This window comes from Aeromonas sp. FDAARGOS 1411 (assembly GCF_019047125.1).
Lineage (GTDB): Bacteria > Pseudomonadota > Gammaproteobacteria > Enterobacterales > Aeromonadaceae > Aeromonas > Aeromonas veronii.
Window position 1 is genome coordinate 518481 of sequence record NZ_CP077214.1, and the last position, 114865, is coordinate 633345.

Sequence of the window (114865 nt, forward strand, 5' to 3'; positions counted from 1 at the left end):
GATGAGGCGGTGGCTCAGGATGGCATCGGTCTGGCGGTGCTCTATCCCGATTGCCAGCTGGCTTTTCAGTTTCACTCGGGCTATGTGCCTGCCGAATTCAGCGGCGAGATCACCGCCTGCAACGGGCGGGAGGTACTCACTATCGATCACCAACCTGCCGCCGAGGTCTATGCCCGCTGGTGCGGGCGCGAGCAGCCCTGGCCGGTGGGGGCGATTTTGCGGGAGACCACGCTCACCCCGTTGGCTCGTCAGGTGGGAGCGCTGGATGGCATTCCTTACTACAAACTCTCCCATCCCGAAGCTGTGACCGAACAGGGCGGGCTGCGGCTCTTTACCGATGTGGTGCAAGGGGAGCGTCTGCTGTTGATGTACAGCAGTCAGGAAGGGTTGTTGCAGCGCAGCCTCAATGCCATGCGCGTCGAGCCAGGGTATGGGGTCGATGTGGAATTGCAGCCTATCGGCGCGCTCATCATCTTTTGTGCTGGTTGCCGTTTGGCGCTAGGTGATATGTTGTGCCAATTTGTCGAGCAGAGCCAGGCTCGCCTCGGCAAGATCCCTTTTATCACCCCCTTTACCTTCGGCGAGCAGGGGCGGCTGCCCAATGGCGAGCTGGCCCACGGCAACCTGATGGTATCGAGCGTGATTTTCCTGACCCGTTGAGTCGGCAGAACATAACAGAGCAGGCAACAAGATGATTGGCAACAGTGAACTGGAAGCCCTCGGCGACAAATTGCAGACCACACTGGTCGATCTTATACGTTGCCGCGAGCGCGAGGCCAAGTATCGTCACGAGTCCCAGACCCTGCTGGGCGGGGTTGCCACCCTCGCTGATGCCAAGACGTTGGAGCAGGTGCTGGAGAGCCTTATCCAGGTGCTCAAACCCTTTATCGGCTTTGAGCATGCGGATGTGGTGGCCTGGGAAGGGGAGCAGGGGAGTACCCACCTCAGTACCGAGCCGATGCTCGCTGCCCGCAGCTGGCGCATGACCCCGGCATTTGCCCGCGCCATCTCGGGTGAAACCCTGGTGATTTACGATCCCGCCCAGCTGCCCGAGCTGGCGCCGCTGGCGAGCGAGCCGGGCTGGGCCAGCGTGATGCTGACCGGGCTGCAGGCCCCCGGTTTTACCGCCACCCTCATCTGCCGCCACGCTCGGGCGGGCACCTTCGATCTCACCAGCAAGGCTGCCATGGAGCGTTGCCGTCCGCTTATCGCCCAGGCGCTGGTCAACATCACCTATCGGGCCCGCTTGCAGGAGCAGGTCGCGGTAAAAACCGAGGCGCTGCAGGCCAGCGAACGCCGTTTTCGCAGCTTCGCCGCCATGGCTTCGGACTGGTTCTGGGAGACAGATGCCGAGCATCGCCTTAGTTACGCCTCTGAGCCGGGTTATCTGGATGAGATGACCCCGCAAGCGACCCGGCCGACCCTCTATGACTACGTCTGCAACAAGCAGAGCTGCGATGCCCAGAAATACCTGCAGCTTTTGGAGCTGCGCCAGCCGGTGCGAGGGGTGCGGATGCAGGTTGCGCTGCAACACGGCCCCTGCTGGATGGAGGTGAGTGCCGAGCCCTGCTTTGACCATGATGGCCAGTTTATCGGTTATCGTGGCACTGCCCGGGATATCAGCAACCAGATCCGCCGGGAAGAGGAGCTGGCGCGGGCACGGGATGAGGCCGAAGCGGCCAACCGTGCCAAGTCCCAGTTTCTGGCCATGATGACCCACGAGATCCGTTCGCCCATGAATGCGGTGTTGGGGATGCTCGATCTGGTGCAGCATGCCGAGCTGGCGCCGGAGCAGCAGAGCCTGCTGCGCCATGCCACCCACTCGGCCAGATTGCTGCAAACCATCATCGACGACGTGCTCGATTTTTCGAAAATCGAGTCGCAAACCTTGGTGTTTCACTGCGAGACCCTGCAACCCGTCCAGCTTTGCCAATCTCTGGTCGAGCCGCTGCAAGCTCGCGCGACCGCCAAGGGGATCGCGCTGGTTTATCGGGTCGATGAGTCAGTCCCCCGGGAGTTGCAGGGGGATCCGATGCGTTTGTCACAGGTGATGGGCAATCTGCTGGACAACGCCCTCAAATTTACCGAGCAGGGGCAGGTAACACTGCACCTGGGTTGGCAGGATGAGAAGCTGCTGATCTCGGTCTCCGACACCGGGATCGGTATCGCTGATGCGGATCAGGCGCTGCTGTTTGAACCCTTCTCCCAGGTCGACAACTCGGCCACCCGGCGTTTTTCCGGTACCGGCCTCGGTCTTGCCATCAGCAAGCGTCTGGTGACGCTTATGGGGGGAGAGATCCGCCTGAAGAGCGAGCCGGGCAAGGGAAGTTGTTTCTGGTTCGAACTGCCTGGCATGGCGTTGCCTTGCCATAGCCAGCCGCAGCGGGAGGAGGGGACTTCGGCACTACTGCCACTGGATGTGCTGGTGGTGGAGGACAGCCCGGTGAACCAGTTGGTGGTGTCGCTGATGCTGCAAAAACTGGTGGGCAAGGTACGGCTGGCAGCCAATGGTCTGGAGGCGCTGGCGCAGGTGGATGAGCAGCTCCCGGATCTGATCCTGATGGATATGCGGATGCCCCTGATGGACGGACTGGAAGCCACCCGGCGCTTGCGTGAGTTGGGATGCACCATGCCTATCGTTGCCCTGACGGCCAATGCGATGGCGGAGGACAAGGCGTGCTGTCTCGCGCAGGGGATGGATGATTTTCTCGCCAAGCCCATCACCTTGTCACGGCTGAGAGAGTGTTTGCAGCGTCACTTTGGTCAGCGGTTGCCGACGCGCGGATAAAAAAAATGGTCAACTTTGTGGGTTGACCAGTTCTTCAGCAAATACTGAAGAGAGCACGGGATAAATCGGGTTGTATCAATCTATATGAAAAATCTGTGCCAACTTTTTTTAGACTCTTTTGTGTTCAATTTTGGCCGTTTAGCGCAGCGGCTCTCTCTTGTTATGGCGTTCTGCGTTCCTACTCATTCGCAAAATGCGAATTTCACATTTTCATTGTTGGAATAATTGCATTTTGCAACGCTGTTTTTGTCATTGTGAAATCAGGCGATGCAGAAATTTACGGGCCGCTTCGCTGTTTTGTTTGGCAATCAGCATCTGCTTTTCATAAATCGGCATCGGCAATATCTCGAGCCAGCGTTGGCAGAGCCAGGCGGCATCTTCAAAGCGCTTGTCCGGATAGAGCTCATCAAGCTCCGGATACTGCTCGAACACTTCCCGCAGGCGATTGACCAGCAGCTTGTCGTTGAAATCGGAGTGGGTGCTCGGCCAGTTGGGCAGCATCTCCACCTTGGCCCGGCGCAGGCCCATCTCGTCTGTTTCCATCTCGTGGATACAGAAGCGCTCCAGTCCCAGCACCGTCACCCCCAGCAGGCCATCATTAAGGGTGTAGAAGTCAGTCACCTTGACCCGGGTGCCCACTGGCAGAATGCGGCCGGATTGTCCCGAGGTGGTCGACTCTTCCATCACGATGCCAAAGCCCTGATCGTTGATGAATGACTCCTTGAGCATCTGCAGGTGGCGTGGCTCGAACAGACGCAGAGGAAGCTTGCCGCCCGGCAGTATGTGGGAAGGCAAGGGGAACAGTGCCAAAGGTTGTAGTTTCATGTTCCATCCTCCATTGAGTAGTTGCTGAATATGACAATGCAGCGACTGTGCCAGAGAATGAAAAAAGCCACCGGAGGGTGGCTTTTCGGGCGGTTGAGGGCGCTTAGTTGCGCTGCTCCAGATACATGACAGCCGCTTCCACGCGGCTTTGCGCCTCGAGTTTCTTCAGCAGGCTCTTCACGTGAACCTTGACCGTTCCCTCGGAGATATGGAGTACCGAGGCGACCTGTTTGTTGGAGAGGCCTTTTGCAATTTCGCGCAGGATTTGCATTTCGCGACGCGTTAAGCTTTCCAGCTTCTGCTGCAGGTGATCCAGCTCGTAGATGTTTTCGAGATAGGGGCGCAGCGGTTCGCTCAGGATCTGCTTGCCGGTCATCACGTCGGCCAGCTGGGCCAGCAGCAGATCAGGCTCGGTATCCTTGAGCAGGTAGCCGTCGGCACCCGCCTTGAGCAAAGCAACCACATCCTGACGGGCATCGGAGACGGTGAGGATCACCACCCGGGAGGTGATCTCTTCGGCCCGCAGCGCCTTGAGGGTATCGAGGCCGGAGAGCCCCTTCATATTGAGGTCGAGCAGGATCAGGTCCGGCTCTGATTCTTTGGCCAGCGCCACGGCATCTGTGCCGTTGGAGGCTTCACCGGTCACCTCCATGTTCTCTTCCAGAGCCAGCAACTGCACAATCCCTTTGCGCATGAGGGGATGGTCATCTACGACCAGAACTGTGTATTTCATCTCGTCCATCAGGCGTCTCTCGCTAGACTGGTGGGAAAGGTCAGATGCACGCAGGTGCCTTGTGGTTGCTGCTCGTTGATGGTCAGCAGACCGTGCAGTTTGCTGGCGCGCTCGTTCATGATGCTCAAACCGTAATGGTTGATCGCCGAGCTGGCGAGTCCGATCCCGACACCGTCATCTGAAATCTGAACCTCAATGTTACCACTGGCGAGGGTCTCACAGCTAACATCAATCACTTGCGCGTTTGCATGTTTGATGGCATTGAGCACTGCCTCACGGATCAGCTGCAAAATGTGGATATGCTGGCCCGCCTCCAGGTCGTTGTCGGCCAGTCCGTAATGGAACCGGATTTCGGCCTGGGTCTGAGGTTGCAGCTGATCGAGCATCACCCGGATTGCTTCCCCAAGATTGGCATCACCAATGGTGAGACGGAAGGTACCGAGCAGTTCGCGCAACTGGGTATAGGCATTGCTAAGCCCCTCGTCGATCTGCTGCATCGCCTCCTGCGCCTTGTCATGCTGCCCCTTGGCGTAAGAGCGCTTGAGCAGGGTGGACTGGATCTTGAGATAAGAGAGGGCCTGCGCCAGCGAGTCGTGCAGCTCGCGGGCGATCACCGCCCGCTCCTCCATCAACAGCAGTCGCTGCTGTTGCAGCAGGGTCTGGTCTTTGTGCAGCACCTGAGCCAGCAGCATGGTGAAGTTTTTAATCAACCGCTCATCGATGGGGTGTTGGCTGATGATGTCGAGGCGGCCGAACTCCTGCTCATCCATCTGCAGATAAAAGCTGGCGACCGCATCGAGATCGCCGGGCCAGCCGGTGCGCCCCGAGATGTAGACCGGCATGGCGTTGTGTTCGAAGCGGGTCAGCCGGATATGGTCGATATGCTGGTGGGCGGCGGCGCGGTCCAGCAGTTTGATGAGGGTACGGGTACTGAGCGGGGCGGCGTGCAGCTTCTGGGCGGTCGAGTAGAGAAACGAGAGGGTGTCGTTGGCCTGTTGCAGCTTGGCGGTTTTCTCTTCCACCTTGTTTTCCAGCTCCCGATAGAGCTTGCCCAGCTCGTCGGCCATGGTGACGAAGGCGCGTGACAGTTCCCCCAGCTCGTTTTCGCCGTGGGCGGGCAGCTTAAGATCGAAATCCTGCCGCTGGATCTGGCGGGCACAGTAGACCAGCTGGTTGAGGGGGGCGACCACCTGCTGGCGGGTGAAGCGCACCGTGAACCAGGCGATGGTGATGATGGCCAGCAGGCCGAGCCCCTCTGCCAGTGCCAGCATCCGCACCTTGAATTCCACATGGTACTGCATCTGATTGACGAAATTGTCGATGGCCGCCACAAACTGCTCGGTGTTATCGGTGTACCGTCTGGGGGTGCGATCCTCGATGTGCTGGCGCATCACCTGCCACTGGCCGAGCACCTCGCCATAGGTGCGACGCAGGGAGGCAGGAGTGATCCAGCGCTGGGTCTCCTGCAGCTCTTCGGCATGCAGGGTCTCTTCAAACTGGGAGAGGCGCCCCAGCACGCTGTCGCCCCGCTCGATTTCGTAGGCCATCCGGTAGGCTTGCATCCGCAGCGAACCGGAGAGGTTGATCGCCTTGGCATCGGGTACCGAGTAGAAGAGGGTGACCATGGCGACCAGCGCGATCAGGCTGGCCATGAAGAGGATCAACACCATGGCGCGGCCAATGGCACTGCTGACCGAATGGACCCTGAACCGTTTTCCCATACTGATGCGCACCTCTGAATAGTGATAAGGACCCCGCAAGATGCGTGGGAGTGTACTCCAACTTGTGTTAGCATCGAAAAACTAGATGAACTCCGAGCGGTTTTGCCTAAGTCCTAGCGATAGGGGGAAACCAGCCGTCAGCCGACGTTCGAGCTGTAAGGGTCAGGAAAGAAATGCCCTGGCCTCCCGTATTTGGAAAGGTGTTTATGTTGCCACTTGAAGATGGTTTTTCCCGTCGTTTTTACTATTTGCGTCTGTCGGTGACCGATGTGTGCAATTTCCGTTGCACCTATTGCCTGCCTGACGGTTATCGTCCCCCCGAAGGTCACAAAGCGGGGCGTCAACCCTTTCTCTCGATTGACGAGATCCGCCGCGTGGTCAGCGGTTTTGCCGCCATGGGCACCCGCAAGGTGCGCATCACGGGGGGCGAGCCCTCCCTGCGCCGCGATTTCACCGAGATCGTCAAGGTGATTGCCACCACCCCGGGCATCGAGAAGGTCGCCATGACCACCAACGGCTATCGCCTCAAGGAGCGGGCCCAGGAGTGGTTTGATGCCGGACTCAACGCGCTGAATGTCAGTGTCGACAGTCTCGACCCGCGCCAGTTTCACCAGATCACCGGTGAGAACAAGCTGGCCGAGGTGATGGAGGGGATCGAAGCAGCACTGGCCGCCGGTTTCAAATCGGTGAAGATCAATGCGGTGCTGCTCAAGGGGCTCAACGACTACCAGCTTGATGCCTTTCTGGGCTGGATCAGGTACAAGCCCATCGAGCTGCGCTTTATCGAGCTGATGCAGACCGGCGAGATGGATACCCTGTTTCGTGACCACCATGTCAGCGGTGAACAGATCAAACAGCGCTTGCTGGAGAGCGGCTGGGTGCAGCAGTTGCGGGGCACGGATGACGGTCCGGCGCAGGTCTTTATGCACCCCGATTCGCAAGGTGGGGTGGGGCTCATCATGCCCTACAGCAAGGATTTCTGTGCCGGTTGCAACCGGCTGCGGGTCTCCTCGCTGGGGAAGCTGCATCTGTGCCTGTTTGGCGACAACGGTATCGACCTGCGGGATCTGCTCGGCGCAGATGCACAATCTGATGAGCTGCAACAGCGCATTCGCGCGGCACTGGCGGGCAAGAGTGCCACCCATCGTCTTCATGAGGGCAATGCCGGCATCACCCCTCATCTCGCCTCGATCGGCGGATAACCGCAAAAAATCGCCAACGATTAAATAGCAATCCTCACATGGAGGTATTTTAACCGATACCTCCTTTTTTATTGCGCTGCAAGGCTTTGATCTGGCGCAAGAATCCCCCCTGTTTATCTCCCTGGTGGTATATCCCTTACCTTGTCAGGGCCGCAATATACACCCACTCTTATAATTGGTATCAAGAATGCCAATCATGGACTCGCACTGTCCCCTTTTTCACCAGAACAGGAGTCAAGATGCCGGATGAGATCGATCTTGCCCGCCGCGGCCTGTTCCGGGGGCGGCTGAGAACTGCCGAACCGCCGGTGCAGTTGCCCTGGTCAGTCAACTGGTCGGCATTTGTCGCCGACTGCACCCGCTGCGGGGACTGTCTGGCGGCCTGTCCGGAGCAGATCCTGGTGAATGGCGAGGGCGGTTTTCCGGTGGTCGATTTCCAGCGTGGCGAATGCACCTTCTGCACCGAGTGCGTCACGGTCTGCAGGGCGCCGGTGTTTCGCCCGACCAGCGAGTCCCCCTGGCACTATAAGGCCCATATCGAGGCCAACTGTCTGGCCAATGGTCAGGTGTTCTGCCAGCGCTGTCAGGACAGCTGCGAGCCCAATGCCATTCGTTTTATTCCGGTGCTGGGGCGTGTGCCCACCCCGACGGTCGAGCCGGATCGCTGTAATGGCTGCGGCGCCTGTGTGCAGGATTGTCCGGTTGGCAGCATCAAGGTCGACGGGCGAGCCGCCTTATCCGGTGGTGCGAGCCAGCCCACCCTCAAGCAGGAGTCAGAATGAGTCAGAAGCCGTGTGATACAGAAGCCACAATGGATCAGGAGTTCCATGTATCGAGTCTGGTGGTGCTGACCCAGCCCCCCTTGCGCCATCAGCTCGCCGAGCAGATTGGCGCCCTTGAAGGGGCCGAGATCCACGCCGTCAGTGACGAGGGCAAACTGGTCGTGACCCTGGAAGGTCCGAGCCAGCGGCCGATCATGGCGGCCATTGATGCGATACAGGCGATGCCGGGCGTGCTCTCAGCCGCCCTGATTTACCACCAGTTCGATGAACTGGGCGGTCACTGAAAAGAGTGATGGGATGCCGGGCGTGCCCTCTGCCGCTGATGGCTGGCTCCCGTTCGACAGATTCGACAACTATTACGCGATAAGCAATGTGAGGATATGCCATGAAGCTGAGTCGACGCGACTTTATGAAGGCCAATGCGGTGGCAGCTGCCGCTGCCGTGGCCGGTGTCAGTGCCCCCACGCTGGCAGCCAATCTCATCACCAGTACCGACAAGACTGCCATCCATTGGGATAAGGCTCCCTGCCGCTTCTGCGGTACCGGCTGCTCCGTGCTGGTGGGCTCTCAGGATGGTCGGGTCGTGGCGACTCAGGGCGACCCCGATGCGCCGGTCAACCGTGGCCTCAACTGCATCAAGGGTTACTTCCTCTCCAAAATCATGTATGGCCAGGATCGCCTGACCCAGCCGATGCTGCGGATGAAGAACGGCCAGTTCGACAAGGATGGCGACTTCGCCCCCATCAGCTGGGATCAGGCGTTCGACATCATGGCCGAGAAGTTCAAGGCGACCCTGAAAGAGAAGGGGCCGACCGCCGTTGGCATGTTCGGCTCCGGCCAGTGGACCGTCTGGGAAGGCTACGCTGCCGCCAAGCTGATGAAGGCCGGTTTCCGCTCCAACAACATTGACCCCAATGCCCGTCACTGCATGGCCTCTGCGGTCGTCGGCTTCATGCGTACCTTCGGCATGGACGAACCGATGGGCTGCTACGACGATATCGAGCAGGCCGATGCGTTCGTGCTGTGGGGCTCCAACATGGCCGAGATGCACCCCATCCTCTGGTCGCGGATGTCCGATCGCCGTCTCTCCAACCCGGATGTGCAGGTGCACGTGCTCTCTACCTTCGAGCACCGCAGCTTCGAGCTGGCGGACAACGGCATGGTGTTCACCCCGCAGACCGATCTGGCGATCCTCAACTATGTCGCCAACTACATCATCCAGAATGACAAGGTGAACTGGGACTTCGTCAACAAGCACACAGTGTTCAAGAAGGGGGTCACCGACATCGGTTACGGCCTGCGCCCGACCGATCCGCTGCAGCAGAAAGCAAAGAACCCGGACAGCGGCGATGCCACTCCGATGACCTTCGAGGAGTTTGCCAAGTTCGTGGCGGATTACGATGTGGAGTCGGTCTCCAAGCTCTCCGGCGTCTCAAAAGAGAAGCTGGAAAAGCTGGCCAAGCTCTATGCCGACCCGGGCAAGAAGGTGGTCTCTTACTGGACCATGGGCTTCAACCAGCATACCCGTGGCGTCTGGGCCAACAACCTCTGCTACAACATCCACCTGCTGACCGGCAAGATCTCCGAGCCGGGTAATGGTCCTTTCTCACTGACCGGCCAGCCCTCTGCCTGTGGCACCGCGCGTGAAGTGGGTACCTTTGCCCACCGTCTGCCTGCCGACATGGTGGTGACCGAGCCCAAGCACCGCGCCATTGCCGAGCAGATCTGGAAACTGCCGGAGGGGACCATTCCCGACAAGGTGGGTTTCCACGCCGTGCTGCAAGACCGCATGCTCAAAGATGGCAAGCTCAACGCTTACTGGGTGATGTGCAACAACAACATGCAGGCCGGCCCCAATATGAATACCGATCGCCTGCCTGGCTATCGCGATCCGCGCAACTTCATCGTGGTCTCAGATCCGTACCCGACAGTCACTGCCCAGGCCGCTGACCTCATCCTCCCCACCGCCATGTGGGTGGAGAAAGAGGGGGCCTACGGCAACGCCGAGCGCCGCACCCAGTTCTGGCACCAGCAGGTGAAAGCGCCGGAAGGGGCCAAGTCCGACTTGTGGCAGCTGATGGAGTTCTCCAAGCGCTTCAAGGTGGAAGAGGTGTGGCCGGCAGAACTCATCGCCAAGATGCCGGAAGTGAAGGGCAAGACCCTGTTCGACGTGCTCTATGCCAACGGTCAGGTCAACCAGTTCCCGAAAGAGCAGAGCAAAGGGCTGCTGAACGACGAGGCCGAGCACTTCGGTTTTTACGTCCAGAAGGGTCTGTTCGAAGAGTACGCCACCTTCGGTCGTGGCCATGGCCACGATCTGGCGCCGTTCGATCAGTACCACGAAGCGCGCGGTCTGCGCTGGCCGGTGGTGGATGGCAAAGAGACCCTGTGGCGCTATCGCGAAGGGTTTGACCCGTACGTGAAAGCGGGCGAGGGGGTGCGCTTCTATGGCAAACCCGATGGCAAGGCGGTCATCTTCGCCCTGCCGTTCGAGCCCGCCGCCGAGTCGCCGGATAAAGAGTACGACCTGTGGCTCTCCACTGGTCGCGTGCTGGAGCACTGGCACACCGGCACCATGACCCGTCGGGTGCCCGAGCTCTATCGCGCCTTCCCGGATGCAGTGCTCTTCATGCACCCGGACGATGCCAAAGCCCGTGGCGTGCGCCGTGGTGAAGAGGTGATTGTCTCCTCCCGCCGTGGCGAGGTGAAGACCCGGGTCGAGACCCGCGGTCGTAACCGTCCGCCCAAGGGACTGGTCTTCATGCCCTTCTTTGATGCGAGCCAGCTGGTCAACAAGCTGACCCTAGACGCCACCGATCCGCTCTCCAAAGAGACGGATTACAAGAAGTGCGCCGTCAAGGTGATGAAGGCCTGAGGCGGGGAGTCTAGATGAGTCGTAGTCGTCGCCAGTTTCTGGCCGACATGGCCTCTCTGGCAAAAGGGGCCTGCGGTGTGGGCCTGCTTGGCGTGGGGCTCGGCGGCATGGCACGCCAGCAGGTGCATGCAGTGCCGGCTCAGGCGCTGCGTCCCCCTGCTGCCCTCGAGGAAGCTGAGTTCCTCGGCGCCTGCGTGCGCTGCGGACTCTGCGTCGAGGCGTGCCCCTACGACACGCTCAAGTTGGCCCGGCTTTTTGAGCCGGTGACCACGGGGACTCCCTACTTCAAGGCGCGCGCCGTGCCCTGCGAGATGTGTGATGACATCCCTTGCGTGGTGGCCTGCCCGAGCGGGGCGCTGGATCAGCAGATGACCGACATCGATCAGGCCCGGATGGGGGTAGCAGTGCTCATCGATCACGAGACCTGTCTCAACTATCTGGGGCTGCGCTGCGATGTCTGTTATCGGGTCTGCCCGCTGATTGACAAGGCGATCACTCTTGAGCTGCAGCATAACCAGCGTACCGGCAAACACGCCATGTTCCTGCCCACGGTGCACAGCGATATTTGTACCGGCTGTGGCAAGTGCGAGCACGCCTGCGTGCTGGAGGAGGCGGCCATCAAGGTGGTGCCACGCCAGCTCGCCAAGGGGGAGCTGGGTCATCACTACCGGCTCGGCTGGGAAGAGAAGGCCAAGGCGGGGAACAAGTCGCTCATCGGCGACAGACTCACCCTGCCCACCCGCAAACCGGAGGGGTTATGAGTCGTTATCCGGGGGAAGAGGCTCGCATCAAGCTGGGGTGGTGGCGCGCCCACCGCTTCCTGCTGTTGCGTCGGCTGAGTCAGTTCAGTGTGCTCGGGCTGTTTTTGCTGGGGCCGCTGGCGGGCATCTGGATCCTCAAGGGCAACCTCTCCAGCTCGCTGTTGCTGGAGACGGTGCCGCTGACCGATCCCCTCACGCTGTTGCAGTCGCTGGCGGCGGGTCACTGGCCCATCACCACTCTCTGGCTGGGGGCTGCCATTGTGCTGGCCGGTTACTGGCTGGTTGGGGGGCGAGTGTTCTGCTCCTGGGTCTGTCCGGTCAACCTCATCACGGATGCGGCGGCCTGGCTCAGGGGGCGACTTGGTCTCAAGGGCAATGGTCAGTTCAGCCGTGCGACCCGCTACTGGCTGCTGGCCATGGTGCTGGTGGTGCCAGCGGTGGTCGGCGTGATGGCGTGGGAGCTGGTCAATCCGGTGTCGCTCGCCATGCGCGGTCTGCTGTTTGGCATGGGGGCGGGCTGGGCTCTGCTGGCGGCGCTATTCCTGTTCGATCTCTTCGTGGTTGAGCGGGGCTGGTGCGGTCATCTCTGTCCGGTGGGGGCCTTCTATGCCTTGGTCAACCGGGTCGGATTTATCAAGATTTCTGCCAAGGGGCGCGAGCGGTGCAACAACTGCATGGATTGTTATGCGGTCTGCCCGGAGCGTCCCATCCTGCGCGGGCCTGTTCACGGTGCCAAGCGCGGTCACGGGCCCTTGATTGCGGCTCAGGAGTGTACCAACTGTGGCCGCTGCATCGATGTCTGCGCGGAACAAGTTTTTGAAATCACTGTAGGTTTTGCCGTCAAGGCAGAAAAAACGTCGGAGAACAAATAATGAAAAAGCTGATTGGAGCAATGCTGGCCTGCCTGATGGCGGGATCCTTGATGGCAGCGGCACCCGAGATCACCAACAGTACCGGTGGCCTCAAGTCCGAGCGTGGCGCCACCGATCTGGTGACCGATGCCACCGCCGCGCCCCTGAAAAACTTCCGCAAGGATGGCGCGCCCTACGATCGCCAGTACATGCATCAGCCGCCGCTGATCCCCCACGACATTCGCAACTATGAGGTGGACACCAAGGTCAACAAGTGCCTGGCTTGCCACAGCTTCAAGAATGCCAGCGCCATGAAGGCCCCCAAGATCAGTCCGACTCACTTCGAGACCCGCGACGGCCTGACCCTGGGTGAAGTGTCGCCGCGTCGCTACTTCTGCCTGCAGTGCCATGTACCGCAAGCGGATGCCAAGCCGCTGGTGGAAAATACCTTTAAACCGGTTGAAGCGCTGAACTGAGGAATCCATAGATGAAATTACCCGGCTTTATCCAGCGTCTGTGGACCACCTTCAAGTCACCATCGAAGGCGGCTCTCTGGGTCATCCTGCTGATGGGCTTCTTCGGTGGCGTGATTTTCTGGGGTGGCTTCAACACCGCCATGGAAGCATCCAACACCGAGGCCTTCTGCACCAGCTGTCACGAGATGAAGGACAACGTGTTCGAGGAGTATCGCGATACCATCCACTACGCCAACCGCTCCGGTGTGCGGGCCAGCTGCCCGGATTGTCACGTACCCCATGAGTGGACCTACAAGATCATCCGCAAGGTGCAGGCTTCCAAGGAGCTGTGGGGCATGATCACCGGCAAGGTGGATACCCGCGAGAAGTTCGAGTCGCACCGGCGCGAGATGGCGGAGCGGGAGTGGCAACGAATGAAAGAGACCGATTCGCGCGAGTGCCGCAACTGCCACAACTTCGAGTATATGGACTTCTCCCTGCAGGGGCAGCGTGCCGCCAAGATGCACTCTACCAATCTGGCCAGTGGTGAAAGTACCTGCATCGACTGTCACAAGGGGATCGCTCATCAGCTGCCCGACATGACCGGGGTGAAAGGGTTCTGATCCTGCGACGACAGGCCGGGTTTACCCGGCCTGCGTTTTGTTCATATATGGGACAAGCATCAGATTTGTGTGTCTTTTAAATCCCATATCTCGTGAAACCTTTGATAGAATCAGCCCGCCGTCACACGCTTGAGCAAGTTGGTCACCCCTGTCTGCGTCCGTTTTTGCGCCCTGACAGCTGGCCTCTCATACCCCTTCTCTTCCTGCCTCGTTGACGGCCCATAGCCACAAGGAGCTGCCCGATGGGACAGAAACACAACGCATTTATTCCCCTCAAGATCGCCGTGCTGACGGTTTCCGACAGCCGCACCGCCGCCGATGACAGCTCGGGCGACTATCTGGTCTCGGCCCTTACTGACGCGGGCCATCAGTTGGCCGATCGGGCGCTCTGCCCAGACAACCTGTTTCGCATCCGCGCGCGGGTGAGCGAGTGGATCGCCGATGAGGGGGTGCAGGTGGTACTGATTAACGGCGGTACCGGCTTCAACGAACAGAACCGGGTACCGGAAGCGGTCGGTGTGCTGTTCGAGCGCACCGTACAGGGTTTTGGCGAGATGTTCCGTCAACTCTCTTTTGCCGAGATTAAAGGCTCCGCCATGCAGAGCCGTGCGCTGGCGGGACTCGCCAATCGCACCCTGATCTGCTGTCTGCCGGGCTCCACCGGCGCCTGCCAGCTGGGTTGGGAGCAACTGATCCGCGATCAGCTCGATGCCCGCACCAAGCCGTGCAACTTTGTCTCCCACCTCTGAGAGCAAACGATGAACCAGACCGATCCCAAGCAGACCCAGCCCAACCTGACGCATCTGAACCAGAGCGGTGAAGCCCATATGGTGGATGTAACCGACAAGCAGGTGACCGAGCGCGAAGCCCGTGCCGAAGCGTTTGTTGCCATGGCCCCCGAGACCCTGGCGCTGATCCTGAGCGGCCAGCACCACAAGGGTGACGTGTTCGCCACCGCCCGCATCGCCGGCATCATGGCCGCCAAGAAGACCGCCGATCTCATCCCCCTCTGCCATCCGCTGGCCTTGACCAAAGTCGAGGTGGAGATAGTGCCGCTGGCCGAGCAGAATCGTGTGCATATTCGCACCCTCTGCAAGCTCTCCGGCAAGACCGGGGTAGAGATGGAGGCGCTGACGGCGGCATCGGTGGCGGCGCTGACCATCTATGACATGTGCAAGGCGGTACAAAAGGACATGGTGATCGAACAGGTGCGGCTGGTAGAGAAAAAGGGCGGCAAGTCCGGCCATTTTCAGCTGGGGTCAAATAGCGGGGGGCAAGCATGATCAAGGTACTGTTTTTTGCGCAAGTAAGAGAGCTGGTGGCCTGCGATGAGCTGAGCCTGCCGTGCGACTACGCCACCGCCGAACAACTGCGCGCGGCGCTCTGTGAGCGTGGCGACAAGTGGGCGCTGGCGCTGGAAGCAGGCAAGCTCTTGGTCGCGGTCAATCAGACCTTGTTGCCCCTCGATACCCCCATCAATGATGGCGATGAGGTGGCCTTCTTCCCGCCGGTGACCGGAGGTTAAGGATGAGCGAGGCAACCATGACCGATCGCATTATGGTCCAGCGGGAGGATTTCTCGCTGGCGGACGAATATGCCCGTCTCGCCACCCGCCCCGACAGTGGCGCCATCGTCACCTTCGTTGGCAAGGTGCGCGACTTCAATCAGGGGGAGGAGGTGAAGGGGTTGGCCCTCGAGCACTACCCCGGCATGACCGAGAAGGCGCTGGCCGATATTGTGCAGGAGGCCCGCCGCCGCTGGCCGCTGCAGGAGTGTACCCTCATTCATCGTATCGGCGAGCTGTGGCTTGGCGATCAGATTGTGCTGGTGGCGGTGAGCAGTGCCCACCGCGACGCCGCCTTTGATGCCTGTCACTTCATCATGGATTTCTTGAAAACCCGGGCGCCGTTCTGGAAAAAAGAGCTGACCGCCGAGGGTGTGCAACGCTGGGTCGAGGCCAAGGAGAGCGACAACGCCGCCGCTGCCCGCTGGCAAGCCTGACCTGTTCATCACGAGGGGCGCAGGTTCAACGGGAACCACGGCCCCGCCAAGGGGCGCGGATGTGCGGGCCCCATCAGGAGAAAGGGAATGAAACCGCTGTTATCTGTTGTCATCGCAGGCGTCTGCGCCGCCACCTTGCATACCGGTGCCGTGCAGGCCGATGAAGTGAAAGTGGCTGTGGCTGCCAACTTCAAGGGAACCATAGATCGTATTGGCAAGGAGTTTACCGCCAAGACCGGCCACACCCTGGCCATCTCGTCTGCCGCCACCGGAGTGCTCTACACCCAGATCAGTCACGGCGCACCGTTCGATCTCTTCCTCTCCGCCGATGCGGCGACCCCCGAGAAGCTGGAAAAAGAGGGCAAGGGGAGCGATCGCTTCACCTACGCCATCGGCCAGCTGGGGCTGTGGAAGAAGGGGGGGCCGGCCCCTGACGAGGCGACCCTGCGTAGCTGGAAAGGCAACCTCGCCATCGCCAATGCCCGCACAGCTCCCTATGGTGCAGCCGCCATGGCGACCCTCACCCATCTCAAGATCGATACCAAGCAGTACCGGTTGCTGACCGGCGCCAACATCGGCCAGACCTGGCAATTTGTCGACACTGGCAATGCCGAGCTGGGCTTTGTCGCCTGGGCCAATCTGGTTGAGGCGGGCAAGACTGGTGAAGCCTGGGCAGTGCCTGCGAGCTTCTATCCCCCCATCGAGCAGCAGGGGCTGGTATTGAAGAAAGGTGCCGCGGTCGAGGCGCTGGTGGCCTGGCTCAAGGGGCCGGGTCAGGCGCAGATCAAGGCAGCTGGTTATGCCTTGCCCCAATAAGGGGATGGGCCTGATGCGATACCCTGAGTGGTCGGCCTTCGGGTCGGCCACTCTTTGCAATAAGGAGCGATACCATGCCGTTGGGGGCATTTATCAACCGGGAGGTCGGCAATGAGTGAAGGGGATCTGCTGGCGGTCTGGCTCACCCTGAAGCTTGCGGCCTGCACCACAGCGATTTTGCTGTTGCTGGCACCGCCGCTGGCCTGGTGGCTGTCGCGCAGTCAGAACCGGCTGCGACCGCTGGTTGAGGCCTTGGTGGCACTGCCGTTGGTGCTGCCTCCCACGGTACTGGGTTTTTATCTGCTGCTCGCCTTCTCCCCCGAATATGGTTTCGGCGCCTGGTGGCGCGACACCTTTGGCGCCCCGCTCGCCTTCAGCTTTCTCGGCCTGCTGTTTGCCTCCATCCTCTATTCGCTGCCGTTTGTGGTGCAGCCGCTCACCTCCGCCTTCGTCAACATGGGCAACAAGGAGCTGGAAGCTGCTGCGACTCTGGGGCTCGGCCCGCTGGAGCGCTTCTTCCACATTATCTTGCCGATGACTCTGCCCAGCTTCGTAATGGCGGCAGCCCTCGGCTTTGCCCATACATTGGGGGAGTTTGGCGTGGTGCTGATGATTGGCGGCAATATCCCCGGCGAGACCCAGGTGCTCTCCATCGCCCTGTTTGATCATGTGGAGGCGATGGACTATCAGAACGCCCATATTCTGGCGGGCGGCCTGATGGCCTTCTCGCTGGTGATGCTGGTGCTGGTCTACGGGGTGCTGCAGCGCCGACAGCGGAGAGTGTTCGGATGAACCTACCCGCTACTATGCCGCCTGTGAACGTGCCGCACCGCCATGCCCTGAGCCTCAATGCTCGGCGCGAGTTTGGCCCCTTTACCCTCGATTGCGCACTGACCCTCGAACTGGGGGGGATCCTCGGCCTGTTCGGCCCCTCCGGCTGCGGCAAGAGCACCCTGCTGCGCATCATCGCCGGGCTCGATCGCCAAAACGGGGATCGCTTATGGTGGCGCGAGCGGGAGTGCGCAGCTCTGCTGCCCGAAGCGCGCCGGTTCGGGCTGGTGTTTCAGGACTCGCGCCTCTTCCCCCATCTGACGGTGCTCGGCAATCTGCAACTGGCGGCCCGCAAGGGGCGAGGGCGCTGGCAGCCCGAGGCGCTGGCGGCGCGACTGGGTTTTGCCGATCTGCTGGGGCAGCCTGCCCATGCCCTCTCTGGCGGTCAACGCCAGCGGGTAGCGCTGGGGCGGGCGCTGCTGGCCGAGCCTGATCTGCTGCTGCTCGATGAACCTTTCTCGGCGCTCGATCGGCGCAGCCGCATCCATCAGGCCCACGTGCTCAAGAGGTTGCAGCAGGAGAGCGGCATCCCGATGATCTTCGTCAGTCACGCCATGGAGGAGGTGAGTTTGCTCTGCGATCAGCTGGTGCTGCTGGAAGGTGGCAGGGTAGAGGCGCAAGGCAGGCCGAGCGAGATTTTCGCCCGCACTGATCTCTCGCTCGCCAGCCGTGACGATGCCGGGGTGATGCTGGATGCGACCTTGGCCCACTACGATGACGACGAGCAGATGGCGACCCTGCAACTCGGCGAGCAGCAGCTGCGGGTCACCATGACCCATGTGCCGGACGAGAGTGGCCCCTTGCAGATCAAGGTGGCGGGGCGCGATGTGGTGATCGCCACCGCCCCCATCGAGCACTCCAGCCTTTCCAACTGTCTCGTCACCCGTCTGCTGGCGGTGCGCGAGGTGCGCCCCGGCCAGACCCTGTTGCAGCTGGCGCTGGGTGAGCAGATACTGCTGGCCCGGATCACCAGCCGCTCCGCCAGGCGGCTGGTGCTGGCGCCGGAGCAGCAGATCTACGCTTATATCAAGGCGGTGAGTCTGGTCAGCGAAGGCTGATTGGGCGCCGTGCTGATAACGTGGCAGGATGGCCACAGGCAACATAACAACAAGAGATGGTTCAGGTGATGAGTCGAGAGGCAATACACTGATGCGCCGCAATCAGGTGATGAAATTCAACGGCCTTGCCCTGCGCAGTGCGGGGGAGGGCCCCTTGCTGTTGCTGCTGCACGGGCTGGGCTCCTCCAGCCTCGACTGGCAGGCGCAGATCGAACGGTTTTCCGAACACTACCGGGTGGTAGCGCTGGACTTGCGCGGCCACGGCCAGAGCATGCAGGAGGGGCCGTTCGATGTGGCGACCCTGGCAGCCGATGTGGTGAACTGGCTCGATGCACAGCCAGAACCCGCCTGGGTCGTGGGATTGTCGCTGGGGGCCATGGTCGCGCTGGAGCTGGCGCTGCAACTGCCCCACAAGGTGCAGGGACTGGTGCTGGTCAACGGTTTTAGCGAGTTTCTGCTGGAGACCCCCAAAGAGCAGGAGCGTTACGCCCAGCGCCTCAAGTGGCTGCGCTGGTTTGGCATGCGCCCGCTCGCCTGGTGGCTGGGACGCGAGCTCTTCCCGGGCCCGGATCTGGCGCAGGTGCGCCATACCTTCCGGCTGCGTTTCGTGCGCAATAAAAAGAAAACCTACAAGGCGCTGCTGGAGGCGCTACCGGGCTGGTCGGTACGTGCCCGGCTCGGCGCCATCTGGCAGCCGGTGGCCATCATCTCCACCAGTCACGACTACCTGCCGCTGGCCAAACGGGTAGAGCAGTTTGCCGCCCTGCCCAACGCCACCATCCACACCCCCAACGGTCACCACGCCTGGCCCGCGGAAGATCCCTCGGGCTTTAATCACCTGTTGCAACGGATCCTCACGACCCATTGAGGAAGGGGTTGTTAGGTGCAGGTACCAAAAAGCCGAACCACAGGGTTCGGCTTTTTTGATCCCGTTTGCGTCAAGGATGGGAGCAGACGGGGCAGTCGGGGCGCTTGGGCAGCTTCATCTCGCGGAAAGTGCCGCTTAGGCTGTCGATCATCAGCAGACGGCCGCTGTAGCTTTTGCCCATGCCTGCCAAGAGTTTGATAGCTTCCAGTGCTTGCAGGCTGCCCACCAGCCCCACCACGGGAGCGAGCACTCCCGCCTCGACACAGGTGAGGGCCTGCTCGCCAAACAGGGCGCTGAGGCAGGCGTAGCAGGGCTCATCTTCCTGCCAGGTGAAGCTGCACAGCTGTCCCTCCAGCCGGATGGCGGCGCCGCTGACCAGTGGCACGCCATGCTGGCGTGCCTTTTGGTTGAGCAGGTTGCGAATGGCCAGGTTGTCAGTGCAATCCAATACCAGCTGGTGTTGGGGCAACAGGGTATCGAGCAGCGCCTCATCGGCCACGGCAGCGTGGGTCTCGACGTTGAGCCAGGGATTGAGGGCTCGCAGCGACTGGGCGGCAGAGTCCACCTTGTAGTGGCCAATGCGCTCATCGTTGTGCAACACCTGACGCTGCAGATTGGATAGCTCCACCTTGTCGAAATCGACCAGGGTGAGCTGGCCAACTCCGGCTACCGCCAGATACTGGCTGGCGGCGCAACCAAGGCCACCGGCACCGATCACCAGCACACGGGCCTGTTTGAGCGCCTCCTGCCCCTCGAAGTCGAAGGATTTGAGGATGATCTGGCGGTTGTAACGCAGCAGTTCGGCGTCGCTCAGGATCTCGCTCACAGCAGCAATCCCCCGAAGGGTTCGACGGTGACCGTCTCGCCCGCGGCGACGCGGCCCCGTTCCCGTTCAAGAACGATGTAGCAGTTGGCTCGCGACAGGGAGCTGAACACGGCGGAGTCCTGCGAGCCAGTGCTGCGCACCTCGAGGCCGTTTGGCCCTTGGCTCATGATGCCGCGCTGGAAGTCGAGTCGGCCCGGGCTCTTTTTGAGTGGCTCGGCCGCAATGGCTTGCAGCTGGAGCGGGCGCTCGAAGTGCTGGCCCGCCAGCTTGGCCAGCGCCGGTTGCACCAGCTGATCGAAGGTGACCATGGCGGAGACGGGGTTGCCCGGCAGGCCGAAGAACCAGGCGTGGGGCAGGCGGCCGAAGGCAAATGGCTTGCCCGGCTTGATGGCCAGCTTCCAGAAGCCAATCTCGCCGAGCTCGTCCAGCAGTTGTTTGGTGAAATCCGCTTCCCCTACCGAGACACCGCCGGTGGTGATGAGTACATCGGCCTCTTCATCGGCGCGGATAAAGGCGGCGCGCAGCTGGGCCGGATCGTCGGGGATGATGCCAAGGTCGAGGCAGTCGCAGCCCATGCGCGCCAGCATGGCCCGCACGCCATAGCGGTTGGAGTCATAGATATCGCCGTGGGCGAGCGGGGTACCGACCGGTTTGAGCTCATCGCCGGTGCTGAAGATGGCCACTTTCAGCGGTCGGCGTACCGGCACGGTCGCGATGCCGAGGGAGGCCAGCAGTGGCATTTCGCGCGGGGTGAGGCGAGTACCGGCTGGCAGCACGCAGGCGCCCTTGCCGATATCGCTGCCGGCGCGGCGGATATTCTGGCCCGGTTCGGGTTGTGCCAGAAAAGTGATCCGATCGCCGTCGGCCTGCGTTTCTTCCTGCATCACCACCGCATCTGTGCCTGCGGGAACCGGGGCGCCGGTCATGATCCGCACGCAGTGGCCGGCGGGCCACTCGCCCTGATAGGGCTGACCGGCAAACGCCTTGCCCGCCATGATGAGCGGGGTGCCGCTGGCGAGATCCGAAAGGCGCACGGCGTAACCGTCCATAGCGGAGTTGTCGAAGGGGGGCACGGCGAGGGGAGAGGCGATGTCGCTGGCAAGAACCCGGCCAAGGGCCTCTGGCAGGGGCAGTTGCTCGCTGTCGCAGCAGCAGGCGAGTTGTTCCAGCATCCCTTGCAGGGCATCGCTTAAGGGGAGTAGTCCGCTGGTATCAAATCCCATCGTCATGACCTCTTTCTATGATTGAAGGCGGGATTATCACAAAAATCCCCGGGGATGGGCAGGTTATCTCAAGGATTCTCGGGGTAATCGGCGCTGAAACGGGGTGAGATGGCCATAAAGTATGAGGTGACGCACAAGTTGACTTGAATCTTGGCGGCAATGGCCGTTTACTATGCCGCCATAACAGATGGCCGTCACATCCCGAGTGGGGGCCATTACAGCGATACCGTCGGCCCTGTACGCCGCCACAACATAAGGGGTTGCTTGATGAGCTGCCCTCACAGTCCCTGAGCGTGGGAGAGAAGATAATGACAACCTTAAGTCCGGAAGCCTTGCTGGTCAGGGCTGCCCTCGAAGCCCAGGGACTGGAAACCCCCCTGGTCACCAACGAGCTGAACAGCCAGCAGAAGCGGGAGAAGATCGAAGGCCATATGCGCTCCATCATGGAGACGCTGGGGCTGGATCTGGCCGATGACAGTCTGGCCGAGACACCGCACCGCATCGCCAAGATGTACGTCAACGAGATCTTCTCAGGCCTCGATTATTCCACCTTCCCCAAGGTGACGGTGATCGAGAACAAGATGCAGGTGGACGAAATGATCATGGTGCGGGACATCAGCCTCACCAGCACCTGCGAACACCACTTCGTCACCATCGACGGCATGGCCCATGTGGCCTATATCCCTCGCGGCAAGGTGATTGGCCTGTCGAAGATCAACCGTATCGTGCAGTTCTTCGCCCGTCGTCCCCAGGTGCAGGAGAGACTGACCCAGCAGATCCTGCTGGCGCTGCAGACCCTGCTCGGTACCAAGGACGTGGCCATCAGCATCCGGGCGACCCACTACTGCGTCAAGGCGCGCGGGGTGATGGATTCGACTTCCTATACCACCACCACCTCCCTCGGCGGGGTGTTCAAGACCCAGCCCGATACCCGGGCCGAATTTCTGGGCGGCCTGCGTGGATAAGATGGCGGTTGTTTTGTAACCGCCACGCTGAATAAACGAGACGCCAGCAGCCATTGCTGGCGTTTTTCATTGGTTCCGGATCAGAGTGGTGGCCTGCAACGGCTTGGCCCGTGCGGCTTGCCTTATGCAAACGTTATGTATTTTTTCGATTTATTCATCTGAGCAGTATATTTAATCGAGCACGATAAATCCCTCGTTTTCACCTTACAAAAAGTAACCGGACAGACTCTTTCCGAACCATCACAATCCGGTTACTCTAGCGCCCCCTCACGGCTCTCGCTGCCGCTCATGGAATTCAGAGATATTCATCAAGGTTGGATGGTGCGCCACTGAACAGGTGGCCAGATAGTTCATGCCAGGAGGACGTGAACCGGACGAGTGCTACGAATTTAACGACCACCAGGATATCCCATGAATACCAGTACCATGACCATAGGTAAAAAACTCACCGCCGGCTTTGCCGTGCTCGGTTTGATGGTCGCCTTTATCGGCGGTTTTGCCCTTGTCCAGTTTGGCAACATGAATGATGTTGCCATCCGGTTTACCGACAGCATCTTGCCAGCGGTCAATCGCACCAGCGCGATCGGGGATTCTCTCGGTGAGCTGCGTCGTTATGAGCTGGGTTATTTCGTGGTGGCCGCCGAGCCGCTGAAAAGGGCTGAATATCGGAATATTGCCAGTCAACAGCTTAACTCGATCGCGCAGCAGCTGATTGCCCATGACAAGACGATCTGGCCTGAGGATGTGGCGGAGCGCCGTACCTTCGATACGGTGAAATCTGACTGGGATCGTTACGTCGCCCTGCACCAGCGAGTCAAACAACTGCAAGACAGCGATCAGCTTGCCGAAGCCCAACGCATCTTCCTTGAGGAGGGGGTTCCCCTTTATACCGCGCTGAGCAAGTCAGTGGCCTCCCTGATCCAGATTAACCATGGTTATGCGTCTGAATCCCGCAGTGACATTGTCGCCTCTTACCAATCCGCCAACCTGAGCGTCACCATCGCACTGGTGCTCGGTCTGATCCTTGTGGTGGTGCTCTCCGTGGTACTGACCCGCCAAATTCGCGACCCGCTGATCATGCTGGCCCGTCAGGCCCAGCGCATTGCCAATGGCGATCTGGGGCAGGGCGAACTGCAGCAGTGGATCCGTGACAGCCGCTTCAACCGCGACGAACTGGGTCAGCTGGGCTCCGCCATCAACCGGATGCAGGGTTCCCTCTCCGATCTAGTGAGCGAGATCGCCGGCTCCGTGAGCCAACTCAGCAGCGCAGTGGAGGAGGTGAGCGCCATCTCCAGCCAGTCTGCCAGCGGCATGGCCATCCAGCAGAACGAAGTCTCCCAGGTGGCGACCGCCATGAACGAGATGCAGTCCACCGTCAACGAAGTGGCCCGCAACACCACGGATGCCATGAGCGCCGCCAAGGATGCCTCGCGCACCTCTGCTGCTGGCAGCGAAGTGGTACGCAGCTCCATTGCCAGCATCGAAGAGGTGTCGGTCAAGATTGAACAGGCGGGCACAGTGGTGCAGCAGCTGGAGGCCGATAGCGCCAATATCAGCGTGGTGCTGGATGTGATCCGCGATATCGCCGGTCAGACCAACCTGCTGGCCCTTAACGCTGCCATCGAAGCGGCCCGTGCCGGTGAGCAGGGCCGTGGTTTTGCGGTCGTTGCGGATGAAGTGCGTTCATTGGCCCAGCGTACCCAGGACTCCACCGCCGAGATCAGCAAGATGATCGAGCTGCTGCAGAGCCGCGCCGCCGAGGCGGGCAACGCCATGCAGCTGAGCCGTCACCAGATGCAGGAGAGTGTCGGTCTGGCACGGGATGCCGGTACCAGTATCGAGACCATCAACGGTGCCGTGGTGCGCATCACCGACATGAACACTTTGATCGCCACCGCCACCGAAGAGCAGAACGCGGTGACCGAAGAGCTCAACCGCAGCATCGTCAACATTCACAATGCCGCTGACGAGAATGCCCAGGGCGCTCATCAGATCGCCCAGGCTTGCGTCGAGCTGAGCAAGCTGGCCAACACCCTGCACCATATGACCCAGCGCTTCACCCTCTAAGGGTTGATGCATGGATAACAGAAGGCCCCGCAATTGGCGGGGCCTTGTTGTTTCTGGCGTTGTGGAAGGGCTCAGCTCAGGCCGACTATCTCGCCGTTCTCATCGATATCGATATGGCGATAGGCCGGCAGGCTGCCAAGGCCCGGCATGGTCATGATGGGGCCCGCCAGTGCATAGACGAAGCCGGCACCGGCGCAGAGCTTCACCTCGTCGATGGGCACCTCGAAATCGGTCGGCACCCCTTTGAGGGCGGGGTCATGGCTGATGGAGAGCGGCGTCTTGGCCACGCAGATGGGCAAGTGATCCCATCCTTCGGCGGAGAGCTGTGCCAGCTGCTGGCGCGCTCTGTCGGAGAGCTGCACTCCGCGGCCGCCGTAGCCGCACTCCACCAGGGTCGTCAGTTTGGCGTCGAGGCTCGCCTCGTCGGGGTAGAGCAGTTTCACCTTGCCGGGTTGCTCGCAGGCGGCCACCACGGCGCGGGCCAGCTCGCTGGCACCGGCACCACCCTGAGTGAAGGAGTTGGATATGGCCGCGCCACAGGCACCGGCTTGCTGCGCTTCATGGGCCAGCAGCGCCAGTTCGGCCTCGCTGTCGGTGGGGAAGCGGTTGATGGCGACCACCACCGGCACCCCGTAGCGGCGGGCGTTCCGGATATGCCAAGCGAGGTTGGCGCAGCCCTGCTTGAGGGTCGGCAGATCTTCCCCTTGCAGGCTGGCTGGCAGCGGCTGGCCCGGGCGGATATCGAGCAGGCCGCTGTTGGCCTTGAGGCCGCGCACCGTTGCCACCAGCACCACGCAGGCGGGGGTAATACCGGATTGGCGGCTCTTGATGTTGAAGAACTTCTCCAGCCCCATGTCGGAGCCAAAACCCGCCTCGGTCACCACATAGTCGGTCAGGCCAAGGGCGATGCGATCGGCGATCACCGAGGAGTTGCCGTGGGCGATATTGGCAAAGGGGCCAGCGTGCACCAGCACCGGCGTCTGCTCGGTGGTTTGCATCAGGGTCGGCTGCAGCGCGTCTTTCAGCAGCACCGTCATGGCGCCCGCCACTTCCAGCTGTTCGGCGGTAATGGGCTTGCCGTGGATATCGCGGGCCAGCTGGATGCGGCCGATGCGCTGGCGCAGGTCTTTCAGATCGCTTGCCAGCGCCAGAATGGCCATCAGCTCGGAGGCGGCGGTGATGACGAAGCGATCGCCGCGTTCCACCCCATCGGCTGCCCCACCCTGACCGATGGTGAGGTGGCGCAAGGCGCGATCATTCATGTCGAGGGTGCGCGGCCAGAGGATGTTATCGGCATCGATATCGAGCCGCGGCAGGCCGGTTTTGGCGGTGAACTGGTCGCCGAGTTTACGCTCATGGAACAGGCGGGCATCGAGGGCTGCAGCCGCCAGATTGTGAGCCGCCGTCAGAGCGTGAAAATCGCCGGTAAGGTGGAGGTTCATCTCCTCCATCGGCACCACCTGGGCGTGGCCGCCACCGGCAGCGCCCCCCTTGACCCCGAATACCGGGCCGAGGCTCGGCTGGCGGATGGTTGCGATGCTGTGCTGGCCGATATGGTTGAGCCCCATGGAGAGGCCAAGGGTGGTCACCGTTTTCCCTTCACCGAGCGGGGTAGGGGTGATGGCGCTCACCAGTACCAGCTTGCCGCGCTGTTTGGGCTGAGACGTGAGCAGGTCGAGGCTGAGCTTGCCTTTGTAGTGACCATGGGGGCTGAGCAGGTGCTGGGGGATGGCGAGGCGTTCTGCCAGCGCGTGGATTGAGAGACGGGGGGACTGGCGGGAGATCTCGATATCGCTTAGCATCAGCACCTCGTTGGCATATCGGGGTAAAATATGCGGCGCAGTCTAGTGGAATATAACGGGTAATCCAATGACGAAAACGATTTTATTTGGTGGGGGTGAGGTTCGTCAGAATCCTGTTCGGCTGGATCTCAACGCACTCTATCATCCCCCCAAGCAGCCGATGACGGCGCTGGGGATTGTCAGCGCGCTGGTGCCGTTGTTCGGTTTCGGCTGGCAGGCGATGACCCAGGACCCCGAAACCCAGCTGCGCCACGAGATCCGTAAACGGGTTAACAAGCACAAGACCGACGAGGCAAACCTCATTTTGATCCTGCAGCTGGCCGCCATGTTTGACTGCCCCGAGATTGAAGTGGCGCTCCCCTATGCCCTCAGTGAGCAGCAGTTGTCCGTTGTCCGCACCCGACTGCCACGCTGGCAGTTAAGCCTCGAGCAGGAGCGTCTGCTGGCGAAGCTGGTACCTGCCGCGGCCCCTGGCCAGCGCTAGGTTTCAAGCCGGGTCAGCAGGCCGGACAGTCAGGCCGTACCCTCTGCTCTGGCAATCATGCCGGTTTATCCCACTGCTGCGGGGCGAGATAGCGCTCCTGCACGAACTCGATAAAGCAGCGCACCTTGGCCGAGACGAAGCGGCGGTGCGGATAGACCGCATAAAGTCCCACCTCTCCCTTGTCCCACTCTGGCAGCAGGCTGACCAGCTGTCCTGACCGCAGCGCCTCCCCCACGATAAAGGTGGGCTGCAATATGATGCCCTGGTCATCACAAGCGGCGCGGGTCAGCGCCACCCCGTTGTTGGCCCGCAGCGGCCCCTGTGGCCGGATGCTCTGCTGCTCGCTTCCCCGTTTGAAGTGCCACTCCGGCTGGGTCAGGGTGTAGATCAGACAGTCGTGCTGCTTGAGATCCTCGGGCTTTTCCGGTCTGCCCTTGCGTGCCAGATAGGCGGGGCTGGCGCAAAGCTCGACCCGAATGGTGGCAAGCTGGCGCGCCACCAGCGAGGAGTCGCTGAGGTGGCCGATGCGCAGCGCCAGATCGAACCCCTCTTCCACCAGTGCGACCCGCCGGTCGCTGTACTCGATATCGAGCTTGAGATCGGGAAAGCGCTGGCGAAACAGCGGCAGGGCGGGGGAGAGGTGCAGATAGCCAAAATCCATCGGCACCGAGAGCTTGAGGGTGCCGTTCGGCTGCTGGTTGTGGTGGGTCAGCTGGCTGTGGGTCTCTTCCAGCTCCGCCAGCAGGGCGAGGGATCGCTGGTAGTAGAACTGGCCCGCTTCGGTGGGATTGACCTGACGGGTGGTGCGCGACAGCAGCCGGGTGGCGAGGGACTCCTCCAGCTGCTGCATTAGCTTGGAGGCCATGGCGACCGAGATGCCGAGCTGGTTGGCGGCCTTGGTAAAGCTCTGGCACTCCACCACCTTGATAAAGGTGCGCATGGCGGCGATCTGGTCCATTTTCCATCCTCAGTAAATAATGAATTTAATAAATCACTGATTATTCATCTTCAGAACGAGGTTAGCATTTTAACCACTGATGTGAACCCCAAGATGAAGGAACGAACGGATGAAAATGACCAAGGCTCTGCTGGCCTCCTGCCTGTTTATGGCTACCCCTCTGATGGCGGCGGATTACGACGTGGATGCGGCGCACACCACGGTGCAGTTCAAGGTGGGTCACCTGGGCTTCTCCGAGCTGGTAGGTCGCTTCAACACCTTCAGTGGCACCTTCAGCATGGATGACGCCAACCCGGCGGCCGCCAAGGCGAGCTTTGAAGTGGATGCCGCCAGCGTCGACTCCAATCACGAGGCCCGCGACAAGCACCTGCGCAGCCCGGACTTCCTCGACGTGAAACAATATCCCAAGATGACCTTCGTCAGCTCCGCTTACGAGGGCACCAAGGATAAAGGCGTGCTGAAAGGGACCCTGACCCTGCACGGCGTCTCCAAGGAAGTGGCCTTCGATCTGGTCAAGATCGGTGAGGGCAAGGATCCCTGGGGCGGCTACCGCAGCGGCTTCAACGCCTCCACCACCATCAAGCGCAGTGACTTTGGCGTGAGCTACATGCTGCCCGGCATTCCGGACGAGATGAACATCAACCTGTTTGTCGAAGGCGTGCGCAAGTAATGGGCGCGGAACTTCTGCTGCAAACCCTGGCGGCTCCTCTGGGAGCCGCTTTGCTATCGTGGCGCTGGCCACGACTGGGGTATCTGTGGGGCGCGCTGGCGCTCTGGCTGGTGGGATCCTGGCTTGGCGGTCTCTATGGCATGCCGGAAAAGGCGTGGCAGTGGCTGCCGCTGATCCTGCTGGTCCCCGCCATCGCGGCTCAGGTGAGCGATCTGCGCGGTTCGCTGCTGCTTTTTGCCGTGTTCAGTGCGCTGGTGTGGTGGCAGGGATTGGCCTCGGTACTGGTAAGCGAACCCGGGATCTGGCTGGCGCTACTGCCCGCCATCCTCTGGTTTGGCTGGAACACCTTGCGCTGTGATAGCCGCGAGGGGCTCGGGTTTGCTCTCGGCTTTATCTGGCTGGCGCTGGTGATCGGTATCGATGGCAGCCTGCTGATTGCCCAGCTGGCCGGTGCTCTGGCCGCTTTCGCCGGTTTTCGCGCCCTGCTTGCCACCTTTGTTGACATCAAGGTAGCACCCGCCGGTCTGGCGCTGGCCCTCGCCTTCGTCCAGATGCTGGCCTGGCAATATGTGGAGGTGCCGCTGGTGGTGTTGCTGCCGGTCTGGTTGCTGCCGCTGCTGGAGTGGGCGTTACGTGACACACCCTGGCCAGTGCGTTGGGGTGGGCTGATCCTGCTCGCTGCCGCGGGAACTGGGCTCAGCCTGTGGTGGGTGTGGCCTGCTGCTTCTTTGTACTGATTTTTGCATGAAAAACAGGCAATTACAGTCATTTTTGCATACTCGCTCATACTCTTGGCAGATAATGATTGAGCCCCCTATGTGTTTCAGATAAAAAGGATTTTCATTTTATTTGGACACACACAGAACCCGGCCGCGCCGGGTTCTGTTTGCCTGCTTTGCGGCACATAAGGAGGCCACAGTTGCGCAGTCAAGGATCTGAGCATCTGTTTTTTCGCCATTTCACCGGACAGGGACGTATCGACGGTCTCTGCATTTTGCTGGTCACTCACCTGCTTCCCGATCGCCCGCGTTTTATCGACGCTCTCGGTCAGATTGGACGGATTGGTGCCATTTTGCCCAAACCGAAATCGGTACACGGTCCGACCCTGGAGTGGGTATCACAACACTATCCGGTGCTGCCCCTCAACCGACGCTGGACCAATGAACCCGACAGCATCATCCAGCAGATTGCGCCGCTGGTGGCCCCTCACGAGCGGTTGCTGATCCTCGATATTGGCGGTTACTTTGCCAAAACCCAGGTGATCTTGAGTGAATATTTCGGCCCCCGTTTCCTCGGGGTGGTGGAGATGACCGAGAACGGCCATCAACGCTATGAGCACGAGGTGCTGGCGACTCCGGTGGTGTCGGTGGCACGCAGTCCCCTCAAGCAGGCCGAGGATATCCAGATTGGTTTGAGCGTGGTCTACTCCGCGGAGTCGCTGGCCCGCAACCTCAACCGTACTTTCAACGTCTGCGAGGCGGCGCTGTTTGGCTATGGCAAGGTGGGGCGCAGCATCGCCCGCGACCTGCGCTGTCGCAACCTCCATCTCGGGCTGGTGGAGACCGATGTGCTGCGACAGGTCGAAGCGCTCTCTCACGGTTTTCGTCTGATCACCAAGGCCGAGGCGTTGAGCCGCGCCGAGCTGGTGATCTGCTCTACCGGCAACGGCTCGCTGGATTTGGCGGATCTACAGGCGCTGCGCCCCGGCACCATGGTGGCCTCGGTCACCTCGGCCGACGACGAGTTTGCCTTCTCGCTGGCCCAGTTGCCGTGGCCGAGCGAAGAGGTGTGCCCCCATGTGCTGGCCCTCAACCGGCCGGATGGCACCCAGATCTACCTGCTCAACCGGGGTGAGGCGGTCAACTTCGTCCATGGCGCCGTGATTGGCGAATATGTCTATCTGGTGCTGGCGGAGATCATGGAAGGGATCCGGATGCTGGCGGCAGGCCCTCTTGCTCCCGGCCTGTTCGAGCTGCCAGAATCGGCGATGCGTACCATTGCCCGCCATTGGCTGGCCGATTTTCATGGGGTTGATCAGCACTGATTTGACCAAACCGGGATCGGCCATTGAGCGGCGGTACGCCACTTCCCGCCATTGGGCGCTTTTTTATGGAGTCACTCATGACCGAGTCTGAAACCCTGATCAGCAAACCCCGCATCGAAATCCGCTACTGCACCCTCTGTCGCTGGATGCTGCGCGCCGCCTGGCTGGCGCAGGAGCTGCTCTCCACCTTTGACAGCGATCTGGGGGAGGTGGCGCTGGTGCCGGCCAGCAAGGGGGAGTTCCGCATTCTGGTGAACGGGGTGCAGGTGTGGGATCGGGTGGTCGATGACGGCTTCCCCGAGGCCAAGGAGATCAAGCAGCGGGTGCGCGATGTTATCGCCCCTGATCGGGATCTCGGCCACTCGGATCGCAAGGCGGCCGAGTAACGCCAGATGGGCCGAGCGCCTCGAAAAGGTGCTGAGCATGAGAGCGAAAGGAGAGGGAGGCGATGGCCTCTCTCTCCTTTTTTGCCTTTGGCTGTTTGCCTGCCGCCTGCAGGGCTATGAGCGCGGCTCGGCCAGATGACTGCCGATATAGCGGGCCCGCTTGTGGGGCTTGATGCGGCTCACATCCACCCACACCAGCCCGTCGATGCAGTGGTTGAAGTCGGGGTCGATGCCAAAGTCCATAAACTGCACTCCGCCCGGTTCGCACAGCTCGGAATACTGCTTGTAGAGGGTGGGGATGGCGCAGCCCAGATTGTCGAGGCGGGCCTTGAGTGCTTTGAGGTCGGCGCCGTAATCCACCCCCTCGAACAGAGGTTGCGTCTCGGGGTAGGGACGGCGGGAGGGGGCCAGCGCCAGCTCGGGGGCAAAGTGCTGGCGGTAGAAGCTCACCAGCAGATCCTTGGCCGCCGGCGGCAGGCTGCCGGAGAGCGACACCGGGCCAAACAGGTAGCGGTAGCGGGGATAGCGGGCCAGATAGGCACCGATGCCGAACCAGAGATAATCGAGCCCCCGCTTGCCCCAGTAGGCGGGCTGGATAAAGCTGCGGCCAAGCTCGATGGCCTGCTCCAGCCGGGGCAGCAACTTATCCTCGAAGCCGAACAGGGTGTGGCTGTAGAGGCCATCCTTCCCCTTGCTGGCCAGCAGCTCCGCCACAGGGGCGAACCGGTAGGCACCGATAATATCGAGCCGGGCTGGATCCCAGAGGATCAGGTGGTGATAGTCGTTGTCAAAGCCATCGAGATCCCGCCGCTTGCCGGATCCTTCCCCCACAGCGCGAAAGGCGATCTCCCGCAGTCGCCCCAGCTCGCGCAGGATCACCGAGTGACTCAGTTCATGGCGGCGGTAGAGGTAGATCCCCTGACCATCCGGGGTGGTGCCGAGCTGTTCGCAGCTTTCGATGGCCTGTTTGAGCTGGCGGCGATCCTCCGGCAGGGCGATGGGGGCCTCGGTCTGCAGGCGCCCCGCCTTGCCACGGCCAATCCGGTAGAGGTGGTTGCGCACCAGCCGCGCCGCCGTCTTGGCGGGCAGCTCCTGAAAACTGCCGAGTGGAATGCGTGCCCCTATGGTCACCGGCAGGGTCTGCCCCTGCTGGCGAAACAGCTGGCGTACCAGCAACAGAGCGGAGGCGGGCTTGTTGAGCCAGGAGGCGAGATAGAACCAGAGGCTGTTGCGCCCCCCCAGATGGATGGGCACCAGCGGGGTGCGGGTGCGCTGGGCCAGTTTGATAAAGCCTGCCTGCCAGGGGCCATCTTTCACCCCCTTGAGGCCAAGCCGCGAGACTTCGCCTGCGGGGAAGATCACCAGTGCCCCTTCATGGGCGAGGTGTTCATTCATAGCGAGGATGGCCTGTCGATCGGTCTTGCCCTCCATATTGTCTACCGGCAATAGCAGAGGGCGCAGCGGCGCGAGCTGGGCCAGCAGCTGGTTGGCGACGATCTTCACATCGGGGCGGATGCGGCCGAGCAGTTGCAGCAGCGCCAGTCCATCCAGCGAGCCGATGGGATGGTTGGCAACAAGAATGACCCGGCCACTGGCGGGAATATGCTCCAGTTGCGCCTCGCTGACCCGATAGTCGAAATCGAGCTGGGTCAGCGCCTGCTCGACAAAGTCGAGGCCGCGCAGGTGCGGGTAGCGGGTGGCAAAGTCGGCAAAGGCACGTTCGTTGAGCAGCCAGCCCAACAGCCGCTTTAACAGCGGGGTGAGCAGGGGGTAGCCAAGCAGGCGGGGGAAGTGCTGGGTCAGCAGGGTATCGATAGTGAACATCTGGAGGGCTCCGGCGATCCGTTGCTCCCAGCATGATCTGGCACTGTTCCCGCGACATGTCAGCGGGATGACAGTTTGATGGCAGCGGCAGCCAGTAGCTCCTGAGCGACCCTCCCCCGGTTTCCCTTTCCTGATGGGGGGATGGCCAGATAGCAAGGGAGGAGCCGGTTAACCGGCTCCCCCCTTGGTTGTCATGGTAATCGATTAACCGCGCCAGGCTGCGGTGAGGCGCACCAGCTCCACCAGGGTGGCGACCGATTTCTCCATGGATTGCAGCGGGATGAACTCGTGCTTGCCGTGGAAGTTGTGACCACCGGTAAAGATGTTGGGGCAGGGCAGGCCCATAAAGGAGAGGCGGGCGCCATCGGTACCGCCGCGAATGGGCTTGATTTTCGGCACCACGTCGGCGGCCTCCATGGCGGCCTTGGCCAGCTCGACGATATGCATGTGCGGCTCGATCTGGCTGCGCATGTTGCGATAGCTGTCGGTCAGGGTCAGCTCGATGCGGGCCTTGGGATATTCGGCCTGCAGGGCGGCCACCCGGCTCTGCATCTCGGCCTTGCGTGCGGCGAAATGTTCGTCGTCGAAGTCACGGATGATGTAGTGCAGGGTGCTCTCCTCCACGGTGCCGCTCATCTGGGCCAGATGGAAGAAGCCCTCATACCCGTCGGTACACTCCGGGGTCTCTTCGGCCGGCATGGCAGCGTGGAAGCGGGCGGCCAGGGTTTGGCTGTTGATCATGCTCCCCTTGGCGGTGCCGGGGTGGACGTTATTGCCGATAAAACGCACCGTGGCGCTGGCGGCGTTGAAGTTTTCATACTCCAGCTCGCCCAGTTCGCCGCCATCCACGGTATAGGCCCACTTGGCCGGGAATCTCTCCAGCGGGAACAGGTTGGCGCCGCGGCCGATCTCCTCATCCGGAGTAAAGCCGACCCAGATATCGCCACGTGGGATCTCGGGGTGGGCCTGCAGGTGGTCGATGGTGGTGAGGATCTCGGCGATACCCGCCTTGTCATCGGCGCCAAGCAGGGTGGTGCCGTCGGTGGTGATGAGATCCTGACCCAGGTAGTTTTTCAGGAAGCGGTAGTCACGGATGGCGAGCACCTCGTCACCCTTGCCAAGGCAGATGTCGCCGCCCTGATAGTTCTCGATGATTTGCGGTACTACGTGCTCTGCCTCGTAGTCGGCGGTGTCCATGTGGGCAATCAGGCCGATGGCGGGGGCGTCCGGCTGGTTGCCCGGCAGGCAGCCGGTGAGGTAGCCGTGCTCATCCAGAGTGACCCGGGTTAGCCCCAGCGCCTTCATCTCTTCTTGCAGGGCGCGGGCAAAGATCAGTTGTCCCTCGCTGCTGGGGCAGGCTGGATTGGTCTCATCGGAGCGGGTATGAAAAGTTACGTAACGCAGAAAACGCTCAAGCAGGGTATCCATTAGTCAGCCTCTAACCGATTGTGAGCGGTCATTGTGGCCAATCCGTGCGGGGCACTCATTGCGTCAGCGCAGGTTTTTCCCATTTTTTGACGCAAGGGAAGAGCGGCGAATGTGCGGCGCGCGGGGCAACTTCGGCGAGGGGATGCGCATAAATGTGGCATTTATTGCAATATTTAGGCGCTGGCGGTGGTGGCCAAATTCCCCTCAGCGACCGCACAGCAAGGCGTCAGCCCAATCATGGCGTTTTCACACACTTTTCAAGGGGAAACCGGGCTGTCGCATAACCTGCGCCATCCCAGAGCCCGCCTGCCCGCCAGCAAGATTTGATCGACTTATTAAAAGGGGATTTTGAACACTATTTTTTATTGTCACTGCCCGCGGTAAGTGTGTACACTCCGCGCCGATCCAAGGGTAACCCTGAAGCAGGCAGAGCCGCCAGAAACCCGACCGATCATACGCCTATAGGGCGAGGCACGCAGAAACGACAGACACTGCTGGGGAATGGTTTCTTTAATACCGGTTAGGCTCCGGTATCAGGGAGAACAACAGACTCTCATCCTTCATTTGACCGAGTGGGCCACCGGCTCATCATCTTCCCTTGTCATGGGCGGTCACTGACGGTGAGGTGGGCTGTGGTTGTTGTCGTCTATCAACACGCATGCGTGCTGGCGCCTTCGCTTCTCTTCCTTGGAACCCTCTCCTTCTGTCGGGATCGCTGCCGAATGATGAACTGACGGCGTGGCTGATGTCGTCTGTCATCAAAGTACCGCGGCGCTACGGCATAGTGGCACCGCATACCGTTGAGCTTGATGTAAAGCCACCAGCCCCACATCAAGACTCGTTACTTCCCCAAGATCCACCAGGCAGCCTCTGGCTTGCCGCGATGTGCAAAGCATTGGTTTGGGTGGCTGCGTCTCGTGATGGCAGCGCTCGCCGTACTCTGCACTAGATGGTCTGGATGTGATTGAGGGTAACGAAGGCGACTTTGGGTCGCTCATTTGCGAGGCATAGCCCATGACTAACTGGTCCAGCAAGGACTCCTTGAAGGTCTACAACGTTCCCTACTGGGGTGCGGGTTTTTTCAATATCAATGACGCCGGTCATGTGACCGTCGCCCCCGACAAATCACGCCCTGACGCGCATATCGTGCTCTCTGACGCCATCGAACAGTTGCGTCAGTCCGGGCTGACCACCCCCGTGTTGCTGCGCTTCCCCGACATTCTCAAGAGTCGGGTCGATGCGCTGTTCAACGCCTTTGGTCAGGCCATCGAGAAGTCAGGTTATGAAGGGGACTACCTCTGCGTTTATCCGATCAAGGTAAACCAGCAGCGTCGTGTCATCGAGACCATCAGCCAGTCCTACAGCGACAAGCCCCGGCTTGGCCTGGAAGCTGGTTCCAAACCGGAACTGCTGGCCGTGCTGTCCCATCACCATGAGCAAGGCTCGGTGATCGTCTGCAACGGTTACAAAGACCGCGAATATATCCGCCACGCCCTCTTGGGCAACCTGATGGGCCACAAGGTCTACATCGTGGTGGAGAAGCCCTCCGAACTGGAAATGGTGCTGGACGAGTCAGCTCGTCTCAACATCAAGCCCAACATCGGGGTGCGTGCCAAGCTCGCTTCCACCGGCTCCGGCATGTGGGAATCGAGTGGCGGCTCCATGTCCAAATTTGGTCTCTCCGCCTCCCAGATCCTGGCGCTGATCGAACGTCTGCGCGGGCTGGGCAAGCTGGATTGCCTGCAGTTGCTGCACTTCCATCTGGGCTCCCAGATCGCCAATATCCGCGACATTCAGGGCGGCATCCGCGAGTGCGGCCGTTTCTACGCTGAACTGCGTCGCCTCGGTGCCAACATCGAAGTCGTGGACGTCGGTGGTGGCCTGGGCGTGGACTACGAGGGAACCCGTTCCCAGAGCCACTGCTCCGCCAACTACAGCCTCTCCGAGTACGCCAATAACGTGGTATGGGGCATCGGTGATGTCTGCCGCGAGTTCGATCTGCCGCACCCGACCATCATCAGCGAGTCTGGCCGTGCCCTGACCGCCCACCACGCCGTGCTGGTCACCAATATCATTGGTGCCGAAGGGGTGGAGATGAACGACATCAGCGCGCCGGACGAAGATGCACCGACCATTCTGCAGAACATGTGGAAAGGCTGGCTGGATCTGCGCAGCGAAGATCCCTCCCTGCTGGAGATCTTCCATGACTCGGTGGCAGATCTGGGTGACGTGAATACCCAGTACACCATGGGCCTCTTGAACCTTGAACAGCGAGCCTGGGCCGAGATGCTGCACCAGAACACCTGTCTGGCGCTCAAAGAGATGCTCAACCCGGTCAATCGCAACCACCGTGCGCTGGCTGACGAACTGAGTGAAAAGCTGGCGGACAAGTGCTTTGCCAACTTCTCCCTGTTCCAGTCCCTGCCGGATGCCTGGGGTATCGGTCAGGTATTCCCGGTGATGCCGCTGGCTGGTCTCGATCGTCCGCTTAGCCGTCGCGGTATCCTGATGGATATCACCTGTGACTCCGACGGTCAGGTCGAGCACTATGTCGACGGTCTGGGGGTCGAGAGCACCCTGCCAATGCCGGTCTACGGCGAGAACGAAGAGTGCCACGTCGGCTTCTTCTTGGTCGGTGCCTATCAGGAGATCCTGGGGGATCTGCACAACCTGTTTGGTGACACCCACTGCGCGGAAGTGTGGCTGGACGAAGAGGGCAAGATGGACATTCGCAACGTGGTGCGTGGCGACACCGTCGACCAGCTGCTGCGTTACGTCAACATCGACCCGTCCGTGATCCGCGAGAACTACCAGCGGATCGCCGCTCACCCGGCGCTGGACGATGCCACTCGCAAAGCCCTGCTCGACGAGCTGGAGCTGGGCCTGCAAGGCTACGCCTATCTGGAAGACGAATAAGCCTTCTGTTTGCCCCTCGCTTTTGAGGGAAAATCAAAAACGGCGCCTGCGGGCGCCGTTTTTGTTACCGGGGGCCATCTGGCGATATGACGGTGCACTCGGTCCATGTTCATTTGGATAACCTATGATGGCTCGGGGCATCCGCAAGCCACAGATCTGGCTGATATCTGTCCCTTTCAGCCGCTTCCCTTGATCTACATCAAGCGTGAACCACGGTGGTTATTTTACGGTCAGAAGTGATGTTGATGGGATGTAACAAAAGGATGTGCATATGGAACTGAAAAGGGACCCGAGATGCTATACCGACGTCTGTATCGACGGTAAGTGGTATCACTACGACCACTGCAGCACCAACGTCTACATGCTGATGGGGGGCGCTGCGCCGAGCCTTCAGCTGGCCTATGAGCCGAGCAGCGAAGAGGAGCTGATCGAGATGCTCCAGCAGCTGGGACGCTTCTAAATCACCGAATTGATGTCTTGCCATATGGCCATCGGGCGCGTTGCCACGATGGCCACCACTCTTCACCGCTGTACCTTATCTCAGCGGTTTTTATTGCCCAATAACCCCTTGCCAATTTCCAGCATGGCGACGGCCGCGGCGTAGCTGCTATCGGACTTGCCTATCTCATCCGCTATATAGAGAAAATTGGATTGGTACTTCTCGACGGCCTCCCGTGGGCTGGTCGCGTCAATAAAGTCCTCCTCCACCTCGAATCCTTGGGTCAGCAGTGCCGCCTTTTCACTCAGAAAAGTCGGAGATGCCATGTCGATAAAAGTGTATTGCTGCCGATTGGACGCCGGAATGGTAAAAAACTGGTATCTGGCCATGGGTAAATCCTCGCTTGACGCGGGTGATAGATGACGTGACGCTGGGTTTAATCTGTGGCTCGCAGGCGGCTTCGTTTCCCTCGACGTCGCAGGCAGTGCGTGTCGGGAATGCCGCATTTTGTTTTCGTTCGAGACTACTTTGTTGGCATCTGCCCGGCAAGTGGGTCGCAGAGATTTTCTGGATTATCCGAGCAACCGAGATGTTGTTGGCAGGGGCGAGACCGGGATAATGCCGGGCTCACGTTGAGCCCGGCTTGTCAGCGCTCTGTTACAGCACGAAGCTCTGTACCATGGCGCGCAGCTGTTCGGTGAGCTGGTGGATCTGGCGGGCGGCATCGCGGGCGGCGTTGGCCACTTGCAGCGCCTCGTCGCTGCCATCCGAGATGCGCACCACGTTGCGTTCGATCTCGTTGACCACGGCGCCCTGTTGCTCGATGGCGCTGGCGATGATGGCGTTGGTATCGACCATCCGATCCACCTTCTCGGTGATGGTGCCGAAAGCGTGCTGAGCCTCCTGGGCCAGACCGACCCCCTCCTGCGCTTCGCGGCTGGCAGCCGACATGGCATTGACCGAGGCGCGGGCGCCGGATTGCAGCTGTTCAATCATCTGCTGGATCTCGACAGTGGCCCCCTGGGTGCGACTGGCCAGCGAGCGCACTTCATCGGCCACCACGGCGAAGCCGCGCCCCTGTTCACCCGCCCGGGCGGCCTCGATGGCGGCGTTGAGTGCCAGCAGGTTGGTCTGCTCGGCGATACCGCGTATCACGCTGATGACGCCGCCAATCTGGCTGCACTGCTGCTCCAGTTGACCAATGCTCTCGGCGGTGCGCAGTACTTCGCGGTTGATATGGTCGATCGCCTTGATGGTGCGATCGACCACGGCCTCGCCCTGACCCACCACCTGCTGGGCTTCCTGAGTCATGCGGGCAGCCTGCAGGGCGTTGCCTGCCATGTCTTGTGAAGTCGCAGCCAGCTCCTTGATGGCGGTGGCTACCTGATGGGTCTCCCCTTGCTGGGCGGCGATCACCTCCTGGGAGCGGCAGGTGCGATCCTCGATCTCGGTGGCGCTCTCCACCACGGTGACGCCGTTTTCCCGTACCCGCCGCATCAGGGTGCGCAGGGTCTCCAGGGTGACGTTGTAATCCCGGCTGATGGCGGCCAGCTCATCCTGACCGATGATCTCGATGTGCTGGCTGAGATCCTGGGCGTTGACCCGGGCGGCTATCTCCCGTACCCGGCCAACGGTGTCGCGCAGGGAGAGATAGGCGCCGATCATCAGGTAGATATAGAGCAACAGGATGGCGGTCAGTGGCGCCGTGACCCACCAGAAGTGGCGCTGGTTGGCTGCCATGCGTTGATGCAGGTCGGCTTCCAGCCGCTGGCGCACCTGGCCTGCCAGCTTGGTGATGGTGTTGTCGAGCCCATCTCCCAGCGCCAGCACCTCCTTCGTTGAGAGCTGCACCAGCTGATCCTTCATCATCTTGTTTTCCATGGTATCGACCCCCTGACGCACCTGTTGCAGCAGGGTATCGGTCTGCTGACCCAGCTCGGCGCGATAGGCGGGTTCAATCTGGTAGAGCAGTGTCAGATCGGCTTCCAGCTCCTGCAGGGTGGCGTTGATGAGGTCGAGGCGAAAGCGAAGGCCGCTGTACCCTTCCGCCTGAAACAGGCCGAAGTCGGCAATAGTGGCGGCGCGATCCCGCACCTGAGCCAGCAGGTCGCGCAGTTGCGGCAGCCGTTCGCTGGTGAGGATCACCATGTAATAGGTGCCGAGCGCCGGATCCTGGATCAGGCTGCTGGCGGCGGTGATGTTCTTGTAGAGGTGGCGCACTTCGGTCAGTAGCTTGTCGTGGCGCAGATTGCTTTGATCAACCTCCAGCTTGCTCCCTTCGCTCTGCAGGGTAGCCCACCCCTGTTTGAGGGCGTCGAAAGCGGGATTATCCTGACGGGTATCGGCAAAGGCACGCAGGCTATCGTCCACGGCTTGGGCGGCGGCTTTAACCTTATCCTCTCCCACCGGGTTCTGTTCGTAGGCGTGCTGGGTGACCAGATTGCGGTGGGTCAGCAGCGCCTGCTCGATGGCGGGCACGGGGGCCAGATTGATGACACCGGCCAGCTCTTTGCGTGCCTGTTCGTTGTCATCCTGCAGCCGTCCCAGCAGGTTGGCCATGCTGTAGGCAAGCGGCAGCAGCATCAGACAGGACCAGAGCAGAAATTTGTATTTGAAAGAGAGCTGGTTGCCCAGCCTGATAGCGGGGTTGAAAATCCATTTCATATGAGGCCTCGATACCCGAAAAGACGGGTGCATGCGGTTATGGCTGAATATTACTCCTCGCCGCAGTACTTCGGTCAGGGAGAGGGGGAAGTTGTGATCCCCTTGGCTTTTTGTTCTGTTGCCAGCGCAATACCAATGAAAACGGGCCACCCGAAGGTGACCCGTCTGTTGGCTGTCTGGTTATCTGGTTAATCAGTTGAACGCCAGGAAGGGCGAGACACAGAGCAGCAGGCCGGTGACGATGATGATGTAGAGGGAAGTGCCCTTGTACTTGTGCAGCGCCGGCACCTGATAGACCAGATAGGCCGGGATGAGGCAACCCACCATACCGAAGATGGGGCTGCAGATGGAGGTGAAGCTCAGCACCGGGGCGTTGAGCACGATGGCACCCCAGGAGAGCATGACGGTGAACACCATGATCCCTTTGCCCACCAATCCTTTGTTGATGCGGTTTTCCGGCAGCACCCGGCGCAGCAGGTTCATCGCCAGCCCCTGACAGGCTTCACGAAAGCCCAGATAGACGCCGAAGTAGGCGGTCATTACCGCAAAGATGTTGAGGGTCAGGCTCAGGAGCTTGAGGGTCTGGCCGGGCATCCCCTGCGCCACCATGGCCAGTGCAGAGATGTTCTCCTCGGAGGCTTTGACCGCCTGATCGTGGCCCATAGCCAGAGTGAAGGAGACCGCGTAGAAGAACACCACCACAAACAGGATGCCGAAGGCGATATTCATGGCGCGCATCGCCTTGAAGCGGGCCACCTCCAGCGATTTCTCCCGCGAGCGGTAGGAGATCACCATGGGGCTCAGGCTTTGGATAAAGAGGATGGAGGTGAGGGTGAAGGGCAGCATGATGATGGCATCCTTCATCCAGTCACCGGCGGCGGGCATGGCGGTGATGTTGGCCGCATCCCATTTGTCCACCATCATCAGGCCGAGCACGGCCACCACGCTGATCTTGGTCAGCACCATAAAGGTGGAGATCTTGAACAGCAGGTTTTCGCCGCGCGAGGCCAGCGCCACCAGACCGCAAATCAGCACCAGACCGTAGAGGGGATTTTCCGAGAGCAGGCCGTCGGTGACGCCGAAGCTCTGCAGGAAGGAGGCGCTGTCGTTGGTGATGGCGGTGGAGTAGACAAAGACCCAGATCACCAGCATCACGAAGTAGAGGGCGCCGAGCAGCACACCCCAGTTCTTGCCAAGGTAGCCGGTGATGACGCTGGGGTAATCCTTGCATTCGGGTGAGGTGGCCAGGGTATTGATAAAGAGGCGCTGGAACATATACATGGCCGGATAGCCTATTACTGCCGAGAGCAGAAAGACCCACAAGCCCATCAGCCCCACCTGCACCGGCAGGAAGACGATCCCCGCGCCGATGGCCATGCCGATGCTCATGATGATCCAGCCCCAGTCGGTGCTGTCGAAGCGAACCGCCTCTTTCCATTCCAGGGTGCCCATCATGGGGCCGTTGAGTGTGGTGCTATGCGCGTCCATTAGAACCTTCTTGTCGTTGTAAGGGTAAGAGCGGGCGCAAATATAGTTGAATAAATGCGTTGCAAACAATGCGTCCGCGCTCTCTTTTATTCAAATCAGGAGGGTGATCACGGTTTACTATGAGACCTAAAGATGCCTTTTTACGCCATTTTTCTATCTTTTTGTTGAATGGATAAACTAAAAAGCAAATAATGTTGAGCGAAAGCAGAGCTATAAATGCAAAAATAATTGCAATTACGGAGTGGGTAATATGAAAAAAATCATCACTGCGGCCTCGGCTCCCGACGCCATCGGACCTTACAGCCATGGCACTGCCTATGGCGACCTCATCTTTACCTCCGGCCAGCTGCCGGTGTGCAAACAGCAGGGCGGCGTGGTTGCCGGCGGTATTGAGGCACAGAGTCGTCAGGCACTTGAAAACCTGAAAGCGGTGCTGGAGGCGGGCGGCGGCTCGCTGGCGACAGTCCTCAAGACTACCTGCTATCTCGCCGAGATCAGCGATTTTGCCGCGTTTAACGAGGTTTACAAAGCCTATTTCCAGAAAGATTGTCCGGCGCGCAGCTGCTTCGCGGTGAAGGATCTGCCGATGGGCGTCAAGGTTGAAGTGGAAGCGATCGCCCATATCGCTCGGTAACGGATAGAGAAAGGTTCAATCAATGAAACAAGCGTGGCAGCAGTATCTGCAGATTATTCAACAGGTTGTCAAACCGGCGCTGGGCTGTACCGAGCCTATCGCCGCCGCTTATGCCGCCGCAGTTGCCGCCCGGCAACTGGGTTGCGCACCGCGTCGTATCGAGGTGGCGGTGTCGGATAATCTCTACAAGAACTCGATGGGTGTCTATGTGCCGGGTACCGGCAAGATTGGTCTGGCGATCGCCGCCGCCGCCGGCGCCCTCGGTGGCAATGCCGATGGCGGACTGGAGGTGCTGGCCGCCATCACCGCAGATCAGGTGGCCCGTGCCCAGGCCCTGATCGATGCCGGTGGCGTGCTGGTCAGCCGCACCGCGGCCCCCGAGTTTATCTTCTGCCGCGTGACTGTTTATGGCTCTGATGAAAACGGTGAAGAGCACAGCGCCGAAGTGACCCTGTGCGGTGGCCATACCCGTATCGTCGAGCAGCGTCGCGATGGCGAGGTGACCTTCACCGCCGATCAGAGCCAGGGCGGCGCCACCGGTTCCATCTGCGATGGCGTCGATATCAGCATCGCCGCCATCTACGAGTTCGCCACCCAGGTGGAGTTCGAGCAGATCCGGTTCATCCTCAAGGCCTCCGAGCTCAACGGCAAGCTCTCCGCCGAAGGGATGAACAACCCCTATGGTCTCGAGATCGGTCGTACCATGCAGCAGAACATCGATGCCGGCCTCATCGGCGAGGATGTGATGAACCGCATCGTGATGATGACGGCGGCTGCCTCCGATGCCCGCATGGGGGGAGCCACTCTGCCGGCGATGAGCAACTTTGGCAGCGGCAACCAGGGCATCGCGGCCACCATTCCGGTGATGGTGATTGCCGAGCGCTATGGCGCCAGTGAAGAACAGCTGGCTCGCGCTCTCATCATGAGCCATCTGGGCGCCATCTATATCAAGTCCCACTATCCGCCGCTGTCGGCCTTCTGCGGCAATACCGTGACCAGCGCGGCAGCCGCCATGGCCATGGTCTATCTCGCTGGCGGCAGCTTCGAGCAATCCTGCTTCGCCATCCAGAATGTGCTGAGCGACAGTGCCGGCATGGTGTGCGACGGGGCGAAGGCCTCCTGCGCCATGAAGGTGAGCACCTCCTCCGGCGCGGCGGTACGTGGCTTCCTGATGGCGCTCAACAGCCACTCGGTGTCGGGGCAGGGGATCGTTTCCGACAACGTGGATCAGACCATTCGCAACGTGGGTCAGATGGTGAAGGACGGCATGTCTGCCACAGACAGCACCATTATTGATATCATGTCCGCCTGAGTGTCCCTGTCGGCTGCTGCCCGGCGTCCATCGCCCGGCAGCAGCCCTTGCAAGAAGGTCCGAATGTGAAGCTGCAAGAGTTGAGTCAGAACGATTTCCAGATCCTCAAATCGATGGAGATCATCGTGGATGGTATCGCCGCCATGTATGGTCAGCACACCGAGGTGCTGCTCCACAGTCTGGATGTGCGCAACCCCTCGATCATCAAGATTGCCAACGGTCATATCACCGGCCGCAGCGTCGGCGCCCCCATCACCAACCTGGCGATGATCAAGCTCAAGAGCGGGCAGGATATCTCCAACCCCTACATGACCAAGTGTGCGACCGGCAAGACCCTGCGTTCGCTCACCACCGTCATTCGCAACGGGGAGCACAAGGCAATCGGACTGCTCTGCATCAACACCGACATGGATGCCCCGCTGCAATCCGTGTTGCGCGCCATGATGCCCGAGTGCATGCATGCCAGCGAGAACCACGCTACCCCCGAGGTGTTTGCCCGCAACATCGACGAAGCGCTCAACAGCACCATAGATACGGTCAGTGCCGAGGTGCGCGGTAATGAGGCTGTGCCGCCCTCCCAGAAGACCCGGGTTATCGTCAATCAGCTGCACGACATGGGGATCTTCGAGCTTAAAGACAGTGCCCAGATCGCCGCGCGCCAGCTCGGCATCTCGGTCCACTCCATCTACCGCTATCTGCGGGAGATCAAGAAGGGCTGAGCCGATACACTCTGGCCAAATTGGCAGCAAACGGGTCAGCCTTGACCCGTTTTTTACGCCCGCTTTAGCCTCTCTGTTTGGGCCATCCTTCGGGCTCATCTGCTATCATCGTCCCCTTTATTTTTCTATCTCTCTGAACGTGCTGGAGAAATCATGTCTCGACTCATCTATCTGCTGCGCCATGGCCAGACCCTTTTCAATGCCGAACAGCGTCTGCAGGGTCGCTGCAACTCCGATCTGACCGAGAAGGGGGAAGCGCAAGCTATTGCCATGGGATTGCGGCTACGAGACGAGCTGGCCGATCCGGCACGCTGGACCGTCTACGCCAGCCCGCTCGGGCGCGCCCGTCAGACCGCCCTGCTGGTGTGCGAGCAGTTGGGACTGACGGCAGATCGCATCGTCTGGGACGATCGCTTGATGGAGCTGGGGATGGGGGAGTGGGAGAGTTGCCAGATCCCGGCGCTGCGTCTTGCCCACCCCGAGCTCGATACCGGCAAAGGGGACTGGTATCTGCAGGCACCGGGGGCCGAGAGCTTCGAGAACATTCAGCGCCGGGCACACCAGTGGTTGCATGATCCCGCCATCGCCGAGCGGGCCATCGTTATCTCCCACGGTCTGCTCGGAGCCATGTTGCGTGGCGTCTATGCCGATCTCGACTATGAGGCGATCTGGTCACAGGAGTTGCCCCAAGATGCCTTCTATAAGCTGCAGGATGGCCACATCACCCGCATTGCCTGCTAGTTGCCGTGAGGTGGCACCATGGCATGGACCATGATGGCCACCTTCGGATGCCCATTTTTGCCGCAGTTCAACACATCAGAGCACCTTATCGCGGCAAGATGAGGTATCTTATGCCCCGATTTCATCCATTAAACGGATCCGAGACCCCATATGATCATCAAACCAAAGGTTCGCGGCTTTATCTGCACCACCACTCATCCGGTCGGTTGTGAAGCCAATGTTCGTCGCCAGATCGCTTATACCAAGGCCAAGGGCACCATCGAGAATGGTCCCAAGAAGGTGCTGGTGATCGGCGCTTCCACCGGTTATGGCCTGGCCTCCCGGATTGCGGCTGCCTTCGGTAGCGGCGCCGCCACCCTCGGCGTCTTCTTTGAAAAAGCGGGCACCGAGTCCAAGACCGGTACCGCTGGCTGGTACAACTCTGCCGCCTTCGACAAGGCAGCCAAAGAGGCGGGCCTCTACGCCAAGAGCGTCAACGGCGATGCCTTCTCCAACGAGTGCCGCGCCAAGGTGATTGAGCTTATCAAGCAGGATCTGGGTCAAATCGATCTGGTTGTCTACTCCCTGGCCTCTCCGGTGCGCAAGATGCCGGAAACCGGCGAAGTGGTGCGCTCTGCCCTCAAACCGATCGGTGAGGTCTACACCACCACCGCCATCGATACCAACAAGGATCAGATCATCACCGCCACCGTCGAGCCGGCGAACGAGGAAGAGATCCAGAACACCATCACCGTCATGGGCGGTCAGGATTGGGAGCTGTGGATGGCTGCCCTGCGTGATGCCGGCGTGCTGGCTGACGGCGCCAAGTCCGTGGCCTACTCCTACATCGGTACCGATCTGACCTGGCCAATCTACTGGCATGGCACTCTGGGCCGCGCCAAGGAAGATCTGGACCGCGCCGCCGCCGCCATCCGTGGCGATCTGGCAGCCAAGGGCGGCACCGCTCACGTGGCCGTGCTCAAATCCGTGGTGACCCAGGCTTCTTCCGCCATTCCGGTGATGCCGCTCTATATCTCCATGGCCTTCAAGATCATGAAGGAGAAGGGCATTCACGAGGGTTGCATGGAGCAGGTAGATCGCATGATGCGCACCCGTCTCTACGCGTCCGACATGGCTCTGGACGAGCAGGCTCGCATCCGCATGGATGACTGGGAACTGCGTGAAGATGTGCAGCAGACCTGCCGCGACCTGTGGCCATCCATCACCAGCGAAAACCTCTCCGAATTGACCGATTACACCGGCTACAAGCAGGAGTTCCTGCGCCTGTTCGGTTTCGGTCTGGATGAGGTCGATTACGATGCGGATGTAAATCCGGACGTGAAATTCGACGTGGTCGAGCTCTGAGTCTGACTCAAGTGAAAACGGGGCCCCGCGGGGCCCTGTTTTTTTGGCAAAAATTCCGCTAGTTTGCGGAATTTTATTATCAGCGATCACCTTTTTCCCATATCAAACCCGCTAGTCTTGCGCTGATCGGATCACAGACGGCATTGCCGAGGTACGGAAGCTATGACCACTCCAAACGAGGCGCCCAAGAAGCGCCAACTCCCCACTGTCTATACCCTGCTTTTCATCATCATCGCCCTGATGGCCGCCCTGACCTGGGTGCTGCCAGCGGGCAAATATGACTATGTCACCGCCAAGACCCAGCAGCCGGTTGCGGCTGCGGCCGTGGCCGATTACAGCGGCGACGAGCGGCTGTTGCCGGTGCCCGGCAGCTACACCGAGCTGCCCTCTCATCCGCAGGGGGTATTCGATGTGCTGAAGGCCCCCATTCAGGGCTTCCACAAGGCGGCCGACGTAGCACTGTTCGTGCTCATCATCGGTGGTTTTCTCGCGGTGACCATGCAAAGCGGTGCGCTCGATGCCGGGGTGGGGGCCATAGTGCGCGGCTTTGCCGGCCGTGAGCGGCTGCTTATCCCGGTGCTGATCGCCCTGTTTGCCCTCGGCGGCTCCACCTTCGGCATGGCAGAGGAGACGGTGGCCTTCTGGGCACTCATCGTGCCGGTGATGATGGCGGCGGGCTTTGATCGCATGGTGGCGGCAGGGATCATCCTGCTTGGCTCCGGGGTCGGGGTGCTCGCCTCCACCGTCAACCCATTTGCCACCGGTATCGCCTCAGGCTTTGCCGGTATTCCCATCGGTGAGGGGATTGGCCTTAGGGTTGTGCAGTGGCTGCTGCTGGTGATCTTCGCCTCCTGGTTCGTGATGCGCTACGCCAAGCAGGTGCAGCAGGACAAGTCCCGCTCCGTGCTGGCCGACATCGCCTATGACGACGAGTTCTCCCAGATGAAGAGCGGCAACCTCGCCTTTACCGGCAAGCAGAAGCTCACCATGCTGGTTTTCTTCGGCACCTTCCTGCTGATGATTTATGCGGTGGTGCCCTGGTCGGACTTGGGGATCGACGTGCTGCCCACCTTTGGCTGGTGGTTTGACGAGCTCTCCACCCTGTTCTTCAGCGCCTCCATCCTGATCGCGCTGATCAACCGGATGCCGGAGTCCAACTATGTGGCGACCTTCCTGAGCGGCGCTCGGGATCTCATTGGGGTAGCGCTGGTGGTGGCGGTGGCGCGCGGCATCTATGTGGTGATGGAGCATGGCGTCATCATCGACACCATTTTGCACTGGGCCGAGGGGCTGGTGAGCGGACTCTCCTCGTCGGTATTCATCCTGATGGCCTATCTGGTGCACATCATCCTGAGCTTCTTCATCCCCTCCACCTCGGGGCTGGCGACTGTCTCCATGCCGCTGATGGGGCCGCTGGCTGACTTCTCCGGCATCTCGCGGGATCTGGTGATCACGGCCTATCAGTCCGCCTCCGGCTGGATCAACCTGTTTGCCCCCACAGCTGCCCATCTGGTGGCTGGTCTGGCGCTCGCCAAGATCCCCTACGATCGCTTCGTGCGTTGGGTGCTGCCCTTTATCATCGGGGTGGCTCTCATTACCATGGCGGTACTGGTGGCCGGTGCCCTGCTGCACGGCTGATGGTGCGGATAGAAAACGACAGACAACAAAAAGGCTCCCGCGGGAGCCTTTTTCATGAGCCTTGCTTACTGCTTGTAGCCCTTGAGGAAACGGGCGAGGCGGCCGATGGCATCCTCCAGCTCCTCTTCCCGGGGTAGGAACACCAGCCGGAAGTGATCCGGCGCCGGCCAGTTGAAGCCGGTGCCTTGCACCAGCAGCAGCTTCTCCTGCTGCAGCAGGTCGAACACCATCTTCTGATCGTCGCGGATGTCATACACCTTGGGGTCGAGGCGCGGGAACATGTAGAGCGCCCCCTTGGGTTTGACGCAGGAGACCCCGGGGATCTCGTTCAAGAGTTCCCACGCTTTGTCCCGCTGCTTGCGCAGGCGGCCGCCCGGCAGGATCAGCTCGTTGATGCTCTGGTAGCCGCCAAGCGCAGTCTGGATGGCGTGCTGCATCGGCACGTTGGCACACAGCCGCATGGAGGCCAGCATCTCCAGCCCTTCAATGTAACCGCGGGCACGGCCCTTGGGACCGGTGATGACCATCCAGCCCTGACGGAAGCCGCAGGCACGGTAGGCCTTGGAGAGGCCGTTGAAGGTCACCACCATCACATCGTCACACAGAGTGCAGACGCTGGTGTGGGAGATATCGTCGTAGAGGATCTTGTCGTAGATCTCGTCGGCGAAAATGATGAGGTTGTGCTGGCGGGCGATCTCGATCACTTCCAGCAGGAACTCGCTGCCGTAGACGGCACCGGTCGGATTGTTGGGGTTGATCAGCACCAGGCCGCGGGTGCGCGGGGTGATGCGGGCGCGGATGTCGTCGAGATCCGGATACCAGTCAGCCCCTTCGTCGCAGCGATAGTGCACCGCATGGCCACCGGAGAGAGTGACGGCGGCGGTCCAGAGCGGATAGTCAGGGGAGGGTACCAGCATCTCGTCGCCATTGTTGAGCAGCGCCTGCATCGCCATCACGATCAGCTCGCTGGCGCCATTGCCGATGTAGATGTCGTCGATATCGACCTTGCGCATCCCTTTTTGCTGGTAGTACTGCATCACCGCTTTACGGGCAGAGAAGAGCCCCTTGGAGTCGCAGTAGCCCTGGCTCAGCGGCATGTTGAGGATGACATCCTTGATGATCTCTTCCGGCGCATCAAAGCCGAACGGGGCCGGGTTGCCGATGTTGAGCTTGAGAATGCGGTGGCCTTCGTCTTCGAGACGGCGAGCCTCTTTATGCACCGGGCCGCGGATGTCATAGCAGACATCGTCGAGCTTGTGCGACTTGTCGATTGTGAACATGGTGAGTGTGATTCCTTCCCCACAGGGACGCGTTGGCGAAAAAGGCGATTTTTAGTATCAAATTTCTTTTCCCCTATTCTTCACAGAATTGAATGCTATAACAATCCTCTTTTTAGAAGAATTCCCTGATTTTTAGCCCTAAAACAGGGTTGCTATAACGTTAAATTCAGCACGATCTTTGGTGCTAACCAAGGTTAACTAGTGAAACATGGGGAACGAATTAACAAAGCTGCCTGACTGTGTTGCAATATCCGGATCCTGTGGCACGATTGGCTTGTGTAAAAAATCGTCTTCGTCCCCCTTTTCGATGAGTTGAATGGCACTCATGGTGTCATCTTTATGTGGTTCGCTCATCGGCGTTCACTTCTGCGAGGTTTTCTCATGCAAGCACCCGTTCCAGGCCGCTATCGCCACTTCAAGGGGGGTTACTATCAAGTGCTTGCCTTGGCTCTGCATACCGAAACCCAGGAGCAGCTGGTCATTTATCAATCCGAACAGGATGGTCAGGTCTATGCCCGTCCCGTCGCCATGTTTATGGAGTGGATTGAGCATCAGGGGCAGGTTGTCAGCCGTTTTGCCCCGGCAGGAGACTGACCACGCCTCCGTTTTTATCGTTCAAGGGATGAGCACTCGAGCTAAATGGTGTCACAAGTTGTCGCATGACGCCCTTGGGTATGAGATGTGCAGCCAGCTGTCTTAATGATAAATTTCTTATCTAATCAACAAATTGTGACGAATATCACATTCAGTGAGCCCTGCCTGCCGGGTTCGCAATCTGGACTCACACTCCCATAATGCTGCGCTTGTTCAAGCATGGGCCCTTCTCGGGTCTTGTTCGGTGTTATCTCAAATGGGAGAAATAATGTGAAACCTGTTGCTGCTGAGTTTATGGGCACTTTCTGGCTGGTATTGGGCGGTTGCGGCAGTGCCGTGCTGGCTGCAGCCTTCCCTCACGTCGGGATTGGTCTGCTGGGGGTCTCGCTGGCTTTCGGTCTGACCGTGCTGACCATGGCGTTTGCCATCGGCCATATCTCCGGTTGCCACCTCAATCCGGCCGTGACCGTCGGTCTGTGGGCGGGTGGTCGTTTTCCGGCCACCGGTGTACTGCCTTACATCGTGGCGCAAGTGCTGGGTGGCATTGCCGCCGCTGCCGTGCTTTACGTGATTGCCAGCGGTCAGGCCGGGTTTGATCTCTCTGCCGGTTTTGCTTCCAACGGCTACGGTGAGCACTCTCCGGGTGGTTATAGCCTGACTGCCGCACTGGTGTGTGAAGTGGTGATGACCGGTTTCTTCCTGTTCGTCATCATGGGCGCCACTGATAGCCGTGCGCCTGCCGGTTTCGCGCCGATCGCCATCGGTCTGTGCCTGACCCTGATCCACCTCGTCAGCATTCCGGTGACCAATACCTCGGTCAACCCGGCCCGCAGTACCGGTGTTGCGCTGTTTGTCGGTGACTGGGCTATCAGCCAGCTGTGGCTGTTCTGGGTTGCCCCGATTGTCGGTGCCATTCTGGGTGCGCTGGCTTATCGCCTGGTGGCGACTGAGCAGAAGTAATCATTTGCGAAACAAAGTGTGGTATCGACACGCCTGCGGGCGTGTTTTTTGTTTCTGGAGGGGCGAGAAAAGAGCATTAACCGAGGCTAACCTCAGAGCCCTTTAGCCTGCAGCATCTCTTTGTAGCGCAGGTGGAGGAGCTGGACGCGCTCCACATAGGCACGGGTTTCCGCATAGGGCGGGATACCGCCATGTTTTTGTACGGCGCCCGCGCCGGCGTTGTAGGCCGCGGTCGCCAGCGCCACGTTGCCGTCATACTGCTTGAGCAGTCCCGCCAGGTATTTCACCCCGCCGAAGATATTCTGCTCCGCCAGCAAGGCATTGCCGACCCCCAACTCCCGCGCCGTGGCGGGCATCAGCTGGGTCAGCCCCATCGCCCCCTTGCGGGAGACCGCCAGCGGATTGAAAGCGGATTCCGCATGGATCAGCGCCCGGATCAGCGCAGGCTCAACCTGATAGGTTTTGGCGGCCGCCTTGATGGTGCTGGCATAGTCATAGAGAAACAGCCCTGTGGTCTGCCAGTTGACGCTGGATTTGGGATCGCAGGCGAAGCAGTCATTGAACAGCAGTAGCTCGTAATGGCCCTCTTCGGGTGCCATATCTGAGTAGCGAACCACCCCGTTCTGTTGCACCGATTTATAGACCTGGATCTGCTTCTTGCTGTTGGTGGCGACTGCCGCTGTTTGAGCGGTGTCGGGTTGTGGGACGGGAGTGGCATCTTTGACCGGACGCAAGGGGGAGGGAGCTGTGGTCAGGAAGATCACCTCCGCGGGGGGGGGAGTCTGGCTCCATCCGCTCAGGGGGATCAACAACATATGGCCTGCCAGCATCCATGCTTTCAACCCTAATACTCCTTCTTGTGATGACCATGTTGAGTAAAGCATCATGACGAGGGCAGAACAAGCGGCCAACAGGGGGCAAATGATCCGATTCGGTGACCGGGATCAAAGTATCCGCCACAATAAAGGATTGTCATCATAAAGCACGGTTTTGGCAGTCGGGCGGTGGGCCATGGCCTCTTCCACCGGGTAAGCAAGCTGCCCACGACGTCCGCTTTTTTGTTGACGAGAGGCATGCTATCGTGCTGCGTCATGTGGTCGGATTAGCGCACCGTATCTGGCACTAATAACTGATTATCAAAGGATTTGTCTGTGACAAGCAAGCTGGCGATGGAACTCACTTTCGAAGAGTACTGCGACGCCGACCTATCCCTTATCAGGGACTATTACGAGACGACGTTTTCCCACTATGTGCCGGATCTGGCCGAGCGGATCTTTGTCGTGCGTGATGCTCACTGGCTGGTGGGGGCGGTACGGCTGCGGGACGAGGAGGAGTTTTACCATCTGTGCGGCTTTCGCCTGTTGCCCCACTACCAGTCGCTGGGATTGGGGTCACGGCTGCTGCAGCACGCCTGTCACGGTCTGTTGGACAAACCTGTGGTCTGTCAGGCGCTGCCCTTCGAGAAGCCTTTCTATCTCAAGGCCGGGTTTGCCGATATGCCCCTCAATCAATTGAGCGGGTCGCTTTTCTCCCTCTACGAGCGGCAGCAGCAGCAGGGGTATCAGGTGGAGCTGCTGGTACGGGATACCACCCAGCCCCTCCTGAATTGAGCGGTTTAGCGGGGTTTGGTCAGCAGGTGGATCTTGCCCGGTGACAGCTCCAGCCCCAGCAGATTCTCCTTCAGCCAGGCCTGATCCGGATCCTTGTCATTGAGTTTGTAGACCGGTTTGGTCTCGAGCCGCTTCTCCATGCTCTGCAGTAGCATGTTGAGCATCAGTCCGAACTTCTTCTCGGCCGCCTCCGGCTCCAGCTTGTACTCCATCAGCTTCATGTTATCAAGAAACAGCGCGCTCAGGCTCTTGTCATAGCGGGGTCTCGCCTCATAGGTCATCTGCAGGCGGGCGTCATATTCGGTATTGTCTGGCAGGGCGATTTTGAGCTTGCCCCTGCCATAGACCCGGGCGGTATCGGGGCGTTGGCGACCGATCTGGACATCGCTCTGCTCAAGCGTCACATGGGCCTTGATGATGCCCGGCAGCTCCAGCTGTTTGTCGACTTGCACCTGAGATTGCAGGTACTGGTTTATCTGTTGCTCATTGATGTCATATGAGCCTTGGCCTAGCATGGCCAGGCTGAGCAGCATAGATTGCAGGATCATGCGTGCGACCTGATAGAATGGATTTGCCTTACAGCATACCATCCCGGCCGGTTGGGGTCTGCCCACCGCGCTGTTTGTCGATTAGAAGGAGTCCCCGTTGTTTAACGGTCTGGAACACGATCTTCAACTGCTGTTTTCCCGTTTTCTGGGTTGGCTGCTACTGCTTTTTCATACCGTGATTGTCACCGGTGTGTCGTTTCGGGTGGTGATGAAACGCCGTCCCATCGGGGTGTCGCTGGCCTGGCTGGCGCTGATCTATGCCATTCCGTTTGCCGGGGTGGGTTTCTATGTGCTGTTTGGTGAAATAAAGCTGGGGCGCCGTCGTGCCGAGCGCGCCCAGGCCATGTATCGCCCTTATGCCATCTGGATCCGTCAACTGGCCCGTCTGTTCCCGCAGCACTGCTGCGAAGTGGGCGCCAAAGCACAGCCGCTGCACGATCTCATCCAGGGACGGCTCGCCATGCCGATGCTCTCTGGCAACCGCATGACCTTGCTCAACAAGCCGGACTGGATCTTGCGCGAGATTGCCCAGGATATCCGTCGCTCGACGCTCTCCTGCTATCTGGAGTTCTATATCTGGCATCCGGGCGGCGATGCCGACGAGGTGTGCGAGGCGCTGATTGAAGTGGCGCAACGCGGCGTGGATTGTCGCTTGCTGCTTGATTCGGTGGGCAGCAAGCAGTTCTTCCGCTCCCACTGGCCCAAAAAGCTGCGCAAGGCGGGGGTCAAGCTGGTGGAGGTGCTGCCGGTCGGCGCCTGGCGCATTCTGTTCCAGCGTCAGGATCTGCGGATGCACCGCAAGCTGGTGGTGATCGATGACAGGGTGGGTTACACCGGCTCCATGAACATGGTGGATCCCCGTTTCTTCAAACAGGATGCCGGGGTCGGCCAGTGGGTCGACATCATGATCCGGGTGCAGGGGCCCATGGTGCCGCTGATGTGGTCGATCTTTGTCTGGGACTGGGAGATGGAGACCGGCGAGCGGCTGCTCGACAGTCTGCAGCATGAGCCGGAGGCTTGGCCCCAGACCAACTACCGCGCCCAGCTGATCCCGTCCGGTCCCTTCGTCGGCGGCGACTGCATCCAGCAGAGCCTGCTGCTGGCCATCTATCAGGCACGCAGCCATCTGGTGCTGACGACCCCTTACTTTGTACCCGACGATCCGCTGGCGGCCGCACTCAGTTCGGCAGCGGCGCGCGGAGTGCAGGTGCAGCTGGTGTTGCCGGCACGCAATGACTCCATCATGGCCAATTACGCCTGCAACGCCTTTATGGAGGAGCTGCTGGCGGCCGGGGTGGAGATCTACCGCTATGATGCCGGTCTGCTCCATACCAAGAGCGTGCTGGTGGATGATGACTTCGCGCTGGTGGGGACGGTCAATCTGGATCGGCGCAGCCTCTGGCTCAACTTCGAGGTGACCCTGCTGGTGGATAACCCCTCGTTCGTGGCCCAGATGACCCGGTTGGTACAGGGCTATATGGCGGAAGCCACCCCGATGACCCTGGCCCAATGGCAGGCCCGCCCCTGGTACAAGAAGGCGATGGAGAACATCTTCTATCTCTTCAGCCCCTTGCTGTGATGTTGTGGCGAGCCGCAAGAAAGTGGACTCGCCATCTGATTGGACTTGCCTAGCCCCGAGTCCGCCCCGTAGAGTGCAGTGACAACTCCCTGGAGACACATGGATATATGAAAAAGATAGTGGCCCTCGCCGTGGGTGCGGCACTGGTAGGTGGTGGTCTGGCTGCATGCTGGTACACGGGCAACAGCTTCGACAACATCATGGCGGAGCAGATCGCCAAGGTAGAGCAAGAGACCGGTATCGACATGCAGTGGCAGCCGGGTAGCAGCAACCTCTTCACCCGTGACGGGGTCCTGAAGGTCGTGGTGACGCCGGAGGAGCTGGCTGCCATCGACAGCGAGCTGGAGGGCAGTCAGCCCATCGAGTTGCAACTGGTGGTCAAGAGCCAGATCCTGCCGCTCTATATCAAGAGCCACTTCCTGCTCGATACCCATAATGGCACGCTAGCGCCGGTTTTCACCGCACTGGGCATGGAGCAGTGGGAACTCGGTCTGGAGTCGGTCACCAGTCTCTGGACCCAGGGTAACAGCAGCCGTTTCTGGGCCAATGAATTCAAGATCAAACAGGGGCTGGACGAGTTCAGCTTCCTGCCCCTGAGCGGCGAGTTCCACGGCAATCTGGAGGGGAATGGTCACATCACCATGACCTGGCAGGGGATGACGGTCCATGAAGAGCAGAGCAAGATGGACTTGGTGCTGGCCGATCTGAAAGGGAGTGCCGACATTGCCGAGATCAGTGGTGTGCTCCTCTCGCCCCAGAGCGAGATGACCCTCTCGGCCCTCACGATACAACTGCCTGATAGCGTCAAGGTCGCCCTGCAGGGGATGACCACCGAGACTCAGCTGACCGGTGATGATGCCCAGACCCTCTCCAGCAGCTATCAGATGAAAATTGCCAAGCTGGATCTGGAGAACGAAACCGACACCCTGGCGGTGACCGACAGCAAGTTGGCGCTCAACCTCAACGGTCTGGATCTGGAAGGGTATCAGGGGCTGCAGGCCGCCGGTGGCAAGGGAGTTGAAGATGCCGCTATCCAGCAGGCGCTGGACAAGATGCTCAAACGTGGTGCGACCCTGGAGCTGGCCGATCTCAGCGCCAAGCTCAACGGTGAGGCGGTGACCATGAAGGGGGATGTGAAGCTGGCCTCCACCTCGCTGGAGCAGCTGTTCAACAGCGACGCGGGGATGCAGGCCCTCTCCGGCATGCTGCATGCCAGCCTCAGCGACAAGCTGGGCAAGGCGGTGCCACAACTGGCCCCCATGCTCGATCAGCTGACCCTGATGGGTTATTTGAAGGCCGACAAGCAAGTGCTGACCTCTGAGCTGAAGCTGGAGAAGGGCGCGGTGACGGTAAACGATCTGCCGCTCTGATATTTGGCGCAGAAACAACAACGGCTCCCGCGGGAGCCGTTGTTGTTTCTGGCGTTTGTATACGAGCCATGTGGGCGGATTACTTGAAGACCACCGTCTTGTTGCCGTAGACGAACACCCGCTCGTTCAGTACCAGCTCCAGCGCGCGGCTCAGCACCGATTTCTCCACATCCCGACCCGCCTTGGCCATGTCGTCCGCACTGAAGGCGTGACCGACGTGGATCACGTCCTGTTCGACGATGGGGCCCTCATCCAGATCGTCGGTCACGAAGTGGGCGGTGGCGCCGATCAGCTTGACGCCGCGATCAAACGCCTGCCGGTAGGGGCGGGCACCGATGAAGGCGGGCAGGAAGGAGTGGTGGATGTTGAGGATCTTGCGCGGATAGGCCTCGACGAAGCTCGGGGTCAGCACCCGCATGTACTTGGCCAGGATCACATAGTCAGGCTCATAGCTGTCGATGATGGCGCGTACCTGCTCTTCATGTTCAGTCCGGCTCAGATCCTCGTGACTGACGGTGTGGAACGGGATATCGAACTTGCCGGTGAGCTCGGCCAGGGTATCGTAGTTGCCGATCACCGCAACGATATCCATATCCAGCGCACCCGCGTAGTTCTTCATCAGAATATCGCCGAGGCAGTGGGTCTCTTTGGTCACCAGGATGACGATGCGCTTCTTGCCCGCCTTGACCAGACGGCGCTGGGCACCGGTGGGCAGGGCATCATCGAGGTCGGCCAGCAGGGTCTCGTCGTTGAAGCGCCCCTCCAGCTCGGTACGCATAAAAAAGCGGCCATTCTCGTGATCCACAAACTCATCGTTCTTGATGATGTTGAGCTGGTGCTTGTAGCAGATGTTGGTGATCTTGGCGATGAGCCCTTTGGCATCCGGGCAATCCGTGAGCAGTATTTTCTTTTCCATCTCTGTCATTTTCCGTTTGTGGTGTTGGCGCTGCTGTCTGCGCCGGCAGCGTTGTTCAGGCTCTCTTTTCGGGCGCTGTTTTTTTGTTTCGGGAACTATGCCATAAACCGATCCGAGCCATAAAGAAATTCGCCAGTCATGACCTCTCGTGCTGGCGAGCGTGCCGCAGAGCGGGATCCCGGGCGCAATGTTGAAACGCTTTTCAGCCTGCGGGGGATTTTGGCTGGTATCTGCAACCGTTTTTCTTTAGGCTGTCTGCGCTTATTCTCAGGGCGGGGCGCAATTCCCCACCGGCGGTATCCCGATTGACTCGGGGAGCCCGCGAGCGCCCGACCCGGCTGATTGCCAGGTCGGGGTCAGCAGATCCGGTGAGATGCCGGAGCCGACGGTCATAGTCCGGATGAAAGAGGATAAGACAGACCTTGCCGTTTTGGCCCTTGTGGGCTGGCCGCTGCATGCCCGTCTCTGTCTGCCTTTCCATGCCCTGATTCTGGTCCTTGTCTTGTTTAGGAGTTTTACCATGAATCAGTCTCTACTCAGTGAATTCGGTGATCCCGTTGCCCGTGTCGAAGCGGCGCTGTCTGCCTTGCGTGCCGGATGCGGCGTGCTGGTGGCCGACGATGAAGATCGGGAGAACGAGGGCGACCTCATTTTCGCCGCTGAATCCATGACCAATGAACAGATGGCGCTGATGATCCGCGAGTGCTCCGGCATCGTCTGCCTCTGCCTGTCCGACGAGCGGGTTCGCCAGCTGGAACTGCCAATGATGGTGGAGGCCAACTCCAGTCACTACCAGACTGCCTTTACCGTGACCATCGAAGCGGCGCAGGGGGTCACGACCGGTGTCTCGGCGGCTGATCGCATCACCACCATCCGTGCAGCCATCGCAGACGGCGCCAAACCGGGTGATCTGCACCGCCCGGGTCATGTTTTCCCGTTGTGTGCGCGAACCGGTGGGGTGCTTACCCGCCGTGGTCATACCGAAGCGACGGTCGATCTGATGCAGCTGGCTGGCCTCAAACCGTTTGGTGTGTTGTGTGAATTGACCAAAGAAGATGGCTCGATGGCGCGTCTGCCAGATCTGGTTGCGTTCGGTCGCAAGCACCAGATGCCGGTGCTGACCATCGAGGATCTGGTGCAATATCGTCAATTGTTGTCAGAACGTACAGCCTGAGCCTCATACGAAATTGTAATAAGGCAAAAATTTGGTTAACCTTTGTCCGTGCCCCCACCATACGGCACTCATTTTTTAGACGAATCTGGACAAAAACTGTTCATTCAAAAAAAAATGAGGGTTTTAATGCATTTATCTGTGGTGGGGACTATGCAAAGTAGGATTTTTTTGTGCCATAATCACGCCGCTTGCTAAACGTCTGGCGAGTTCAAGGGAGCTTTAAAAAATGAAAAAATTGTTGTTGGTAGGTGTTGTTGGTCTGTCCGCTCTGCTGGGCGGTTGTGCAAACACCAGCGAACTGGAAACTTCCGTTCAGAATCTGTCTAACAAAGTTGACCAACTGGCTCAAGATGTTAGCGCAGTTCGTGCTGATCAGTCCAAAATCGCTGCTGATGTTGCCGAAGCCAAGCAAGAAGCTATGCGTGCTAACCAGCGCATCGACAACATGGCTACTTCCTACAAGAAGTAATCCATGCGAAAAAAATGGCGCAGTTTTGCGCCATTTTTTTTTGCCTGAAATTCACCGTATCTCCACTATTCTCACAGTAACTTATTCCCACAGTACCTTCTTCGTACTTGACCCATGAGGTCATGCCGGTTTCCCGGCACTCCCCCATCATTACCAGCCAGTTCGATTCCGCTCAGTAGAGCAGACTATAGAGTTTGCGACGGTAGCTCTGCGCCGCCGGTGTGCTGCCCATGGTCGCCAGAATATCGAGATAGGTCTTTCTGGCATCGCCGAATGCCAAATCCCGTTTGAGGATCTCCAGCAGCAGTCCCAACGCCTCTTCCTGACGACCAGCCTGGTTGTATTGCACCGCCAGCTCCTGAGTCAGGGAAAAATCATCAGGCTGTTCTGCGTGGCGGGCTTCCAGCGCGCGCAGCTCCGGGCTGTCTGCCGCTTGCAGGGCCAGCGCCAGCCGTGAGCTCAGGGTATGGAAGTGACCATCCTGCGCCATCATCGGGATGGTGCCGAGGCGCTCCTGCGCTTCATCCAGCAGGTTGAGGTCGAGCGCAGCTTGAATGAGCCACAGGCTGATGTCGTGGCGTTCAGGAGCCAGCTGGTGTGCCTTGGTCAGATGGGCATAGGCGATGCTGGGCTGCTCGTCAGCCAGTGCTTGTTGCCCCTTGGCCAGCAACTCTTCCTCTTCTTTGGGGGCGAAGGCGGCGAAATACTGGCGCAGGGTGGCTTCATCCTGCGGCCCTTCGATGATCCCCTGTTCGTCAGGGCGACCCTGATGGAACAGCACCAGCGCCGGCAGGGCGCGCAGACCAAGCTGACTGGCCAGCGGCTGCAGCTGGGGATCGTTCATATCCACCTTGGCCAGGGTGACCTGCTCATTGGCGGGCCCAACCAGTGATTCGATCAGCGGTGTCATCCCCTGGCACTCCGGCATCTGCGGAGCATGGAAATAGATGACGACCGGCTTCTTCATGGACGCATCGATAAGTTCAGCGTGAAAATTCTGGGGAGTAATGTCGACGATCATGAGTTGGACTCTTCAGAAAGGGTGTTGAGTAACATGGGGTTAAGCGAGTGGCAATTCAAGCGCTCATCCAGCCGGTAAAAGGTCACAGGGGCTGCCGCCGCTGCGAGGCTGAGCCAGCCGCTGGCAAAGGGCCAATCCTGTACCTGATAAGGGGTGTCATCGAGCCGGTTGTCGAGTCGCCATCCTTCCTCCGGGATAAATCGTACCTTCTCCAGCCCCGCCGCTATGCCGCCACCGTGGGCTTTCAGTACCGCCTCCTTGCGTGACCAGAGCCGGTAGAAGGAGTTCTCCTGCTCTTGAGCAGGCTGTGCGCAGAGCCACTCATATTCACTCTGTGCATAAAAGCGGCGGGCCAGGGGGAGGGGATGATGCCGCCGTTTGCCCAGTTCGATATCCACTCCAAGCGGCCCCTGCGGGCAGAGCGCCAACACCAGCCAGCTGCCACTGTGGCTCAGATTGAACTGCCAAGCATCATCATGCAGTCCGGGCTTGCCGTGGGGGCCGTTGCAAAATTGCAGACTGGCGGCAGGTTGTTGCAGCCGCCCGGCCAATAGCTGGCGCAGCAGGGCGCGGCTCACCAGATATTCCTGACGCCGTTCAGGATGGGTCATGGCTTGCCAGATATGTTGCTCATCGGTTGACAGCCATTCAGGCAATTGAGCAAGCAGTTCCTGGCATACCCTGGCCGGTTTTAACAAAAAAAGATCGGTTTCGATCATGATTTTTCACTTTAAAAAGGTGCTGAAGCAGGGATAAAAGCCAGTTATCTATGAGGCCCAAGGCTCTTTTTGCGATTGTATATTGTTTGGGCATGATCACATTAATTATGAAAAATCGTGCATTTCCTTGCAAAAATGTGAGCTTGATAGGGATTTTCACTTGCCTCGATAGAATTCTTGGATATAGTCGGGTGCTGTTGCCTTATAAATTGCCCTTTGGGGCCGTATTTTAACAAGATTTACTATTTAGCGGGGATAAAGGATTGCGCCACCTGATGCTACTGCTGGTCGCGCTCGGAATGGTGGGTTGTGCCTCGGCACCCCAACCCGAGGTCGCGAGCAAGATCGAAGTTTCCATGGTTGAACCTGTCATCGAACCGGAAGCTTCCCAGACACCCGATGTGAATGAAATCCTGACTGTATATAAAGAGTGGCGTGGTGTTCCGTACCGTATGGGTGGCAGCAGCCAGCGCGGTATCGACTGTTCCGCCTTTGCCCGTGAAGTGTTCCGCAATGCCGTCGGTATCGAATTACCCCGCGATACCCGCTCCCAAGTCCATGAAGGGACGCGCGTTTCCAAGCAGGATCTGGTCGAGGGTGACCTGGTCTTCTTCAAAATCAATCGTCGTCTCAACCACGTTGGTATCTATGTCGGCAATGGTGAATTCATCCACGCCTCGACTCGCGCCGGTGTGACACGCTCCAAGCTGGATAGCCAATATTGGCGCAACAAGTTCTGGCAAGCTCGCCGGATCGATATCTGAGTCAGGCTGGACAAACGGCTCGCAGTACGGACTGTTTTTCCAACCTCACTTGAACCGGGCTCGATAGCCCGGTTTTTTATTGCCCTCGTTTAGACTTTCCCGAGTCAAATCACTATAGTGTGGGCCCGTTTTCTTCGGCAGGCTCAGCATGAAACCCCGCATCCCATCAGCCGGTGGCCCCAAGTCGGGCGACCGTAAATCCGGACTTCACTCCCGTAATCGCCATCAGGCGGGTTACGACTTTGAGGCGCTTTGCCTGCGAACTCCCGAATTGGCCGCTCATGTCTTTATCAATGACTACGGTACCCGCACCATCGATTTTGCCGATCCCGATGCAGTGAAGACTCTCAATCGCGCCCTGCTGGCCCATCACTACGGGATTGCCCACTGGGACTTGCCTGCCGGTTACCTCTGCCCGCCTATCCCGGGACGGGTGGACTACCTGCACTGGGCGGCCGACCTGCTGGCCGAGAGCGCAGGCCAGCTCCCTACCGGCAAGGGGGTGAGGGTGCTGGATATCGGGGTGGGGGCAAACTGCATCTATCCGTTGCTGGGGGCCCGCGAATATGGCTGGCGTTTTGTGGGATCGGATATCGATCCGGTCTCGGTCAAGGCGGCCACCCTGCTGGCCAAGAGCAACGGACTCGGCAACCAGATTGAGTGTCGCCTGCAGGGCAACCCCAACCATGTGTTTCGCGGCATCATAGGGCCAAAGGAGCGCTTTGCCCTGACGCTGTGCAATCCGCCGTTCCACGCGTCGCTGGAAGAGGCGAGCAAGGGGACGGAGCGCAAGCTGCGCAATCTGGGCAAGGAGGTGACAGGCGCTCCTGTGCTTAATTTTGGCGGCCAGAAGGCCGAGCTCTGGTGCGAAGGGGGCGAGGCGGCGTTTCTGGCCAACATGATTGCCCAGAGCAAGGAGTTTGCCACTCAGTGCCTCTGGTTCAGCTCGCTGGTGTCGAAAAAAGAGAACCTGCCGGGGGCGAAAAAGGCGTTGAGCCGGGTGGGGGCGCGTCAGGTACGGGTGATCGACATGGCGCAGGGCAACAAGGTGAGCCGGATCCTCGCCTGGTCCTTTCTGGATGAAGAGGGATTGCGTCGCGGCTGGTCGAGCGCGCGCTGAGTCCCCACCACAAGGCCCGATGAGGGCCTTTTTTCATGATGAGCCCCGCGAATTTCCCCTGCTGGCGGCATCTTTGGCAATCGATTTCCTCATTGGCAGATCGTGCTGGTTTACATGGTGTAAGTAGTTACTTCCGCCTTGGTACAGGTGTACGCCGAGATTTTTTTGCACTTACAGCTGAAACTTTAATAAAATAGGACTGGTTAGACCTCTTTACAGGCAATGAATCACATAGGGATCGGAACATGAAAGTTGTCGATTTTCTGAAGCGCAAGCGCGAAATTTTGGCGCAGCACCCCTTTGAGCTCAAGGATTGGCTCTCACCGGCGATCCGCGACTACTGGCGTGAGTTTCAGCAAAAGGCACATCTTCACCCTTTGCTGGGTCGTGTACTGGACTTGCAAACCGAGACCCAGAGCGAGCAGCAACAGGATGCAGCAACCGTGGCACGGGTGGCCAACGGTCAGCCTGCCGTGGCTCAGGAACCCGCTGTGGAGCTGGGGGCCGAGGCAGCCGAGCTCTATGCCGCCCTGCAGGCTCGCATTGGTGAAGAGACCCATGTGGGCGAGTGGCTGCACGTCAGCCAGCAGATGATCGATCAGTTTGCTGCCGTGACCGGGGATCATCAGTGGATCCACACCGATCCGGAGCGCGCGGCCGCCGAGTCGCCTTTCAAGACCACCATCGCCCACGGCTTCCTGACCCTGGCGCTGCTGCCGCAGTTGACCGGCTCGGTCGATGAGGCCACCCCCGAGTTCCCGACCGCCCGCATGGTGGTGAACTTCGGGCTGGATCAGGTACGTTTCCCGTACCCCATCAAGGTGGACAGCAACATCCGCGCCCGCACCAAGCTGGCCCGGGTCACCCCCATCAAGGGTGGGCTGGAGCTGCTCAAAGAGATCAAGGTGGAGATCGAAGGGATCCGTCGCCCGGGTTGCGTCATCGAGTCGGTGACCCGCATCTACTTCTGAGCCCCTCATCGGTATGAATGGTGAAACGGGCCCGCTGTCGTGTGCAACGAACAGCGGGCCCGTTTTTTTGCCTGTTTGTTGCAAGGTCTGAGGCGTCAGCCATCGCGCGCCGACCCCAGCTTGATATGACTCACAAAACGGTGCGCCGTGCAGTTAGCCAGCTCTCATTTTGGCGAGTTGGCCGCGTGAGGCGATAGCATGTTATGCCACTATTGGCTTCTTACTCCCGATCCTGGAGACAATAGTGCCCATCAATAACAAGATTATTCTGCCACTGCTGCTGAGCCTCGCCATCCTGCTGATCCCGACCCACTGGATCCCGCTGGAGGGGATCACCGTCATCGAGCAGCGGGTCGTGGCTATTTTCGTGCTGGCCGCCCTCTGCTGGATCCTGGAGCCCATCCCTATCTTCGCCACCTCGGTGCTGATCATCGTGCTGGAGCTGCTGCTGCTCTCCGACAAGGGGCTCTGGTTCATGACTGCCGACAAGGCAGAGCCGGGATTTGGTGAGCTGCTCAAGTCCACCGAGGTGATGGCGACCTTTGCCTCGCCGGTCATCATGCTGTTTCTCGGCGGTTTTTTTCTCGCCATTGCGGCGACCAAATACCATCTGGACGTCAATCTGGCGCGGGTGCTGCTGCGCCCGTTCGGTCAGGATCCCCGGATCGTCATGCTGGGGCTGATGCTGATCACCGCCACCTTCTCCATGTTTATGAGCAATACCGCCACCACCGCCATGATGCTGGCCATTCTCACCCCGGTGCTGGCGGCGTTTCCCGACAAGGACCCGGCCAAAATCGGCTTTGTACTGGCCATTCCGCTGGCGGCCAACCTCGGGGGGATCGGCACTCCCATCGGTACTCCGCCCAACGCAGTGGCCCTCAAATACCTGACCGGCGAGCATGCCATCTCGTTCGGTCAGTGGATGGGGTTTGCGGTGCCCTTTGTGGTATTGCTGTTGCTGCTTGGCTGGTTTCTGCTGGGGCGCTTCTTCCCGAGCACCCTCAAGCGGATGGATCTCAAGATTGAGGGGCGCTTTATGCAGACCCCTCGCGCCTGGGTGGTCTACCTCACTTTTATCACCACCATAGTGCTCTGGCTACTGGGGGATCTGCACGGCATGAGCTCCTACGTGGTCGCCATGATCCCGGTGGCAGTGTTCCTGACCACCGGCATCATCACCAAGGACGATCTGCACAAGATCTCCCTCGATGTGCTCTGGCTGGTGTCGGGCGGTATCGCGCTGGGGCTGGCGCTGGAGGACTCCGGGTTGGCCGAGCGGCTCATCACCCATATTCCGTTCCACGAATACTCCACGCTGGCGGTGCTGGTCGGCGCCTGTCTGCTGGCGGTGGTGATGGCCAACTTTATGTCCAACACCGCAACCGCCAACCTGCTGCTGCCACTGGTGGCGGCACTGGCGGTCAGCATGCCGGAGCTGGCCGAGTGGGGCGGCAGCCACACCCTGATCCTGGCGGTTACCATTTCGGTCTCACTCGGGATGTCGCTGCCCATCAGTACCCCACCCAATGCGCTGGCCCACGCCACCGGTCTTGTGGAGAGTCACCAGATGGTGCGCATCGGTGTCATCATGGGGTTGGTCGGCACATTGCTGGCGATGGTGTGGATCTACCAGATTGCCGCCTGGGGGCTGATCTAGCGAACCTGTTCGCCTAAAGCAAAGAGGAGCCGATTTGGCTCCTCTTTGCGTGTTGGGGATCCGAGGCTAGAAACTGGCACCAAGGCTGAGCAGGTGTCTTAATTCGCTCTCCCGGGGTTCCGGGCTGCCTGTGTCGACAAGGATGTCAGCATCTTCCCAATCCAGCTCACTCGACCAGGAGAGGCGCAGATGGTCGTTGAAGTAGTAGCGCAATCCTATGCTGCCTTTCAGATCCTGATTACGGGTGAAATAGGGGGAGGCTTGTGCCAGATATTTCAGATAGCGCCCCTGGCTGAACAGCTCCATTTTCTCCTGCCAGAGGGAGAAAGGTTGGCGATAATCCCAGTTAAAACCGGCGAAGGGGTAGTCAATGACCCGTTCACCCAGAAAAATCTTGGGAACCTCGCTATCTTCACGGAAGTAGAGTCGGCTTAATCCCCCTTGGGCCATCAGCTCCAGTCGGCGGCGTTTGTCGTTCCAGAAGCGGTAGCCCGGCCCCGAGCCATAGTCCATATAGAGATAGCGATCTTTATCCAGCATGTCATATTCGGCATCGAGTGAGGTGCGCAAGAACCACTGCTGGTTGAAGAAGTAGTCCAGCGTAGGGTTGAGCTGATAATCATGGCTGTCGGTGATGTTGTCAGCGGTCTCATAGGTATATTCACCGGAGAAGCTGTAACGCCAGTCCAGATTGGCCAGCTCGCTTTTCCACTTGAGGTTGACGTTGTTGGTCTGCTTGTCATTCTGTTTGAGTTTGACATTGAGATCGCCGCTGCCGGTCCAGAGCCAGGCGTTGCGTTCATCCTGGTCATCCTCGAACAGCTTGAGCCCACCCTTTGCCGTCGCCTTGGGTTTGTCCTCTTTATCAATGCGCCAGCGTTTGATGGCCTCCCGCTTGACGGTCACCGCGCCGCTGTAGGGCAGGGCGATGCGCACCGACTGTTCGGTCACCTCCTCGATGTTACCGGTCAGACGATCGCCATTGTTCATCCAGAGAATGTCCTTGGCCCACAAGGAGTGACAGGCCAACAGGAATAGGAGGGGCAGGAATTTCATGAGGTAAGGTGACTCCGGTGCGACTCGGGCGCTGGTTACTTAGCCACTGACAAGTTGGCTGCTGATGGGGCGGGGCAGGCCATTTTTGCTCTCCAGCGCAGCCGTCACCTCATCCTGCATCACGTCAGGTGCGCTGATAAAGCTCTCTATGGCCGGAGATAGCACCAGCGGGGCGCCATTTTCAAGCTCCTCTTCGGTGCGAGAGAGCGGGGAGTGTACCTCCAGCCAGCGCCGACCATCCGGTTCGATGGCGACCTTGACCGGTTGATTGATGACCCGCACCGGCGTGCCGATCGGCACAATCTTGAACAGGGCCTCGATATCGTCAGGTCGCAGCCGGATGCAGCCTGCACTTACCCGCAGGCCAACGCCAAAATCCTTGTTGGTGCCGTGGATCAGGTAGTCGCGCTTGCCATAGCCAAGGCGCATGGCGAACTTGCCAAGGGGATTCTCCGGGCCGGGGGGCACTACGGCGGGCAGGGTGATCCCTTTTTGCTCCAGCCAGGATTTGCGCACCATGGGGCCGGGCACCCAGGTCGGGTTGGGATTCTTCTCGATGACCGTCGTGGTCATCTCGGGTGTTTCGCGGCCGATATCGCCAATCCCGATGGGCAGCACGATGACCTCGCTCTTCTCTTTGGGGAAGTAGTAGAGGCGCAGTTCGGGCAGATTGATGACGATCCCCTCGCGAGGCACATCAGGCAGCAGCATCTGGGTGGGCAGCGTCAAACGGGTGCCCGGCTTGGGTAAATAGGGGTCTACACCCGGATTTGCCTCAAGCAGTGCCAAAAATCCAATTTGCGTATTTTTGCCAACCAGCTCCAGATGTTCATTCTGCTGGATAATGTAATCCTCCAGCTCACCGATGAGGCGACTCCCAGCAGGTGGCAGCGGGTAGCGTTTGGCCTCTGCCGGCGCGGCGCAAAGCAGGATCGCTGCCAGCAGCATGGAAAGGGAAGGCGTTATGGAGAGGGGCATAAGTTTTGGCAATCGCATAAGAAGATCCATCAGTTCAATCGGGGCGGAACATCATCAATACAGCCGCCAGGATGGCGCGATTGTTCCTCAATCAGCCCATGATTACCAGCTTGCCGCGCACTCGCAATGATGTGGGGATACATAGGAAACCTGCCAAAATCGGCATCACCCATAAATTTGAGCACCAAGCAGGAAAAAGAGACGCCTCATGGCAATGGGGGGAATATCACGATATGGATAATGGCCGGGTGTGCGAGAGGGTTAATGTCGGGTGGATGCAGGGTGGCCTAGCAACGCGAACAGCACGCGCCGCATTGTGAGCCTGCTCCCAGATATCTGATTCAGCCATTTGATATCTAAGAAATTTTTATTGCATCCTCGGCCCAGCTTGGGTAAAACTCTCTCCCCACGGAGAGATGCCGGAGTGGCCGAACGGGATTGACTCGAAATCAATTGTGGCAGCAATGCCACCCAGGGTTCGAATCCCTGTCTCTCCGCCACATACCAAGCCCAACCTGTTTAGCAGGTTGGGCTTTCTCTTTTGGTGATGTGCTGAGGGATTATCCGGCTGCCTGTGTATCTGTGGTCATCGGCCCGGATGAATGCTGTTGTATGCTCGCCGTGCCCGCCAGGCCTGAATGCGCGCCTGGGTGCCGATGACGAAGACGAAGAAGACCGGTACGAAGAAGATGGCCAGCAGGGTGCCGCTGATCATGCCGCCAAACACGCCGGTGCCAATGGCGTGCTGGGTCTCCGCGCTGGCGCCACTGGCGAGCATCAGCGGCACCACCCCGAGGGTGAAGGCCAGCGAGGTCATCAGAATGGGGCGCAGGCGCAGGCGGGCAGCAGTGACAGCTGCATCAAGCAGCGAGCGTCCTTCACTGTGCAACTGGCGCGCAAACTCCACGATGAGGATGGCATTCTTGGCCGATAGACCGATGATGGTGATCATGCCTACTTTAAAGAAGACGTCGTTGGGCATGCCGCGCAGCATCACGGCCGCGACGGCACCGAGCAGGCCCAGCGGCACCACCAGCATCACCGAGAGCGGGATCGACCAGCTTTCATAGAGTGCCGCCAGCACCAGGAAGACCACCAGCGCCGACAGCAGCATCAGCAGGGGGGCCTGCTCGGCCGACTGGCGCTCTTGCAACGACTGTCCCGTCCAGGCCAATGCGAAGCCTGGTGGCAATTGCGCCACCAGACGCTCCATCTCCGCCATCGCCGCTCCGCTGGAGATGCCGGGCGCTGCCCCTCCGGCAATACGCACGGCAGGGAAGCCATCGAAGCGCATCATTTGTTGCGGCGATTCGCGCCATTCCGGTGTCACCACCTCCCGCAAGGGGACCATGCCGCCGTTGGCATTGCGCACCCGCAGGCCGAGCACGTCATCGAGCTGCATGCGCGCCGACGCGTCGGCCTGCAGAATGACCTGCTGCATGTGCCCGCCGTTGGGGAAGTCGTTGACGTAGAGCGACCCCATTGCGGCCGACAGGGTACTGCTTACGCTGGCGAACGAGAGTCCCATGGCTTCGGCCTTCTGTCGGTTGATCTCGAGGTGAATGCTCTCGCCGGGAGGCAGATTGTCGGGATACACATCACTGACTACCTGGCTTTTGGCAGCCAGTTCCAGCAGTTGTGCCTGAGCGGCCAGCAGCGCGGCTTCCCCCCGGTTGGCCCTGTCTTGCAGGAACAGGGTGAAGCCGGAGGCGGTGCCCAGTTCGTCAATGGCGGGCGGCAGCAGGCTCATTACCGTGCCTTCAGGAATATTTGCCATAGCCGCTTGTGCCAGATCTGCCTCTTCGGCTGCCGTGGCACCATGACGCTGATCCCAATCTTTGAGCATGGTGAAGGCCATGGCCGCATTGGGGCCTGCGCCGGAGAAGCTGAAGCCCTGCACCACCAGGTTGGTGTCCAGCGCCTCGCGAGAGGCGACGTGAGCCTCGAAGGCCTTGACCACCTCAAGGGTGCGCTCGCTGGTGGCGCCGGTCGGCAGCTGGATGGAGGTCATGAAGTAACCCTGGTCCTCGTCCGGCAGAAAAGAGGAGGGCAGCTGGGCGGCAGCGAGGGCCAGCACGGTGCAGAGGGCGGCAAAGGTTGCCATCATCCGTCCGCTGCGCCCGACCAGCCGGGTTACCCGCGCACCGTAGCCTGCCGTGAACCGCTCGAAACCCCGGTTGAAGGCACCGAAGAAGCCGCGCTTCTCATGATGATCCGGACTGACCGGACGCAGCAGGGTGGCGCAGAGCGCAGGCGTCAGGGTCAGGGCGAGGAAGGCCGAAATGAGGATCGACACCGCCATCGACAGGGTGAACTGCTGGTAGATGACCCCCACCGAGCCGCTGCCAAACGCCATGGGGAGGAACACCGCCGTGAGCACCAGGGTGATGCCGATCACCGCCCCGGTGATCTCTTTCATGGCCTGAGACGTCGCCTCCCGGGGCGACAGCCCCCGGGTGGCCATCAGGCGCTCGACGTTCTCCACCACCACGATGGCGTCGTCGACTATGATGCCGATGGCCAGCACCATGCCGAACATGGTGAGGGAGTTGATCGAAAAACCGGCCAGCAGCATCACCGCGAAGGTGCCAAGCAGAGCGATGGGGGCGACGATGGCCGGGATCAGGGTGTAGCGCAGGTTCTGCAGGAAGAGAAACATCACCAGAAATACCAGCACCATGGCTTCCAGCAGGGTGTGGATCACCTTTTCGATGGAGACCTTGACGAAGGGGGCCGAGTCAAACGGGATCGAATAGGCCATGCCCGCCGGCAGGGTGGGGGCGAGCTGGGCGAGACGGGTGCGCACCGCATCTGCGGTACGCACGGCGTTGGCGCCGGGGGAGAGCTGGATGGCGGCGCTGGTGGCGGCCACGCCGTTCTCCCGGTTGGAAAAGGCGTAGGATTGCGCCCCCAGCTCGACCCGGGCGACATCACCCAGCACCAGCTTGGCGCCATCACCACCTGCTCGCAGCACGATGGCGGCGAATGCCTCGGGAGTCGTCAGCTGCCCTTGAACCGTGAGGGGAACAGTCAGGCGCTGCCCCGGTAGGGCGGGTTCGTCACCGAGGCGCCCCGGTGCAATCTGGATGTTCTGCTGCTCGATGGCCTGTGCCACCTCGCCGATGGTCAGCCCGTAGGCGGCGAGTTTGGCCGGATCTACCCAGATGCGCATGGCCTGCTCGGCGCCGAACAGTTGCACCCGCCCCACCCCGTCGATGCGGCGCAACTCCTGCACAATATTGCGTGCCATGTAGTCGTTGAGGGCAACCTCATCGAAGCGGCCATCCGGTGAGGTCATGCCGACCATCATCAGAAAGCCGGAGGAGGCGGACTCCACCTGCAGGCCGGTTTGCCGCACCGCTTGTGGCAAGCGAGGTTCGACCGCCTTGATGCGGTTTTGTACGTCCATCTGGGCCAGCTCCGGATCGGTGCCCGGCTTGAAGGTGGCAGTGATCTGCGCGCTGCCCGAGGCGTCCACCGAGGACTCGAAGTAGAGCAGGTTCTTCACTCCCGACAGCTCGCGCTCGATAAGGCTCACCACCGCATCGTTCAGGGTCTGCGGTGTGGCGCCCGGATAGGTGGCATAGAGGGTCACCGACACCGGCGCCACCGAGGGATAGCGGGAGATGGGGAGCTTGGGGATGGCAATGACCCCTGCCAGCACGATGAACAGGGCGATCACCCAGGCAAACACCGGGCGATGAATAAAAAACTGCGGCATGGATAACTCTCCGATTCAGCGAATGCCACCGTCAGCCGGTTGGCTGACAGCGGGTGCTTGCCAGGGGGAGGCAATGACCTGAACCCCCGGGGTCAGACGGTCGATCCCTTCGATCACCACCTGTTGCCCGGCACTGAGCCCGGACGCGATGCGGTACTGGCTATTCACCAGTTCAGCGGTGTTGACCGGAACCAGCTGTGCCTGCCCCTGGCCATCCACCACCCACACGCTGGTCTGACCCGAGGTGCGAACTACCGCTTGCTGGGGCACGGTCAGGGCGTTGGCATAGCGGGCACGGGGGATGCGCGCCTGCACATAGAGGCCGGGCAACAGGCGCCGCTCAGGGTTATCCACCAGCACCCGCAGCAGCACGTCGCCGGTCCCGGCATCGACCTCGATGCCGGAGAAGAGGATGCGCCCCTGCATCCCCAGCGGCGTGCCATTGCTGCCGAGGATCTCCACCGCCAGTTCCGGTGCCGTTGAGCCAGCCTGCTGGCGCAGGGATTCCAGCACCGAGGCCGGTTGGCGCACATCAACGTAGACCTGATCAATCTGCTGGATCCTGGCCATGGGTGTGGCATCGGTGGGCGACACCAGGGCCCCTTCACTCACCAGCGCCTGATCGATGCGCCCGGCGATGGGGGCCTCCACGCTGGCAAATTGCAGGTTCAGCTGGTGCCGGGCCAGAGTCGCCCTGGCCTGGGCTACATCGGCATCCGCCTGATCCCGCTGGGAGATCGCATCGTCATAGGTCTGGCGGCTGATGGCGTCGGTGCGCAGCAACGGCTTCAGGCGCTCAATCTGGATGCGGGCGCGGGCCAGCACGGCCTCGGCCCGTTGCAATGCTGCGGCGGCGCTGTCGACATCGGCCTTGAAGGGTGCCGGGTTTATCTGGAACAGCACTGTGCCTGCGCTGATCTCGGCGCCCTGCTCGAACAGGCGGCGCTGCACGATGCCGCTGATCTGGGCGCGAATGTCGGCGCTGCGCAGTGCCGCCACCCGGGCGGGCAGATCCTCGCTGATGACCAGCTCCCGACCAGTCAGTGTCAGCACCGACACCTGAGGAGGGGCGGGTGCTTCCTGCTCTTGCTGCGCGACATCGCAACCCGCCAACCCGAATGCGGCAATGACGGCGAGCAGGGCGCCCGCATACCGCTGTTTGACAAACATCATCCACTCACCTCGTTAAACCGTCTCTCCGGTGTGATGTGACCGGAGAGTGCATCGAGCGGCCATTATGGCGAGGGGCTATTGCGAATGATTCGAGGCTTTGTGGAGAATCCATGGAGGCGATGATAAAGTTCAACGCCACCTTTTTTCGAGTCCGACTATGTCCCATCTCAATGCTTCCGCCAGCCCGGCGGGCCAGTCACTGGTACTGATTGCAGAGGATGAAGCCGAGATCGCCGACATCCTCGCCGCTTACCTGCAACGTCATGGCTTGCGCTCCCTGCACGCCGCCGATGGCCGTGAAGCGCTGGCCATGCATCAGGCATTCAAACCCGATCTCCTGCTGCTGGATGTGCAGATGCCGCAACTGGATGGCTGGCAGGTGCTCAGCGAGATCCGGGCGCGTGGCGACACGCCGGTGATCATGTTGACTGCCCTCGATCAGGATCTCGACAAGCTGATGGGGCTGCGCATGGGGGCGGATGACTATGTGGTCAAACCCTTCAATCCGGCCGAAGTGGTGGCGCGAGTGCAGGCCGTGCTCAGGCGCACCCGGGCCGTAAAGCCAGCCACGGCGAACGTGCTGCGGGTCGGCCAGTTTCAGATCGATCTGGAGAGCCACGAGGCCAGCATTTTCCGCGCTGACCAGCAGCAGGTGCTGGAGCTGACACTGACCGAGTTCAAGTTGCTCGCCTCTTTGATGCGGGCGCCGAAACGGGCGTTCAGCCGCGCCGAACTGCTGACTCACTGCTTGCCGGAGGGGGATACCCAGGAGCGTACGGTGGATAGCCACATCAGCAAGTTGCGCAAAAAACTGGAGACACACGGCATTCAGGGGGTCCCCGCCAGTGTCTGGGGCGTTGGCTATCGCTTCGGGGGCGATGCATGAAATCGGCGCCCGGCCTTCGCAGGCAGATCATCCGCTCTCTGGGCTTGATGACGCTTGGTATCATCTCCCTCGCGGTGATCGGCACCTATGTGTTTTATGGCATCGCCGTGGCGTTTGTGCCGGGCAGCATCTCCGAGACCTGGGTGCCCTCCAGAGTCGAGATGTTATGGATCGGCTCCACCATTCTCATTGCATTGGGGATGGCGCTGTACGTGGCGGTGCGCCTATCTCGCCGCATCCTGACTCCCCTCAACTCGGTGGCAACCAGCCTGCGCGAGGTGGCCGAGGGCAAACTCGATGCCCGTGTGCCGGAGGATGAGCAGGCGATCGGGGAGACGGCGCAGCTGGTGCGCGACTTCAATACCATGGCCGAGCGGCTGCAGAGCATGACCCGTGAGCGGGAGTTCTGGAATGCTGCCATCGCCCACGAGTTGCGCACTCCGGTGACCATTTTGCGCGGCCGTTTGCAGGGGCTGGCCGAAGGGGTATTTCCTCCCAGCAGCGAACTCTTCGAGGGGTTGCTGCGTCAGGTGGAGGGGCTCAATCACCTGATCGAGGATTTGCGGGTATTGAGCCTCAACGACAGCGGCCATCTGGAGTTGCAGCGGACCGAGGTCAGGCTGGCCGACGAGCTTGCCGTGGTGCTTGAGGCATTTGCCAGCCCTCTGGCGGCGAGCGGATTTGTGTTGCAGCGGGAGCTCGATAGCGAACTTCATGTTTGCTGCGATCTGTTTCGTATCCGTCAGGCTCTGATGGCGCTGTTGGAAAATGCCCAGAAGCACGCGCTGCCGGGCCTGCTGACCGTGCGGCTGTATCGCTCGGAGAGTGCGTGCGTCCTGAGTGTGGAAGATGAGGGGCCAGGCATCAGCGAGGAGATCGCCGCCTGTATCTTCGATGCGTTTCGTCGCGGAGATCCGTCACGCTCTCGCAAGAGCGGCGGCAGCGGACTCGGACTCGCCGTGGTCAAGGCGATTGCAGAGGCCCACGGCGGCAGTGCGGTTTGCCAAGCTACCGGGCGAGGAGGGAGCCGATTCATGCTCTCCTGGCCCATCTCGGCCATGTCCGGTTGCCCTGAAACCTAGCCTGCGGGCGGCGGGTTATGGTGAAGCTATACAGCTGCCCGCTGCCCGCACAGGGGCGTTTGACAAGCGACCGTCATAGGGTTTTCTACCGCTTGTGCCGGGTGAGCAGGAGGGGTTGGGACATGGCTCATTTGGCGCGAAATCATGGTTTTTTGCCGCTAAAAATTGAAACCGTTTTCAGAAATCCTTTTCAACTGTGATCCGCTTCAAAGCTTTTTCGGGCGCCAACCTCTAGCATTGGCTCCACGAATTAGGGGCTAGCGCTCCCGATTTTCCCGCTGTGGGAGGTAACCGGATGATCCGGCTATTTCCTTCGTTACTTTCGACGGTCATCATGGATGGCCGTTTTTTTTTGAGTTATTTCACGGTAAAGGGTCGAGCCGCTGGCGCTTTACCGTTAAAATTCCGCTTTTGCACTTGCCCGTGAGTCTTGATGTCTGCGTCCACCCTCTCTTCGGATAGTTATGCCCTGCTCGCCACCCTGCAATTGCAGCGCGTTGCCAGTACCCGTTTGCTGCAAGAACAACTGGCGATAGGCCATGCACTGATCGATAAACTGACCCGATTGCAGGATGCGGGGCTGGTCAGATTGCGCGGGGAGCAGCAGTGGAGCCTGACTGCCGAGGGTACGCTGGCGCTGATCCTGGGGGTGCGTGCCGGTCTCTGCCCGGCACCGGACTGGAGCCGGGTGCCCTCATTGACCGGGCAGGATCTTACCCATGCGGTGGTGCGCGAGCTCTGCCGCGGCAAGGCGGGGGAGATCCCCACCTATTTCTCGGCCAGCGATCTGCTGACCCTGCTCGATACCCCGGACGCTCACCAGTTGCTGGCGGGCTCCAGCCCCGCCTGGCAGCAAATGTTGCTGGAGCACTTCTCGCTGCAACTCTTGCTCGATGCCCCCTATGAAGAGCGCTGGCCGCTGGCCAATGCGCTGGTGCGCTGCGCCCCCGAGGTGCAGGCTCGGGCCAAAGCGTTCGAGGCGGAGTGGCGCTGGCTCTGCGGGGATGGCGAGAGCACATCGCCATCCGGCGAGGACCAGGATGCCGCCCCCGGCTGGCCAGCCCTGCAGGCGCTGGCCCAACAGAGCCAGAGCGGCCCGCTTGGCGAGCGACTGCTCACCGCGCTGGGCCAGTGGCAGGTAACCGATGAGGGTGAAGCGGGCCAGTGGCCCCGTTCATTCAGCGCCCTGCTCTGGCTTGGCTGGTTGCAACAGGCTGACCCCGTTATCGCCAGCGAGCAGCGCAAGAAGTGGCAGCGCAGCCTCGGCGGGCAGTTTCCGCTGCTGGCCGACCTGCTCAGTCAGTGGGCCGGGGAGCGGCACGGTCAGGCGGTCGGGCTGTTCGATACCCTGCAACTGCCGGTAGAGGAGCTGCACTGGGGCTACCTTTGGCTCGATCTCTGCGCGCTGGCCCGTCACGGCGCCCAGAGCCCGCAGGTGGCCATGCTGCACAAGTGGGATCTCTCCCACCTGCTCGATGCCGAGCCCCATCACCGGTTGATGGCGTTTTGTCAGGATCTGCTGCGCCTGCTGCTGGGCGAGGCGGCCACAGGGGCGCCCCTGTGCCAACTGCGCGGCAGTGAGGAGAGTGCGCAAGAGGGCAGTGACGAGCAGGATGATGACGGGGACGAGGATAAAACCGCGGCCTCTGCCAGCTGGCTCAACTGGTTGCAGGGGCTGGGACGCTCCAGTGGCGTGCGCAAGCCGCAGGAGCGGCTGGTGTGGCTGCTCCATGCCGAGGGTCCCGAGCTGGAGTGCAAGATCCAGAAGCTGAGCACCAAGGGGGAGTGGACCGCCGGTCGCCGGGTCGATCCGGCCTTGCTCTCCACCCAGTATGCCGCCATGCTCGACGAGCATGACTGGGCACTGGTTCGCACCCTGCCACGGGTGATGGGACGACTGCCGCGGGATGTCTGGGCGCCGCTGGCCGATCACCCCCGCTTGTTCAACGCCAAGGGGCAGAAGCTGCAACTGGCCATCAGTGCCCCCCTGCTGCAGGTGGTGGCTACCGAACAGGGGATGAGCGCGCAGCTCTGCCCCGATGCGGCCGCCCGCGGGGCCCATATCATGCCGCTGGCGCAGGACCTGTGGCAGCTGATCCTCACCCCGCAGCCGCTGCTCGACCGCTTGCCAGCGCTCGAATCCATCCCGCTGCTGCCCGCCGAGGGGCTGGCCGAGCTGCAACGCACCCTGGACGCCATTCCCGAGCTGCCCTGGCACAGTCAGGTTGCGGGGCTTAGCGGCAACGCCGAACTGGCTCCCTGGCCGGGCATTCCTTCGGTGCAACTGGATTGGCAGGATGGTCAGCTGTCGGTCAAGCTGGTCACCCGCTTTGACGATCTGCCGCCCCAGCCCCTTGGCAAGGGTGAATCTATCGTTCGGCAGGGGATCAAGGCGTACCACTACTGGCAGCGGGATCTGGCGGCCGAGAAGGGGCAGGCCCAGTTGCTGCGCAATCAATTGCCTATCGGCCTGCCCGGCAGCGAGTGGCTGCTGCAGGGGGAACAGGCGCTGGCGCTGGTCAATGCCCTGCCCGAGCTGGTGGATGCCGGCGTGGTCATTCACTGGCATCAGGACAGCGCCCGCCTCAAGAGCCTTGATGAAGCGGCCCTGAGCCTGCGCATCGAGCGACGCCAGGACTGGTTCCAGGTCGAAGGGGCACTGGCGCTTGATGAGCACCAGATCCTCGACCTGCGCCTTATTTTGCGCCAGATGACCCCGGGGCAGCGCACCGTTCAGCTCGATGAGAAGACCAGCCTGATGCTGAGCGACAAGCTGGTGGAACGGCTCACCATGCTGGGGGCCATGCTCGATGAAGAGCAGCGGATCAACAACAAGCTGGCCTATCCGCTCACTCGCCTGCTCTCGGTCATTACCACCGAAGGGGATGCGGCGTGGCAATCCCTGCAGCAGGAGTGGCAGCAGGAAGTCGATTGCCCGGGCGAGCTGCTTACCTCCCTGCGGGACTATCAGAAAGAGGGGGTGCGCTGGATGGCGACCCTGGCCCATCACGGTTTTGGTGCCTGTCTGGCCGATGACATGGGTCTGGGCAAGACGCTGCAGGCGCTGATTGTGTTGCGCATGCGCCAGCACCTTGGCCCTGCGCTGGTGGTGGTGCCCAAGTCAGTGGTCACCAACTGGCAGGAGGAGGTGACCCGCTTCGCCCCCGAACTGGATGTGGTGGTGTTCGAGAACCCGGCCGAGCGGGAGGGGATCATTCGCGAGGCCAAGGCCGGTCAGGTGATCCTCATCAACTACGGCATGCTCGGCAGCCTGGCGGAGGCGCTCAAGGCGCGCCGCTGGTCCTCCATGGTGCTCGATGAGGCGCAGCAGATCAAAAACGCCGGTACCCAGCGCGCCAAGCTGCTGTTCCAGCTCGACGGCGATTTCCGCCTCGCCCTCTCCGGCACCCCCATCGAGAACCATCTGGGGGAGCTGTGGAGCCTCTTCACCTTTATCAACCCGGGGCTGCTCGGTAGCCTTGGCGAGTTCAAGCGTCGCTTTGGCAAGGCGGTCAAGGATCCCCAGCACATGGCCTTGCTGCGGGCGGTGATCAGCCCCTTTATCCTGCGCCGTCTCAAGCAGCAGGTGCTGACCGAGCTGCCGGATAAGACCGAGATCATCCACCACATCAGCCTCTCCCCTGAGGAGCGCCAGCTCTACGAGGCGACCCGGCGGGAAGTGGTGCAGCAGGTGCAAAGCGCCGATGGCCGCGCCTTGATGCATGTGCTGAGTGGCCTGACCCGGCTGCGCCGCCTCTGCTGCTCACCGGAGCTGGTGATGCCCGAGTGGTCGCAGACCAGCAGCAAGCTGGACGAGGCGATGGCATTGTTGGAGGAGGCGATCGACGGCGGTCATCGGGTGCTGGTGTTCAGCCAGTTTGTCGATCTGCTGAGTCTGTTGCGGGCCCGCATCGAGCAGAAATCCTGGGATTACTGCTATCTGGATGGGGGCTGCTCCGCCAAGTCCCGTCAGGACTCCATCCTGCGTTTTCGTCACGAGGAGGTGCCGCTGTTCCTCATCAGCCTCAAGGCAGGGGGGACCGGCCTCAACCTCACCCAGGCCGATACCGTGCTGCACCTCGATCCCTGGTGGAACCCGGCGGTGGAAGATCAGGCGAGCGATCGGGCGCACCGCATGGGCCAGACCCAGCCGGTGACCGTGTACCGGCTGGTGTGCGAGCAGACTGTGGAGGAGAAGATTGTCGCCCTGCACGACGAGAAGCGGGCGCTGGCCGATGGCCTGCTGAGCGGCCAGTCCGAGGTGCGCGGGCTGGATGTGGAGAGCCTGCGGGCCCTGCTGATGGGCTGATTGGCGACGCCGCCTTACATACCGTCTATCGATACAGAAAAGGGGAGAACATCCAGAGATGTTCTCCCCTTTCTCGTTTGGGACGCAGATATGGGGTACTCGTTTATCGCGGCAAGGCGGCGCAGTTATCCATGAACCAGCTATCCCTGATCAAGTCACCCCTGATAGAGATAGAGGTGCAGCCGCTCGATGATAGGCTCGCCGCCAATCTTGCGGTCTCGCCGCGCCTGTCGGCTCTTGGGGGGATAGTTGCCCAGATGGGTGACCGCAGGCGGGGTATCCGAGCAGAGCAGCAGAGGCAGGCTCGCCTTGATCTGCTGCTTGCGCGGGGTGCGCTCCAGCCAGAGCAGGTTGATCATCGGGTGAGTCTTGACCGGGCGGCGGATCCGCAGCTCGGCATCGGCGGGCAGACGGCGAATGTCGTACACCTCCTGATCCACCATCTTGCTCCACTCCTCGTTGTTGGAGAGGGCCGGTATATAGCGGCGGCTGCGCTCCAGCATCTCAAGCACCTGCTCGCGACTTAGGCGATTGATTGTCTGCTTGTCAGCCCAGGTAAAGCCGAGGGATTGCAGCTCTCCCGCCAGCAGGGTCAGTTTGCGGTAGACCTGCAAGGTGATCACCCCGGGCAGAGCGGTATGTACCAGCTCGAACTTTTCGTCCCGTCCCCCCGCCTGCTGCACCAGCCCCTTGAAATCGAGCTTGTGCTGGTTGATTTGGTCGATCAGCGGTTGCAGCAAGGGGGCTGCGGCGGCAGGAAAGCGCAACCAGCCGGGCAGCCGATGAGTCGCCTTGGTGGAGCAGCCGGGGCGGGCGCTGTGATCCCGATAGGCTGCGAGGGTGGCCGCTAGCGCGGCTTCACCGTTGAGATAGCCCACCTCAATTTGCTCGATCGGGTCGTGCTCTTCCCCCTGCGCAACCGGAGGGAGAGGATAGACATGAGCCTCCTGCAGCTCGAGTTGGCCAAGCAGATCGGCCAGCTGGTTGAGAGAGGCTTCAATGGCGGCCATCTGTTGACGCAGGGCGGCGGTCGGGGTAAAGGTATCCATCGATGATCCTGTGGTCTGACCCGCTGTTGACGACATCAGGTATGACATCGCTGCGGGTAGCAAAACTACTGTATAAATAAACATACCAGCATGCGGTTGGAGTGCCAAGAGGCACTTTGAGGAGGGGGCAATGTGCGCCTCTGAATGGGGATGTGGTGATGGTTTTATTTATGTTTCAGGGTGTTAAATAAAGATCTCCACAAGATCATTAAATTAACATTCACGTGTAACTCCGCTGTTGCCAGCTGTTCACACCTTGTCCATCCCTGCATATGTAAAGCAGTAAAATGCATATATATATGGGTGCCATGCAGCACAATATGCTGTGCGACTCTGCTGGCCAACCGTCAAAATAATTATTTGTTTAAAATCAAAGCGTTAAAATTAAACCCTGCCGTTTTTAGACATTAGATTTACTAATGTAACGTATCAAAATTCGTCAATTGAGTCGGCCCTGCTCCCTGACTAAGCTTTGCGCATCAAATAAAGCCCAGTGCGTAAACAAATATTCAGAGGAGCCACATCATGGCCAACATGGCTTATACCGAAACCGGTTACCAGCATTCCAGCCAATTGAATCTGGTTGCTCGCGTTAAAATGACCGTTCTGACCTGGCTGGAACGCAGCCGCAGCCGTCGCCAGCTCTCCGAGCTGCCCGAGTACCTGCTCAAAGACATCGGCCTAAACGAAGCTGACCGTTATCAAGAGACCACCAAGCCGTTCTGGCGTGGTTGATCTACCGGGCATGGATGCCTTGTTTTTCTGCTGAGTCGTTTGCTGTTCTGCCCCTGTGGGGACCAACTGCCAGGTCTGTTATTGTCTGTTTTATCTCCCCCCGTTTTCCCCCTGTTATTTGTTGATCCTTTTTCCTCTCCTCTTTATTCCACATCGCTACTGTCATTGCTGTCATCGTTCGATTGTTATCACACTTGTATCGTTAATGTTTGAATTTGTTTAAAAAATGATTTTAAGCCACGATGCCTTGCGTATAATCCGGCCATAGTATTCCAGAGCGAGAGGGTGAGACGGATGATTCCCCAGCACGATTTTTTGGCCTTGACCCGCAGCCATGAGTGGCAGCTTGAGCCCTTTGAATTTGCCCTGCCCGATGGTGCGCGGGTCAGCGTCTGGGATACGGGCGTGCTCTGTCTGGAGCCTGCCAGCGGAGCGGGCGGCCAGCCGGGAGGACGCAAGGATATCGTCCTCTCCTGCGGCATCCACGGCAACGAGACCGCTCCCATCGAGATCTGCAACCAGCTGCTGAGTCGTCTGCTCTCAGGCGAGCTGAGCGCCCGCCATCGGGTGCTGTTCCTGTTTGGCAATCCGGCGGCGATGAATCTGGGGCTGCGGGAGGTGGAGGAGAACATGAACCGGCTCTTCTCCGGTGCCCACAGCAAGGGAGAGGGGCTCTGTAATCGGGAGCGGATCCGCGCCATGCGCCTCGAGCAGTATGTGAGCCGCTTCTTTGCCGAGCCGGCTCGTCCCCGTTACCACTACGATCTGCATACCGCCATTCGCGGCTCGCGCCACGAGAAGTTTGCCGTCTACCCCTTCCCCCACGAGCGGCCTCACTGCCGCGAGCAGGTGCAGTTCCTCGGTGCCTGCGGGGTGCGCACCATACTGCTCTCTGCCAGCCCGACCACGACCTTCAGCTACTATAGCTCCCGCCAGCATGGCGCCCATGCCTTCACGGTGGAGCTGGGCAAGGTGCGGCCATTTGGCGAGAACGATATGACCCGCTTTATCGAAACCCGCCAAGCGCTGCAGGAGCTGGTCACTCAGGATGAGGTGGCGCTGGAGCCGTGGCGGGCGGACGATTTCACCGTGTTTGCCATCGATCGGGTGATCACCAAAAAATCGGAGCAGTTTCGCTTCCTGTTTGCCAGCGATGTGGACAACTTTACCGAATTTCCCCAAGGGTTCGTGCTGGCCGAGGATGGCGAGCTGCGCTACATCGTCGAGAAGCCGCGTGAGGCGGTGGTCTTCCCCAATGCCAACGTGGCGATCGGTCAGCGCACAGTGCTGATGGTAGTGCCGACAAGGCTCTGGGAATAGCGGTGATAGTTTTGCCTGCAGAGCGGTGATGCATCCGCAGGCGGCGCCAAGCCATTGTTTTAGTTGGTGGCTCAGACACAGTAGCGGTTAGCCGCAGTAATAAAAAACGGGGCCAGTCAGATGACTGGCCCCGTTTTTTATCGGGTTCAAGCGGTGAGGCTTAGCTGTTGTTCTTCACAAACAGGGTCAGCTCCTGACCGGGCTTGAGGTAATCCCCTTTATCCAGCTGGTTCCAGCGCATCACATCATTGATGGCCACCTGGAAGCGAGCTGCGATGGAGGAGATGGAGTCGCCACGGCGAACCTGATACACCATCGATTTGTCGCTCTTCTTCCCTTGCTTGGGATAGACCACCAGCTTCATGCCTGGCTTGAGCGCCGACTTGGCATTCAGACCGTTCCACTTGGCGAGCTCTTCGTGGGAGACACCGTGTGCCTGGCTGATGCTCCACAGGTTGTCACCCGAGCGCACCTTGTAACTGACTTTGGCCTTCTGGCTGCTACCACGGCTTGCCAGCTGCTGCGGTTTGCTGGCGGAGCTGGCCTTGCTGCTGACCTGACCGTGGTTCGGGATCACCAGTTGCTGACCGCGACGCAGGTTGTTGCTGCGCAGATTGTTGGCCAGCTTCAGCTCGTTCACGCTGACGCCATGATTCTGGGCGATGCGCGACAGGGTATCGCCACTGGTGACCTGATAGGAGCGGGTACGAATACGCTCGCTCTTGGGCAGATCGGCCAGTGCCAGCTCCAGGGTATCGGCATATTCTACCGGTACCAGCAGGCGGTAAGGGCCACGGGGCGACATCACACCACGGCTCAGGGCCGGATTGACCTCCTTGAGCTGTGAGGTGCGCAGACCTGCCAGTTGGGCGGCCACGTTCAGATCGATCTGGCTGCCGGTCTCCACCACTCGCAGCTTCGGCTCGTTGGCGAGCACCGGCAACTGGATATTGTACTTGTCCGCATTGCTGATCATGTCAGCCATGGCGAGGATCTTGGGCACATACATCCGGGTTTCCCGGGGCAGATCGAGCGACCAGTAGTCGGTCGGTTTGCCTGCGCGCTGGTTACGCTGGATGGCGTTGCGCACCCGTCCTTCACCGGCATTGTAGGCGGCCAGCGTTTGCAGCCAGTCACCGTCAAAGAAGCGGTTCAGGTACTCCAGATAGTCGAGCGCCGCATTGGTGGAAGCCAGCACGTCGCGCCGTCCGTCATACCAGTTGTCGTGGCGCAGACCGAAGTTTCTGCCTGTCGCTGGCACAAACTGCCAGAGTCCGACGGCATTACTGCGGGATCGGGCATGAGGATCAAACATGCTCTCGATCATCGGGACAGTAATAAGCTCCATTGGCAGCTCACGCCGTTCAATCTCCTCTACCATCAGATAGAGGTAGGGTTCAGCCCGGCTGGCAATGGTCGCCAGATGCTTATCATTGCGCAACAGCCACTCACGTTGCTGGCGGATGCGCGGGTTGTCCGGAGTTTCCAGTTGCATATCATCGCTGATACGCACCCACAGATTGTCCGTATCTTCCATTTCGTCCAGCTGTTCATCGCCAAACAGGAAATGGGAAGAGTGTTTTTTATGCGCTTTTTTCTTGACCTGGGGGGACTTGATCGGCTCGATTGCCGTTAGCGCCCGGTCATCCTGATGGCTCAGGTTTTGGCAGCCGCTGAGCAACAGCGCTGCCAATAAGGCCGTTCGTACCTTCATCTCGTTCCGGTCGTTTTTAGGAAAAACAGCTCGCATCATAAGGGGCAATGGCCCCCTGATCAAGGTTTGTTCAAAAAACGTCCTTCCACTGACGCAGGATGGTGAAGGTATCTACCGGATTTTCCACGCATTTTAGCCCATGTTTTTCAGCAGAAAATTTCACTGAATCCTGTTCGCAGCGCAGAAAAATGTTGAAAGTGCGTTCGTCACCCAGCCGGGTTGGCAGGCTTGGCAGCCCCTGTTGCCGCAGTTTGCTGATCAGCCCGATCTGGCGGCGGATCGCCGGGTTGTCCGGCTCGACCGCATGGGCAAAACGCAGGTTGGAGAGGGTGTACTCGTGGGCACAATAAATGAGTGTCTCATCGGGCAGGGCGGCGAGTCGTTGCAGCGAGTGGTACATCTGCTCCGGCGTCCCTTCAAACAGGCGGCCACAACCGGCCGAGAAGAGGGTATCGCCACAAAAGAGCATGCCGTTGCCGTGGTAGGCGATGTGGCCGCGAGTGTGCCCGGGCACATGGATCACCTCGAGGGCGAGGCCGTGCCAGTTGATCTGATCGCCATCTTCCAGCCACTGACCGTGGTGATCCGGCATCGGGTCAAGTTTGGGGCCATAGAGCCGGGCGTGGGGGAAGTGGGCAAGCAGGTCGGTGACGCCCCCGACATGGTCGTGATGGTGATGGGTCAGCAGGATGGCATCGAGCACCAGCCCCAATGCCTCGAGCCGTTCCAGCACGGGGGCGGCATCGCCCGGATCGACCACCAGGCAGTGATTTTCGTGGCGGATCAACCAGATGTAGTTGTCATTAAAGGCTGGAACTGTGATCACTGGATACATGAGTCTGCTTCTCTTTAGGGAGGGTATCTTATATAACAGGATGGCGTTCGAAACCCCGAGTTGAGCCCTATTATGCAGGTGGCACGTACCGAACAACAAATCGAGATCCCGACCAGCTGGTCTGCATTGCCTATGGGGGACTGGGTGGCGGCCGAGATCCAGGATCGGCTCGACAACTGGTGCCCCAATCTGTTTGGGTATCATCTGCTGAAAATTGGCGCCCTGAGCGCTGAACTCTCCTGCAAGCGCTCCTCCATTCGTCATCAGATCGGGGTCGCCCCCGGCGGACGGCTGCTCGACATGTATGGCGATCCCCTCGATCTGCCGGTGCGGACCGGCAGCGTCGATGCCTGCCTGCTGGCTCACTGCCTCGATTTCTCCGCCGATCCCCACCAAGTGTTGCGCGAAGCCGAAAGAGTATTGACCGACGATGGCTGGCTGATCATCAGTGGCTATAACCCCATGAGTCTGGTCGGGATCGGTCATTGTGTGCCGTTCTTGCGGCGCAGAATGCCTTGGTCGGCACGGATGTTTACCCCGGGGCGGGTGACGGACTGGCTGCATCTGCTGGGATGCGAGGTGATGTTCGACGAGCGTTTCGGTTACTCGTTTATGGGTAAACAGAGCTGGCACAGTTGGTGGCGGGAGAGTATCGGGCGGGATTATTGCAGGGCATTTGCATCGGTATACGTGATTGCGGCCCGTAAAAGGCGCTTTCCACTGATCCCGGTGCGGCGGCGCTGGCAACTGCCAAAGTCCCTCACTACACCGGGAATGGCCCGTCAGGGCTGGTAGCCGGTATCCTCGGCCAGATCCTTGCCGCAGGCGGCCTCTCTGGCCAGTTCGTCGCACCGTTCGTTCTCCGGGTGGCCGGAGTGACCCTTCACCCAGAGCCACTCAATCTGGTGGCGACCCACTTCCGCATCCAGCTCCTTCCAGAGATCGACGTTCTTGACCGGTTGCCGGTTGGCGGTCATCCACCCTTTCTTCTTCCAGCCGATGATCCACTGGGTGATCCCCTGGCGCACATACTGGCTGTCGGTGGTGAGGCGCACCTTGCACGGTTCGTTGAGGGTGCGCAGCCCCATGATGGCAGCCATCAGCTCCATCCGGTTATTGGTGGTCAACTTGAATCCGGCAGAAATCTCTTTGCGGTGCTTGCCGTAGACCATCACGGCCCCGTAACCACCCGGACCCGGATTGCCGAGGCAGGAGCCGTCGGTATAGACATCAATCTGTTTTAACATGAGCAATCAATCTGTTTTAACATGAGGCTTGGGGTAAACTAGCGAGTAAGTAAAGCCGAAGTTTGACATAGATTGGATCATGAACACACCCCAACTGAATCGCCAGATCATTCTGGATACTGAAACCACAGGTATGAATACGGCGGGTGGCCCTGTCTATCTGGGGCACCGCATTATCGAAATCGGCTGTGTGGAGGTGATCAACCGCAAGCTGACCGGTAACCACTATCACGTCTATATCAAGCCTGATCGTCTGGTCGACCCGGAAGCGATCCAGGTGCACGGTATCACCGACGAGTTTCTGCGTGACAAACCGTCGTTCAGCCAGATTGCCGACGAATTCCTCGAGTTCATCCGCGGCGCCGAACTGATTGCCCACAACGCGCCGTTTGACGTGAGCTTCATGGACTACGAGTTCAGCAAGCTCGGACTCAACTTCAAGACGGCGGATATCTGCACCATCACAGATACCCTGGCGATGGCGCGGGATCTCTTCCCCGGCAAGCGCAACAACCTGGATGTGCTGTGCGATCGTTACGGCATCGACAACTCCCACCGTACCCTGCACGGGGCTTTGCTAGATGCGGAGATCCTGGCGGACGTCTACCTGCTGATGACCGGCGGCCAGACCAAACTCAATCTGGCCACCGAAAGCAACGAAAACGAAAGCAATCAGGACACCAGTATTCGCCGGTTGGAGAGCAACCGACCCGCCCTCAAGGTGGTGCGTGCCAGCACCGAGGTTCAGGCCCTGCACGAGGCGAGACTGGACCTGGTACAGAAGAAAGGAGGAAGTTGTCTGTGGCGGCAATGAGCAAGTGGTGTGCCGGTCTGCTGCTGTTGCTCTCGCTGGGGGCGACGGCGACCGAGGTATTTGCCCCTTCCGATATTCCGCTGCTGGATAACCGCTTTCGCATCGATTATGGGGTTAAGGAGATAACCTTCATCATCAAGCGCAAGCCGGGCACCCCGTCCGTGATCCTGGTTCGCCCCGATGGAAGCAAGCTTTACGTGGGCAAGGTCAAACCCGCAGATGTGGGTTGGCTGGCGTTGCCGGAGCATGATCTCATTACCCTGCGCAATCCCATGCCGGGCCCCTGGCAGGCGATTGGCGAGGTAGATCCCGACAACCGGGTGCGCATTCTCTCCGATATCCGGCTCGATATCGCCGCCCTGCCGATGCAGCTCTATCAGGGGGAGGTGGTCAAGCTCAAGGCGTGGTTGCTGATCAATGGTCAGCCGCCGAAAGATAAATACTATCTCTCTGACCTTGGCATGACCGTCAAGCTGCAATCGTTCAGCGATGCCGATAAGAAAGAGATCGTGCTGGATCAAGTGCTTGGCCACTATCGCGATGATGGCAAGGGGCTAGATGAGGTGCCAGGCGATGGCATCATGACGGCGGAAGTGACGCTGCAGGATATTCCCGGTGGCAAGTACCGCGCCATGTTCAGCACGGGCAATCAGGTGTTTGTCCGTGCCCGTTATCAAGATGTGCTGCTTTACCCCTATCCGTTCAGCTATAACTTGTCGCCGCCTTCGGATGAGCTGGGTGCCAAGCTCTCACTGCTAATCGACCGTGATGAGCTGGATCCTACTTCCGTGGTGGTCAAGGGGAGTGTGACCAGCAATGTGGGCGGCCTCTACGAGTTCAGCGAGATCGCCAGCGATCCCAAGCTTGATATCGATCTCTCCAACATCAAGGAGGTCGGTCAGCATGAGGTGAAAGCAACCCTCTATGGCACCACTCGCCTCGGCCGTGAGCTGAAAATCGAGTTGCCGGTGAAAACCTTCAATGTATTCCCGCCACCGCCGCCTCCTGTAGAGGTGGTGTCGGCCGCCGCACCGGCCTCCAGTGCCGAGGCGACCCATGAAGCTCCGGCAGAGGAGGAAATGGGCTGGCTGATCTGGGCATTGGCGGGTGGTGGTGTGCTGCTGGCGGTATTGGGTGGGGTCGGGTTTGTGGTGATACAAAAACGGCGTGCCCTGAAGCGTGCTCTGGCCGCTGCACAGGCCGAGAATCAGCAAGCTGGACAACCTGCTGCCAAGCTGGATCTCAATCTGCCAGAGCAGTAACTCTCGTACTTCTCGCTCTGAAGTGACGTGATGCCAGATATAGAAAACCGCCCTGATAAGCAGGGCGGTTTTTTAGTTCATAAACAGAACAAGCTGGCTATCAGTGTTCGCCGATATAGACATCCTTGTTCTGCTCGCGGATCTCGAGGAACTTGTCCAGATTGGCCATCATCAGCTCGACCAGCTGGGGGTCGAAATGCTGCCCCTTCTCCTCTTCAATCAGGGCCAGCACCTTGTCCAGCGGCCACGCCTTCTTGTAGCAGCGGTCCGAACCCAGGGCATCGAATACATCAGCCAGCGCCACAATTCGCCCCTCCAGCGGAATATCCGTCCCTTTCAGACCGCGGGGATAGCCACTGCCATTCCACTTCTCATGGTGATTACCAGCGATGGTGGCACCAATCTGAAACAGCGCCAAATCGCTGCCGGAGAGCATATCCTGCCCGAGCTGGGCGTGGGTTTTCATAATCTCCCACTCCTCCGGTGTCAGCTTGCCCGGCTTGTGCAAGATGGCATCGGGAATTCCCACCTTGCCAATGTCATGGAGCGGCGAGGCTCGTTTCACCAGCTCGCTTTGCTCTTCGCTCATGCCCATCAGGTGGCAGAATTGTTCGGTATAGAGCGCGACCCGTTTGACGTGCAGCCCTGACTCTTTTGAACGGGTTTCGACCAGTTCGCCGATGCGATAGATGATCTCCCGCTGGTTGTCGGCGATCACCTCATTGAGCCGGATATTCTCCAGCGCCACTATGATGTTTTCGGTAAACAGGGTCAGCAGACTGGTATCGATCTGGCTGAGCTGGCGGGTGGTCTCGATGTGGAACAGCAGGTGGTGGCGCGGATTCTGACAGTAGAGCACCATCTGGGTGGCGTTATAGACGTTGCTGCGCTTGCTCATAGCCTGGCGCAGGATCTCCGGCGCGTCCGTGAGGAGCATGGCGGGATGGCCGGGGAGCAGGGGCTCCAATACTTGATCCTTTACCTCATAGGCGTATTGCTTGACGTCGTATATCTGGGTTTCCCCCAGATGGAGCAGGGCGCTGAGCTGCTCCTGGGCGCCTTCGACAAACTGGCGCAGGGCCCGTTTCTCAAAGATCCCCTTGGAGGCTTCGATGACTTTTTCCAGCCCCTGACGGTTACTCTCCAGGGTGCGAATATCCCGATAGGATCGCAGGCTGGCCCGCAGCAGGGTGCGCAGCTTCTGGGAGGTGAGCTCGGTTTTATCCTTGTAGTCGTTGATGTCGTAGTTGGTGACCACGTCATCTTCCGGCGCCTGGCCGGGCTGGCCGGTACGCAACACGATGCGTACCATCTTGTTTTGCAGATCTTCACGGACGTATTTGACGACATCAAGGCCGGCGTGGTCGACCTCCATCACCACGTCCAGCAGCAACAGAGCAACGTCCGGGGTGGTGGCCAGCAACTCTTTGGCCTGCGCCGCGGAATAGGCATGCAGAAAATCGATGGGGCGATTGTCAAACTCGAATTTGTTCAAGGTGATTTTGGTGATGCGATGCACTTCAGGCTCATCGTCAACAATCATCACCTTCCAGCCCGCTTGCTGTGCGTCGGGGAGGGAGAGATCGTCATCATCAATAATCAGGATCTGGTCATCCATCATACAATCCTGTTTGGCATCCTGTGCTTACATTAACTGCTTCACTAAGGATAGGAAACTTATTGGGAAATAAAATTTGATCTCGAAAAACTATGGTCGAAATAAGCAAATGGAACCCTTTGTGACTGTGGCGTTATCCGGCTGCTTTCTTTGTCCAATCATGGAGCTAGCGTGCATAAAGCCTATTTCTGGATTGGGGTGTGGACGCCAGTGGTTGGGGATGTTTGAATCCAGCTTGTAGCTATTAGACGAGAAACAATCTTATTTGATAGTGATTCCTATTTGCGTGTAGCATGGGCGACACACTCAACGAGGAGCCCCATCGTGTCCCCATCTCTGCCTCCCAATCGTCTCCGTATGCTGACTGTCAAAGCTATTACCCAGGTCACCCCCCATTTGCGTCGCATCACCTTTGGTGGCCGCGAGTTGGCTGACTATCCCTTTACTTGCGGTGGAGCCCATATCAAGGTGATGCTGGCCCAGCCCCATCAGGTAGAGCCGGTGCTGCCTGCCATGACCTCGAGCGGCCCGCGCTGGAGTGACCCGGCAGACAAGCCGGTGATCCGCACCTACACCATCCGTGCGTTTCGCCGTGATGAGCAGGAAATTGATATCGACTTCGTGCTGCACGGTGACGGTGGGCCCGCCAGCGCCTTTGCTACCCATGCCAAGCCGGGAGAGAAGGTGATCCTCTCCGGGCCGGGTGGCCCCAACCCCATGCTGCAACCGGCCGATCACTACTGCCTGGTGGGGGATCTCACCGCCTTGCCCGCCATCATGGCGATGTGTGAGGTGATGCCTGCCGGGGCCAGAGGGGAAATTGCGATTCTGGTGCCGGATCAGGCCGATGCTCAGCCGTTGACGCTGCCGGTCGGGTTGCGCTGTCACTGGTTTGTCGGCGAGCCCGAGTCCAGTGGCCTGCTGGAGCATGTGATTGCTCTGCCGCTGGTGCGCGATGGTGGCTTCTTCTGGCTGGGTGGGGAGGAGGCGCTGGTGCTGCCGCTGCGCCGCCATTTTCGTTCAGTGCTTGAGGTGGATCGCCAGTCGCTCTACGCCGTGCCGTACTGGCGTCGGGGCAAGAGTGAAGAGGCCTATCACCAGACCCGTCACGATGTGATGGATAATTAAGCGGATGCGAAAGAATACCTGATTCACGCTTGCAAATAAAAATGATTTGCATTTAGTATTGCGCCGTCCCGATGTCAGTCGGTACGGCGCTTTTGTTATTGATGGCTGCGAGTGGCATAGCACAACGCAGGGCCTGCCGTAATGCACTGATGTTCGGGGTGATGGGGCATGGACGACTGTTCATGCCAATGAACTCCATCACTTTGCACCGGGTCTGGCGAGGTCAGACAGGGATGTCGGTGGTGTTGGCCCTGATTGTTTTATGTGGAGTGTTGATGATGCGTACATCATCCCGACGATTTGCAGTGCATCCGCTGGTGTTATCCCTTTTTGCCCTGCCAGTTCTGGCCCAAGGGACTGCGCCTGTCACCGCTCATGAAACTATGGTGGTGACGGCGAGTAAAACCCGGCACAGCGAGCTGACCGCCCCGGCCAGCGTCTCTGTGGTGACTCGGGCCGAGCTCGACAAGCTCAATGTCAATGATCTGACCGGCGCTCTGAAACAGTTGCCGGGGGTCAATATCAGCCCTGTTACCAGCTACGGCCGCAGCGAGATCAAGTTGCGCGGGCTGGAGGGGGATTACACCCTGTTGCTGGTGAATGGCCGGCGTATCAGCTCCCGCGATGCTCTTACCTCCGGTTATGGCAATGATTTCGATCTCTCCGCCATCCCCATGGCGGCCATCGAGCGTATCGAAGTGATCCGTGGCCCCATCTCCTCCCTCTACGGTGCCGATGCGCTGGGTGGGGTGGTCAATGTCATCTTGCGCCAACCCGGGGAGAAGACTGAAGCGGCGGCCACCTATACCTTCAGTGACCCCACCGACGGTCACGGAGGGGATATCAACAAGGCGAGTGCCTATGTGGGCGGGGCGCTGATCGACAACAAGCTGCTGGCCAACCTGGTGGTGGAAGGGAACCACAGGGATGCCTGGCAGAGCGAGCAGAGCATCAACCCCAAGGCCGATGCCATCGAGCAGCGTGAAAAGCTGGGGATCCTCTCCAACGTCAAATGGTTGATCGATGATCGCCAGGATCTGGATGTAGGGATGAACTACGCCAAAGACGATCGCGAGGCCCACTGGAACAACTACGGCCAGACGCCGCGCAATATCCAGCAGATGGAACGACTGGGACTCAACGCCACCCACGTCGGCCGTTGGGATCAGTTCGACAGCCGGGTCGGCTATGCCTTCGAGCAGGTTGACCTGTTTGACGACTCCGAACTGATGACGGCGCTGAGCAAGACCAGCGGCGATGTGAGCCAGACCAACCACACCTTCGATGGCCAGCTGAGCGGTAATCTGGGCAGCCACCTGCTGACCAGCGGTGCCGAGTACCGCATCACCGAACTCAAGCATAACGTCAACCTCAAGGGGGGCGATGTCAGCGTCAACCAGAGCGCGCTCTATCTGCAGGATGAGTTTGGCTTTGGCGATCTGGCGTTGACCCTGAGTGGCCGGGTCGATCACCACGAGACCTATGGCACCGAGTTCAGCCCCCGTGGTTATGCCCTCTACAGCCTGACGGACAACTGGGTGGTCAAGGGCGGGATTGGCAAGGCGTTCAAGGCACCGACCATTGCCCAGTCCAACCCAGATTATGCAGTAGCCGCCTGTCGCGGTCGCTGCGCCGTAGTGGGCAACCCGGATCTGAAACCGGAAACCGCCGTCAGCTACGAGCTGGGCACCGCCTATGATGGTTCGTTCTGGGGGGCCGGGGTTACCGCCTTCCACAACGATATCAAGGACAAGATCCAGAGCGAGGCATGGACCTCCACTTGGCGTCCGGCGGTGATGACCTATCAGAACGTCAGCAAGGCCCGCATCAAGGGGGGGGAGCTGAGCGGCTGGTTTGATCTCACCGATAACCTAACCCTCTCCAGCAACGTCACCCTGATCGACGGGGAAGACAAGACCAGCGGCAAGGATCTCTATCGGACGCCGGAGCATACCGCCAACGCCAAGCTGGAGTGGCAGGTCATCGAGAGCCTGAGTACCCAGCTCGGCTGGAACTACACCGGCAGCCAGATCCTGCCGGTTCCGCGCATGAGCGGCACCACCTATGAGACCACCGCCGGATTCCACACACTGGATGTCGGGGCAGTCTGGAACGCCACCCGGGCACTGGATCTGAAGTTCGGACTCAACAACCTGACCAATACCAAGCGTGACTGGGTTGCCACCGAGGCCGATCAGATCCTCGACGGGCGCACTGTCTATGCCGGTATGGCCTACAAGCTGTAATGGCTGAACGGGAGCCCGCATTGGCGGGCTTCCGCTGTTGTCACGGCATCACCTCGGGTGACGGCTTTTATTTCAACCACATGTATTTCAACAACATGCGCATTGCCACCATAAGGAGTTAAAGGGTGTTTAGAGACCAGACCTCGCTGTTCTGGCTGGGATTGTTCCTTCTGTTCATACTGCTTTCTCTTTCGCTCGCCACCGGTGCGGGTGTTTATGGTGCCCGCGAGGTGTTCGGCTACCTGATGGGTGACGCGCCTTGGGCGAGTGACGAGAAGCTCGCCATGGTGCTCAATACCTTGCGACTGCCGCGCACCCTCTGCGCCATGGTGGTCGGCGCCTCTTTATCTCTGGCGGCCTCCTTGTTACAGAGCGCGACCCGCAACCCGCTGGCGGAGCCCGGTCTGCTCGGGGTCAACGCCGGGGCCGTCTTTGCGCTGGTGGTGGGGCTCACCTGGTTCGGGGTGGAGTCCGCCTATGGCTATCTGCTCTGGGCCGGACTCGGTGCGCTGCTCGGCAACGTGATTGTGCTGGGGCTTGGCATGATGATTGGCCGCTCCAACCCCCTCAAGCTGATTCTGGTCGGGGTGGCGCTCTCGGCCACCTTCGGCGGTCTCTCCAGCTTTTTGCTGCTCTCCAACAAGATGGTGCTGGAGCAGTACCGCTTCTGGAACCTCGGCTCCCTGTCGGCGGCCAATCTCGATGCCATCGTTGCCGTGCTGCCCTTCGTGCTGGCGGCGTTTGTCATCACCTTGCTGCTCTGTCGCCAGCTGACCCTGATGCAGATGGGGGACAGTCAGGCCCAGGCGCTGGGGATCCGCCCTAACCGGGTGCGAATTGGCGTGCTGCTGGCCGCCACCCTGTTTACCGCCAGTGCCATCGCTATTGCCGGCCCCATCGGCTTTGTCGGCTTTCTGGCCGCCTACTGTGGCCGACTGGTAGAGCCGGTAAAGCTGTCGGTGCAGGTCTGTTTCTCCGCCCTGTTCGGCATGTTGTTTCTGCTGTTGGCCGACATTCTGGCGCGCTGGCTGATCCAGCCGTTCGAGCTGCCCAACGGCGTCATTCTGGCCCTGATCGGTGCACCTGTGCTGATCGCCATCGTTCACCGCGGGGGCTTTCGTACCCTGCTGACCGTCAAGTGAGGGTCTGATGCGTACACCTACCGATATGCTCTGCCTGCGGGCCGGCAACCGCTCTTTGCTGCTCCATCTGCCGAGCTGGCGCTGGCTGGCGCTGCTGGCCATGGTGCTGCTGGCGCTGGGTCTGCTGGCCCTGAGCGTTGGCGGCGGCAAGCTCGGCTTTGCCGGGGTGGTCAACACTCTGCTGGGGGAGGGGACCCGGCTTGAGCAGCTCACCCTGTTCAAGATCCGGTTGCCGCGCATCCTTGGAGTGGTGGTGGCGGGGGCGGCCATGGGGCTCTCCGGCTGTCTGGTGCAGACGCTGGTTCGCAACCGGCTGGCCACACCCGACATGGTGGGGGTCAACAACGGGGCCTCTCTGGCCATCATCGTCTTCTCCCTCTACCTGACGATAGGCAGCTGGCCTTGGTGGGCGGCCCCCATCGGCGCCATCTTCGCGGCGCTGGTGCTCTATGCACTTTGCCGTAAACCGGGTGAGCAGGGCTATCTGTTCGTGGTGATCGGCATCGGCCTCTCCGAACTGTTCGAGGCGCTCGGCCAGTTCGTGATGTCCACTCAGGCCCTGCTGCACCTGAGCTCTCTCTATCTGTGGAATATGGGCAGCTTTATCGCCGTGGGGTACAGCACCATCACCCCCATCGCCATCCTGTTGCTGCTGCTCTGCCCGTGGATCGTCTATCTCTCCCGCTCGCTGGCGGTGCTGCGCTTTGGCCCCGAGATGGCCAGAGGGCTTGGCGTCAACGGCGATCGGGTGCAACTGGGCATTCTGGCCCAGGCCGTTCTGGTGGCGGCGCTCGGCACCGCCATCGGCGGCCCCGTGGTCTTTATCGCCATGGCGGCCCCCATTCTTGCCTCCTGGCTGGTGAAAGACCGGGTGGTGCCGCTCTGGCTGGCGGCGCTCAGCGGCGCCTTGCTGCTGCTTGCCAGCGATACCCTGGTTCGGGGGCTGGCCAGTCCCCACGAGGTAGCGACCGGCATCATGACCCGCATTCTCGGCGGCCTGTTGCTGCTGTTTCTTCTCGTTAACGATCGCCAGAGGGCTGACTGATGACGCTCACCGTAAACCGCCTCCACTTCGCCTATCAGCAGACCCCCATTTTGCGGGACATCTCTTTCAGCGTGCCGAGAGGCAAGCTGGTGGGGATCGTCGGCCCCAACGGCTGCGGCAAATCGACCCTGCTCAAGCTGCTATCCGGACAGATGAAAGCCCAACGCGGCGAGATCCTGCTCAAAGGCAAGCCGCTTGCCAGCTACCCCATGAAGGGGCTGGCGCGGGAGCTCGCCTATCTGCCCCAGCGGCCGACCCTGCCTGCCGGCATTCTGGTGGAGCAGTTGGTGCAGTATGGCCGCCACCCTCATCAGGGCTGGTTCAATCAGTGGGGTGAGGAGGATGCCCGCATGGTGCGTATTGCCTGCGAGCGGATGCAGCTTGAAAGCATCTGGCAGCAGAGCGCAGCGTCCCTCTCCGGCGGGCAGGCGCAGCGGGCCTGGCTTGCGATGATCCTGGCGCAGGACAGCGACATGGTGCTGCTCGACGAGCCCACCAGCGCCCTCGATATCGGTCACCAGACCGAGGTGATGGAGGCGATCCATCGCATCACCGCCGAGGGCAAAACTGTGCTGCTGGTGATCCACGATCTGGCGATGGCGGCCCGCTACTGTGACGAGCTGATCGCCATCGGCGAGGGGACCATTGCCGCTATGGGCCCGGCCCGGGAGGTGGTGACCAAGGATCTAATCGACCGGCTCTACCAGACCAGTGTCGACATTCTGCATGCCCCCGGCGACGGGGCGCCCATTATCGTGCCCCGTCGCCACGAACATGGCCGCACCCTGCGTTCGGCGAGTTGAGTCATATGGGCCTGCTCTGTGGGCCCGCCGAGTATATTCACGCGGCCGATTATCCGGGCCGTGCAACGAGAAGGAGTGAGATGATGAAGCGTTTTGCCGCCCTGGCAGCAGCCATCCTGATGCTGGCCGCGCCGCTGGTTCAGGCGCAGGAGATGCGTGAAGTGACTGATGCGTTTGGCCAGAAGGTGCAGGTGCCAGTTCAGCCAACGCGGGTGGTGGTGCTGAGCGAGCTCGAACTCGACAGCACCCTGACTCTGGGGCTTACCCCCATCGGCGCCGTCAATGGCCGTGGTCAACCCACCTTGCCCCGCTACTTGCTGAACAAGGCGGGCATGGGGATCCAGGTGATCGGCGATCTCGACAGCCCCAATCTGGAGTCGCTGATTGCGCTGGAGCCCGACCTTATCCTGACCGGCCAGACCCGTCCCGAGCTGCTGACCTTGCTGGGGGAGATCGCGCCGACCGTGGTGACCAGCAAGTGGGGTGAGCCGTGGCAGGATAGCTTCCGCCGCACCGCCCACACCCTCAACCGCGACCAGCAAGGGGATACTTTCTTGCTGCAGTATGCCGAGCGGCTGACTCAGGCCCGCAGCAAGCTTGCCAAGCATCAGGGGGAGAGCATCAGCATAGTGCGCTGGAACCCCAAGGGGCCGAGCTTTATGTATCAGGGCACCTTTGCCAGCAGCGTAGTGGAGTCGATGGGGCTGGTACGCCCAAGCAAGCAGCAGGGTACTGGCGCCCCCCACTCACCGGCGCTGAGTCTGGAGTCCCTCAATCTGCTGGATGCTGACTGGCTGGTGGTCGGTACCCTGAGCGCCACCGGTGATGCGGTGGATGCCATGCGTCAGGCGGAGCAGACCCCGGCGTTCCAGCAGCTGCCGGTGATCAAGGCCAAGCGCTTTGGCGCCGTGGACGGATCGCTCTGGACCTCCAGCGGTGGCCCGCAGGCGGCCCTCAAGGTGATCGAGGATGTGGAGCAGTTGCTGGCAACCCGCAGCTGAGTGCCATGCGCACCAGAGGTTGACCACATGAACAGGTTGATCAAAAGAAGAGGGAGGCTGATGCCTCCCTCTTGCGTTGTCACTGTCTATCGTGACCTCTTCGGCGAGCCAGAGCCGTTTATTGCGGTTGGATGGCTGTCACTGTGAGCTTGCCGCTCTGGCTTTCGGCATGAAAGTGGATGGCATCCCCCACCTTGAGCCCCTTGAGTTGGGCCGGATCTACCACTCGAAAGACCATGGTCATGGGGGGCATCTTGAGGTTCTCGATCGCCTCGTGCTTGATGCCGACCTTGCCGCTCCCCTCATCGAGGCGGGTAATGACCCCCTTGGTCATCACCATTGCGCCCTGTTCGCTCATCTCACCTGTCTGGCTCATCTCGTGCCCTTCATGGTGCATCATCTCTTCGGCTTGCAGGTTGGTCTGGGTGGCAAGGCCAAGCAGCAATGTCAGGGTCAGCGTTTTGTAGTTCATGATGGTTTCCTTATCGTTCAGTCAATATGGATCGTGAAATCGGGTTATTCGGATTGCGGGTTCGCGCTCTTGCCAAGGCTGCGACTACGCCACAGGTAATAGGCCGCTGGCAGCACCAAGAGGGTCAGCACCAGCGCGCTCACCATGCCGCCGATCATGGGGGCGGCGATGCGCTGCATCACCTCGGAGCCGGTGCCATGGCTCCACATGATGGGCAAGAGGCCGGCGATGATGGTGACCACCGTCATCATCTTGGGACGCAGGCGCAGGGCGGCGCCGTGGATCACCGCCCGGTGCAGACCCGCCTTGTCCGGCTTGCCACTGGCCACCAGGTCATCCCAGGCGTGGTTGAGGTAGATCAGCATCAAGACGCCGGTTTCCACCGCCACCCCCGCCAGAGCGATAAAGCCCACCCCGACCGCCACCGAGAGGTTGAAGTCGAGCAGCCAGAGGGTCCAGATCCCCCCCACCACCGCCAGCGGCAAGGTGGTGAGAATGAGCAGCACCTCCTGGAAGCGGCGAAACGCCAGATAGAGCAGCAGCACGATAATGGCTACCGTGAGCGGCACCACGTAGGCGAGGCGCGCCTTGGCCCGCTCCATGTACTCGTATTGGCCAGACCAGGTGAGGGCGTAGCCCGCCGGCAGCACCAGCTGCTTGCCCACCTTTGCCTTGGCCTCAGCTACAAAAGAGCCGATATCGCGGCTGCGAATATCGACGTAGACCCAGCCGTTGAGGCGCGCATTTTCACTGCGCAGCATCGGGGCCTCGTCGCTGATATAGACCCGGGCCACATCCGCCAGCGCGATACGCGCACCGCTCGGAGTCACCACCGGCAGCAGCTCGAGGCTGGCCACTGAATCGCGATAGCTCTGGGGGTAGCGCAGGTTGATAGGGTAGCGTTCACGTCCCTCGATGGTCTGGCCCACCTCCATGCCGCCCACCGCGGTGGCGAGCACCGCCTGCACGTCGGCGATGTTGAGGCCGTAGCGGGCCGCTTTCAGCCGGTCGATGTCCACCTTGACGTAGCGGCCACCGGCGACCCGCTCGGCGTAGACCGATGAGGCGCCCTCCACCTTGCCGACGATCTGTTCCAGCTGCTGGCCGAGCTGCTGGATCACCTTGAGATCGGGCCCCGCAATCTTGATGCCGACCGGGGTCTTGATGCCGGTGGCCAGCATGTCGATGCGGGTCTTGATGGGGGGCACCCAGGCGTTGGTGAGGCCGGGGAAGCGGATGAGGGAGTCGAGCTCTTCTTTGAGCTTCTCCGGGGTCATGCCGGGGCGCCACTGATCGCGGGGTTTGAGCTGGATGCTGGTCTCCATCATCACCAGATCCGCAGGGTCGGTGGCTGATTCGGCGCGGCCCGCCTTGCCGAACACGTTCTGCACCTCGGGCACGGTACGAATGAGCTTGTCGGTCTGCTGCAAAATCTCCCGCGCCTTGCCCACCGAGATATTGGCTGCGGTGGTGGGCATATACATGATGTCCCCCTCGTCCAGCGGCGGAATGAACTCGGAGCCCAGGTACTTGAGCGGCCAGAAGCCCGCCACCGTCACCACGGCGGCGATGGCCAGGGTGGTTTTCGGACGAGCCAAGACGGCTTTGAGCAGTGGCACATAGCCCAGGCTCAGCCAGCGGTTGAGCGGGTTGGCCTGCTCCGCCAGCACCTTGCCACGGATAAAGTAGCCCATGATCACCGGCACGAGCGTGATGGCGAGCCCGGCCGCCGCCGCCATGGCATAGGTCTTGGTGTAGGCGAGCGGGTGGAACATCCGCCCCTCCTGCGCCTCCAGCGCGAACACCGGCAGGAAGCTGATGGTGATGATGAGCAGGGAGAAGAAGATGGCGGGCCCCACCTCTATGCTTGCCTCGGTGATGATGCGCCAGCGGTTCTTATCGGTGAGCGCCTCCCGCTCCATGTGTTTGTGGACGTTCTCGATCATCACGATGGCGCCATCCACCATGGCGCCGATGGCGATGGCGATGCCCCCCAACGACATGATGTTGGCGTTGATCCCCTGCAGGTGCATCACGATAAAGGCGGTCAGGATGGCGATGGGCAAGGAGATGACCACCACCAGCGACGAGCGCAGGTGGAACAGGAAGGCGAGGCAGACCAGCACCACCACCGCGAACTCCTCTACCAGCTTGCCGGAGAGGTTGTCGATGGCGCGCTGGATAAGGTCGGAGCGATCGTAGACGGTGACGATCTCTACTCCTTCCGGCAGGCTGCTTTTGAGCTGGGCGAGCCGCGCCTTGACCCCGTCGATGGTGTGCTGGGCATTCTCGCCATAGCGCATGACGATAATGCCGCCCACCACTTCCCCTTCGCCATTGAGCTCGGCCAGGCCGCGCCGGCTCTGGGGCCCGGTGACCACATCAGCCACATCGCCCAGCAGCAGCGGGGCGCCGCGCACATTGGTACCGAGCGGGATCTGCTTCAGATCCTCCACGCTTTTCAGATAGCCGTTGGATCGCACCATGTACTCCGCTTCTGCCATCTCGATGACGGAGGCGCCGGTCTCCTGATTGCCCTGCTTGATGGCTGTCTCGATAAGGGAGAGCGGGATGCCGTAGGCGCGCAGCTTGTCCGGATCGACCCGCACCTGATACTGGCGCACCATGCCGCCGACGGTGGCGACCTCGGAGACCCCGTCCACCGTCTGCAACTCGTACTTGAGGAACCAGTTCTGCAGCGAGGTGAGCTGGCTGAGGTCATGCTTGCCGGTTCTGTCCACCAGTGCGTACTGATAGACCCAGCCCACCCCGGTGGCATCTGGGCCGAGCTGGGGTCGAGCGGAGGCGGGCAGGTTGGGGGCGACCTGACTCAAATACTCCAGCACCCGGGCACGGGCCCAGTAGAGGTCGGTGTTGTCGTCAAACAGCACATAGACGAAGGAGTCGCCGAAGAAGGAGTAGCCGCGCACCGTGGTGGCCCCCGGCACCGCCAGCATGGCGGTGGTGAGCGGGTAGGTCACCTGATCCTCCACCACTTGAGGCGCCTGGCCCGGATAGGAGGTCTTGATGATCACCTGCACGTCGGAGAGATCCGGCAGGGCGTCCACCGGGGTCTGTTTGACCGACCAGAGCCCCCAGGCGGTGAGCATGAGGGTCAATAGCAGCACCAGAAAGCGGTTGCCGATGGACCAGCGAATAATCGACGGGATCATGATTGAACTCCTTTCTCACCAAGTACAGAGAGCGGAGAGCGGTTGCCTGCTAGGCAGCGAATGATGGCAGGGATCATGATTTCTTCTCCACCTCGGGCATCGCCATCTGATGTTGGCTATGGTCCATCCCTTCCATCTCATCTTTTGCCTGCTCCGGAGCGTGGCCGCTGGCCGGGGCCTTCTCCTGATGGATGTTGGTGATGCGGTACTCATCCCCCTCCTGCATTACCTGCAGGTGCAGGGTCTGCCCCTCGACCAGCTTGCTGATATCGACCCCGTCGGCGACGGTGAACTCCATCTCCATGGCGGGCCACTGCCACTCGGGGATGGGCTGGTGGGAGACCATCAGGGTACGTTTGGCCAGATCGATGCTTTCAACCTCGCCCTGAGTCCACACCTGGGCAGGGCGCACCGCCGTCATGCGCTGGAAGTCCGAATCGATGGCCGACTCGGAGTCGAGCAGGAACTGGGCAGAGCTGACGATGTTATCCCCCGCCTCTACCCCAGCCTTGATGGCCACCTTGTCGCCAAACTGGGGGCCCAGAGTGACGGCCACCGACTTGAAGCTGCCATCCCCCAGCGCCAGCACCAGCCGGTCCTGACTGCCGGTGCGGATCACCGCTTCGCTCGGCACCACCAATTGCGGCTCTCCCTTGCCCGCCTGAATGGTCACCTTGGCGAACATATTGGGTTTCAAAAACTCGTCCGGGTTGGCGAAGCGCAGCCGTACCTTGAGGGTACGGGTGGTGGCATCCAGAGTCGGGTAGAGGTAATCCACCTTACCTTGCCAACTGCGGCCGGGGGCATAGTCGAGGGTCATGGTGACCGGATCCCCCACCTTCAGCTGGGCGGCCTGGCGCTCGAACACCTCTGCACTCACCCACACCTGCTTGAGGGTGCTGATGTTAAAGAGGGCCGCGGCAGGCTCCACATACTGGCCTTCTCGCACCTTCAGCTCGGAGACATAACCGCTGCTGGGGGCATAGAAACGCACCGTCTCCTGCACCTGACGGGTGCGCTTGAGGGCCGCTATCTGATCTGCCGGTACCTGCAGGGACTTGAGCTTGCCTTCGGCGGCGCGCAGCAGCAGCGGGTTGGCAGTGTTGAGGGCCAGCAGGTATTCGTGCTGGGCGTTGACCAGATCCGGGGCGTAGAGCTCGTAAATAAGGCTCCCCTTGCTCACCTGCTGCCCTTCGCTCTTGATGGCGAGGGTGCGGATCCAGCCCGCCATGCGGGCGTTGACTGCCTCCAGCCGATCCTCGTCATACCCGACATAGCCCACCGTCTCGATCTGCTGGTGGATAGGCAGCTTCTCCACCTTGGCGAGCCGCACCCCCAGGTTCTGCTGGATCTCGGGGCTGATGGTGACGGTGCCCGGTGAGCCGCCCTGTTTTTCCTCATAGACGGGGATAAAGTCCATCCCCATGTTGTCCTTGGCCGGGCCGTCGCGCTTGTCGCGGGGATCCATGGGGTTGACCCAGTAAAGGGGCGTCTTCTCTTTGGCGCTGGCGCGATCGGAGGTCTGTTTGGCGGCCCAGTAGCCGCCACCAGCGCCAAGGGCAAGTAGCAGGGCCGACATCAGGATGGTCTTGTTCATGACTGGCCTCCGGCGCGGATCTGCATGCAGAAAGTGCAGGAGGATAAGGCGTCCGCGCAGGCAGCAACCTTGGACGGTGAAAAGTGGGCTGGTGACATAATACGTCTTCTCTTTTGCAGGCCGCCGGTCGGGTGAGGTGCAAGGCATCACCAAAGGGGCTGGCGGCAAACGGGGCGCAACTGTATCAGTGCGCACGGCTCCCTGTGAGCGGACCGGTTTGGCCGGGGCACAGGGTCAGGCAAGGCGGCAGAGAACGGGCAAGTTGAAGCTTGCCTGTGCCGCAAGAGAAGGACTTTCTAGTGGCGTAACACCGACAGCATCAGATGTCGGCGCGGCCAGGAGGGAGGGTGAGTACCGCGCGATCGCAGGAAGGGATCCCGCAACCAGTTATCAAGCAGTGACGCTGCGACGTTGTTGCCAAGTAGCAAGGGAAAGAGCAGCAGAGCGACCAGTACACCCAGCAGAGTCATCGCGCCGAAGGAGGGGGCATTGATGCCTGTCTGCATCTGGCACTCATCGCCCATGGCTGACCCCTCGTCTCCCTGATGGCAGGAGAGAGGCATGACATCGCCCGGGTGATCCATAGCAGGCATTGCATGAGAGATATCGCCATCCGCCATCGCCATGGATGAATCGAACATCACCATCGACTGGGCGCTGCTTGGGGTCGGCTCGGAGGAGAGGGGAGAACCATGCCAGCTGATGCAGAGAGTCAGATTGCAGACGAGCAGCAGCGCCAGCAATAGCCGGGCCAGAGCAACAGAGGGCAATCTTGCAGCAAGCTGGGTGAGTGACAATCCGGGCATCCTTCGGGAGCAGATGGCGGGACTGTAAACCTTGCCACGAGGTGAAGGTCAATGGCGCCGGTGATGTAATAGAGGTGCTGTGTTGGGGGGGGGATATTTAAGCAATGCTTAACCATTGCGTATGCCAAACCCTAATGAAGCATGCCCCTCATCCCGTTAGGATGCCCCCTGTCAGTTACCACGATGGCGTGATGGTTCACTCTTTTGCTCCGGCATAAATGATTGCGGCAGGAGTGCTTGCCGACCTTATCCATCCCGTGACGCCATGAGCGAGCAGTATAAAGCCGCAGGTCTCCCGGATGCTGACAATCAAAGAGTCAAACCGTGTTTTTGAGCAGCACACCTTGCCGGGTGCTCACAATGTTCACTATTCAGGAGTATTGAAATGCAGCCACGACTGCTGTCGCTGATGCTTGCCGCTTTGCTGAGTCCATCAGCCATGGCTGGCGGCCTTGCCCTCTACGAGACCAGCACTGCCAACAGTGCGCTGGCCAACGCAGGGTCTGCCGCCCGTGCCCAAGGGGCAGATACTATCGCAAGCAACCCGGCCGGTATGACCAAACTGGAAGGTACCCAGTTGCAGGTCAATGGCGGTGTGGTATACGGCGATCTTGAGCTGGAACTGGACAACGGCGGTAACAACGGTGGAAATGCCCTGCAGACCGCGCCGCTCGGCAGTCTCTATCTGACTCATGCCATCGACGATCAAGGGGTCGCAGGTATCGGCGTCTTTGGCAGTCACGGTCTGGGTATCGATTATGGCGATGGCTGGGATGGTCGTGGTTATACCCAGTCGGCCAAGCTGACCGGCATCGCCTTCGCTCCGAGTCTGGCGTACCGCATTGACTCAAATTGGTCAGTGGGAGCCAGCCTGATCGCCATGAATGGTTCGCTGGAAGCCTCTGTGGATCTGACGTCCGGGATGGGGGAAGGGCGGGAATTCTCCAACAGCGACTGGGCGTATGGCGCCTCCTTCGGGGTACTTTACGAGCTGGATCAGCACTCCCGTATCGGCCTGAGCTACTTCTCCGAACTGAAGTGGGAGCTGGAAGATCAGCTCTTCCCACGTGCTGATGTGGCAGGTCTAGGGGTCGAGATCATGATTCCGCAGACCATTACGCTAAGTGGCTATCACCAGCTCAACGACCAGTGGGCCTTGCTGGCCAGTGCCAACTGGCAGCAGTGGTCCCGTTTTGGCGATATCGATGTGGCATCTGCCATGGGCAGCCAAACCATTGATATGAATTACAAGGATACATGGCATGCCAGCCTGGGGGCACAGGTTGATGTCACCCCTGCACTGCGTTTGAGCAGCGGAATAGGCTATGACAGTAGTGCCGTGAGTGATGAGTACCGTACTGTGATGCTTCCAGTAGGTTCTGGTTGGCGCTGGGGTCTGGGGGCCAGTTATCAGTTGAGCCCAGCCACCAAGGTGGAAGCCAGCTATACCCTGGCTTGGCTGGGTGATATGCCAGTGGATCAGGACGGGATCGGTCGCCCGCACTTGTCCGGCAGCTACAACAACAGCTACCTGAACTTCTTCAACATCGGTGTGCAACACCAGTTCTGAGTTGTGAGCCTTGCAAGCCTTCACTGGTTGGGGGCTTCTTCATCCTGCCCGTCGCGCCGATCCGGCGCGTTATTAGCTGGGTGGCTCGTGAGGCCCACTTGTTTGCTCATCCGTTACTCAAGGAACAACATCAAATGTCATCACAATCAACCTCTGCGTTAGCGCGGTGGCTTTGGCGCCTGACGTTTATATTGGTCACGGTTGCTCTGGTTCTCTTTTTCTCGAAAGGTGCCCACATCGATCCAATTGAGGCGACCAAGTTCAACCATGCTTTGCCAGCCATCATGGTACTGCTTGATTCCGAGATCTTTATGGGGGTGATTACTGTGATCACTCTCTATGTGGTCCTCTATCTGGTCTATCTGCTGTGGCAACTGCATGAGATCGCTGTGCATCGTGCCAAGGTGTCTGAGTCGGTGCATATCACCCTGGTGTTTGCGCTCTCCTTGTGCGGACTGTTTATCGACAAGACCTGGTGGGTGCTTGCCGTTATCATCGCCTTTGCCCGTTGGGATGTGCTGAGCGAGCGGATGAGCCTTATTATCGGCCATGGTATTCGACGTGGCCGTCATGAGGGGGAGGCATCATGAAAGAGATCCTGCTGCCCTATATCCTGATCGTCTGGTTGCTGGTCAAGCTGAACATATTGCCTTGGAACCTAAAAACGGGTTTTTGGAGTACCGCAATTGGCGCGTTATTGGCGCTTGGGTTGTTGACTACCTCTCGCCATTTGGCTCCGGTGGATTTTACCGATTCGGCGACGGTCAAGGCGCCTCATGCGGTGTTGGGACCATTACTAGGCATCAACCAGTTTCATCAGATAGATCAGATTTATGTTGCGCATAATCAGCGCGTTGCGCGTGGTCAGCCCATTTATAGTCTTGCGGACTGGGAGAGTAACGGTAAGTCTCAGGCGTTGAGCTATCAGATTGACGCCCAGCATGCCCAGGTGGCGTCAGAGGTAAGCCAGCAGCGAGCGATCCAGTCACGACTGAACCTCAATCACAAGGAATTGGCTCGGCTGACCCAGTTGGGTAACTTTGCCAGTATTCAGAGCCGTGACCAGCTGCAGACCCAAATTGATGGCGATCTGGCGCAACTGAGTGCCAGTGAAGCGAAGGTTCAGGCGATTGAAGCTCAGGTGTTGAATCTAGAGACAGAGCTGGCCTTGCAGGAGCGACGGAATGAAGAGAAGGTGATCAGGGCTCCGTTTGATGGCCTGGTCTCGATAGTCAATATTGCCAGCGGTTCCCGTACCGGCAACATGCACCTATACGACACTTCTCGCAAGTTTCTGGAGTTTCGCATTCCGGATCAGAGTTTTCGCAACATAGCACCAGGCCAGTTTGCCGAGTTTTATGTAGATGCCTATCCCGGGCGCATCTTTCGGGCACGGGTGCACTCAGTACTTACTGGTACGGGGGAGGCCCAGATGAGTGTTGCGCAGGGGGATCAAGATGTACGGCAGCATGTGGGCAACAACATGTCGAACCATGGCCGGACAGTGGTACTCGACATGCTGGTGCCGGACGGTGTGGACCTGCCAATTGGGGCAACCGGCTCAGCCTGGATTTCGGCACATAAACCCCATCCGCTGCTTGGCTTTATCGACATCATCGGTGCGGCTACCGTGCGTCTCAAGGCGATGAAGGCCTATCTGTTTGCGATGTAACGGAGTGACATAAAAAAGCCCCTCCGTGAGGGAGGGGCTTGGTGAGCTTTACCGGAATAGTCAGGCCTTTTTTTCCGATCCTCTCATGATGAGGCGGAAGAAAAGCGGGATAAAGAAGATAGCGATAAAGGTGGCCGCCAGCATGCCGCCGATGACCGGCCAGCCGAGGGCGTGACGGCTTGCCGCACCGGCCCCGCTGGAGGTGACCAACGGCACACAGCCGAGGATGAAGGCGAGCGAGGTCATCACGATGGGACGGAAACGCAGGCGCGCCGCCTCCAGTGCCGACTCGATGAGGCTCATCCCCTCTTCGTGCTTCATCACCGCAAACTCCACGATCAGGATGGCGTTCTTGGCGGCAAGGCCGACTAGGGTCACCAGCCCGATCTGGAAGTAGACGTTGTTAGTCAGCCCCACCAGCCAGGTGGCGAGCAGGGCACCGAACAGGGCGAACGGTACGGCGGTGATCACCGCAAACGGCAGGCTCCAGCGTTCATACTGGGCGGCCAGAATGAGGAAGATCATCACGATACCGAAACCAAAGGCCATGCCTGCGCTGCCTGCGGCCGCTTTCTCCTGATAGGCGGAGCCGGTCCACTCCAGTTTGGCGTCGTTGCCAAGAGCCTCATTGGCGACCTCTTCCAGCGCGGCGATGGCCTGACCCGAGCTGTAGCCTGGGGCGGGCTGGGCCATGATCTTGGCGGCCTGGAAGATGTTGAAGCGTTCGACCAGTTCGGGGCCGGTGGCATCACGCACCGTCACCAGACTGCTGAGCGGGATCATCTCCCCCTTGTCGGAGCGGACATAGACGTTGCGGATGTCGCTCTTCTTGGCGCGGTAGTCGGCCTCGGACTGCAACTGCACCCGGTAGGTACGGCCGAACTGGTTGAAGTCGTTGACATAGACCTGGCCGAAGGTGGCCTGCATGGTGTCGAACACCGCGTTGATCGGCAGCCCCAGCGCCTTGGCTTTTTCGCGATCCAGGTCCAGATAGACCTGCGGCACGTTGGCGCGATAGGTGCTGGTGACGCTGGCAAACTCAGGGCGCGCCTTGGCCGCTTCGAGGAAGCGTTGTACTTCGCCGGAGAAGGCCTGGGCGTTGCCGGTGCCACGGTTTTGCAGATAGGCCTCAAGGCCACCTGTGGTGGACATCCCCTGAATGGGAGGCGGGTTGAAGGAGGCGACAAAGCCATCCGCCAGCCCCATCAGGCTCAAGCCCTGGAAGGTCTTGGCCAGCGAGAAGGAGTCCTGTCCGGCCCCCTGACGCTCGCTCCAGTCCTTCAGGGTAATGAAGGTCATGCCGCTGTTGCTGATGATGGCATTGGAGAGAATGTCAAAGCCCGAGAAGGTGATCACATCCTTCACATGGGGGTTGGCCATGGCGATCTTGTCGAACTGATCTGCCACCGCCTGGGTCCGGCTCATCGCGGCCGCATCCGGCAGCATGACGGCGGAGATGAGGTAGCCCTGATCTTCGTTCGGTACCAGTTCGCCCGGCACTTTCAGGAAGAGGCCGTAGATGGAGAGGATCAGCACGCCGATGATGGCAAAGGCGACCCCCACCCGACGGTTCAGGAAGGCCACACCGCGTACATAGCCGCGGGTCAGCTGGTCAAATTTATCGTTGAACCAGACGAAGAAGCGGGCCGGTTTGTGGTGTCCCTCTTTCAGCAATACGGCGCACAAGGCCGGAGAGAGAGTCAGTGCCACCAGACCTGAGATGGCGACCGAGACCGCGACCGTGATGGCGAACTGCTTGTACATCACCCCTGTCATGCCGCCCATAAAGGCGACCGGCAGGAACACGGCGCAGAGCACCAGCACGATGGCGACCACCGGACCGGAGACCTCCTGCATGGCGAGGATGGCAGCCTCCTTGGCGGAGCACTTCTTCTCGCTCATGATCCGCTCGACGTTTTCGAGCACCACGATGGCGTCATCCACCACGATACCGATGGCAAGCACCATGCCGAACAGGGTCAGCAGGTTGATGGAGAAACCGAGCACCAGCATGCCGGCGAAGGTCCCGATGAGCGACACCGGCACCGCGATACAGGGGATCAGGGTGGCGCGGAAGTTTTGCAGGAACAGGTAGACCACCACGAACACCAGCACGATCGCCTCGAACAGGGTGTGTACCACCTCTTCGATGGAGATCTTCACGAACTCGGTGGTGTCATAGGGGATCTGGTACTCGATATCCTGCGGGAAGCGCTCCTTGAGTCGCTCCATGGTGGCATGTACCGCATCGGCAACCGCGACGGCGTTGGCGCCCGGTTGCAGATAGGTGGCAATACCGATGGCCGGTTTGCCGTTGGCGCGGGCGACCAGATCATAATCCTTGCCCCCCAGCTCGACCCGGGCGACATCGCGGACCCGGATCTTGGAACCATCGGGCATGGAGCGGACGATGATGTTCTGGAACTCCTTCACATCCTCAAGGCGCCCCTTGGTCTGCACCGTGTAGGTGAAGTCGATGGGGGCCGTGGTGGGTTGGGCACCGATCTTGCCTGCCGCGAACTGGGTATTCTGCTCGCGAATGGCGCCGATCACGTCGCTCGGGGTGAGCTCGAGCTGGGCCAGTCGATCCGGTCGCAGCCAGATACGCATGGCGTAGTCAGTACCGCCAAACAAGGTGGTATCACCGATGCCGGGAATCCGCTTGAGCTCGTCGATGATGTTGAGCAGGGCGTAATTCGACAGATAGGTGGTATCAAACGAGCCGTTCGGCGACTGGAGGGTGACCACCTGCAGGATGGAGGTCGATTTCTTCTTGACCGTCACCCCCTGCTTTTTCACCTCTTCCGGCAGCTGGGCCATGGCGGCCGAGACCCGGTTGTTGACGTTGATGGTGGCCTGATCCGGGTCGGTGCCGATCTCGAAGTAGACGTTGAGGTTCATCTGGCCGTTGGAGGCCGACCCCGATTGCATGTAGATCATCCGCTCGACGCCGTTGATCTGCTGCTCCAGCGGCGCAGCCACGGTCTGGGAGATCACCTCCGGGGTTGCGCCCGGATAAAACGCCGTGACCGAGACCACAGGCGGGGTGATCTGGGGATATTGCTCGATGGGGAGCGCCCGCATCGCCGCCAACCCGCCCAGCACGATAATGATCGAAATCACGCTGGCGAAGATGGGGCGTTCTATGAAGAACTTGGAAAACATACGGGCTCCTTACTTGGCCGCAGACTGGCTGACCACCTTGCCGGTGATCGCCTTCATCTCGTCGGCAGAGACAGGTTTTACCAGGTTGCCGGGGCGAGCCTTCATCAAGCCTTCGACGATATAGCGCTCACCAGCCTGCAGGCCGCTCTCGATCAGCACGCCGGAGTCGACTGCCGCGCCCAGGGTCACCGGACGGGGCACCACCTTGTTGTCGGCATCGACCACCATCACCATGCGGTCAGCCTGGGACTGGACGATGGCGCGCGGCGGCACCACGATGGCGTTTTTGCGCAGGCCCAGATCGATGGTCATGCGGACAAACTGGCCGGGCAGTAGTACGCCGTCCTTGTTGTCGAAGATGGCACGGGCACGGATGGTGCCGGTCTGGGGATCGACCCGGTTGTCGGAGAAGTTGAGCTTGCCCGCCTCCGGGTAGAGGGAGCCATCGGCCAGACGGATATGGGTGCGCCAGGTGGTGGCATCCTTCGCCTCAATCACCCCTTTCTTTACCGAGTTTTCGAAGTTGAGGCGATCCTGCTCCGAGTAGGAGAAGTTGACGTAGAGCGGATCAAACTGGGTGATGGTAGTGAGCAGGCCGTTGTCGCCGCTGGTGGAGATAAGGCTCCCCTCGGACTGGGAGCTCTTGCTCGCCATGCCGTTGATGGGGGCGGTCACCTGGGTGTAGCTGAGGTTGAGCTCCGCCTCTTTCACCTTGGCCTGAGCGGCCTGATGGCTGGCGATGGCCGCTTCGTAGTTGGCGATGGTGTCGTCATAGTCCTTGCGACTGACCACCTGACGCTTGAAGAGGGGAATGATGCGATCCCGATCGGCACGGGCCTTGTTGAGACGGGCCTGCTCCTGAGCCAAAGTCCCTTTGGCCTGCTCCAGTGCCACCTTGTAGGGCTCCGGGTCAATCAGAAACAGCTCCTGACCGGCGGTAACCGGCTGGCCTTCCACATAAGTGCGCTTGAGCAGGATGCCACTGACCCGAGAGCGCACATCGATCTCGCGAAAACCGGCGGTCTCTCCCACCATCTCGGTGGTGAGCGGCACATCGGTCAGCTTGACCTCGGCGACCACCACAGGGACGGCGGGCATGGTCTGGGCCGTTTGGGTCGTCTCGCCGCCACAGGCGCTCAGACCACTGATCAGCGCCAGGGTCAGCAAGCTGCGTTTGTAAACCTCTCTTCCGGCATTGGGCACCTTCATCATCACACTCCTGTTGGATCGATTTCGGCTGCTGCGTTCAGCATGTTTCTCCATATACATCATTAACTTCATGATTAAAAAAACAACTTCTTTATGATTGGAATGGGAGATGATAGGGCGGCAACCTTGAACACAACCTTCTCAAAGTGACAATTAGGGTTGCCGATTGACGAAAAAAGTCTGACTTTTCCGATTTGGGCGGGGGCTTCGGGGATGTTCATCCCGGGCCCGGGCTCTTCGTAACCGTATCACGCCAGCCACTCCTTGCTGCAAAAAATAAGGTGCCATAAGGCACCTTGTCTGGATGGGTTTTTTACGCCCTTTTATCGCAGGCAACCGCGAGCCGCTTCACAGTTTACGAATTCGTCGCGGCTCATCGGTTAATCTTGCGCCGCATCAGGCGAAGCAGGCCCAGATGGGGGCGTGGTCGGAGGGTTTCTCGATGCCGCGCAGCTCGTAGTCGATACCGGTCTCGGTCACCTTGTCCTTGAGGGCGTCGGAGGCCATGATGAGGTCGATGCGCAGGCCGCGGTTCTCGTCAAAGCCCTTGGAGCGGTAGTCAAACCAGGAGAAACGCTCGCACTCGGTGGGATTGGCGGCGCGGAAGGTGTCGGTCAGGCCGAACCCTTTCAGTCGCTCCATCCATTCGCGCTCGATGGGCAGGAAGGAGCATTTGCCATCCCGCAGCCAGCGCTTGCGGTTTGCCTCGCCGATGCCGATGTCGAGATCGGTGGGGGAGATATTCATATCCCCGATCAGCACCAGCTGGTCGTCCGGGGTGTGGTTGGTCTCGAGGTAGTGCTGCAGATCCTCGTAAAACTTCTGCTTGGCCGGGAACTTGGTCTCGTGATCCTGGCTTTCACCCTGCGGGAAGTAGCCGTTCATCACCTTGATGAGAGAGCCGTCTTCGCGCTCGAAGGTGGCCATGATCATCCGGCGCTGGGCCTCTTCGTCATCGGTGGGGAAGCCTTTCTCCACCTTGACCGGCTTCTGCTTGCTCATGATGGCGACCCCGTAGTGGGCCTTCTGGCCATGAAACTCCACGTGATAGCCCATGGCCTCCACATCGGCCAGCGGGAAGGCTTCATCGTGCACCTTGATCTCCTGCAGGCCGATCACATCGGGCTGGTGCTTGTCGATGATGGCTTGCAGTTGGTGCAAACGGGCGCGCAGGCCGTTGATATTGAAAGAGATGATCTTCATGTCCGGGATGCTCATGTCATTTTTATAAGTGGCTATTGGACTAGGAATCGGCGGTGGATGCAAGTTTGGCCGCGGGCCTGCGCCAGTGGTCGGCCCGCTTGGCAGGGAGAAGCGTCAGCGGGTCATTTTCTTGACAAACACCACCACAAACAGCGCCAGCGTAAAGCTGCCGGTAAAGGCTTCAAAGGCGGCAAAGATCCTGGAGAGGCCGACCGGAGTGAAGTCGCCGTACCCCAATGTGGTGAAGGTGACCACGCTGTAGTAGAGGCATTCGAGCAGGAAGATGGCATTTTGCTCGAGCGGGGCACCGGGTTGGTAGATGAGGTGCTCGCCCTGAAAATGCAGTCCGCAGAAGAAGTAAAAAATGCTGCAGATAAAGATGAGCAGCAACGAGAAGAGCACCACCCGCATCGGGGCCTCGCCATAGCCGCAGAAGAGATCGACCACCCAGGAGGTGAAGCGCTGGGTCGACCAGAACGGCAGTTGCAGGCGGCGCATGGTGAGCTCCTGCTGGATATAGTTGCCGGACATGGTGAAGATCCCCTGTGCCTCGGAGGCTTTGCGCAGATCCCGGTAGGTCTCTTCCGCCTCCTTGAACCAGATGCGCGCCTGTTTGGGATCCCGTTCGCGGCGCCCCTTGCGATCCTGCATCACCCGTTTGCCGGTCTGCATGTTGTCGAGCCGGGTGTTGTGCCAGCGGATGCCGAGCAGGTTGACGTCATCGAGGGTAGCGCACTGGAGGTTGGCATCACTGAGATCGGCTTTCATCAGGCTGCCGCCCTTCATGCGCAGGCCGTAGAGGTGACCACCGCGCAGGTTGGCGCGATAGAGGTTGCACTGCTCCAGCAAAAATCCCTGATCGGACTCCTTGTTGACCAGATTGAGGCCCGCCAGATTGGCCCGTGACAGCTGCAGGCCGTGGCAGAGTCCGCCAGCGCGAACGTACTGTTCAAGCGCCTCGGCGCTGCGGGCTTCCTGATGGGTATGGTGGGGATCATGCCAGTGGCAGAGATCGTGCTCGCCAGCCTCTTCACTGCAGTGGCGGCCATCGGCCACCAGATAACGACACATCGCCATCTTCGTTTCCCTCGCATTGCCGAACTGGTTTCAGCATAGGCGGGGAAAAGGGGACGCGGCGGGGTCTTAGCTGAACTGGTTGAACTCCTGACGCAGCTTGCGAAAACGCTCCTGCTGGGCCGGGTTGAGGGGGATGCCGTCGAGCACGTCCAGGGTGTCTTTGCACTCGGCACCAAATTCCGGACTCTTGCGGTTTTTCTGCATCAGTTGCAGCAGCACCTGGATCTTGTTGAGAGCCGCACCGGTATTGGCGGGGGCGCGGCGCAGGGCCTCGCGAAAATGGCCGAGGGCCTGCTCCAGCTCGCCGCTCTGATAGGCCTTGATCCCCAGATCGTTGAGCTGCTGGTAGCGCTGACGCCGCTCCAGCACCGTCTTATCATCGCGGGTTGCCTGAATGCAGGTGGTGAGCAGCCGATCTTCGTCCTCCGCCAGCAGCCCTTGCAGGCTTTCGGCATATTCAAACTCGCCGAGCTGGTAGAGGGCGAGGATGGTCTCACCAAGCAGGGCGGGGGGCATGGTGGCCGGTTCATCGAGCCAGTTCTGATTGGCGCGATAGAGCATCTTCTTGCCCTTGAGCAGCTCCCCCAGCGCAATCTGCACCCGGGCCTGACAGATCTGCTCGAATACCGGGTAGTTGAACTCCGACATCATCAGCGAATCGCGGATGCGCGACAGGGCAGAATTGACCTGCTTTTGCAGGTTGGCGATGTGGTAGCTGTCGTTGCTGTTGAGGGCGTAGAGAGTCAGGGTCTGGATATAGGCCCCCAGATAATGGGGCGTGCGGTGAATGGAGTTGCGCGACAGGTCGATCAGCGACATCAGCACATCCTTGGCCTGGGCGTAGTCGTGGCGCTGCAGGCACACCTCCGCCAGCCGACGGGAGAGTTGCACCGACTGGGGGGAGATATCCACCGCCCGTCTGAGCTCCTGCTGCGCCTGCTCGTCATTGCCAAGGGCCAGCAGGGATTCCGCCAGCCAGAGGTGAGCCTCCACCATCAGCGGGGTATTCTTGAGGGTCGCCTGCAGATGGCTGACCGCCTCTTCGTGGAGCCCTAGGGTGTTGCACGCCTTGCCCAGTGTCAGGCGGGCCCAGCTGTTCTCCTGCCCGGCCAGTAGCTGGCGCATCAGGGCGCGTGCCTCCTGCGCCTGACCCAGCTTGAGGTGGGTATCGGCCTGCAGGCAGCGGCAGTAGTTGGCAAAACGGGGCACCGCATCGGCCCGCTCGGCACAGGCGGTAATGAGGGCTGCCAGATTGTCATCAGCCAGCGCGGTAAAGACGCTGGCCAGGGCGTTGCGCCGGGCGAGGGCACGCTTCAAGCGAAACGAGAACTGCTCCTGAGAGAAGGGCTTCATCAGGTATTCGTCGGGCTCGGCTTCCAGTGCGCTCAGTACCATGGCGCGGGAGCTGTCGCCACTCACCATGATCACCACGCTTTGGGGCGGGATCAGGTCTTTGTCGCGCAGGCTCTCGAGCAACTGGCGGCCATTCTCGCCAACCCCGAGATCGTAATCGATGAGATAGATGTCGAAACTGCCCTTCTGGCAGCGGCGCCGCGCATCCTCGGCGGTATTGGAGTAGGTAATGTTGCTGATACCCAGATTGAGCAGCATCGCCTTCATCATCACCTGAAACGAGCGCTGCTCATTGACCATCAGAATGCGTTGTGGCTTGGCTGGGCTCTTTTTCTCTGGCTCTTGTTCAGGTGTCTGCATCTGTCTGGGTCGAGGTGCTGCGGGCTGATGGGAGAAAGTGTGCCACCAAAGCGCCCGAAGAGGCAATTGGCCAAGTTGTCGATTGCGAACCATCTCCGTTTGTCCGCCTTTTGTCCGCGATGAGTGAAAGAAAAAGGCCCTGTTGCCAGGGCCTTGAACTCACCGTTTTTTCTCTGCCAGATAGTGAGCAAATTGCGGCGTGTATTCGGCCTTGAACCCCTGTTCGGTCTTGATGATGAGATAGACCGCCAGCTGGTGCTGCTTGGCAAATGCCAACCCCGCTTCAGGCCCCATCACCATCAGCGCGGTATCGAGAGCATCGGCCTCCAGCGCGGTCGGGGTGATGACGCTGGCGGAGACCAGCTTGTGGGTGACCGGCTGGCCGGTGGCGGGATCGATGATATGGGAGTAACGTTGGCCATCCAGCTCGTAGTAGTTGCGATAGCTGCCCGCAGTGCTGAGCGCCATGCCGTTGGGGATGACGATATCGGAAAACGCTCCCGGCTGATCGGAGGGTTCGACGATGGCTACTTTCCATGGCGAGCCCTTGCTGTTGTTGCCCTTGCTGCGCACCGCACCGGCCACTTCGATCAGGTAGTTGTGTACCCCCTTCCCCTCGAGCAGGGTGGCGATTTCATCCGATGCCGCCCCTTCGCCGAGAGTGGAGAGGTCGAGATAGAGATCCGGGATCGTTTTTTCGAGCAGGAAGTGATCCCCCTGCGGGGTCAGGGTCAGCTTGTCGATGCCCACCTTGTGGCGGGCGGCGGCGATGGCCGCCTCATCGGGTCGCTTGACCGGCCGTTTGTCCGGGCCAAAGCCCCACAGATTGACCAGTGGCCCCACGGTCACATCCAGCTTGCCGTCGGTCAGCTTACCGGCATCAATCCCCTGCTGGACTATGATGGCCATGGCTGGCGGGATGGCAAACGGGGTATTGGCGGGCCCCTGATTGAAACGGGAGATGAGCGAGCCCGGATCGTAGGTGGAGATCTCCTTGTTCATCCGGGCCAGCAGGCTCTCTACGTCGCTTTTGAGGGCGGGCTCCCCACCGGGGTAGCTATCGCTCAGGGTCACCACATAGTAGGTGCCCATGGTCTTGCCCTGAATACGGGTCTGGGCAGGCGGGGTGGGCTGGCAGCCGGCCAGCGCCAGCAGCAGGGTCAGCAGCAGGCCGCGCAGGGCCGCCACGGGGGTTATCGCAATCATCCGGCGCTCTCATCTGGAGAAGGTTCATATCGAGGCGCTAGCTTAGCCAAGGGGCGCCCGCCGGGCGAGCCCTGATAGGGCCAATCGGAGGGGAAAGGGCAGAAAAAATTAAACAGTTTTGAACCTGTGACAGCCGAGCGCCGTATCGTCCATCCGTGAGGGAGAGAGTGGCGAGTAGAGCACCGTCTGGTGACCTGGCCCGCAGCTTTGGCCAAAAGCCATAGCCGATTGAAGACAATTGAGTAAAATGAAGGTCGATTTAGACGGCATCTTTGCGAAGCGTTCACCGCATCCGCCAAGTCGTTGCCATCCATTGCCAAT

General features: G+C 60.2%; 98 protein-coding genes, 1 tRNA gene and 2 riboswitches (1 of these 101 running past the window's edge). Of the genes, 62 read left to right on the forward strand and 37 right to left on the reverse strand.

The window, feature by feature from the left end; genetic code table 11:
* Together I6L41_RS02310 and I6L41_RS02315 are read left to right on the forward strand one after the other, a co-directional pair.
* Positions 1-660 carry the 3' portion of an FIST signal transduction protein gene (locus I6L41_RS02310; RefSeq protein WP_216961743.1) on the forward strand. 525 nt of this gene lie to the left of the window's left edge, so the window shows 660 of its 1185 coding nt (coding positions 526-1185); its start codon lies beyond the left edge, outside the window; its stop codon occupies positions 658-660.
* Between the two features lie 31 nt (positions 661-691).
* Positions 692-2788 carry a PAS domain-containing hybrid sensor histidine kinase/response regulator gene (locus tag I6L41_RS02315; RefSeq protein ID WP_216961745.1) on the forward strand — a complete coding sequence of 699 codons (2097 nt, stop codon included), beginning with the start codon at positions 692-694 and terminating at the stop codon, positions 2786-2788.
* Positions 2789-3037: 249 nt separating this feature from the next.
* On the opposite strand, the gene I6L41_RS02320 is transcribed toward I6L41_RS02315, so the two are convergent.
* From I6L41_RS02320 to narQ, 3 genes are all read right to left on the reverse strand, one after another.
* Entirely contained in the window at positions 3038-3613 is a 576-nt protein-coding gene (locus I6L41_RS02320) for an LON peptidase substrate-binding domain-containing protein (RefSeq protein WP_005334473.1), read from the reverse strand.
* Positions 3614-3716: 103 nt separating this feature from the next.
* The gene (narL, locus tag I6L41_RS02325) at positions 3717-4355 is read right to left on the reverse strand and encodes a two-component system response regulator NarL (RefSeq protein WP_005334471.1); all 639 of its coding nucleotides are present in this window, start codon (positions 4353-4355) and stop codon (positions 3717-3719) included.
* A complete protein-coding gene (gene narQ / locus I6L41_RS02330) occupies positions 4355-6067 on the reverse strand; it encodes a nitrate/nitrite two-component system sensor histidine kinase NarQ (RefSeq protein WP_005334468.1) in 1713 nt (570 codons plus the stop codon). Before narQ ends, narL begins: the two co-directional genes overlap by 1 nt.
* Positions 6068-6145: 78 nt before the next feature.
* Positions 6146-6286: riboswitch (molybdenum cofactor riboswitch) on the forward strand.
* Between narQ and moaA the strand changes: the two genes are divergently transcribed.
* From moaA to I6L41_RS02410, 16 genes are all read left to right on the forward strand, one after another.
* Complete coding sequence (moaA, locus tag I6L41_RS02335; RefSeq protein ID WP_100653337.1) at positions 6274-7269, forward strand: GTP 3',8-cyclase MoaA; 996 nt, start codon at positions 6274-6276, stop codon at positions 7267-7269. (Overlaps the previous riboswitch by 13 nt.)
* A gap of 239 nt (positions 7270-7508) precedes the next feature.
* Positions 7509-8051, forward strand: a complete 543-nt coding sequence (napF, locus tag I6L41_RS02340) for a ferredoxin-type protein NapF (RefSeq protein ID WP_216961747.1) — start codon at positions 7509-7511, stop codon at positions 8049-8051.
* Positions 8052-8080: 29 nt separating this feature from the next.
* Positions 8081-8335, forward strand: coding sequence for a chaperone NapD (locus I6L41_RS02345; protein ID WP_031227438.1), 255 nt, complete (start codon positions 8081-8083; stop codon positions 8333-8335).
* A 101-nt stretch (positions 8336-8436) separates the two neighbouring features.
* Positions 8437-10926: a nitrate reductase catalytic subunit NapA gene (napA, locus tag I6L41_RS02350; RefSeq protein ID WP_088869498.1), complete on the forward strand. Its 2490-nt coding sequence runs from the start codon at positions 8437-8439 to the stop codon at positions 10924-10926.
* A 14-nt stretch (positions 10927-10940) separates the two neighbouring features.
* Positions 10941-11687, forward strand: a complete 747-nt coding sequence (napG, locus tag I6L41_RS02355; RefSeq protein ID WP_216961751.1) for a ferredoxin-type protein NapG — start codon at positions 10941-10943, stop codon at positions 11685-11687.
* Positions 11684-12559, forward strand: a complete 876-nt coding sequence (napH, locus tag I6L41_RS02360; RefSeq protein ID WP_216961754.1) for a quinol dehydrogenase ferredoxin subunit NapH — start codon at positions 11684-11686, stop codon at positions 12557-12559. The genes napG and napH overlap by 4 nt, the downstream gene beginning before the upstream one ends.
* Complete coding sequence (locus I6L41_RS02365) at positions 12559-13014, forward strand: nitrate reductase cytochrome c-type subunit (RefSeq protein WP_005334452.1); 456 nt, start codon at positions 12559-12561, stop codon at positions 13012-13014. Before napH ends, I6L41_RS02365 begins: the two co-directional genes overlap by 1 nt.
* Before the next feature lie 11 nt (positions 13015-13025).
* Positions 13026-13616 (forward strand): cytochrome c3 family protein, encoded by a 591-nt coding sequence (locus I6L41_RS02370; RefSeq protein ID WP_005353459.1) that lies wholly within the window; start codon positions 13026-13028, stop codon positions 13614-13616.
* Between the two features lie 242 nt (positions 13617-13858).
* The gene (gene moaB, locus I6L41_RS02375; RefSeq protein WP_005344126.1) at positions 13859-14365 is read left to right on the forward strand and encodes a molybdenum cofactor biosynthesis protein B; all 507 of its coding nucleotides are present in this window, start codon (positions 13859-13861) and stop codon (positions 14363-14365) included.
* A gap of 9 nt (positions 14366-14374) precedes the next feature.
* A complete protein-coding gene (gene moaC / locus I6L41_RS02380; protein WP_216961756.1) occupies positions 14375-14899 on the forward strand; it encodes a cyclic pyranopterin monophosphate synthase MoaC in 525 nt (174 codons plus the stop codon).
* Positions 14896-15141, forward strand: coding sequence for a molybdopterin synthase sulfur carrier subunit (gene moaD / locus I6L41_RS02385; RefSeq protein ID WP_216961760.1), 246 nt, complete (start codon positions 14896-14898; stop codon positions 15139-15141). Before moaC ends, moaD begins: the two co-directional genes overlap by 4 nt.
* 2 nt (positions 15142-15143) lie before the next feature.
* Entirely contained in the window at positions 15144-15617 is a 474-nt protein-coding gene (gene moaE, locus I6L41_RS02390; protein WP_139407100.1) for a molybdopterin synthase catalytic subunit MoaE, read from the forward strand.
* A gap of 87 nt (positions 15618-15704) precedes the next feature.
* Entirely contained in the window at positions 15705-16433 is a 729-nt protein-coding gene (modA, locus tag I6L41_RS02395) for a molybdate ABC transporter substrate-binding protein (protein ID WP_120415738.1), read from the forward strand.
* Positions 16434-16544: 111 nt separating this feature from the next.
* A complete protein-coding gene (gene modB, locus I6L41_RS02400) occupies positions 16545-17225 on the forward strand; it encodes a molybdate ABC transporter permease subunit (RefSeq protein ID WP_005361814.1) in 681 nt (226 codons plus the stop codon).
* Positions 17222-18322: a molybdenum ABC transporter ATP-binding protein gene (gene modC / locus I6L41_RS02405; RefSeq protein WP_216961762.1), complete on the forward strand. Its 1101-nt coding sequence runs from the start codon at positions 17222-17224 to the stop codon at positions 18320-18322. The genes modB and modC overlap by 4 nt, the downstream gene beginning before the upstream one ends.
* 91 nt (positions 18323-18413) lie before the next feature.
* Positions 18414-19190, forward strand: coding sequence for an alpha/beta fold hydrolase (locus I6L41_RS02410; RefSeq protein WP_005344135.1), 777 nt, complete (start codon positions 18414-18416; stop codon positions 19188-19190).
* A gap of 70 nt (positions 19191-19260) precedes the next feature.
* On the opposite strand, the gene moeB is transcribed toward I6L41_RS02410, so the two are convergent.
* A complete protein-coding gene (gene moeB, locus I6L41_RS02415) occupies positions 19261-20016 on the reverse strand; it encodes a molybdopterin-synthase adenylyltransferase MoeB (protein WP_216961767.1) in 756 nt (251 codons plus the stop codon).
* Positions 20013-21239, reverse strand: a complete 1227-nt coding sequence (gene moeA, locus I6L41_RS02420) for a molybdopterin molybdotransferase MoeA (protein WP_302054530.1) — start codon at positions 21237-21239, stop codon at positions 20013-20015. Before moeA ends, moeB begins: the two co-directional genes overlap by 4 nt.
* A 308-nt stretch (positions 21240-21547) precedes the next feature.
* Between moeA and folE the strand changes: the two genes are divergently transcribed.
* Together folE and I6L41_RS02430 are read left to right on the forward strand one after the other, a co-directional pair.
* Entirely contained in the window at positions 21548-22204 is a 657-nt protein-coding gene (gene folE, locus I6L41_RS02425) for a GTP cyclohydrolase I FolE (protein ID WP_158112399.1), read from the forward strand.
* 411 nt (positions 22205-22615) lie between these two features.
* Positions 22616-24271 (forward strand): methyl-accepting chemotaxis protein, encoded by a 1656-nt coding sequence (locus I6L41_RS02430; RefSeq protein WP_216961774.1) that lies wholly within the window; start codon positions 22616-22618, stop codon positions 24269-24271.
* Positions 24272-24342: 71 nt separating this feature from the next.
* On the opposite strand, the gene I6L41_RS02435 is transcribed toward I6L41_RS02430, so the two are convergent.
* Positions 24343-26073 (reverse strand): formate--tetrahydrofolate ligase, encoded by a 1731-nt coding sequence (locus I6L41_RS02435; protein ID WP_216961777.1) that lies wholly within the window; start codon positions 26071-26073, stop codon positions 24343-24345.
* 67 nt (positions 26074-26140) lie between these two features.
* On the opposite strand from I6L41_RS02435, the gene I6L41_RS02440 reads away from it, so the two are divergent.
* Complete coding sequence (locus I6L41_RS02440) at positions 26141-26557, forward strand: hypothetical protein (protein ID WP_216961780.1); 417 nt, start codon at positions 26141-26143, stop codon at positions 26555-26557.
* A gap of 55 nt (positions 26558-26612) precedes the next feature.
* Here the strand turns inward: I6L41_RS02440 and I6L41_RS02445 are convergent, their stop codons facing one another.
* Positions 26613-27515 (reverse strand): LysR family transcriptional regulator, encoded by a 903-nt coding sequence (locus I6L41_RS02445; protein WP_064339757.1) that lies wholly within the window; start codon positions 27513-27515, stop codon positions 26613-26615.
* Between the two features lie 109 nt (positions 27516-27624).
* Here I6L41_RS02445 and I6L41_RS02450 point away from each other — a divergent pair, with 109 nt between their 5' ends.
* The 4 genes from I6L41_RS02450 (at position 27625) to I6L41_RS02465 (ending at position 30615) form a co-directional block, all read left to right on the forward strand.
* Positions 27625-28185: a YceI family protein gene (locus tag I6L41_RS02450; RefSeq protein ID WP_005334411.1), complete on the forward strand. Its 561-nt coding sequence runs from the start codon at positions 27625-27627 to the stop codon at positions 28183-28185.
* Positions 28185-28922: a hypothetical protein gene (locus tag I6L41_RS02455; protein ID WP_216961783.1), complete on the forward strand. Its 738-nt coding sequence runs from the start codon at positions 28185-28187 to the stop codon at positions 28920-28922. Before I6L41_RS02450 ends, I6L41_RS02455 begins: the two co-directional genes overlap by 1 nt.
* 182 nt (positions 28923-29104) lie before the next feature.
* Positions 29105-30229, forward strand: a complete 1125-nt coding sequence (locus I6L41_RS02460; RefSeq protein WP_216961786.1) for an adenosylhomocysteinase — start codon at positions 29105-29107, stop codon at positions 30227-30229.
* 77 nt (positions 30230-30306) lie between these two features.
* The gene (locus I6L41_RS02465; protein ID WP_101316976.1) at positions 30307-30615 is read left to right on the forward strand and encodes a SelT/SelW/SelH family protein; all 309 of its coding nucleotides are present in this window, start codon (positions 30307-30309) and stop codon (positions 30613-30615) included.
* Between the two features lie 114 nt (positions 30616-30729).
* Here I6L41_RS02465 and I6L41_RS02470 read toward each other — a convergent pair whose 3' ends face one another.
* Complete coding sequence (locus I6L41_RS02470; RefSeq protein ID WP_216961788.1) at positions 30730-32439, reverse strand: lysophospholipid acyltransferase family protein; 1710 nt, start codon at positions 32437-32439, stop codon at positions 30730-30732.
* 204 nt (positions 32440-32643) lie between these two features.
* Entirely contained in the window at positions 32644-33867 is a 1224-nt protein-coding gene (pepT, locus tag I6L41_RS02475; RefSeq protein ID WP_216961791.1) for a peptidase T, read from the reverse strand.
* A gap of 1014 nt (positions 33868-34881) precedes the next feature.
* On the opposite strand from pepT, the gene speA reads away from it, so the two are divergent.
* Together speA and I6L41_RS02485 are read left to right on the forward strand one after the other, a co-directional pair.
* The gene (gene speA / locus I6L41_RS02480; RefSeq protein ID WP_005344160.1) at positions 34882-36783 is read left to right on the forward strand and encodes a biosynthetic arginine decarboxylase; all 1902 of its coding nucleotides are present in this window, start codon (positions 34882-34884) and stop codon (positions 36781-36783) included.
* Positions 36784-37054: 271 nt separating this feature from the next.
* Complete coding sequence (locus tag I6L41_RS02485; RefSeq protein WP_005334402.1) at positions 37055-37243, forward strand: hypothetical protein; 189 nt, start codon at positions 37055-37057, stop codon at positions 37241-37243.
* 80 nt (positions 37244-37323) lie between these two features.
* Here I6L41_RS02485 and I6L41_RS02490 read toward each other — a convergent pair whose 3' ends face one another.
* The 3 genes from I6L41_RS02490 to I6L41_RS02500 form a co-directional block, all read right to left on the reverse strand.
* Positions 37324-37611 carry a hypothetical protein gene (locus I6L41_RS02490; protein WP_107685105.1) on the reverse strand — a complete coding sequence of 96 codons (288 nt, stop codon included), beginning with the start codon at positions 37609-37611 and terminating at the stop codon, positions 37324-37326.
* Between the two features lie 268 nt (positions 37612-37879).
* Positions 37880-39886, reverse strand: a complete 2007-nt coding sequence (locus I6L41_RS02495; protein ID WP_216961796.1) for a methyl-accepting chemotaxis protein — start codon at positions 39884-39886, stop codon at positions 37880-37882.
* Positions 39887-40078: 192 nt separating this feature from the next.
* Positions 40079-41374, reverse strand: coding sequence for an amino acid permease (locus I6L41_RS02500; protein WP_042031340.1), 1296 nt, complete (start codon positions 41372-41374; stop codon positions 40079-40081).
* A gap of 250 nt (positions 41375-41624) precedes the next feature.
* Between I6L41_RS02500 and I6L41_RS02505 the strand changes: the two genes are divergently transcribed.
* The 6 genes from I6L41_RS02505 (at position 41625) to I6L41_RS02530 (ending at position 47762) form a co-directional block, all read left to right on the forward strand.
* Positions 41625-42008 carry a Rid family detoxifying hydrolase gene (locus tag I6L41_RS02505; protein ID WP_203975567.1) on the forward strand — a complete coding sequence of 128 codons (384 nt, stop codon included), beginning with the start codon at positions 41625-41627 and terminating at the stop codon, positions 42006-42008.
* A 22-nt stretch (positions 42009-42030) separates the two neighbouring features.
* Positions 42031-43320, forward strand: coding sequence for a serine dehydratase subunit alpha family protein (locus I6L41_RS02510; RefSeq protein ID WP_216961799.1), 1290 nt, complete (start codon positions 42031-42033; stop codon positions 43318-43320).
* Between the two features lie 65 nt (positions 43321-43385).
* Entirely contained in the window at positions 43386-44039 is a 654-nt protein-coding gene (locus I6L41_RS02515; protein ID WP_033115023.1) for a transcriptional regulator, read from the forward strand.
* A 153-nt stretch (positions 44040-44192) separates the two neighbouring features.
* Positions 44193-44780, forward strand: coding sequence for a histidine phosphatase family protein (locus I6L41_RS02520; protein WP_216961803.1), 588 nt, complete (start codon positions 44193-44195; stop codon positions 44778-44780).
* 150 nt (positions 44781-44930) lie between these two features.
* Positions 44931-46124: an enoyl-ACP reductase FabV gene (gene fabV / locus I6L41_RS02525; protein WP_005353312.1), complete on the forward strand. Its 1194-nt coding sequence runs from the start codon at positions 44931-44933 to the stop codon at positions 46122-46124.
* 162 nt (positions 46125-46286) lie between these two features.
* Positions 46287-47762 (forward strand): YfcC family protein, encoded by a 1476-nt coding sequence (locus I6L41_RS02530; RefSeq protein WP_216961805.1) that lies wholly within the window; start codon positions 46287-46289, stop codon positions 47760-47762.
* A gap of 65 nt (positions 47763-47827) precedes the next feature.
* On the opposite strand, the gene I6L41_RS02535 is transcribed toward I6L41_RS02530, so the two are convergent.
* Positions 47828-49042: a pyridoxal phosphate-dependent aminotransferase gene (locus I6L41_RS02535; RefSeq protein ID WP_005334367.1), complete on the reverse strand. Its 1215-nt coding sequence runs from the start codon at positions 49040-49042 to the stop codon at positions 47828-47830.
* A 381-nt stretch (positions 49043-49423) separates the two neighbouring features.
* Between I6L41_RS02535 and I6L41_RS02540 the strand changes: the two genes are divergently transcribed.
* Together I6L41_RS02540 and aqpZ are read left to right on the forward strand one after the other, a co-directional pair.
* Complete coding sequence (locus I6L41_RS02540) at positions 49424-49636, forward strand: DUF1653 domain-containing protein (RefSeq protein ID WP_005334366.1); 213 nt, start codon at positions 49424-49426, stop codon at positions 49634-49636.
* Positions 49637-49906: 270 nt separating this feature from the next.
* Positions 49907-50596 carry an aquaporin Z gene (gene aqpZ, locus I6L41_RS02545; protein ID WP_139731123.1) on the forward strand — a complete coding sequence of 230 codons (690 nt, stop codon included), beginning with the start codon at positions 49907-49909 and terminating at the stop codon, positions 50594-50596.
* 92 nt (positions 50597-50688) lie between these two features.
* On the opposite strand, the gene I6L41_RS02550 is transcribed toward aqpZ, so the two are convergent.
* Positions 50689-51426 (reverse strand): lytic transglycosylase domain-containing protein, encoded by a 738-nt coding sequence (locus I6L41_RS02550; protein WP_216963795.1) that lies wholly within the window; start codon positions 51424-51426, stop codon positions 50689-50691.
* 339 nt (positions 51427-51765) lie between these two features.
* On the opposite strand from I6L41_RS02550, the gene I6L41_RS02555 reads away from it, so the two are divergent.
* Positions 51766-52206 carry a GNAT family N-acetyltransferase gene (locus I6L41_RS02555; RefSeq protein WP_041980377.1) on the forward strand — a complete coding sequence of 147 codons (441 nt, stop codon included), beginning with the start codon at positions 51766-51768 and terminating at the stop codon, positions 52204-52206.
* A gap of 5 nt (positions 52207-52211) precedes the next feature.
* Here the strand turns inward: I6L41_RS02555 and I6L41_RS02560 are convergent, their stop codons facing one another.
* A complete protein-coding gene (locus I6L41_RS02560) occupies positions 52212-52754 on the reverse strand; it encodes a DUF1439 domain-containing protein (RefSeq protein ID WP_216961807.1) in 543 nt (180 codons plus the stop codon).
* A gap of 97 nt (positions 52755-52851) precedes the next feature.
* On the opposite strand from I6L41_RS02560, the gene cls reads away from it, so the two are divergent.
* Together cls and I6L41_RS02570 are read left to right on the forward strand one after the other, a co-directional pair.
* Positions 52852-54333 carry a cardiolipin synthase gene (gene cls, locus I6L41_RS02565; RefSeq protein ID WP_005361740.1) on the forward strand — a complete coding sequence of 494 codons (1482 nt, stop codon included), beginning with the start codon at positions 52852-52854 and terminating at the stop codon, positions 54331-54333.
* Positions 54334-54440: 107 nt separating this feature from the next.
* The gene (locus I6L41_RS02570) at positions 54441-55703 is read left to right on the forward strand and encodes a DUF945 family protein (protein ID WP_216961809.1); all 1263 of its coding nucleotides are present in this window, start codon (positions 54441-54443) and stop codon (positions 55701-55703) included.
* A gap of 79 nt (positions 55704-55782) precedes the next feature.
* Here I6L41_RS02570 and purU read toward each other — a convergent pair whose 3' ends face one another.
* Positions 55783-56619, reverse strand: a complete 837-nt coding sequence (purU, locus tag I6L41_RS02575) for a formyltetrahydrofolate deformylase (RefSeq protein ID WP_005361738.1) — start codon at positions 56617-56619, stop codon at positions 55783-55785.
* Positions 56620-56878: 259 nt separating this feature from the next.
* Positions 56879-57035: riboswitch (FMN riboswitch) on the forward strand.
* Between the two features lie 104 nt (positions 57036-57139).
* On the opposite strand from purU, the gene ribB reads away from it, so the two are divergent.
* Both ribB and I6L41_RS02585 read left to right on the forward strand, forming a co-directional pair.
* Positions 57140-57793 (forward strand): 3,4-dihydroxy-2-butanone-4-phosphate synthase, encoded by a 654-nt coding sequence (gene ribB / locus I6L41_RS02580; RefSeq protein ID WP_216961812.1) that lies wholly within the window; start codon positions 57140-57142, stop codon positions 57791-57793.
* Positions 57794-58019: 226 nt separating this feature from the next.
* Positions 58020-58262: an Lpp/OprI family alanine-zipper lipoprotein gene (locus I6L41_RS02585; RefSeq protein WP_005334342.1), complete on the forward strand. Its 243-nt coding sequence runs from the start codon at positions 58020-58022 to the stop codon at positions 58260-58262.
* Positions 58263-58434: 172 nt separating this feature from the next.
* Here the strand turns inward: I6L41_RS02585 and I6L41_RS02590 are convergent, their stop codons facing one another.
* The gene (locus tag I6L41_RS02590) at positions 58435-59283 is read right to left on the reverse strand and encodes a tetratricopeptide repeat protein (RefSeq protein ID WP_005361736.1); all 849 of its coding nucleotides are present in this window, start codon (positions 59281-59283) and stop codon (positions 58435-58437) included.
* Positions 59280-60002: a 4'-phosphopantetheinyl transferase superfamily protein gene (locus tag I6L41_RS02595; protein ID WP_216961813.1), complete on the reverse strand. Its 723-nt coding sequence runs from the start codon at positions 60000-60002 to the stop codon at positions 59280-59282. The genes I6L41_RS02590 and I6L41_RS02595 overlap by 4 nt, the downstream gene beginning before the upstream one ends.
* Before the next feature lie 275 nt (positions 60003-60277).
* Here I6L41_RS02595 and I6L41_RS02600 point away from each other — a divergent pair, with 275 nt between their 5' ends.
* The 4 genes from I6L41_RS02600 to I6L41_RS02615 all read left to right on the forward strand — a co-directional run bounded on the left by I6L41_RS02600 (position 60278) and on the right by I6L41_RS02615 (position 64517).
* Positions 60278-60766 (forward strand): C40 family peptidase, encoded by a 489-nt coding sequence (locus tag I6L41_RS02600; RefSeq protein ID WP_005334331.1) that lies wholly within the window; start codon positions 60278-60280, stop codon positions 60764-60766.
* Positions 60767-60914: 148 nt separating this feature from the next.
* Entirely contained in the window at positions 60915-61886 is a 972-nt protein-coding gene (rlmF, locus tag I6L41_RS02605; RefSeq protein ID WP_127005749.1) for a 23S rRNA (adenine(1618)-N(6))-methyltransferase RlmF, read from the forward strand.
* A gap of 245 nt (positions 61887-62131) precedes the next feature.
* Positions 62132-62857, forward strand: a complete 726-nt coding sequence (locus I6L41_RS02610) for a MaoC family dehydratase (protein WP_204483864.1) — start codon at positions 62132-62134, stop codon at positions 62855-62857.
* A gap of 244 nt (positions 62858-63101) precedes the next feature.
* A complete protein-coding gene (locus tag I6L41_RS02615) occupies positions 63102-64517 on the forward strand; it encodes a DASS family sodium-coupled anion symporter (RefSeq protein WP_076495096.1) in 1416 nt (471 codons plus the stop codon).
* A 66-nt stretch (positions 64518-64583) separates the two neighbouring features.
* On the opposite strand, the gene I6L41_RS02620 is transcribed toward I6L41_RS02615, so the two are convergent.
* Positions 64584-65573, reverse strand: a complete 990-nt coding sequence (locus I6L41_RS02620) for a DUF481 domain-containing protein (RefSeq protein ID WP_058059928.1) — start codon at positions 65571-65573, stop codon at positions 64584-64586.
* A 39-nt stretch (positions 65574-65612) separates the two neighbouring features.
* The gene (locus I6L41_RS02625; protein WP_234781340.1) at positions 65613-66521 is read right to left on the reverse strand and encodes a L,D-transpeptidase family protein; all 909 of its coding nucleotides are present in this window, start codon (positions 66519-66521) and stop codon (positions 65613-65615) included.
* Positions 66522-66961: 440 nt separating this feature from the next.
* Between I6L41_RS02625 and I6L41_RS02630 the strand changes: the two genes are divergently transcribed.
* A tRNA-Ser gene (locus I6L41_RS02630) sits at positions 66962-67051 on the forward strand.
* 86 nt (positions 67052-67137) lie between these two features.
* Here the strand turns inward: I6L41_RS02630 and I6L41_RS02635 are convergent.
* A complete protein-coding gene (locus I6L41_RS02635) occupies positions 67138-70272 on the reverse strand; it encodes a multidrug efflux RND transporter permease subunit (protein WP_216961815.1) in 3135 nt (1044 codons plus the stop codon).
* A gap of 15 nt (positions 70273-70287) precedes the next feature.
* Complete coding sequence (locus I6L41_RS02640) at positions 70288-71445, reverse strand: efflux RND transporter periplasmic adaptor subunit (RefSeq protein WP_216961818.1); 1158 nt, start codon at positions 71443-71445, stop codon at positions 70288-70290.
* A gap of 157 nt (positions 71446-71602) precedes the next feature.
* On the opposite strand from I6L41_RS02640, the gene I6L41_RS02645 reads away from it, so the two are divergent.
* The 3 genes from I6L41_RS02645 to I6L41_RS02655 all read left to right on the forward strand — a co-directional run bounded on the left by I6L41_RS02645 (position 71603) and on the right by I6L41_RS02655 (position 77722).
* Positions 71603-72331, forward strand: coding sequence for a response regulator (locus I6L41_RS02645; protein WP_216961821.1), 729 nt, complete (start codon positions 71603-71605; stop codon positions 72329-72331).
* On the forward strand, positions 72328-73413 hold the full coding sequence (locus I6L41_RS02650; RefSeq protein ID WP_216961825.1) for an ATP-binding protein: 1086 nt from the start codon (positions 72328-72330) through the stop codon (positions 73411-73413). The genes I6L41_RS02645 and I6L41_RS02650 overlap by 4 nt, the downstream gene beginning before the upstream one ends.
* Positions 73414-73846: 433 nt before the next feature.
* Positions 73847-77722 (forward strand): DEAD/DEAH box helicase, encoded by a 3876-nt coding sequence (locus tag I6L41_RS02655; RefSeq protein ID WP_216961829.1) that lies wholly within the window; start codon positions 73847-73849, stop codon positions 77720-77722.
* Between the two features lie 155 nt (positions 77723-77877).
* Here the strand turns inward: I6L41_RS02655 and I6L41_RS02660 are convergent, their stop codons facing one another.
* On the reverse strand, positions 77878-78771 hold the full coding sequence (locus I6L41_RS02660) for a DNA replication terminus site-binding protein (protein ID WP_139493951.1): 894 nt from the start codon (positions 78769-78771) through the stop codon (positions 77878-77880).
* A gap of 525 nt (positions 78772-79296) precedes the next feature.
* On the opposite strand from I6L41_RS02660, the gene I6L41_RS02665 reads away from it, so the two are divergent.
* Together I6L41_RS02665 and astE are read left to right on the forward strand one after the other, a co-directional pair.
* Positions 79297-79506: a DUF1127 domain-containing protein gene (locus tag I6L41_RS02665; RefSeq protein ID WP_158112369.1), complete on the forward strand. Its 210-nt coding sequence runs from the start codon at positions 79297-79299 to the stop codon at positions 79504-79506.
* 294 nt (positions 79507-79800) lie between these two features.
* Positions 79801-80826 (forward strand): succinylglutamate desuccinylase, encoded by a 1026-nt coding sequence (gene astE, locus I6L41_RS02670; RefSeq protein ID WP_216961832.1) that lies wholly within the window; start codon positions 79801-79803, stop codon positions 80824-80826.
* A 160-nt stretch (positions 80827-80986) separates the two neighbouring features.
* Here astE and I6L41_RS02675 read toward each other — a convergent pair whose 3' ends face one another.
* Positions 80987-82540, reverse strand: a complete 1554-nt coding sequence (locus I6L41_RS02675) for a LysM peptidoglycan-binding domain-containing protein (RefSeq protein ID WP_216961834.1) — start codon at positions 82538-82540, stop codon at positions 80987-80989.
* Positions 82541-82610: 70 nt separating this feature from the next.
* On the reverse strand, positions 82611-83375 hold the full coding sequence (gene gloB, locus I6L41_RS02680; protein WP_111899478.1) for a hydroxyacylglutathione hydrolase: 765 nt from the start codon (positions 83373-83375) through the stop codon (positions 82611-82613).
* Positions 83376-83447: 72 nt separating this feature from the next.
* Here gloB and I6L41_RS02685 point away from each other — a divergent pair, with 72 nt between their 5' ends.
* Entirely contained in the window at positions 83448-84170 is a 723-nt protein-coding gene (locus I6L41_RS02685; protein WP_216961837.1) for a methyltransferase domain-containing protein, read from the forward strand.
* Here I6L41_RS02685 and rnhA read toward each other — a convergent pair.
* The gene (rnhA, locus tag I6L41_RS02690; RefSeq protein WP_005353268.1) at positions 84158-84622 is read right to left on the reverse strand and encodes a ribonuclease HI; all 465 of its coding nucleotides are present in this window, start codon (positions 84620-84622) and stop codon (positions 84158-84160) included. The two genes, I6L41_RS02685 and rnhA, sit on opposite strands and share 13 nt — an antisense overlap.
* Before the next feature lie 79 nt (positions 84623-84701).
* Here rnhA and dnaQ point away from each other — a divergent pair, with 79 nt between their 5' ends.
* Together dnaQ and I6L41_RS02700 are read left to right on the forward strand one after the other, a co-directional pair.
* Positions 84702-85436 (forward strand): DNA polymerase III subunit epsilon, encoded by a 735-nt coding sequence (dnaQ, locus tag I6L41_RS02695; protein WP_064336501.1) that lies wholly within the window; start codon positions 84702-84704, stop codon positions 85434-85436.
* A complete protein-coding gene (locus I6L41_RS02700) occupies positions 85433-86698 on the forward strand; it encodes a TIGR03503 family protein (protein WP_216963798.1) in 1266 nt (421 codons plus the stop codon). The genes dnaQ and I6L41_RS02700 overlap by 4 nt, the downstream gene beginning before the upstream one ends.
* Positions 86699-86798: 100 nt before the next feature.
* Here I6L41_RS02700 and I6L41_RS02705 read toward each other — a convergent pair whose 3' ends face one another.
* Entirely contained in the window at positions 86799-88316 is a 1518-nt protein-coding gene (locus tag I6L41_RS02705; protein WP_019446605.1) for an HD domain-containing phosphohydrolase, read from the reverse strand.
* A 324-nt stretch (positions 88317-88640) separates the two neighbouring features.
* Between I6L41_RS02705 and I6L41_RS02710 the strand changes: the two genes are divergently transcribed.
* The 6 genes from I6L41_RS02710 (at position 88641) to I6L41_RS02735 (ending at position 95681) form a co-directional block, all read left to right on the forward strand.
* Positions 88641-89444 carry a siderophore-interacting protein gene (locus tag I6L41_RS02710; protein WP_216961839.1) on the forward strand — a complete coding sequence of 268 codons (804 nt, stop codon included), beginning with the start codon at positions 88641-88643 and terminating at the stop codon, positions 89442-89444.
* Between the two features lie 278 nt (positions 89445-89722).
* Positions 89723-91690 (forward strand): TonB-dependent receptor, encoded by a 1968-nt coding sequence (locus I6L41_RS02715; RefSeq protein ID WP_216963801.1) that lies wholly within the window; start codon positions 89723-89725, stop codon positions 91688-91690.
* A gap of 125 nt (positions 91691-91815) precedes the next feature.
* On the forward strand, positions 91816-92832 hold the full coding sequence (locus tag I6L41_RS02720) for an iron ABC transporter permease (protein ID WP_216961841.1): 1017 nt from the start codon (positions 91816-91818) through the stop codon (positions 92830-92832).
* Positions 92833-92839: 7 nt separating this feature from the next.
* Positions 92840-93877 carry an iron chelate uptake ABC transporter family permease subunit gene (locus I6L41_RS02725; RefSeq protein WP_182963560.1) on the forward strand — a complete coding sequence of 346 codons (1038 nt, stop codon included), beginning with the start codon at positions 92840-92842 and terminating at the stop codon, positions 93875-93877.
* The gene (locus tag I6L41_RS02730; RefSeq protein WP_076495127.1) at positions 93877-94680 is read left to right on the forward strand and encodes an ABC transporter ATP-binding protein; all 804 of its coding nucleotides are present in this window, start codon (positions 93877-93879) and stop codon (positions 94678-94680) included. The genes I6L41_RS02725 and I6L41_RS02730 overlap by 1 nt, the downstream gene beginning before the upstream one ends.
* Before the next feature lie 83 nt (positions 94681-94763).
* Entirely contained in the window at positions 94764-95681 is a 918-nt protein-coding gene (locus tag I6L41_RS02735; RefSeq protein ID WP_021231222.1) for an iron-siderophore ABC transporter substrate-binding protein, read from the forward strand.
* 118 nt (positions 95682-95799) lie between these two features.
* Here the strand turns inward: I6L41_RS02735 and I6L41_RS02740 are convergent, their stop codons facing one another.
* The 4 genes from I6L41_RS02740 to I6L41_RS02755 all read right to left on the reverse strand — a co-directional run bounded on the left by I6L41_RS02740 (position 95800) and on the right by I6L41_RS02755 (position 101720).
* A complete protein-coding gene (locus I6L41_RS02740; RefSeq protein ID WP_204383633.1) occupies positions 95800-96153 on the reverse strand; it encodes a copper-binding protein in 354 nt (117 codons plus the stop codon).
* A 44-nt stretch (positions 96154-96197) separates the two neighbouring features.
* Positions 96198-99326: an efflux RND transporter permease subunit gene (locus I6L41_RS02745; protein WP_216961844.1), complete on the reverse strand. Its 3129-nt coding sequence runs from the start codon at positions 99324-99326 to the stop codon at positions 96198-96200.
* A gap of 73 nt (positions 99327-99399) precedes the next feature.
* Positions 99400-100923, reverse strand: coding sequence for an efflux RND transporter periplasmic adaptor subunit (locus I6L41_RS02750; protein WP_216961847.1), 1524 nt, complete (start codon positions 100921-100923; stop codon positions 99400-99402).
* A 296-nt stretch (positions 100924-101219) separates the two neighbouring features.
* Complete coding sequence (locus I6L41_RS02755) at positions 101220-101720, reverse strand: hypothetical protein (RefSeq protein WP_088869352.1); 501 nt, start codon at positions 101718-101720, stop codon at positions 101220-101222.
* Between the two features lie 394 nt (positions 101721-102114).
* Here I6L41_RS02755 and I6L41_RS02760 point away from each other — a divergent pair, with 394 nt between their 5' ends.
* From I6L41_RS02760 to I6L41_RS02770, 3 genes are all read left to right on the forward strand, one after another.
* The gene (locus I6L41_RS02760) at positions 102115-103299 is read left to right on the forward strand and encodes an OmpP1/FadL family transporter (RefSeq protein WP_216961851.1); all 1185 of its coding nucleotides are present in this window, start codon (positions 102115-102117) and stop codon (positions 103297-103299) included.
* Positions 103300-103583: 284 nt separating this feature from the next.
* On the forward strand, positions 103584-103889 hold the full coding sequence (locus tag I6L41_RS02765) for a hypothetical protein (protein ID WP_021231217.1): 306 nt from the start codon (positions 103584-103586) through the stop codon (positions 103887-103889).
* Positions 103886-104971 (forward strand): HlyD family secretion protein, encoded by a 1086-nt coding sequence (locus I6L41_RS02770; protein WP_216961854.1) that lies wholly within the window; start codon positions 103886-103888, stop codon positions 104969-104971. Before I6L41_RS02765 ends, I6L41_RS02770 begins: the two co-directional genes overlap by 4 nt.
* Before the next feature lie 60 nt (positions 104972-105031).
* Here I6L41_RS02770 and I6L41_RS02775 read toward each other — a convergent pair whose 3' ends face one another.
* The 6 genes from I6L41_RS02775 to I6L41_RS02800 all read right to left on the reverse strand — a co-directional run bounded on the left by I6L41_RS02775 (position 105032) and on the right by I6L41_RS02800 (position 114544).
* Positions 105032-108136, reverse strand: coding sequence for an efflux RND transporter permease subunit (locus I6L41_RS02775; protein ID WP_216961856.1), 3105 nt, complete (start codon positions 108134-108136; stop codon positions 105032-105034).
* A gap of 9 nt (positions 108137-108145) precedes the next feature.
* Entirely contained in the window at positions 108146-109345 is a 1200-nt protein-coding gene (locus I6L41_RS02780; protein WP_216963804.1) for an efflux RND transporter periplasmic adaptor subunit, read from the reverse strand.
* A 396-nt stretch (positions 109346-109741) separates the two neighbouring features.
* Positions 109742-110548, reverse strand: a complete 807-nt coding sequence (gene xthA / locus I6L41_RS02785; protein WP_005337776.1) for an exodeoxyribonuclease III — start codon at positions 110546-110548, stop codon at positions 109742-109744.
* Positions 110549-110662: 114 nt separating this feature from the next.
* Positions 110663-111625 (reverse strand): ion channel, encoded by a 963-nt coding sequence (locus tag I6L41_RS02790; RefSeq protein WP_069555464.1) that lies wholly within the window; start codon positions 111623-111625, stop codon positions 110663-110665.
* A gap of 66 nt (positions 111626-111691) precedes the next feature.
* Positions 111692-113338 (reverse strand): tetratricopeptide repeat-containing response regulator, encoded by a 1647-nt coding sequence (locus I6L41_RS02795; RefSeq protein WP_005361691.1) that lies wholly within the window; start codon positions 113336-113338, stop codon positions 111692-111694.
* A gap of 159 nt (positions 113339-113497) precedes the next feature.
* Complete coding sequence (locus I6L41_RS02800) at positions 113498-114544, reverse strand: FAD:protein FMN transferase (protein ID WP_202003486.1); 1047 nt, start codon at positions 114542-114544, stop codon at positions 113498-113500.
* Positions 114545-114865: the final 321 nt, after the last annotated feature.

Excerpts from the sequence above, each read along its gene's own strand:
- I6L41_RS02610 (WP_204483864.1), top strand. The coding sequence starts at position 62,132 with ATGAAAGTTGTCGATTTTCTGAAGCGCAAGCGCGAAATTTTGGCGCAG.
- I6L41_RS02440 (WP_216961780.1), top strand. The coding sequence starts at position 26,141 with ATGACGAAAACGATTTTATTTGGTGGGGGTGAGGTTCGTCAGAATCCT.
- I6L41_RS02730 (WP_076495127.1), top strand. The coding sequence starts at position 93,877 with ATGACGCTCACCGTAAACCGCCTCCACTTCGCCTATCAGCAGACCCCC.
- I6L41_RS02740 (WP_204383633.1), bottom strand. The coding sequence starts at position 96,153 with ATGAACTACAAAACGCTGACCCTGACATTGCTGCTTGGCCTTGCCACC.
- modA (WP_120415738.1), top strand. The coding sequence starts at position 15,705 with ATGAAACCGCTGTTATCTGTTGTCATCGCAGGCGTCTGCGCCGCCACC.
- I6L41_RS02455 (WP_216961783.1), top strand. The coding sequence starts at position 28,185 with ATGGGCGCGGAACTTCTGCTGCAAACCCTGGCGGCTCCTCTGGGAGCC.
- pepT (WP_216961791.1), bottom strand. The coding sequence starts at position 33,867 with ATGGATACCCTGCTTGAGCGTTTTCTGCGTTACGTAACTTTTCATACC.
- I6L41_RS02685 (WP_216961837.1), top strand. The coding sequence starts at position 83,448 with ATGCAGGTGGCACGTACCGAACAACAAATCGAGATCCCGACCAGCTGG.
- narQ (WP_005334468.1), bottom strand. The coding sequence starts at position 6,067 with ATGGGAAAACGGTTCAGGGTCCATTCGGTCAGCAGTGCCATTGGCCGC.
- astE (WP_216961832.1), top strand. The coding sequence starts at position 79,801 with ATGATTCCCCAGCACGATTTTTTGGCCTTGACCCGCAGCCATGAGTGG.
- I6L41_RS02635 (WP_216961815.1), bottom strand. The coding sequence starts at position 70,272 with ATGCCGCAGTTTTTTATTCATCGCCCGGTGTTTGCCTGGGTGATCGCC.
- I6L41_RS02410 (WP_005344135.1), top strand. The coding sequence starts at position 18,414 with ATGCGCCGCAATCAGGTGATGAAATTCAACGGCCTTGCCCTGCGCAGT.
- gloB (WP_111899478.1), bottom strand. The coding sequence starts at position 83,375 with ATGTATCCAGTGATCACAGTTCCAGCCTTTAATGACAACTACATCTGG.
- I6L41_RS02535 (WP_005334367.1), bottom strand. The coding sequence starts at position 49,042 with ATGTTCACAATCGACAAGTCGCACAAGCTCGACGATGTCTGCTATGAC.
- moaB (WP_005344126.1), top strand. The coding sequence starts at position 13,859 with ATGGGACAGAAACACAACGCATTTATTCCCCTCAAGATCGCCGTGCTG.
- I6L41_RS02555 (WP_041980377.1), top strand. The coding sequence starts at position 51,766 with ATGGAACTCACTTTCGAAGAGTACTGCGACGCCGACCTATCCCTTATC.
- I6L41_RS02775 (WP_216961856.1), bottom strand. The coding sequence starts at position 108,136 with ATGTTTTCCAAGTTCTTCATAGAACGCCCCATCTTCGCCAGCGTGATT.
- I6L41_RS02320 (WP_005334473.1), bottom strand. The coding sequence starts at position 3,613 with ATGAAACTACAACCTTTGGCACTGTTCCCCTTGCCTTCCCACATACTG.
- I6L41_RS02570 (WP_216961809.1), top strand. The coding sequence starts at position 54,441 with ATGAAAAAGATAGTGGCCCTCGCCGTGGGTGCGGCACTGGTAGGTGGT.
- rnhA (WP_005353268.1), bottom strand. The coding sequence starts at position 84,622 with ATGTTAAAACAGATTGATGTCTATACCGACGGCTCCTGCCTCGGCAAT.
- narL (WP_005334471.1), bottom strand. The coding sequence starts at position 4,355 with ATGGACGAGATGAAATACACAGTTCTGGTCGTAGATGACCATCCCCTC.
- I6L41_RS02450 (WP_005334411.1), top strand. The coding sequence starts at position 27,625 with ATGAAAATGACCAAGGCTCTGCTGGCCTCCTGCCTGTTTATGGCTACC.
- I6L41_RS02560 (WP_216961807.1), bottom strand. The coding sequence starts at position 52,754 with ATGATCCTGCAATCTATGCTGCTCAGCCTGGCCATGCTAGGCCAAGGC.
- I6L41_RS02700 (WP_216963798.1), top strand. The coding sequence starts at position 85,433 with ATGAGCAAGTGGTGTGCCGGTCTGCTGCTGTTGCTCTCGCTGGGGGCG.
- folE (WP_158112399.1), top strand. The coding sequence starts at position 21,548 with ATGACAACCTTAAGTCCGGAAGCCTTGCTGGTCAGGGCTGCCCTCGAA.
- I6L41_RS02550 (WP_216963795.1), bottom strand. The coding sequence starts at position 51,426 with ATGCTGGCAGGCCATATGTTGTTGATCCCCCTGAGCGGATGGAGCCAG.
- I6L41_RS02365 (WP_005334452.1), top strand. The coding sequence starts at position 12,559 with ATGAAAAAGCTGATTGGAGCAATGCTGGCCTGCCTGATGGCGGGATCC.
- I6L41_RS02500 (WP_042031340.1), bottom strand. The coding sequence starts at position 41,374 with ATGGACGCGCATAGCACCACACTCAACGGCCCCATGATGGGCACCCTG.
- napF (WP_216961747.1), top strand. The coding sequence starts at position 7,509 with ATGCCGGATGAGATCGATCTTGCCCGCCGCGGCCTGTTCCGGGGGCGG.
- I6L41_RS02510 (WP_216961799.1), top strand. The coding sequence starts at position 42,031 with ATGAAACAAGCGTGGCAGCAGTATCTGCAGATTATTCAACAGGTTGTC.
- I6L41_RS02315 (WP_216961745.1), top strand. The coding sequence starts at position 692 with ATGATTGGCAACAGTGAACTGGAAGCCCTCGGCGACAAATTGCAGACC.
- I6L41_RS02790 (WP_069555464.1), bottom strand. The coding sequence starts at position 111,625 with ATGGCGATGTGTCGTTATCTGGTGGCCGATGGCCGCCACTGCAGTGAA.
- I6L41_RS02760 (WP_216961851.1), top strand. The coding sequence starts at position 102,115 with ATGCAGCCACGACTGCTGTCGCTGATGCTTGCCGCTTTGCTGAGTCCA.
- I6L41_RS02660 (WP_139493951.1), bottom strand. The coding sequence starts at position 78,771 with ATGGATACCTTTACCCCGACCGCCGCCCTGCGTCAACAGATGGCCGCC.
- napH (WP_216961754.1), top strand. The coding sequence starts at position 11,684 with ATGAGTCGTTATCCGGGGGAAGAGGCTCGCATCAAGCTGGGGTGGTGG.
- I6L41_RS02640 (WP_216961818.1), bottom strand. The coding sequence starts at position 71,445 with ATGATGTTTGTCAAACAGCGGTATGCGGGCGCCCTGCTCGCCGTCATT.
- I6L41_RS02675 (WP_216961834.1), bottom strand. The coding sequence starts at position 82,540 with ATGAAGGTACGAACGGCCTTATTGGCAGCGCTGTTGCTCAGCGGCTGC.
- rlmF (WP_127005749.1), top strand. The coding sequence starts at position 60,915 with ATGAAACCCCGCATCCCATCAGCCGGTGGCCCCAAGTCGGGCGACCGT.
- I6L41_RS02505 (WP_203975567.1), top strand. The coding sequence starts at position 41,625 with ATGAAAAAAATCATCACTGCGGCCTCGGCTCCCGACGCCATCGGACCT.
- I6L41_RS02655 (WP_216961829.1), top strand. The coding sequence starts at position 73,847 with ATGTCTGCGTCCACCCTCTCTTCGGATAGTTATGCCCTGCTCGCCACC.
- I6L41_RS02665 (WP_158112369.1), top strand. The coding sequence starts at position 79,297 with ATGGCCAACATGGCTTATACCGAAACCGGTTACCAGCATTCCAGCCAA.
- I6L41_RS02705 (WP_019446605.1), bottom strand. The coding sequence starts at position 88,316 with ATGGATGACCAGATCCTGATTATTGATGATGACGATCTCTCCCTCCCC.
- I6L41_RS02585 (WP_005334342.1), top strand. The coding sequence starts at position 58,020 with ATGAAAAAATTGTTGTTGGTAGGTGTTGTTGGTCTGTCCGCTCTGCTG.
- I6L41_RS02595 (WP_216961813.1), bottom strand. The coding sequence starts at position 60,002 with ATGATCGAAACCGATCTTTTTTTGTTAAAACCGGCCAGGGTATGCCAG.
- I6L41_RS02620 (WP_058059928.1), bottom strand. The coding sequence starts at position 65,573 with ATGAAATTCCTGCCCCTCCTATTCCTGTTGGCCTGTCACTCCTTGTGG.
- I6L41_RS02530 (WP_216961805.1), top strand. The coding sequence starts at position 46,287 with ATGACCACTCCAAACGAGGCGCCCAAGAAGCGCCAACTCCCCACTGTC.
- ribB (WP_216961812.1), top strand. The coding sequence starts at position 57,140 with ATGAATCAGTCTCTACTCAGTGAATTCGGTGATCCCGTTGCCCGTGTC.
- I6L41_RS02765 (WP_021231217.1), top strand. The coding sequence starts at position 103,584 with ATGGTACTGCTTGATTCCGAGATCTTTATGGGGGTGATTACTGTGATC.
- I6L41_RS02590 (WP_005361736.1), bottom strand. The coding sequence starts at position 59,283 with ATGATCGTCGACATTACTCCCCAGAATTTTCACGCTGAACTTATCGAT.
- I6L41_RS02485 (WP_005334402.1), top strand. The coding sequence starts at position 37,055 with ATGGAACTGAAAAGGGACCCGAGATGCTATACCGACGTCTGTATCGAC.
- I6L41_RS02465 (WP_101316976.1), top strand. The coding sequence starts at position 30,307 with ATGACCGAGTCTGAAACCCTGATCAGCAAACCCCGCATCGAAATCCGC.
- moaE (WP_139407100.1), top strand. The coding sequence starts at position 15,144 with ATGAGCGAGGCAACCATGACCGATCGCATTATGGTCCAGCGGGAGGAT.
- moaD (WP_216961760.1), top strand. The coding sequence starts at position 14,896 with ATGATCAAGGTACTGTTTTTTGCGCAAGTAAGAGAGCTGGTGGCCTGC.
- I6L41_RS02540 (WP_005334366.1), top strand. The coding sequence starts at position 49,424 with ATGCAAGCACCCGTTCCAGGCCGCTATCGCCACTTCAAGGGGGGTTAC.
- I6L41_RS02520 (WP_216961803.1), top strand. The coding sequence starts at position 44,193 with ATGTCTCGACTCATCTATCTGCTGCGCCATGGCCAGACCCTTTTCAAT.
- purU (WP_005361738.1), bottom strand. The coding sequence starts at position 56,619 with ATGGAAAAGAAAATACTGCTCACGGATTGCCCGGATGCCAAAGGGCTC.
- napG (WP_216961751.1), top strand. The coding sequence starts at position 10,941 with ATGAGTCGTAGTCGTCGCCAGTTTCTGGCCGACATGGCCTCTCTGGCA.
- I6L41_RS02800 (WP_202003486.1), bottom strand. The coding sequence starts at position 114,544 with ATGATTGCGATAACCCCCGTGGCGGCCCTGCGCGGCCTGCTGCTGACC.
- I6L41_RS02780 (WP_216963804.1), bottom strand. The coding sequence starts at position 109,345 with ATGAAGGTGCCCAATGCCGGAAGAGAGGTTTACAAACGCAGCTTGCTG.
- I6L41_RS02625 (WP_234781340.1), bottom strand. The coding sequence starts at position 66,521 with ATGCTGCTGGCAGCGATCCTGCTTTGCGCCGCGCCGGCAGAGGCCAAA.
- I6L41_RS02750 (WP_216961847.1), bottom strand. The coding sequence starts at position 100,923 with ATGAACAAGACCATCCTGATGTCGGCCCTGCTACTTGCCCTTGGCGCT.
- fabV (WP_005353312.1), top strand. The coding sequence starts at position 44,931 with ATGATCATCAAACCAAAGGTTCGCGGCTTTATCTGCACCACCACTCAT.
- I6L41_RS02770 (WP_216961854.1), top strand. The coding sequence starts at position 103,886 with ATGAAAGAGATCCTGCTGCCCTATATCCTGATCGTCTGGTTGCTGGTC.
- I6L41_RS02645 (WP_216961821.1), top strand. The coding sequence starts at position 71,603 with ATGTCCCATCTCAATGCTTCCGCCAGCCCGGCGGGCCAGTCACTGGTA.
- I6L41_RS02650 (WP_216961825.1), top strand. The coding sequence starts at position 72,328 with ATGAAATCGGCGCCCGGCCTTCGCAGGCAGATCATCCGCTCTCTGGGC.
- moeA (WP_302054530.1), bottom strand. The coding sequence starts at position 21,239 with ATGGGATTTGATACCAGCGGACTACTCCCCTTAAGCGATGCCCTGCAA.
- I6L41_RS02745 (WP_216961844.1), bottom strand. The coding sequence starts at position 99,326 with ATGATCCCGTCGATTATTCGCTGGTCCATCGGCAACCGCTTTCTGGTG.
- I6L41_RS02470 (WP_216961788.1), bottom strand. The coding sequence starts at position 32,439 with ATGTTCACTATCGATACCCTGCTGACCCAGCACTTCCCCCGCCTGCTT.
- speA (WP_005344160.1), top strand. The coding sequence starts at position 34,882 with ATGACTAACTGGTCCAGCAAGGACTCCTTGAAGGTCTACAACGTTCCC.
- I6L41_RS02370 (WP_005353459.1), top strand. The coding sequence starts at position 13,026 with ATGAAATTACCCGGCTTTATCCAGCGTCTGTGGACCACCTTCAAGTCA.
- xthA (WP_005337776.1), bottom strand. The coding sequence starts at position 110,548 with ATGAAGATCATCTCTTTCAATATCAACGGCCTGCGCGCCCGTTTGCAC.
- modC (WP_216961762.1), top strand. The coding sequence starts at position 17,222 with ATGAACCTACCCGCTACTATGCCGCCTGTGAACGTGCCGCACCGCCAT.
- I6L41_RS02430 (WP_216961774.1), top strand. The coding sequence starts at position 22,616 with ATGAATACCAGTACCATGACCATAGGTAAAAAACTCACCGCCGGCTTT.
- I6L41_RS02795 (WP_005361691.1), bottom strand. The coding sequence starts at position 113,338 with ATGCAGACACCTGAACAAGAGCCAGAGAAAAAGAGCCCAGCCAAGCCA.
- moaC (WP_216961756.1), top strand. The coding sequence starts at position 14,375 with ATGAACCAGACCGATCCCAAGCAGACCCAGCCCAACCTGACGCATCTG.
- I6L41_RS02435 (WP_216961777.1), bottom strand. The coding sequence starts at position 26,073 with ATGCTAAGCGATATCGAGATCTCCCGCCAGTCCCCCCGTCTCTCAATC.
- moaA (WP_100653337.1), top strand. The coding sequence starts at position 6,274 with ATGTTGCCACTTGAAGATGGTTTTTCCCGTCGTTTTTACTATTTGCGT.
- I6L41_RS02495 (WP_216961796.1), bottom strand. The coding sequence starts at position 39,886 with ATGAAATGGATTTTCAACCCCGCTATCAGGCTGGGCAACCAGCTCTCT.
- modB (WP_005361814.1), top strand. The coding sequence starts at position 16,545 with ATGAGTGAAGGGGATCTGCTGGCGGTCTGGCTCACCCTGAAGCTTGCG.
- I6L41_RS02490 (WP_107685105.1), bottom strand. The coding sequence starts at position 37,611 with ATGGCCAGATACCAGTTTTTTACCATTCCGGCGTCCAATCGGCAGCAA.
- I6L41_RS02735 (WP_021231222.1), top strand. The coding sequence starts at position 94,764 with ATGAAGCGTTTTGCCGCCCTGGCAGCAGCCATCCTGATGCTGGCCGCG.
- I6L41_RS02600 (WP_005334331.1), top strand. The coding sequence starts at position 60,278 with ATGCTACTGCTGGTCGCGCTCGGAATGGTGGGTTGTGCCTCGGCACCC.
- I6L41_RS02445 (WP_064339757.1), bottom strand. The coding sequence starts at position 27,515 with ATGGACCAGATCGCCGCCATGCGCACCTTTATCAAGGTGGTGGAGTGC.
- napA (WP_088869498.1), top strand. The coding sequence starts at position 8,437 with ATGAAGCTGAGTCGACGCGACTTTATGAAGGCCAATGCGGTGGCAGCT.
- I6L41_RS02725 (WP_182963560.1), top strand. The coding sequence starts at position 92,840 with ATGCGTACACCTACCGATATGCTCTGCCTGCGGGCCGGCAACCGCTCT.
- I6L41_RS02345 (WP_031227438.1), top strand. The coding sequence starts at position 8,081 with ATGGATCAGGAGTTCCATGTATCGAGTCTGGTGGTGCTGACCCAGCCC.
- dnaQ (WP_064336501.1), top strand. The coding sequence starts at position 84,702 with ATGAACACACCCCAACTGAATCGCCAGATCATTCTGGATACTGAAACC.
- I6L41_RS02715 (WP_216963801.1), top strand. The coding sequence starts at position 89,723 with ATGCGTACATCATCCCGACGATTTGCAGTGCATCCGCTGGTGTTATCC.